At 73.5% G+C, this 109,727-nt stretch carries 110 protein-coding genes (2 of these 110 running past the window's edge); 47 read left to right on the forward strand and 63 right to left on the reverse strand.

The features are described from left to right. The 4 genes from ACWEJ6_RS05430 to ACWEJ6_RS05445 all read left to right on the forward strand — a co-directional run. Nucleotides 1-12, forward strand: partial view of a hypothetical protein gene (locus ACWEJ6_RS05430; protein WP_452421463.1) — the end only. The gene continues 513 nt to the left of window position 1, outside the view; 12 of the gene's 525 nt are visible here — the last part of the coding sequence; its start codon lies off the left edge, out of view; its stop codon occupies nucleotides 10-12. A gap of 306 nt (nucleotides 13-318) precedes the next feature. Beyond that, on the forward strand, nucleotides 319-2,532 hold the full coding sequence (gene recD2 / locus ACWEJ6_RS05435; protein ID WP_452421465.1) for an SF1B family DNA helicase RecD2: 2,214 nt from the start codon (nucleotides 319-321) through the stop codon (nucleotides 2,530-2,532). 168 nt (nucleotides 2,533-2,700) lie between these two features. Next, the gene (locus ACWEJ6_RS05440; RefSeq protein ID WP_452421467.1) at nucleotides 2,701-3,894 is read left to right on the forward strand and encodes an Ig-like domain-containing protein; all 1,194 of its coding nucleotides are present in this window, start codon (nucleotides 2,701-2,703) and stop codon (nucleotides 3,892-3,894) included. A gap of 225 nt (nucleotides 3,895-4,119) precedes the next feature. After that, entirely contained in the window at nucleotides 4,120-4,428 is a 309-nt protein-coding gene (locus ACWEJ6_RS05445; protein WP_352329610.1) for a MiAMP1 family antimicrobial peptide, read from the forward strand. On the opposite strand, the gene ACWEJ6_RS05450 is transcribed toward ACWEJ6_RS05445, so the two are convergent. Then, nucleotides 4,415-4,720: a hypothetical protein gene (locus ACWEJ6_RS05450; protein WP_452421469.1), complete on the reverse strand. Its 306-nt coding sequence runs from the start codon at nucleotides 4,718-4,720 to the stop codon at nucleotides 4,415-4,417. The two genes, ACWEJ6_RS05445 and ACWEJ6_RS05450, sit on opposite strands and share 14 nt — an antisense overlap. A 337-nt stretch (nucleotides 4,721-5,057) precedes the next feature. On the opposite strand from ACWEJ6_RS05450, the gene ACWEJ6_RS05455 reads away from it, so the two are divergent. Then, nucleotides 5,058-5,927, forward strand: coding sequence for an alpha/beta hydrolase family esterase (locus tag ACWEJ6_RS05455; protein ID WP_452421471.1), 870 nt, complete (start codon nucleotides 5,058-5,060; stop codon nucleotides 5,925-5,927). A gap of 70 nt (nucleotides 5,928-5,997) precedes the next feature. Here the strand turns inward: ACWEJ6_RS05455 and ACWEJ6_RS05460 are convergent, their stop codons facing one another. From ACWEJ6_RS05460 to ACWEJ6_RS05470, 3 genes are read right to left on the reverse strand one after another with little or no spacing between them, the layout of a single operon-like run. Further along, complete coding sequence (locus tag ACWEJ6_RS05460; protein WP_452421472.1) at nucleotides 5,998-7,206, reverse strand: alpha/beta hydrolase family protein; 1,209 nt, start codon at nucleotides 7,204-7,206, stop codon at nucleotides 5,998-6,000. A gap of 20 nt (nucleotides 7,207-7,226) precedes the next feature. After that, entirely contained in the window at nucleotides 7,227-8,024 is a 798-nt protein-coding gene (locus ACWEJ6_RS05465) for a hypothetical protein (RefSeq protein WP_452421474.1), read from the reverse strand. After that, a complete protein-coding gene (locus ACWEJ6_RS05470; RefSeq protein ID WP_452421476.1) occupies nucleotides 8,021-8,956 on the reverse strand; it encodes an ABC transporter ATP-binding protein in 936 nt (311 codons plus the stop codon). The genes ACWEJ6_RS05465 and ACWEJ6_RS05470 overlap by 4 nt, the downstream gene beginning before the upstream one ends. Before the next feature lie 134 nt (nucleotides 8,957-9,090). Between ACWEJ6_RS05470 and ACWEJ6_RS05475 the strand changes: the two genes are divergently transcribed. The 3 genes from ACWEJ6_RS05475 (at nucleotide 9,091) to ACWEJ6_RS05485 (ending at nucleotide 12,458) form a co-directional block, all read left to right on the forward strand. Continuing rightward, on the forward strand, nucleotides 9,091-10,395 hold the full coding sequence (locus tag ACWEJ6_RS05475; protein WP_452421478.1) for a sensor histidine kinase: 1,305 nt from the start codon (nucleotides 9,091-9,093) through the stop codon (nucleotides 10,393-10,395). Continuing rightward, the gene (locus ACWEJ6_RS05480; protein WP_452421480.1) at nucleotides 10,392-11,054 is read left to right on the forward strand and encodes a response regulator; all 663 of its coding nucleotides are present in this window, start codon (nucleotides 10,392-10,394) and stop codon (nucleotides 11,052-11,054) included. Before ACWEJ6_RS05475 ends, ACWEJ6_RS05480 begins: the two co-directional genes overlap by 4 nt. Before the next feature lie 72 nt (nucleotides 11,055-11,126). Continuing rightward, the gene (locus ACWEJ6_RS05485; protein WP_452421482.1) at nucleotides 11,127-12,458 is read left to right on the forward strand and encodes a serine hydrolase domain-containing protein; all 1,332 of its coding nucleotides are present in this window, start codon (nucleotides 11,127-11,129) and stop codon (nucleotides 12,456-12,458) included. A gap of 40 nt (nucleotides 12,459-12,498) precedes the next feature. On the opposite strand, the gene ACWEJ6_RS05490 is transcribed toward ACWEJ6_RS05485, so the two are convergent. Then, nucleotides 12,499-13,362, reverse strand: a complete 864-nt coding sequence (locus ACWEJ6_RS05490; RefSeq protein WP_364335681.1) for a LysR family transcriptional regulator — start codon at nucleotides 13,360-13,362, stop codon at nucleotides 12,499-12,501. Between the two features lie 71 nt (nucleotides 13,363-13,433). Between ACWEJ6_RS05490 and ACWEJ6_RS05495 the strand changes: the two genes are divergently transcribed. Beyond that, the gene (locus ACWEJ6_RS05495; protein WP_452421485.1) at nucleotides 13,434-14,132 is read left to right on the forward strand and encodes a CTP synthase C-terminal region-related (seleno)protein; all 699 of its coding nucleotides are present in this window, start codon (nucleotides 13,434-13,436) and stop codon (nucleotides 14,130-14,132) included. 26 nt (nucleotides 14,133-14,158) lie between these two features. Here ACWEJ6_RS05495 and ACWEJ6_RS05500 read toward each other — a convergent pair whose 3' ends face one another. Then, nucleotides 14,159-15,178, reverse strand: a complete 1,020-nt coding sequence (locus ACWEJ6_RS05500) for a hypothetical protein (RefSeq protein ID WP_452421487.1) — start codon at nucleotides 15,176-15,178, stop codon at nucleotides 14,159-14,161. A 150-nt stretch (nucleotides 15,179-15,328) separates the two neighbouring features. Here ACWEJ6_RS05500 and ACWEJ6_RS05505 point away from each other — a divergent pair, with 150 nt between their 5' ends. Both ACWEJ6_RS05505 and ACWEJ6_RS05510 read left to right on the forward strand, forming a co-directional pair. Further along, a complete protein-coding gene (locus ACWEJ6_RS05505) occupies nucleotides 15,329-16,546 on the forward strand; it encodes a sensor histidine kinase (protein ID WP_452421489.1) in 1,218 nt (405 codons plus the stop codon). Beyond that, nucleotides 16,527-17,198, forward strand: a complete 672-nt coding sequence (locus ACWEJ6_RS05510; RefSeq protein WP_397156774.1) for a response regulator — start codon at nucleotides 16,527-16,529, stop codon at nucleotides 17,196-17,198. Before ACWEJ6_RS05505 ends, ACWEJ6_RS05510 begins: the two co-directional genes overlap by 20 nt. Here the strand turns inward: ACWEJ6_RS05510 and ACWEJ6_RS05515 are convergent. Together ACWEJ6_RS05515 and ACWEJ6_RS05520 are read right to left on the reverse strand one after the other, a co-directional pair. Continuing rightward, nucleotides 17,195-17,626, reverse strand: a complete 432-nt coding sequence (locus ACWEJ6_RS05515) for an SRPBCC family protein (protein WP_452421491.1) — start codon at nucleotides 17,624-17,626, stop codon at nucleotides 17,195-17,197. The genes ACWEJ6_RS05510 and ACWEJ6_RS05515 overlap by 4 nt on opposite strands. 159 nt (nucleotides 17,627-17,785) lie before the next feature. Then, nucleotides 17,786-18,070 carry a hypothetical protein gene (locus tag ACWEJ6_RS05520; protein WP_452421493.1) on the reverse strand — a complete coding sequence of 95 codons (285 nt, stop codon included), beginning with the start codon at nucleotides 18,068-18,070 and terminating at the stop codon, nucleotides 17,786-17,788. A gap of 197 nt (nucleotides 18,071-18,267) precedes the next feature. Between ACWEJ6_RS05520 and ACWEJ6_RS05525 the strand changes: the two genes are divergently transcribed. Further along, nucleotides 18,268-18,735, forward strand: coding sequence for a GNAT family N-acetyltransferase (locus ACWEJ6_RS05525; RefSeq protein WP_452421495.1), 468 nt, complete (start codon nucleotides 18,268-18,270; stop codon nucleotides 18,733-18,735). Nucleotides 18,736-18,760: 25 nt separating this feature from the next. Here ACWEJ6_RS05525 and ACWEJ6_RS05530 read toward each other — a convergent pair whose 3' ends face one another. The 3 genes from ACWEJ6_RS05530 to ACWEJ6_RS05540 form a co-directional block, all read right to left on the reverse strand. Further along, nucleotides 18,761-19,162 (reverse strand): hypothetical protein, encoded by a 402-nt coding sequence (locus ACWEJ6_RS05530; protein ID WP_452421497.1) that lies wholly within the window; start codon nucleotides 19,160-19,162, stop codon nucleotides 18,761-18,763. A 1-nt stretch (nucleotide 19,163) separates the two neighbouring features. Next, nucleotides 19,164-19,700: a dihydrofolate reductase family protein gene (locus ACWEJ6_RS05535; protein ID WP_387675140.1), complete on the reverse strand. Its 537-nt coding sequence runs from the start codon at nucleotides 19,698-19,700 to the stop codon at nucleotides 19,164-19,166. 553 nt (nucleotides 19,701-20,253) lie between these two features. Continuing rightward, nucleotides 20,254-20,838: a TetR/AcrR family transcriptional regulator gene (locus ACWEJ6_RS05540; protein WP_452421499.1), complete on the reverse strand. Its 585-nt coding sequence runs from the start codon at nucleotides 20,836-20,838 to the stop codon at nucleotides 20,254-20,256. 81 nt (nucleotides 20,839-20,919) lie between these two features. Here ACWEJ6_RS05540 and ACWEJ6_RS05545 point away from each other — a divergent pair, with 81 nt between their 5' ends. After that, nucleotides 20,920-21,744, forward strand: coding sequence for an alpha/beta hydrolase family protein (locus ACWEJ6_RS05545; protein ID WP_452421501.1), 825 nt, complete (start codon nucleotides 20,920-20,922; stop codon nucleotides 21,742-21,744). A 29-nt stretch (nucleotides 21,745-21,773) separates the two neighbouring features. On the opposite strand, the gene ACWEJ6_RS05550 is transcribed toward ACWEJ6_RS05545, so the two are convergent. The 5 genes from ACWEJ6_RS05550 to ACWEJ6_RS05570 all read right to left on the reverse strand — a co-directional run bounded on the left by ACWEJ6_RS05550 (nucleotide 21,774) and on the right by ACWEJ6_RS05570 (nucleotide 24,801). Further along, nucleotides 21,774-22,211 carry an N-acetyltransferase family protein gene (locus tag ACWEJ6_RS05550; RefSeq protein WP_452421503.1) on the reverse strand — a complete coding sequence of 146 codons (438 nt, stop codon included), beginning with the start codon at nucleotides 22,209-22,211 and terminating at the stop codon, nucleotides 21,774-21,776. A gap of 101 nt (nucleotides 22,212-22,312) precedes the next feature. Next, a complete protein-coding gene (locus tag ACWEJ6_RS05555; protein WP_452421505.1) occupies nucleotides 22,313-22,732 on the reverse strand; it encodes an HIT family protein in 420 nt (139 codons plus the stop codon). 57 nt (nucleotides 22,733-22,789) lie between these two features. Continuing rightward, complete coding sequence (locus ACWEJ6_RS05560) at nucleotides 22,790-23,695, reverse strand: RNA polymerase sigma-70 factor (protein ID WP_452421507.1); 906 nt, start codon at nucleotides 23,693-23,695, stop codon at nucleotides 22,790-22,792. A 108-nt stretch (nucleotides 23,696-23,803) separates the two neighbouring features. Continuing rightward, complete coding sequence (locus ACWEJ6_RS05565; RefSeq protein WP_452421509.1) at nucleotides 23,804-24,403, reverse strand: SRPBCC family protein; 600 nt, start codon at nucleotides 24,401-24,403, stop codon at nucleotides 23,804-23,806. Between the two features lie 53 nt (nucleotides 24,404-24,456). Beyond that, the gene (locus ACWEJ6_RS05570; protein WP_452421511.1) at nucleotides 24,457-24,801 is read right to left on the reverse strand and encodes a hypothetical protein; all 345 of its coding nucleotides are present in this window, start codon (nucleotides 24,799-24,801) and stop codon (nucleotides 24,457-24,459) included. A 147-nt stretch (nucleotides 24,802-24,948) separates the two neighbouring features. Between ACWEJ6_RS05570 and ACWEJ6_RS05575 the strand changes: the two genes are divergently transcribed. After that, nucleotides 24,949-25,617, forward strand: a complete 669-nt coding sequence (locus ACWEJ6_RS05575; RefSeq protein ID WP_452421512.1) for a TetR/AcrR family transcriptional regulator — start codon at nucleotides 24,949-24,951, stop codon at nucleotides 25,615-25,617. 78 nt (nucleotides 25,618-25,695) lie between these two features. Here ACWEJ6_RS05575 and ACWEJ6_RS05580 read toward each other — a convergent pair whose 3' ends face one another. Both ACWEJ6_RS05580 and ACWEJ6_RS05585 read right to left on the reverse strand, forming a co-directional pair. Next, nucleotides 25,696-26,304, reverse strand: coding sequence for a dihydrofolate reductase family protein (locus ACWEJ6_RS05580; RefSeq protein WP_387675116.1), 609 nt, complete (start codon nucleotides 26,302-26,304; stop codon nucleotides 25,696-25,698). A 61-nt stretch (nucleotides 26,305-26,365) separates the two neighbouring features. Next, entirely contained in the window at nucleotides 26,366-26,938 is a 573-nt protein-coding gene (locus tag ACWEJ6_RS05585; RefSeq protein WP_452421513.1) for a TetR/AcrR family transcriptional regulator, read from the reverse strand. A 175-nt stretch (nucleotides 26,939-27,113) separates the two neighbouring features. On the opposite strand from ACWEJ6_RS05585, the gene ACWEJ6_RS05590 reads away from it, so the two are divergent. Continuing rightward, nucleotides 27,114-28,055, forward strand: coding sequence for an alpha/beta hydrolase family protein (locus ACWEJ6_RS05590; protein ID WP_452421515.1), 942 nt, complete (start codon nucleotides 27,114-27,116; stop codon nucleotides 28,053-28,055). On the opposite strand, the gene ACWEJ6_RS05595 is transcribed toward ACWEJ6_RS05590, so the two are convergent. The 4 genes from ACWEJ6_RS05595 to ACWEJ6_RS05610 are packed head-to-tail and all read right to left on the reverse strand — an operon-like array spanning nucleotide 28,034 to nucleotide 31,281. Then, nucleotides 28,034-28,933, reverse strand: coding sequence for a GNAT family N-acetyltransferase (locus ACWEJ6_RS05595; protein WP_452421517.1), 900 nt, complete (start codon nucleotides 28,931-28,933; stop codon nucleotides 28,034-28,036). The two genes, ACWEJ6_RS05590 and ACWEJ6_RS05595, sit on opposite strands and share 22 nt — an antisense overlap. Nucleotides 28,934-28,944: 11 nt before the next feature. Then, entirely contained in the window at nucleotides 28,945-29,589 is a 645-nt protein-coding gene (locus ACWEJ6_RS05600) for a response regulator transcription factor (protein ID WP_358286771.1), read from the reverse strand. After that, nucleotides 29,580-30,680 (reverse strand): sensor histidine kinase, encoded by a 1,101-nt coding sequence (locus tag ACWEJ6_RS05605; protein ID WP_449919670.1) that lies wholly within the window; start codon nucleotides 30,678-30,680, stop codon nucleotides 29,580-29,582. The genes ACWEJ6_RS05600 and ACWEJ6_RS05605 overlap by 10 nt, the downstream gene beginning before the upstream one ends. After that, entirely contained in the window at nucleotides 30,664-31,281 is a 618-nt protein-coding gene (locus tag ACWEJ6_RS05610; RefSeq protein WP_397156810.1) for a DedA family protein, read from the reverse strand. The genes ACWEJ6_RS05605 and ACWEJ6_RS05610 overlap by 17 nt, the downstream gene beginning before the upstream one ends. Nucleotides 31,282-31,382: 101 nt before the next feature. On the opposite strand from ACWEJ6_RS05610, the gene ACWEJ6_RS05615 reads away from it, so the two are divergent. After that, nucleotides 31,383-34,106, forward strand: coding sequence for a DEAD/DEAH box helicase (locus tag ACWEJ6_RS05615; RefSeq protein WP_452421520.1), 2,724 nt, complete (start codon nucleotides 31,383-31,385; stop codon nucleotides 34,104-34,106). Next, nucleotides 34,103-35,251: an SWIM zinc finger family protein gene (locus ACWEJ6_RS05620; protein WP_452421522.1), complete on the forward strand. Its 1,149-nt coding sequence runs from the start codon at nucleotides 34,103-34,105 to the stop codon at nucleotides 35,249-35,251. Before ACWEJ6_RS05615 ends, ACWEJ6_RS05620 begins: the two co-directional genes overlap by 4 nt. 22 nt (nucleotides 35,252-35,273) lie before the next feature. Here ACWEJ6_RS05620 and ACWEJ6_RS05625 read toward each other — a convergent pair whose 3' ends face one another. Beyond that, the gene (locus tag ACWEJ6_RS05625; protein ID WP_452421524.1) at nucleotides 35,274-36,746 is read right to left on the reverse strand and encodes a pyridoxal phosphate-dependent decarboxylase family protein; all 1,473 of its coding nucleotides are present in this window, start codon (nucleotides 36,744-36,746) and stop codon (nucleotides 35,274-35,276) included. A 106-nt stretch (nucleotides 36,747-36,852) separates the two neighbouring features. Between ACWEJ6_RS05625 and ACWEJ6_RS05630 the strand changes: the two genes are divergently transcribed. Then, nucleotides 36,853-37,359: an RICIN domain-containing protein gene (locus tag ACWEJ6_RS05630; protein ID WP_452421526.1), complete on the forward strand. Its 507-nt coding sequence runs from the start codon at nucleotides 36,853-36,855 to the stop codon at nucleotides 37,357-37,359. Nucleotides 37,360-37,419: 60 nt separating this feature from the next. Here the strand turns inward: ACWEJ6_RS05630 and ACWEJ6_RS05635 are convergent, their stop codons facing one another. Further along, entirely contained in the window at nucleotides 37,420-37,989 is a 570-nt protein-coding gene (locus ACWEJ6_RS05635) for a TetR/AcrR family transcriptional regulator (protein ID WP_397156819.1), read from the reverse strand. 69 nt (nucleotides 37,990-38,058) lie between these two features. On the opposite strand from ACWEJ6_RS05635, the gene ACWEJ6_RS05640 reads away from it, so the two are divergent. Then, the gene (locus ACWEJ6_RS05640; RefSeq protein ID WP_452421528.1) at nucleotides 38,059-38,556 is read left to right on the forward strand and encodes an FBP domain-containing protein; all 498 of its coding nucleotides are present in this window, start codon (nucleotides 38,059-38,061) and stop codon (nucleotides 38,554-38,556) included. 8 nt (nucleotides 38,557-38,564) lie between these two features. Here ACWEJ6_RS05640 and ACWEJ6_RS05645 read toward each other — a convergent pair whose 3' ends face one another. Next, on the reverse strand, nucleotides 38,565-39,512 hold the full coding sequence (locus ACWEJ6_RS05645) for a GNAT family N-acetyltransferase (protein ID WP_452421530.1): 948 nt from the start codon (nucleotides 39,510-39,512) through the stop codon (nucleotides 38,565-38,567). A gap of 44 nt (nucleotides 39,513-39,556) precedes the next feature. Between ACWEJ6_RS05645 and ACWEJ6_RS05650 the strand changes: the two genes are divergently transcribed. Beyond that, nucleotides 39,557-40,153 carry a TetR/AcrR family transcriptional regulator gene (locus ACWEJ6_RS05650; protein WP_452421532.1) on the forward strand — a complete coding sequence of 199 codons (597 nt, stop codon included), beginning with the start codon at nucleotides 39,557-39,559 and terminating at the stop codon, nucleotides 40,151-40,153. A 15-nt stretch (nucleotides 40,154-40,168) separates the two neighbouring features. Here the strand turns inward: ACWEJ6_RS05650 and ACWEJ6_RS05655 are convergent, their stop codons facing one another. Together ACWEJ6_RS05655 and ACWEJ6_RS05660 are read right to left on the reverse strand one after the other, a co-directional pair. Then, nucleotides 40,169-40,882: a hypothetical protein gene (locus ACWEJ6_RS05655; protein WP_387675078.1), complete on the reverse strand. Its 714-nt coding sequence runs from the start codon at nucleotides 40,880-40,882 to the stop codon at nucleotides 40,169-40,171. A gap of 84 nt (nucleotides 40,883-40,966) precedes the next feature. Next, entirely contained in the window at nucleotides 40,967-43,708 is a 2,742-nt protein-coding gene (locus tag ACWEJ6_RS05660; protein ID WP_452421534.1) for a hypothetical protein, read from the reverse strand. 152 nt (nucleotides 43,709-43,860) lie between these two features. Between ACWEJ6_RS05660 and ACWEJ6_RS05665 the strand changes: the two genes are divergently transcribed. Beyond that, nucleotides 43,861-46,731, forward strand: coding sequence for a hypothetical protein (locus ACWEJ6_RS05665; RefSeq protein ID WP_452421536.1), 2,871 nt, complete (start codon nucleotides 43,861-43,863; stop codon nucleotides 46,729-46,731). Nucleotides 46,732-46,855: 124 nt separating this feature from the next. Here the strand turns inward: ACWEJ6_RS05665 and ACWEJ6_RS05670 are convergent, their stop codons facing one another. The 18 genes from ACWEJ6_RS05670 to ACWEJ6_RS05755 form a co-directional block, all read right to left on the reverse strand. Beyond that, a complete protein-coding gene (locus tag ACWEJ6_RS05670; RefSeq protein WP_452421538.1) occupies nucleotides 46,856-47,494 on the reverse strand; it encodes an NAD(P)-dependent oxidoreductase in 639 nt (212 codons plus the stop codon). A gap of 65 nt (nucleotides 47,495-47,559) precedes the next feature. Next, entirely contained in the window at nucleotides 47,560-47,958 is a 399-nt protein-coding gene (locus tag ACWEJ6_RS05675; RefSeq protein ID WP_452421540.1) for a VOC family protein, read from the reverse strand. After that, nucleotides 47,955-48,572 (reverse strand): SRPBCC family protein, encoded by a 618-nt coding sequence (locus ACWEJ6_RS05680; RefSeq protein WP_452421542.1) that lies wholly within the window; start codon nucleotides 48,570-48,572, stop codon nucleotides 47,955-47,957. The genes ACWEJ6_RS05675 and ACWEJ6_RS05680 overlap by 4 nt, the downstream gene beginning before the upstream one ends. Continuing rightward, entirely contained in the window at nucleotides 48,559-48,897 is a 339-nt protein-coding gene (locus ACWEJ6_RS05685) for an ArsR/SmtB family transcription factor (RefSeq protein WP_352356418.1), read from the reverse strand. Before ACWEJ6_RS05685 ends, ACWEJ6_RS05680 begins: the two co-directional genes overlap by 14 nt. Before the next feature lie 32 nt (nucleotides 48,898-48,929). Continuing rightward, nucleotides 48,930-50,969 (reverse strand): prolyl oligopeptidase family serine peptidase, encoded by a 2,040-nt coding sequence (locus ACWEJ6_RS05690; RefSeq protein ID WP_452421544.1) that lies wholly within the window; start codon nucleotides 50,967-50,969, stop codon nucleotides 48,930-48,932. An 86-nt stretch (nucleotides 50,970-51,055) separates the two neighbouring features. Then, the gene (locus ACWEJ6_RS05695; RefSeq protein ID WP_452421546.1) at nucleotides 51,056-53,314 is read right to left on the reverse strand and encodes an exo-alpha-sialidase; all 2,259 of its coding nucleotides are present in this window, start codon (nucleotides 53,312-53,314) and stop codon (nucleotides 51,056-51,058) included. Between the two features lie 133 nt (nucleotides 53,315-53,447). After that, nucleotides 53,448-54,053: an energy-coupling factor transporter transmembrane component T family protein gene (locus tag ACWEJ6_RS05700; protein ID WP_452421548.1), complete on the reverse strand. Its 606-nt coding sequence runs from the start codon at nucleotides 54,051-54,053 to the stop codon at nucleotides 53,448-53,450. Beyond that, a complete protein-coding gene (locus ACWEJ6_RS05705; protein ID WP_387675053.1) occupies nucleotides 54,050-54,724 on the reverse strand; it encodes an energy-coupling factor ABC transporter ATP-binding protein in 675 nt (224 codons plus the stop codon). The genes ACWEJ6_RS05700 and ACWEJ6_RS05705 overlap by 4 nt, the downstream gene beginning before the upstream one ends. Next, complete coding sequence (locus tag ACWEJ6_RS05710) at nucleotides 54,721-55,845, reverse strand: thiolase family protein (RefSeq protein WP_452421550.1); 1,125 nt, start codon at nucleotides 55,843-55,845, stop codon at nucleotides 54,721-54,723. Before ACWEJ6_RS05710 ends, ACWEJ6_RS05705 begins: the two co-directional genes overlap by 4 nt. A 1-nt stretch (nucleotide 55,846) precedes the next feature. Then, the gene (locus tag ACWEJ6_RS05715) at nucleotides 55,847-57,187 is read right to left on the reverse strand and encodes a class I adenylate-forming enzyme family protein (RefSeq protein WP_452421552.1); all 1,341 of its coding nucleotides are present in this window, start codon (nucleotides 57,185-57,187) and stop codon (nucleotides 55,847-55,849) included. Next, nucleotides 57,187-57,780 (reverse strand): biotin transporter BioY, encoded by a 594-nt coding sequence (locus ACWEJ6_RS05720; protein ID WP_452421554.1) that lies wholly within the window; start codon nucleotides 57,778-57,780, stop codon nucleotides 57,187-57,189. Before ACWEJ6_RS05720 ends, ACWEJ6_RS05715 begins: the two co-directional genes overlap by 1 nt. Nucleotides 57,781-57,841: 61 nt before the next feature. Then, nucleotides 57,842-58,486, reverse strand: coding sequence for a DNA/RNA non-specific endonuclease (locus ACWEJ6_RS05725; protein ID WP_452421557.1), 645 nt, complete (start codon nucleotides 58,484-58,486; stop codon nucleotides 57,842-57,844). A gap of 175 nt (nucleotides 58,487-58,661) precedes the next feature. Beyond that, the gene (locus tag ACWEJ6_RS05730; RefSeq protein ID WP_452421558.1) at nucleotides 58,662-59,972 is read right to left on the reverse strand and encodes an alpha-amylase family protein; all 1,311 of its coding nucleotides are present in this window, start codon (nucleotides 59,970-59,972) and stop codon (nucleotides 58,662-58,664) included. 78 nt (nucleotides 59,973-60,050) lie between these two features. Next, complete coding sequence (locus tag ACWEJ6_RS05735; RefSeq protein ID WP_452421560.1) at nucleotides 60,051-60,581, reverse strand: N-acetyltransferase family protein; 531 nt, start codon at nucleotides 60,579-60,581, stop codon at nucleotides 60,051-60,053. 20 nt (nucleotides 60,582-60,601) lie between these two features. Beyond that, nucleotides 60,602-61,162, reverse strand: a complete 561-nt coding sequence (locus tag ACWEJ6_RS05740) for a helix-turn-helix domain-containing protein (RefSeq protein WP_358286808.1) — start codon at nucleotides 61,160-61,162, stop codon at nucleotides 60,602-60,604. 27 nt (nucleotides 61,163-61,189) lie between these two features. After that, nucleotides 61,190-61,474, reverse strand: a complete 285-nt coding sequence (locus ACWEJ6_RS05745; protein WP_358286809.1) for a DUF6204 family protein — start codon at nucleotides 61,472-61,474, stop codon at nucleotides 61,190-61,192. Between the two features lie 12 nt (nucleotides 61,475-61,486). Further along, nucleotides 61,487-62,125 (reverse strand): TetR/AcrR family transcriptional regulator, encoded by a 639-nt coding sequence (locus tag ACWEJ6_RS05750; RefSeq protein WP_387675028.1) that lies wholly within the window; start codon nucleotides 62,123-62,125, stop codon nucleotides 61,487-61,489. Nucleotides 62,126-62,172: 47 nt separating this feature from the next. Beyond that, on the reverse strand, nucleotides 62,173-63,582 hold the full coding sequence (locus ACWEJ6_RS05755; protein ID WP_452421563.1) for a LysR substrate-binding domain-containing protein: 1,410 nt from the start codon (nucleotides 63,580-63,582) through the stop codon (nucleotides 62,173-62,175). Between the two features lie 70 nt (nucleotides 63,583-63,652). Here ACWEJ6_RS05755 and ACWEJ6_RS05760 point away from each other — a divergent pair, with 70 nt between their 5' ends. Further along, a complete protein-coding gene (locus ACWEJ6_RS05760; protein WP_452421565.1) occupies nucleotides 63,653-64,024 on the forward strand; it encodes a YybH family protein in 372 nt (123 codons plus the stop codon). Here the strand turns inward: ACWEJ6_RS05760 and ACWEJ6_RS05765 are convergent. Both ACWEJ6_RS05765 and ACWEJ6_RS05770 read right to left on the reverse strand, forming a co-directional pair. Beyond that, complete coding sequence (locus ACWEJ6_RS05765; RefSeq protein WP_452421567.1) at nucleotides 64,021-64,419, reverse strand: sensor histidine kinase; 399 nt, start codon at nucleotides 64,417-64,419, stop codon at nucleotides 64,021-64,023. The two genes, ACWEJ6_RS05760 and ACWEJ6_RS05765, sit on opposite strands and share 4 nt — an antisense overlap. A 155-nt stretch (nucleotides 64,420-64,574) precedes the next feature. Further along, the gene (locus ACWEJ6_RS05770; protein ID WP_452421569.1) at nucleotides 64,575-65,528 is read right to left on the reverse strand and encodes an SDR family NAD(P)-dependent oxidoreductase; all 954 of its coding nucleotides are present in this window, start codon (nucleotides 65,526-65,528) and stop codon (nucleotides 64,575-64,577) included. A 65-nt stretch (nucleotides 65,529-65,593) separates the two neighbouring features. Here ACWEJ6_RS05770 and ACWEJ6_RS05775 point away from each other — a divergent pair, with 65 nt between their 5' ends. The 5 genes from ACWEJ6_RS05775 (at nucleotide 65,594) to ACWEJ6_RS05795 (ending at nucleotide 70,230) form a co-directional block, all read left to right on the forward strand. Further along, nucleotides 65,594-66,169: a TetR/AcrR family transcriptional regulator gene (locus ACWEJ6_RS05775; RefSeq protein WP_452421571.1), complete on the forward strand. Its 576-nt coding sequence runs from the start codon at nucleotides 65,594-65,596 to the stop codon at nucleotides 66,167-66,169. 79 nt (nucleotides 66,170-66,248) lie between these two features. Further along, on the forward strand, nucleotides 66,249-67,172 hold the full coding sequence (locus ACWEJ6_RS05780; protein WP_452421573.1) for an endonuclease/exonuclease/phosphatase family protein: 924 nt from the start codon (nucleotides 66,249-66,251) through the stop codon (nucleotides 67,170-67,172). A 179-nt stretch (nucleotides 67,173-67,351) separates the two neighbouring features. Beyond that, complete coding sequence (locus ACWEJ6_RS05785; RefSeq protein ID WP_452421575.1) at nucleotides 67,352-68,248, forward strand: hypothetical protein; 897 nt, start codon at nucleotides 67,352-67,354, stop codon at nucleotides 68,246-68,248. 156 nt (nucleotides 68,249-68,404) lie between these two features. Then, entirely contained in the window at nucleotides 68,405-69,250 is an 846-nt protein-coding gene (locus ACWEJ6_RS05790) for a hypothetical protein (RefSeq protein ID WP_452421577.1), read from the forward strand. Further along, nucleotides 69,247-70,230, forward strand: a complete 984-nt coding sequence (locus ACWEJ6_RS05795; protein WP_452421579.1) for a hypothetical protein — start codon at nucleotides 69,247-69,249, stop codon at nucleotides 70,228-70,230. The genes ACWEJ6_RS05790 and ACWEJ6_RS05795 overlap by 4 nt, the downstream gene beginning before the upstream one ends. 478 nt (nucleotides 70,231-70,708) lie before the next feature. Here ACWEJ6_RS05795 and ACWEJ6_RS05800 read toward each other — a convergent pair whose 3' ends face one another. Both ACWEJ6_RS05800 and ACWEJ6_RS05805 read right to left on the reverse strand, forming a co-directional pair. Then, nucleotides 70,709-71,068, reverse strand: a complete 360-nt coding sequence (locus ACWEJ6_RS05800; RefSeq protein ID WP_452421581.1) for a hypothetical protein — start codon at nucleotides 71,066-71,068, stop codon at nucleotides 70,709-70,711. A 149-nt stretch (nucleotides 71,069-71,217) separates the two neighbouring features. After that, nucleotides 71,218-72,354, reverse strand: a complete 1,137-nt coding sequence (locus ACWEJ6_RS05805; protein ID WP_452421583.1) for an FAD-dependent oxidoreductase — start codon at nucleotides 72,352-72,354, stop codon at nucleotides 71,218-71,220. Between the two features lie 305 nt (nucleotides 72,355-72,659). On the opposite strand from ACWEJ6_RS05805, the gene ACWEJ6_RS05810 reads away from it, so the two are divergent. Next, nucleotides 72,660-74,273, forward strand: coding sequence for a thiamine pyrophosphate-dependent enzyme (locus ACWEJ6_RS05810; RefSeq protein ID WP_452421585.1), 1,614 nt, complete (start codon nucleotides 72,660-72,662; stop codon nucleotides 74,271-74,273). Nucleotides 74,274-74,404: 131 nt separating this feature from the next. Here ACWEJ6_RS05810 and ligA read toward each other — a convergent pair whose 3' ends face one another. The 3 genes from ligA to ACWEJ6_RS05825 all read right to left on the reverse strand — a co-directional run bounded on the left by ligA (nucleotide 74,405) and on the right by ACWEJ6_RS05825 (nucleotide 80,589). Further along, nucleotides 74,405-76,480: an NAD-dependent DNA ligase LigA gene (ligA, locus tag ACWEJ6_RS05815; protein WP_452421587.1), complete on the reverse strand. Its 2,076-nt coding sequence runs from the start codon at nucleotides 76,478-76,480 to the stop codon at nucleotides 74,405-74,407. Nucleotides 76,481-76,556: 76 nt separating this feature from the next. Further along, entirely contained in the window at nucleotides 76,557-79,700 is a 3,144-nt protein-coding gene (locus ACWEJ6_RS05820) for a BTAD domain-containing putative transcriptional regulator (protein WP_452421589.1), read from the reverse strand. 76 nt (nucleotides 79,701-79,776) lie between these two features. Beyond that, complete coding sequence (locus ACWEJ6_RS05825; RefSeq protein WP_452421591.1) at nucleotides 79,777-80,589, reverse strand: SDR family NAD(P)-dependent oxidoreductase; 813 nt, start codon at nucleotides 80,587-80,589, stop codon at nucleotides 79,777-79,779. Nucleotides 80,590-80,710: 121 nt separating this feature from the next. On the opposite strand from ACWEJ6_RS05825, the gene ACWEJ6_RS05830 reads away from it, so the two are divergent. Beyond that, nucleotides 80,711-81,313 (forward strand): TetR/AcrR family transcriptional regulator, encoded by a 603-nt coding sequence (locus ACWEJ6_RS05830; RefSeq protein ID WP_452421985.1) that lies wholly within the window; start codon nucleotides 80,711-80,713, stop codon nucleotides 81,311-81,313. Between the two features lie 22 nt (nucleotides 81,314-81,335). On the opposite strand, the gene ACWEJ6_RS05835 is transcribed toward ACWEJ6_RS05830, so the two are convergent. Beyond that, nucleotides 81,336-82,229, reverse strand: coding sequence for an alpha/beta fold hydrolase (locus ACWEJ6_RS05835; protein WP_452421593.1), 894 nt, complete (start codon nucleotides 82,227-82,229; stop codon nucleotides 81,336-81,338). A gap of 53 nt (nucleotides 82,230-82,282) precedes the next feature. Here ACWEJ6_RS05835 and ACWEJ6_RS05840 point away from each other — a divergent pair, with 53 nt between their 5' ends. Further along, nucleotides 82,283-82,819, forward strand: coding sequence for a helix-turn-helix domain-containing protein (locus ACWEJ6_RS05840; RefSeq protein ID WP_452421595.1), 537 nt, complete (start codon nucleotides 82,283-82,285; stop codon nucleotides 82,817-82,819). 21 nt (nucleotides 82,820-82,840) lie between these two features. Here the strand turns inward: ACWEJ6_RS05840 and vph are convergent, their stop codons facing one another. Genes vph through ACWEJ6_RS05880 form a run of 8 tightly spaced genes read right to left on the reverse strand, consistent with a single transcriptional unit; the run spans nucleotide 82,841 to nucleotide 90,311 of the window. Next, complete coding sequence (gene vph, locus ACWEJ6_RS05845; protein ID WP_452421597.1) at nucleotides 82,841-83,701, reverse strand: viomycin phosphotransferase; 861 nt, start codon at nucleotides 83,699-83,701, stop codon at nucleotides 82,841-82,843. Between the two features lie 59 nt (nucleotides 83,702-83,760). Continuing rightward, nucleotides 83,761-84,756, reverse strand: coding sequence for an N-acetylglucosamine kinase (locus ACWEJ6_RS05850; protein ID WP_452421599.1), 996 nt, complete (start codon nucleotides 84,754-84,756; stop codon nucleotides 83,761-83,763). Further along, nucleotides 84,753-85,775, reverse strand: a complete 1,023-nt coding sequence (locus ACWEJ6_RS05855) for a hypothetical protein (protein WP_387674967.1) — start codon at nucleotides 85,773-85,775, stop codon at nucleotides 84,753-84,755. The genes ACWEJ6_RS05850 and ACWEJ6_RS05855 overlap by 4 nt, the downstream gene beginning before the upstream one ends. Then, the gene (locus ACWEJ6_RS05860) at nucleotides 85,772-86,518 is read right to left on the reverse strand and encodes a sugar isomerase domain-containing protein (protein ID WP_452421601.1); all 747 of its coding nucleotides are present in this window, start codon (nucleotides 86,516-86,518) and stop codon (nucleotides 85,772-85,774) included. Before ACWEJ6_RS05860 ends, ACWEJ6_RS05855 begins: the two co-directional genes overlap by 4 nt. Before the next feature lie 10 nt (nucleotides 86,519-86,528). Further along, nucleotides 86,529-87,332, reverse strand: a complete 804-nt coding sequence (locus ACWEJ6_RS05865; RefSeq protein ID WP_387674963.1) for a carbohydrate ABC transporter permease — start codon at nucleotides 87,330-87,332, stop codon at nucleotides 86,529-86,531. After that, on the reverse strand, nucleotides 87,329-88,213 hold the full coding sequence (locus ACWEJ6_RS05870; protein ID WP_387674961.1) for a carbohydrate ABC transporter permease: 885 nt from the start codon (nucleotides 88,211-88,213) through the stop codon (nucleotides 87,329-87,331). The genes ACWEJ6_RS05865 and ACWEJ6_RS05870 overlap by 4 nt, the downstream gene beginning before the upstream one ends. Continuing rightward, a complete protein-coding gene (locus tag ACWEJ6_RS05875; RefSeq protein ID WP_452421604.1) occupies nucleotides 88,204-89,439 on the reverse strand; it encodes an ABC transporter substrate-binding protein in 1,236 nt (411 codons plus the stop codon). Before ACWEJ6_RS05875 ends, ACWEJ6_RS05870 begins: the two co-directional genes overlap by 10 nt. An 8-nt stretch (nucleotides 89,440-89,447) precedes the next feature. Then, nucleotides 89,448-90,311: a MurR/RpiR family transcriptional regulator gene (locus ACWEJ6_RS05880; protein ID WP_387674956.1), complete on the reverse strand. Its 864-nt coding sequence runs from the start codon at nucleotides 90,309-90,311 to the stop codon at nucleotides 89,448-89,450. A 112-nt stretch (nucleotides 90,312-90,423) separates the two neighbouring features. On the opposite strand from ACWEJ6_RS05880, the gene ACWEJ6_RS05885 reads away from it, so the two are divergent. The 5 genes from ACWEJ6_RS05885 to ACWEJ6_RS05905 all read left to right on the forward strand — a co-directional run bounded on the left by ACWEJ6_RS05885 (nucleotide 90,424) and on the right by ACWEJ6_RS05905 (nucleotide 96,447). Further along, nucleotides 90,424-92,064, forward strand: a complete 1,641-nt coding sequence (locus ACWEJ6_RS05885; protein ID WP_449916522.1) for a bifunctional metallophosphatase/5'-nucleotidase — start codon at nucleotides 90,424-90,426, stop codon at nucleotides 92,062-92,064. 155 nt (nucleotides 92,065-92,219) lie between these two features. Further along, on the forward strand, nucleotides 92,220-93,422 hold the full coding sequence (locus tag ACWEJ6_RS05890; RefSeq protein WP_452421607.1) for an RCC1 domain-containing protein: 1,203 nt from the start codon (nucleotides 92,220-92,222) through the stop codon (nucleotides 93,420-93,422). 156 nt (nucleotides 93,423-93,578) lie between these two features. Next, entirely contained in the window at nucleotides 93,579-94,712 is a 1,134-nt protein-coding gene (locus tag ACWEJ6_RS05895; protein WP_452421609.1) for a hypothetical protein, read from the forward strand. Continuing rightward, nucleotides 94,709-95,845: a sensor histidine kinase gene (locus ACWEJ6_RS05900; protein WP_452421611.1), complete on the forward strand. Its 1,137-nt coding sequence runs from the start codon at nucleotides 94,709-94,711 to the stop codon at nucleotides 95,843-95,845. The genes ACWEJ6_RS05895 and ACWEJ6_RS05900 overlap by 4 nt, the downstream gene beginning before the upstream one ends. Beyond that, nucleotides 95,842-96,447, forward strand: a complete 606-nt coding sequence (locus ACWEJ6_RS05905) for a response regulator transcription factor (RefSeq protein WP_358286887.1) — start codon at nucleotides 95,842-95,844, stop codon at nucleotides 96,445-96,447. Before ACWEJ6_RS05900 ends, ACWEJ6_RS05905 begins: the two co-directional genes overlap by 4 nt. A 25-nt stretch (nucleotides 96,448-96,472) precedes the next feature. Here ACWEJ6_RS05905 and ACWEJ6_RS05910 read toward each other — a convergent pair whose 3' ends face one another. Further along, nucleotides 96,473-97,576, reverse strand: coding sequence for an FAD-dependent monooxygenase (locus tag ACWEJ6_RS05910; RefSeq protein ID WP_452421613.1), 1,104 nt, complete (start codon nucleotides 97,574-97,576; stop codon nucleotides 96,473-96,475). Nucleotides 97,577-97,675: 99 nt separating this feature from the next. On the opposite strand from ACWEJ6_RS05910, the gene ACWEJ6_RS05915 reads away from it, so the two are divergent. Next, complete coding sequence (locus ACWEJ6_RS05915) at nucleotides 97,676-98,263, forward strand: TetR/AcrR family transcriptional regulator (protein WP_452421615.1); 588 nt, start codon at nucleotides 97,676-97,678, stop codon at nucleotides 98,261-98,263. Here ACWEJ6_RS05915 and bla read toward each other — a convergent pair. Then, entirely contained in the window at nucleotides 98,256-99,188 is a 933-nt protein-coding gene (gene bla / locus ACWEJ6_RS05920; RefSeq protein WP_452421617.1) for a class A beta-lactamase, read from the reverse strand. The genes ACWEJ6_RS05915 and bla overlap by 8 nt on opposite strands. Nucleotides 99,189-99,298: 110 nt before the next feature. Here bla and ACWEJ6_RS05925 point away from each other — a divergent pair, with 110 nt between their 5' ends. From ACWEJ6_RS05925 to ACWEJ6_RS05975, 11 genes are all read left to right on the forward strand, one after another. Further along, a complete protein-coding gene (locus ACWEJ6_RS05925) occupies nucleotides 99,299-99,889 on the forward strand; it encodes a TetR/AcrR family transcriptional regulator (RefSeq protein WP_387674929.1) in 591 nt (196 codons plus the stop codon). Continuing rightward, nucleotides 99,886-100,641, forward strand: a complete 756-nt coding sequence (locus tag ACWEJ6_RS05930) for an ABC transporter ATP-binding protein (protein ID WP_452421619.1) — start codon at nucleotides 99,886-99,888, stop codon at nucleotides 100,639-100,641. Before ACWEJ6_RS05925 ends, ACWEJ6_RS05930 begins: the two co-directional genes overlap by 4 nt. Beyond that, nucleotides 100,626-102,383 carry a hypothetical protein gene (locus tag ACWEJ6_RS05935; protein WP_452421621.1) on the forward strand — a complete coding sequence of 586 codons (1,758 nt, stop codon included), beginning with the start codon at nucleotides 100,626-100,628 and terminating at the stop codon, nucleotides 102,381-102,383. The genes ACWEJ6_RS05930 and ACWEJ6_RS05935 overlap by 16 nt, the downstream gene beginning before the upstream one ends. A 59-nt stretch (nucleotides 102,384-102,442) precedes the next feature. Beyond that, entirely contained in the window at nucleotides 102,443-102,976 is a 534-nt protein-coding gene (locus tag ACWEJ6_RS05940; RefSeq protein WP_452421623.1) for a PadR family transcriptional regulator, read from the forward strand. Beyond that, nucleotides 102,973-103,701, forward strand: a complete 729-nt coding sequence (locus ACWEJ6_RS05945) for an ABC transporter ATP-binding protein (RefSeq protein WP_387674917.1) — start codon at nucleotides 102,973-102,975, stop codon at nucleotides 103,699-103,701. Before ACWEJ6_RS05940 ends, ACWEJ6_RS05945 begins: the two co-directional genes overlap by 4 nt. Nucleotides 103,702-103,706: 5 nt before the next feature. Continuing rightward, complete coding sequence (locus tag ACWEJ6_RS05950) at nucleotides 103,707-105,497, forward strand: FtsX-like permease family protein (protein ID WP_452421625.1); 1,791 nt, start codon at nucleotides 103,707-103,709, stop codon at nucleotides 105,495-105,497. Nucleotides 105,498-105,807: 310 nt separating this feature from the next. After that, a complete protein-coding gene (locus tag ACWEJ6_RS05955) occupies nucleotides 105,808-106,965 on the forward strand; it encodes a Cmx/CmrA family chloramphenicol efflux MFS transporter (RefSeq protein ID WP_452421627.1) in 1,158 nt (385 codons plus the stop codon). A 150-nt stretch (nucleotides 106,966-107,115) separates the two neighbouring features. Next, entirely contained in the window at nucleotides 107,116-107,529 is a 414-nt protein-coding gene (locus ACWEJ6_RS05960; protein WP_452421629.1) for a TOBE domain-containing protein, read from the forward strand. 10 nt (nucleotides 107,530-107,539) lie between these two features. Further along, the gene (gene modA / locus ACWEJ6_RS05965; RefSeq protein WP_452421631.1) at nucleotides 107,540-108,346 is read left to right on the forward strand and encodes a molybdate ABC transporter substrate-binding protein; all 807 of its coding nucleotides are present in this window, start codon (nucleotides 107,540-107,542) and stop codon (nucleotides 108,344-108,346) included. Between the two features lie 86 nt (nucleotides 108,347-108,432). Continuing rightward, nucleotides 108,433-109,194, forward strand: a complete 762-nt coding sequence (locus tag ACWEJ6_RS05970; RefSeq protein WP_387675582.1) for an ABC transporter permease — start codon at nucleotides 108,433-108,435, stop codon at nucleotides 109,192-109,194. Further along, nucleotides 109,176-109,727, forward strand: partial view of an ABC transporter ATP-binding protein gene (locus ACWEJ6_RS05975; RefSeq protein ID WP_452421633.1) — the 5' portion only. Its footprint extends 495 nt past the window's final position; 552 of the gene's 1,047 nt are visible here — the first part of the coding sequence; its start codon is at nucleotides 109,176-109,178; its stop codon lies beyond the right edge, outside the window. Before ACWEJ6_RS05970 ends, ACWEJ6_RS05975 begins: the two co-directional genes overlap by 19 nt.

The raw sequence follows: 109,727 nt of genomic DNA on the forward strand, positions 1-109,727 counted from the left end.
GACGCCTGGTAGTGCGGCACAGCTTCGCGACGCTCGCCCAGGAGGCGAGCTTGTGCGGGTGCAGCCCCTCGATCCCGGCCTGACGGCCGACACGCCGGACTCGTACACGTCCTTGCGGTCGAGGCGCCGGCCCGTGGCGGGCGCGAACAGCGGGCCGGTCAGCGCCGCCACCGCCACCGCCACCCCGGCCTGCTCGGCGCGGTCGGCCAGGTACACGTCGATCGCGTGCGCCGCCGCCGGCGGGACCATGCGGTCTTCGGCTTGTCGCTCTCCTGCTGCTCTACCCTTGCCTTCAAAACAGGCAACAGAGGGGTTTGCGTGAAGCCTGACGCCAACGGTTCGCTCGGTGTGTCCCTCGATGCGGTGCTTGAGCGCATCACCTTCGCCAGTGAGGAGACGGGGTACACGATCGCGCGGGTGGCCACCGAGCGGTCGGGGGCGGAGTTGCTGACCGTGGTGGGGCCGTTGCTGGGGGCGCAGGTCGGGGAGTCGTTGCGGTTGCGGGGGCGGTGGACGTCGCATCCGCGGTACGGCAGGCAGTTCGAGGTGTGGTCCTACACCACGGTGTTGCCGGCCACGGTTCAGGGCATCCGGCGATATCTGGGGTCGGGGCTGATCAAGGGGATCGGTCCGAAGATGGCCGAGCGGATCGTCGATCATTTCGGTACGGGGACGCTGGAGGTGATCGAGCAGGAGCCGCAGCGGCTGGTGGAGGTTCCGGGGCTGGGTCCCAAGCGGACGAAGATGATCGCGGCGGCGTGGGAGGAGCAGAAGATCATCAAAGAGGTGATGATCTTTCTGCAGGGGGTCGGGGTGTCCACCTCGATCGCGGTGCGGATCTTCAAGCAGTACGGGGAGTCGTCGATCTCGGTGGTGCGCGGGCAGCCGTACCGGCTGGCCGATGAGGTGTGGGGCATCGGGTTCAAGACGGCCGACACGATCGCCCAGGCGGTGGGGATCCCCCATGACAGTCCCGAGCGGGTCAAGGCGGGGCTGCGGTACACGTTGTCGCAGGCGGCCGACGACGGCCACTGCTATCTGCCGGCGCCGAACCTGGTGGCCGACGCGGTCAAGATCCTCGACGTGCCGGCCGAGCTGGCCACGCGGTGCATGGAGGAGCTGGCGGCCGAGGAGGGGGTGGTGCGCGAGCAGGTGCCCGCCGGGGACAACAGCGTGCCGGCGGTGTATCTGCCGCCCTTCCACCGGGCCGAGCTGTCGCTGGCCGGCGGGTTGTTGTCGTTGCTGAACAGCGGCCATGACCGGCTGCGGTCCTTCGCCGACGTCGACTGGGAGCGGGCCGAGTCGTGGCTGGCGGCCCAGACGGGCGCCGAGCTGGCGCCCGAGCAGCGTCAGGCGGTACGGCTGGCGCTGACGTGCAAGGTGGCGGTGCTGACGGGCGGGCCGGGCTGCGGCAAGAGTTTCACCGTGCGGTCGATCGTGACGCTGGCCAGGGCCAAGCGGGCCAAGGTGATCCTGGCCGCGCCGACCGGGCGGGCGGCCAAGAGGTTGTCGGAGCTGACCGGGCACGAGGCCACCACGGTTCACCGGTTGTTGCAGCTGAGGCCGGGCGGGGAGGCCACCTTCGACCGTGACAACCCGCTGGACGCCGACCTGGTGGTGGTGGACGAGGCCTCGATGCTGGACCTGCTGCTGGCCAACAAGCTGCTCAAGGCGGTGGCGCCGGGCACGCATCTGCTGCTGGTGGGCGATGTGGACCAGCTTCCCTCGGTGGGGGCCGGGGAGGTGCTGAAGGATCTGCTGGCCGCGGTGGACGTGCCGCGGGTGCGGCTGACGCAGATCTTCCGTCAGGCGCAGGAGTCGGGGGTGGTGACCAACGCCCACCGGGTCAACACCGGGCACCATCCGGTGCTGGCCGGCATGTCGGACTTCTTTCTGTTCCCGTGCGAGGAGCCGGAGGAGATCGCGGCGATGACGGTGGACGTCGTCGCGCGGCGCATCCCGTCCAGGTTCGGGCTGGACGCCCGGCGTGAGGTGCAGGTGCTGGCGCCGATGCACCGCGGCGCGGCCGGGGCGGGGGCGCTGAACATCGCGCTGCAGGAGGCGCTGACGCCGGCCCGCGAGGGCATACCCGAACGCCGGTACGGCGGGCGGGTGTTCCGGGTGGGCGACAAGGTCACCCAGTTGCGCAACAACTACGACAAGGGCGCGGCGGGGGTGTTCAACGGCACGGTGGGGATCGTCACCGGCATCCGTCCCGACGACCACAGCCTGACCGTGCGCACCGACGAGGACGAGGAGGTCGACTACGCCTTCGACGAACTGGACGAGCTGGCCCACGCCTACGCCGTCTCCATCCACCGCAGTCAGGGCAGCGAGTATCCGGCGGTGGTGATCCCGCTGGCCACCAGCGCGTGGATGATGCTGCAGCGCAATCTGCTCTACACCGCGATCACGCGGGCCAAGAGGCTGGTGGTGATCGTGGGGTCGCGGCGGGCGCTGGCCCAGGCCGTACGGACCAAGGGCGCCGGACGGCGGCACACGAGCCTGACCCATCGCCTGGAGCGGCGCTGAACCCTCACGGGCAAGAGCGTTGATCGTCGCGTTGACGCAGGTTGACCTGGGGTTGACAGCAATTAGTGATGCAAATGTGACCGAACTCTCCTAAATGCTTCTGCGTCATACATGCAGGAGCATTAAAGTCTTTGGGGTGGGTTTGCCGCCCTGGGGGAGAGGACAGTCTTGAACGTTGCGCCCGCATGGACGAAGTCTGCCGTCGGCCTCGCGCTGCTGGCGGTCGCGGCCCTGACGGCATCCTGCTCGAGCGGGAACGCCGCCTCGCGCGGGCCGGAAGCGCCCGAAGCCACCACCGTGGCCACCCCGCAGGCGCCCACCGTCACCATCAGCCCCGCCGAAGGCAGCGCCAAGGTCAGCCCCGACAAGAAGGTCGTGGTCACCGCCGCAGGCGGCGCGCTGGAGGAGGTGACCGTCGACGGCGGCGGCCACACGGTCGAGGGCAGGTTCAACGCCGACAAGACCAAATGGGTCTCCCGGACGCCGCTGAAGCCCTCCACCAACTACAACGTCTCGGCCAAGGCCGGCGCCACCGCCGCCACCAGCACCTTCACCACGGTCAAGCCCGAGCGGGAGCTGCAGGTCGCCGACGTCACCCCCAACGCCAAGGGCGAGACCCTCGGCGTCGGCGCCCCGATCATCGTCACCTTCAACCAGCCCGTCACCGGCAAGGCGGCCGTCGAGCGCGCCCTGGAGGTGGAGGCCGAGAAGCCCGTCACCGGCGCCTGGCGGTGGATCAACGACACCACCGTCATCTACCGCACCGCCAAGTACTGGCCCGCCCACCAGAAGGTCACCTTCAACGCCCGCATCACCGGCGTCAAGGCCGGCAAGGGCCTGTACGGCGTGAAGGACTACTCCGCCAGCCTCAAGATCGGCGCCAAGGTCATCAGCAAGGTCAACACCAAGACCCACATGATGTACGTCTACAAGGACAACAAGCGCGTGCAGACCATGCGCATCAGCGCCGGCATGGCCACCACCCGCGAGTACACCACGACCTCCGGCGTGCACCTGACGATGGAACGCGGCAACCCGGTGCGCATGATCTCCCCCGGCCGTAAGAAGGGCGACCCCGGCTACTACGACGTGATGATCAACCACGCCGTGCGCATCTCCAACTCCGGCGAGTACGTCCACGCCAAGGACAACGTCTGGGCCCAGGGCGTGCGCAACGTCAGCCACGGCTGCATCAACTCCCGCCCCGACCAGGCCAAGTGGTTCTACGACAACTTCCAGCGCGGCGACGTCGTGGAGATTACCGGCACCAACCGCGAGCTGGAGTGGAACAACGGCTGGGGCTACTGGCAGCTGCCCTTCTCGCAGTGGAAGAAGGGCAGCGCCCTGCACGCCAAGTCCTGACCGCTCCCCCGCTCCCCCTCCTTTTTTCGGGCCGGCTTCCAGCCGCTCACCGCCGCCGGCAGGCGCGGCGGTGAGCGGCTTTTTCGACGGCCCGGACCGCTGTCGTCAACCGTCCTCGACGGCCCCGCGCCCCCGCCATCAGCGAAAACGCCTCGACGTGTACGAAGGGTTGCCATACGATTACCCACCGTGGGCATTCGTCAGGAACCCTCGAAGGAGTACACGTTGAAGAAGATCCTTCTCGTCCCCGCGATCACCGCCGGGTTCGTCCTCGCCTCGGCCGGCGCCGCGTACGCCTCCCAGTACGTCGCCTACGAAGGCCCCGGCTTCACCGGCCGCTCGGTCGTCCTGGACGCCTGCGGCGTGTCCAACATCCCCTACCACGGCTCCTACAAGTGGTACGGCGACGGCCAGAGCGGCCGCATGTACAACCAGCCCAACGCCTCCGGCGTGATGCACTTCGAACTGGCCTCCAACCGCAACGCCGAGCAGCGCACCCCCGTCGGCTGGAAGAGCATCTTCATCGTGTGCTGACCCGCCGCCCCTGACCGGCCGTCCCCCGGGCACAGGGGGCGGCCGGTTTCGGCATGCGCGCGTACGGACGGCCGTGCGAGGCACACTTGCCAGTACGACCATCGGCACGCGCGGGGGGCGAGATGGGCAGGAGCGCAGGCACCACCGCGAGCAGCAGCACGGCGGCCAGTATCACGGGCGCCGACGCGAGCACCGTGGGCACCAGCACCAACACAGCGAGCGCCAGCAGTACGGCGAGAGCCAGGACGATCAGCACCGCGGGCGCCGACGCGAGCATCACCACGAGCACCACGGTCTTGGCGCTGATGTCGCTCGTGGTGATGGCGGTGTTGTCCGGCTGCGCGGTGCCCTCTCTGCCGGGCGCAGGCGAACGGTCGCCTTCGGCCGGCGGGCAGGCCTCCTCGCCGCCCTCCGCAGTGGCACCCCTTCCTCGATCGTCCCAGGAGGCGACTCCCCCGCGGACGCAAGGCCCGGTGCAGGACCCCGCGCTGGGCGGGGCTCAGGGCCGGACTCCCGGACAGGCGCAGGGCCGGACTCCCGGACAGGCGCAGGGCCGGACTCCCGGACAGGCGCAGGGAGACGGGCAGCGGCAGGGGCAAGAGCAGGGACAGGACCTGGGGCAGGAGCGGATGCGGGAGCGGGTGCGGGGTGCGGCGAGCAGTGGGTGCGCGGCCACGGCCCGCCGGCTCGCCTCCGGTGCTCACCAGCTGACCACCGCCGGTCTGACCCGCCGCTACCTGCTGGCCGTCCCCGACGGGCCCGGCCCCCACCCCGTGCTGCTCAACCTGCACGGGCTCGGCTCCAACGCCGCCGAACAGGCCGCCTACAGCCGCCTGCCCCAGATCGGCCCGAGCCGCGGCTACATCGTCATCACCCCCCAATCGGCGCCCGGACGGCTGGCCTGGACCCTGCCACACACCGCCGGCCCCGACGACACCGCCTACCTGGCCGCCCTGCTGGACGAGGTCGAACGCCACCAGTGCGCCCACCCCGGACGCGAGTTCGCCGCCGGCCTGTCCTACGGCGCGGGCCTGGCCGCCTCGCTCGTCTGCGCCCTGGACGGACGCCTGAGCGGCGTGGCCGCCGTGGCCGGCATCCCCATCGCCCAGCCCTGCGCCCAGCCCGTGCCCACCACGATCGTCGCCTTCCACGGCACCGCCGACCGCCTGGTCCCCTACGACGGCGGCCACCCCGAGCCCGGCGGCCGACTGCGGCACCTGGCCGCGCTCATCGTGCTGCCCCCGGTCGAGCAGACCATGGACGCCTGGGCCACCGCCCAGCGCTGCACCTCCCCCGCCACCAGCCATCCCCTGCGCCGCGTCCGGCTGCGCCTGTGGACGTCCTGCGCGCGGGGAGCCACGCTGCGCCTGTACACGGTGGACGGCGGCGGCCACACCTGGCCCGGCCCCATCGAGGTGGCGGGCCTCGGCGACACCGCCCGCGACCTGGACGCCAGCCGCCTCATCCTCGACGCCTTCGACCGCGCCCCCACCCGCTGACCGGCCCCGGACGCGATCAGGGGAAGGGCGGCGGACGGAGAGAGCGGCGCGTGCGCCTCCCGGTGCCGGGTCACGGATTGTGGAAGCCGACTTCGGGGTTGTCCGGGGTGGGCCCGTCGAGCAGGGGCCGTCTGATGTTCCTCAGGTGCTGGTCGAAGAAGGCGGCGACGTAGGCGCGGGTGAGCGCCAGGCCGCGCTCGGCGGCGATGACGCCGGAAGCCGGCGGGCCGATTCTGCTCTGCGGGATGGCCAGGTCGGTGAAACTGCTGTGCTGGGCCTGGGCGACGGTGAGCCAGCGCTTCCAGCCGCGCAGGGTCCGCCAGGCGCTGTCCCAGGTGTCGTCCTTGCCGGGGCTGTGGTCGCTCTGGCTGCCCATCAGCAGGAACGGGCGATCGCCCAGGCCGGTGGCGGGGAGGGTCGCGCTGATGGTGCCGTCGAGGTTGATCCCGGCCTTGACGCGCTTGTCGGTCGCCATGGTGGTGGAGGCGGCCTCGCCGCCGAGTGAGTGGCCGGCCATGCCGACGCGCCTGGAGTCGATCAGGTCGGCGCGTTTCCAGGCCGGGTGGCGTCCGGTCAGCCGGTCCAGGACGAAGGAGACGTCCTTGGCGCGGTTCCTGGCGATGGCGGCCTTGCCGCCCTCGGGGGGTTTGGGCTGGTCGCACAGGGGTGCGCAGGTGAGCAGGCCGACGCCGGGGAAGACGGTCCCCGACGATTCGTAGGCGTGGTCGAGCGAGGCGACGACGTAGCCGCGGCTGGCCAGGTCCTCGGCCAGGGAGGTGAGGCTGGCCCGCGGCAGGCCGAGGCCGGGTGAGAGCACCACCAGCGGACGGCGGCCGCGCCTGGGGGGCGCGCCGGTGTGGGCGTAGGTGCGGATGCCGCTGACGATCTCGGCGGGCAGGTCGGCGCCGGGGGCCTTGCGCCGCAGCAGGGACGCGGCCTCCTCCACCGTCATGAAGGGCGCCGGGGCGCCGGTGGCCGAGCGAGCGGGGTAGTACATCGAGACCATCAGCCGGCGCGGGCCCGATCGCGGGACCCACGGGTCCTTACGGCTGGTGTCGACCAGGGACAGGACGTCGCGGCCGACCGGATCGGGGCCGGTGGGGCGCGGCAGTTCCAGCCGGGCGATGGCCGGCGACGCGGTGACGGCCGGGGACCCGGTGGCGGCCGGGCCGGAGGCGGTGGAGGGGCCGGAGGGAGTGGCCGAGGCGGTCGGCGTGGCGCAGGCCGTGACGGCCAGGGCCAGGCAGGCCGCCAGCGGCCGGAACAGCAGGGAGTTCATCGGATTCCTCTCAGGAGCGGTCAGACGTCGCGGCGGTGCACGACGAGCACGGTCAGGACGGCGGCGGCCAGCGGCCAGGCCGCGAACACGGCCCAGGAGCCGGCCACCGTGGGCAGGGCGGGGTCGTCGCGGAGCTGGGGCAGCCCCAGGCAGGTACGCCAGACGTAGAAGGGCACCAGGGCGTAGAGGTCGTTGAGCCACTGGTGGACGGTCGGCCGGAAGAACGTCGGCACGATGACCAGCACCGCGCAGACGGACACGACGGCGGCCGCGGTGTGCCGCAGCAGCGCGCCGATCCCCATGCCGACCAGCCCTGACAGCGGAGCCAGGAGCGCGTTGGCGGCCAGCACGCGCAGCACGCCGGGATCGTCGAGGGCGACGGCGACGCCGCGGCCGGACAGGATGGCCTGGCTGACGCCGAAGGTGGCGGCCGAGACGAGCACGCCGATGGCCAGCAGCACGCCGCCGACGACGGCGAGCTTGGCGGCCACGACGCGGTGACGGGCCGGGACGGCGGTCAGGGTGGTGCGGATGAGGCCGGTGGCGTACTCGCCGACGATCGTCAGCGCGCCCAGGCCGCCGGCCCCGATCATGAACATGGTGGCCGACAGTCCGCTGAACGCCTCGTTCAAGGGGCTGAACGTCGCCTTCTGCATCGGCGGGAAGCTGGGCCACTCGCGGTAGGCGTTCAGGCTGCTCTGGGCGGCGAAGGCGACGATGGCCAGCGGGCCGAGGCCGAGCAGCCAGCGGGTGGAGCGCAACGACCACAGTTTGATCCACTCGGCGGCCAGCAGGTCACGCCGGCGGGCGGCCGTCATCGCCGGTCACCTGCCAGGGCGGCGGCATGGGAGTCGGCGCGGTAGTCGGCGCGGTCGGCGGTCAGCTCCATGAACGCCTGCTCCAGCGAGGCCCGGCGCGGAGCGAGTTCCCGCAGCACGATGCGCCGCTCGAAGGCCAGCTCCCCGATGCGGGCGGCGCTCAGCCCGGTGACGGTCAGCGCGCCGTCGTCGTCCTGATGCGCGCGGGCGCCTGCCTGGGCCAGCACGGCGGCCAGTTCGGCGGGGTCGCCGCAGCGCACGGTCACCGACGAGCCGGTGCCGCGGGCGGCGAACTCGGCCACGCTCTCCTCGGCGATCAACTCGCCCCGGCCGATGACGACGAGCCGGTCGGCGGTGTGCTCCATCTCGCTCATCAGGTGGCTGGAGACCAGCACGGTGCGTCCTTCGGCGGCCAGGCGGCGGAACAGGCCGCGCACCCAGCGCACGCCCTCGGGGTCCAGGCCGTTGACCGGCTCGTCGAACAGCAGCACCGGCGGGTCGCCCAGCAAGGCGGCGGCGATGCCGAGCCGCTGGCGCATGCCCAGGGAGAAGCCGCCCACCCGGCGGCGGGCCACGCCCTCCAGACCCACCTCCCGCAGCACCTCGCCCACCCGGCGGCGGGGCAGGCCGTTGCCGCGGGCCAGCGCCGACAGGTGGGCCGCCGCGGTGCGCCCGCCGTGCACGTCGCCGGCGTCCAGCAGCGCGCCGGCGTGCCGCAGGCCGGCGCGGTGACGGGCGAACGGGCGGCCGCTGATGGTGGCGGTGCCGCTGGTGGGCCTGTTCAGCCCGAGGATCATCCGCATCGTGGTGCTCTTGCCTGCGCCGTTCGGGCCGAGGAACCCGGTGACGCAGCCCGGCCGCACGGTGAAGGTCAGCGCGTTGACGGCCCTCACCGCGCCGTAACGCTTGGTCAGTTGGTTGACTTCGATCACCCGGCCAACGGTGTCGCAGGCCGGGCAGGCGGGACATCTGGCCGCAGGCCGGTTCGCCTGCCGGTGGGGTGGCCCGCGGGCATAGGCCGGCAGGCCGATGCCCGCGGCGGCGACCGGTGACTACGATCGGCCGGGTGCGCGAACCAACGCCCAGGCCACCCTTGACGCAGCGGCTGCCGCACGGCGTGCGGACGGCGCTGTCGTGGTGCGCCGTGGTGGCCTGCCTGCCGCTGCTGTACGTCGTGACGCTGACCGACGGCGAGAGCCCGCTGCCGGTGGGCGCGGCACACATCGGGTTCGCCGCCGTGATGTCGGTCCCGATGGTGTGGGCCCGGCGGCGGCCGTGGGCGGTGCTGGCGGTGCTGCTGGCCGAACTGGTCGTGGCGGTGGCCGTGGCGCAGCCCGCCGACCGGATCTGGCCGCTGCTGCCGGCGGCCGACCTGCTGGTCTGTCTCATCACGGCCACCCGTACGCGCCGGAGGGGGCTGGTGGCGGCGGCCGCCACGCTGATCGTGCAGCAGGCGGTCTGGCATGGGACCCTGCTGGCCCAGGGGCTGCGCGCCGCCGCGCCGGGCTTCCTCGCGCTGTCGCTCCTGCTCGGCCTGGGCGTCGTGGTCGCCTGGACGGCGGGCACGACGCTCCGGCAACGACGCGAGTACGGGCAGGCGCTGCGTGCGCAGGCCGAGCTTCAGGCGGTCACGGCCGACCGGCTGCGCATCGCGCGAGAGCTGCATGACATGGTCGCCCACAGCATCGGCGTCATCGCCATCCAGGCCGGCGCGGGCGCCCGGGTGATCGACAGCCGGCCGGACCAGGCGCGCCAGGCGCTCGGCGCGATCGAGGCCGCCGGCCGGCAGACCCTGCAAGGGCTGCGGCACATGCTCGGCGTGCTCCGCGAGCCCCCGGCCGCCGGAGAGCCGGAGACGTGGACGGGGCCAGGGGCGGGGCCGGAAACGGTGCCGGGGCCGAGGTCGGTGCCGGGGTCGGGGTCGGGGTTGCCGGCGGGGCTGGCGGACCTCGACCGGCTCGCCGCGACGACCACGGCCGCCGGCCTCCACGTGGACGTGCGCCGCCGAGGCACGCCACGCGAGCTGCCCCCGGCCGTCGACCGGTGCGCCTTCCGCATCGTCCAGGAGTCGCTGACCAACGTCGTCCGCCACGCCGGCGCCCGCCACTGCCAGGTCGTCCTCGACTACGCGCCCGGCGAACTGCGCGTCGACATCACCGACGACGGACGCGGCACCGCCTCAACCGGCGCGGGCTCAACCGGCAGCGGGTACGGGATCGCCGGCATGCGTGAGCGAGCCGCCCTGCTCGACGGCCGCCTCAGCGCCGGGCCGCGCCCGCAGGGCGGCTTCCGCGTCACCGCCGCCCTCCCGCTGCCACACCTCGCCCCGGTGGGCGAGAGCGGCCGCGGCACGCAGGAGGAGGCACGGTGACCGTCCGCGTCCTGCTCGCCGACGACCAGCCGCTGATCCGCGCCGGTCTGCGCATGGTCATCGACGGCACCGCCGACGTCGTCGTCGCCGGGGAGGCCGGGACGGGGGCCCAAGCCGTCCAGCTCACCCGGCAGCTACGCCCCGACGTCGTCGTGATGGACATCCGCATGCCCGGCATGGACGGCATCGAGGCCACCCAGACCATCACCGCCGAATCCCCCGCCACCCGCGTCATCATGCTCACCACGTTCGACGACGACGCCAACGTCCACGCCGCGCTGCGGGCCGGAGCCAGCGGGTTCCTGGTCAAGGACATGGCGCTGGAGGACATCCTGTCCGCCGTCCACGTGGTCGCGGCCGGCGACGCGCTGATCGCGCCCAGCGTCACCCGCCGCCTCATCGCCGAGTTCGCCGGCCGCCCCCAGCCCCGCCCGCTGCCCCGCGAGCCGCTGGGCGTCACCGCGCGCGAACGCGAGGTGCTGACCCTGGCCGGGCGCGGCCTGTCCAACGCCGAGATCGCCGCCCAGCTGCACATCAGCCCCGGCACCGCCAAGGCCCACATCGCCAGCCTGCTCACCAAACTCGGCGCCCGCGACCGGGTCCAGCTCGTCATCGCCGCCTACGACGCCGGCCTGGTCACCCCGCACCACGATCGATGACAGCCCGGCCGGCCGAGGCGAGGCGGCAGGTACGCACCTGGCGGCCACCCGACGCCGCTAGTCTTGTCGCCCATGAGTCAGGTGGGACAGGTGACGGCCCGCGCGCTGCTGCGCAGGCTGGCCGTCGAGCAGGCCGAGTGCAGGGTGCCGTCGCTGACGGCGGCGATCGTCCGAGACGGGCGGACGGTGTGGTTCGGCGGCCGCGGCCGCGTCGGCGACGGCCCGCCGACCCCGGCCACCCAGTACCGGCTGGGATCGATCACCAAGTCGATCGTGGCCGTGGCCGTCATGCGGCTGCGCGACGAGGGCAAGCTCGCGCTGACCGACCCGCTGGAGCGCCACCTGCCCGGCACCGCCGCCGGGCAGGTGACCATCGCCCAGCTGCTGTCGCACACCTCGGGCCTGACCGCCGAACCGCCGACCGACTGGTGGGAGCGCACCCCCGGCCTGGAGCTGCCCGACCTGCTCAAGCGGGTGGGCCCCGACCAGGTCAGGCACCGGCCCGGCCGCCTCTTCCACTATTCCAACGTCGGGTTCGCGCTGCTGGGCGAGCTGGTGGCCCGGCTGCGCGGCGCCGACTGGCAGCAGGCCGTGCGGCAGGAGGTGCTGGCGCCGCTGGAGATGAACGCCACCACCGCCCGCCCCCGCGCCCCGCACGCCACCGGCTACGCCGTCCACCCGTGGGCCGACACGGTGCTCACCGAGCCCGAGCACGACGCCGTGGCCATGGGGCCGGCCGGGCAGCTGTGGTCCACCCCGCACGACCTGGCCCGCTGGGCCGCCTTCGTCGGCGGCGACACCGGCGGCGTGCTGTCGCCCGACACCCTGGCCGAGATGCGCGAACCGGCCGGCGTCGCCGACGGCGACTCCTGGACCGCCGGCTACGGGCTCGGCCTGCAACTGGCCCGCGTCGGCGGGCGCCGCCTGGCCGGGCACACCGGGTCCATGCCCGGATTCCTGGCCACCGTGTGGGCCGACCCGGCCGAACGCGTCGGCGTGCTGTTCATGGCCAACACCACCAGCGGCATGACCGGCTCCCTGCCCACCGACCTGCTCGACATCCTCGACGAGCACGAGCCGCGCCTGCCCGAGGAGTGGCAGCCCGCCCCCGCCGACCCCGACCTGCTGGCGCTGACCGGGCTGTGGCACTGGGGTCCCAAGCCGTACGCGCTGCGGCTGCTGCCCGAGCGCGGGCTGTCGCTGGCGCCCGTGGACGGCAGCGGGCGCGCCTCCCGGTTCGTGCCCCAGGACGACGGCACCTGGCTCGGGCTGGACGGCTACTACGCCGGCGAGAGGCTGCGCGTGGCCGCCGACCACCTCGACCTCAACACGTTCGTCTTCACCCGCGAGCCCTACGACCCGGCCGCGCCGGTGCCGGGCGGCGTGACCGGCTGGCACGCCTGACCCGTCCCCTGCCGGACCCGACCGGCCCGCATCCGGCGCGTCAGGCCGGCGGGCCGGTCAGGGCCCTTGCCAGGGTGGCGGCCGGGCCGGGCGGCAGCGCGCCGTGCACCAGCTCCACGCGGTGCACCAGGCGCGGCGCCACCAGCGGCACCCCCCGCCCGGCCGAGGCGGGCAGCAGGGTCAGCCCGTGCCCGGCGGCCACCAGGTTGAGCACGGTGTGCACGTCGTCGCCCTGGTAGACCAGCGCGGCGGCGAACCCGTCACCGGCCAGGTCACGCAGGCGCGGCAACGGGCACAGCGGCGTCTGCAGCCAGCGGGCGTCGACGAGGTCGGCCAGCCGCAGCGCCCGGCGTCCCGCCAGCGGATGCCCCGGCGGCAACGCCACCACCAGGTCCTCCTCGCTGACGCCCACCGTGGTCATCGGGCCCGACTCCGGCAGGCGCAGCGGGTCGCTGGGCGCGGCGATGCCGTCGGCCAGCCCCAGCTCGGCCTCACCCTCGGCCAGCAGCTCGGCCAGCCGCTCCCGGTCACAGGTGCGCACCTCCACCCGCAGCCGCGGCTGGGCGGCGCGCGCCTCGGCCAGCCGTCCGGCCAGCACCGCGTTGACCGCCAGTGGGGTCGCGGCCAGCCGCAGCCGGTGGGCCGGCTGGGCCGCCGCCCGCAGCACGTCGGCGCGCGCCGCCCGCAGGCGCAGCAGCAGCGGCCCCGCGTGCTCCAGCAGCCGCTCACCGGCCGGGGTCGGCTCCACCGGGCGGCGGCCGAGCAGCGGCAGCCCCAGATCGGCCTCCAACGCCGCCACCTGCTGGGAGATCGCCGACTGGGTGTAGCCGAGCTCGTGGGCGGCGGCCGAGAAGGAGCGCAGGCGGGCCACCGTCACGAACGTGCGCAACAGATTCGGGTCCATCAGTAATGCTTATAGCAGGTGCAGACATCATCGTTGGCGCTTAAGGGCGGGTGGAGGTCACGATGGGAGGCATGAGAATCGCCCTGGTCGCAGACCGTTCACCCGGCGTCCGGTCCCACGCCCGCGTCCCCCGCCTGATCGAGGCGCTGCGCGAACGCGACGGCATCGCCCTGGACCCCTACTGGACCCCCACCACCGAGGCCGACGACCTCGACGGCTTCGACGGCATCTGGATCATGCCCGGCAGCCCGTACGCCAGCGAGGCCGGCGCCGTCAACGCCGCCCGCACCGCCCGCGAGCGGCGCATCCCGTTCCTGGGCACCTGCGGCGGCTTCCAGCACATGCTGCTGGAGTACGGCCGCAACGTGTGCGGGATGGACGTCGAGCACGCCGAGAACACCCCCGGCGCCGGGGCGTTCCTGCTGGAGCCGCTGTCGTGCTCGCTGGCCGGGCACGAGGGGCTGGTGCGCCTGACCCCCGGCTCGCGGATCGAGCAGATCATGGGCACCACGTCCATCGTCGAGGCCTACAGCTGCTCCTACGGCCTCAACGACGCCTACCGCGGGACGCTGACCGCACACGGGCTCGTCTTCTCCGGCCACGCCGAGGACGGCATGGTGCGGGTGGCCGAGCTGCCCGGCCACCCGTTCTTCGTCGGCACGCTGTTCCAGCCGGAGCTGGCCGGCGACGGGCGGCGTCCGCACCCGCTGATCGCCGCGTTCGCCGCCGCCGTGCGGCGCCACGCCCAGCCCGCCGCCGTGACCCGCTGAACGTCAGTCCGTACGGGCGCTGCGGGTCAGCGCGTGCCGGCCGGCGCTGACAGCCGGCCCGTACGGCGGGCCAGCAGCGCCAGGAGAGCGGCCGTCACCAGGCCGAGCACGGTGAGCGAGACCCGGTCGGCGGCCGTCTGGCCGTTGGCGAGCACGCCGAAGGCGGTGTGCCCGATCAGCGCGCCGCCCGCCAGCGCCAGGCTGTGCCGGTCGCCCCAGCCGCCGTGCGCGGCCCACCGCCGTACCAGCAGCGCGGCCACCACGGCCAGCAGCGCCGCGGCCGCCATCGGCGCCGCCACCCAGCCGCCCTGGGTGAAGGCCGGATGCCGGGCCCCGCCGAAGGGGAACAGCAGCGCCAGATACCCGAACGCGACGACCCCGGCCCCCACCGCCACCGGCGCCGGAGCGGGCACGCCCGCCGGCCCCCCGGCCGCCCGCGCCGACCCGGCCGGCGGCGGCGGGACGACCCGCAACGCCAGGACGGCTAGCGCCGCCACCGCCAGCAGCATCCCCGCCTGCACCGGCCACGGCGCCAGGTAGCCGGGGTCCATGAAGGCCGCCGTCCAGCGCAGCAGCAGCACGCCCAGCACGAACACCACGCCAGCCACCACCAGCCCGGCCCGCCCCAGGTAGGGGCGGTGGCGCAGCGCCGGGAACATCAGGTCGGCCAGCAGGATCGGCAGCGCCACGCTGAACACCGCGTGGTAGGGGATGTTCAGCTCGGTGTAGGCGCTGTTGAGGCCAAGGACGCGCGGCGCCCACTCCGCCGCGCCGTACAGGGTGGGGCTGGTCAGCGCCTGCAGCGCCAGCCCCTCCTCCACGATCCCGTACGCCGCCCCCAGCAGCAGCACCGACCCCCACCCGCGGCCGGCACGGCGTACCAGCTCGCGGATCAGGACGGTGCCCGCGCCGTAGATCGGCGTCCACACCAGCAGCAGCCACGCCTGGCGCAGCGGCGGATTGCCCAGCGTGAGCTCGGCGACGACCGGGGTGAGCCCGGCCAGGACGAGCGCGGCCCACCGGCCGCGTGCCTGAAGGGAGACCATGCCCCCACGTTCCCCTCCCGCGTGGGGGCGGCGCTGCTGCCTTGCGGCCGGTCCGTGGCCACCGCGGTCGCGCCCCGGGCACGACTTTGGTTGCCACGGCCGGTGACCACGGTTGCCGCCCGGCACGGCGGGTGCGGGCTACGATCGGCCATGGTGTTCGGGGCGAACAGCCCGCAGACGGGCGACGAGATTCAGGGCGGGCGGTCGCGGCGGGAGCGGGTCGCGGTTGCCGGAGGGGTCGTGCTCGCCCTGGCCGGCGCCGTCTCGGTGGTGTGGGGAGACCTCGGGCCCGGCACGCCCCGCTGGTACGTGTGGGCCGACGTGATCGGCGGCGCGGCGGCGTGCGCGGCGCTGTGGTGGTGCCGCCGCCGTCCGGTGGCCGCCGGGCTGGCCGCGGTCGCGCTGGCGATCCCGGCCGCCGCCGCCTCGGTCGCCGCCGGGATCGCCACGTTGGTCGTCGCGCTCTACCGGCGTCCGCCCGCGGCCGTGGCCGTCGGCGCGGCGTGGGTGGCCGCCTCGCTGGCCAGGTTCGCCCTGCGGCCGCCGGGGCTGGCGCCGTACCCGGTGTGGGCGCTGGTCGCGGTGCTGTTCGGCGGGGCGGTCACCGGCTGGGGCATCCTGGCCAGGACCCGCCGGCAACTGCTGGCCTCGCTGGCCGAACGCGCCCGCCGCGCCGAGGCCGACCAGCGGCAACGCGCCGAGGAAGCGCGCCGCGCCGAACGCCTGGACATCGCCCGCGAGATGCACGACGTGCTGGCCCACCGGCTGTCGCTGCTGGCCGTGCACGCCGGCGCGCTGCGCTTCAACGCCGCCGCCACGCCCGCCGAGGTCGCCGAGGCGGCCGAGGTCATCCGCGCCAGCGCCCACCAGGCGCTGCAGGAGCTGCGCGGCGTCATCGGCGTGCTGCGCCGGCACCCCGGCGACCAGCCCGCCTCGGCCGAGCGGCCCTCCGCCGAGCAGCCGCCGGCCGGGCTGGAGCCGCTGGTGACGGAGTCACGGCGGGCCGGGATGCGCATCGACCTGCGCGAACACGGCATACGCTTCGCCGACCTGCCCGAGCCGACCCGGCGCACCGCCTACCGCGTCGTCCAGGAGGGCCTGACCAACGCCCGCAAGCACGCCCCCGGCCGGACCGTCACCGTCGAGGTGCGCGGCACGGCCGGCCGGGAGCTGACCGTCGAGGTGCGCAACCCGCCGCCCGCCGGGCCGCGGGCGGAACTGGCCGACACCGGCGCCGGGGCGGGGCTGGCCGGCCTGGAGGAACGCGTCACCCTGGCAGGCGGCAGGCTGGACCGCGGACCGGCCGGCGACGGCGGGTTCCGGCTGGCCGCACGGCTACCATGGCCCCGTGGAGGAGTCGCGGAGTGAGCCCGGCCCGATCCGGGTGCTGATCGTCGACGACGACGCGCTCGTCCGCACCGGGCTGACCCTGATGCTCAAAGGCGCGCCCGACCTGCGCGTGGTCGGGGCCGTGGCCGACGGCGGCCAGGTCCAGGCCGCGGTCGCCGAGCACTCCCCCGACGTGGTGCTGATGGACATCCGCATGGCCGGCCTCGACGGCATCGAGGCCACCCGGCGGCTGCGCGCCCGCACCGGCGCCCCGCAGGTCATCATCCTGACCACCTTCGACGCCGACGAGCACGTCTTCCGGGCGTTGCGCGCCGGAGCCGGCGGGTTCCTGCTCAAGGACACCCCGCCCGAAGGAATCGTCGAGGCCGTCAAACGGGTGGCGGCCGGGGAGCCCAGCCTGTCGCCCAGCGTCACCCGCCGGCTGATCGCCCACCTGATGCCCGAGGAGGACGACCGGCGGCGCGCCGAGGCCCGCCGCGTGCTGTCGGCCCTCAGCGAGCGGGAGCGCCAGGTGGCGCTCGCCGTCGGGCAGGGCAAGCCCAACGCGGTCATCGCCGGCGAGCTGCACATGAGCGTGGGCACCGTCAAGGGCTACATCTCGCGCGTCCTGACCAAGGCGGGCCTGGACAACCGGGTGCAACTGGCTCTGGTCGTCCACGACGCCACCTAACGGGCCGGCGCCTCCAGCAGGCGCGCCAGCCTGCGCAGCGAATGCCGGGCCAGGGCCGTCACCACCGGACGTCCCAACGGCCACAACGCCCGGCCCGCCGCGCCCAGCGGCAGCAGCAGCTCCTCGGCCCAGATCACCCGGCTGCCGCCCCGCCACGGCCGCACCCGGATCGCGCCCCGCCCGCGCACCAGCCGCCCGGTGTGCTCCATCAGCACGTACGACGGCGGCTCGAAGGCCACGATCGTCATCGTGTCCAGGAATCCCACCGGCCGCACCCCGGTGTAGGCCTCCACCCGGTGCTCGCCCACCTGGCGCGCCGACGTCATGAACATCCATTCGCTGTGCCGCGGCCAGTCGGTGATCAGCGCGAACACCTCCTCCGGCCGCGCGGCCACCTCCACCGCCGCACCGGCGTACACCGGTCTCATCCCTGGCCTCCTCCTTCTTCTTCTTCTTCAGGACATGAGATACGTGCTCATGATCCGGCCGGACGAACCCGGCACGGGCGCAGGGGTGGGCATGAGAAGGTCCCGCCGCCGGGCTGAGGACTGGGGAAGTCAGACCCGGCGGCGGGACCGGCATCGGGATCACGACCCCGGCGAGGAGCTCCCGCCGTGGCCGGCCATGCCGTACGCGGTGGGGTACGGCATGGGCCGGCCGGCCGGGCGGTACGCGGTTGCGCTGCGGACAACGGCCGGCCCCGCGTCATGGGGGTGACCGTCGGGGTGACCGTGGTGACCGCAGCGGCTCGCGGCCCTGACCGGGGACGTGCCCGTGCCCGTCGCGGCCCGAGCCGCGACTCCGCCGCCGGCGAGCGTGACCGTCGGCACCTCGACGACGGCCCCCGGCCCGCTGACGGCTGTGCCTGTCATGCGCTCCTCCTCCCTGCCCGAGCGGGCGACTCTGCACCGTGACTACCCCATGTCACTCTCCGTGAAGCTCGATGGCCGGGTAAAATCCCCGGTCAGCAGCCCAAAGGCAGGGCTGCGATCACATTGGGTGAGGGAAACGGCGGCGCGGGAGGCGTGTCCGCCGGAACTGTCGGTGCCTGGTGGCACACTCGGCGGGCATGAGCGATGACGTGCGGCTGCGGCCCGTCCTGCAGGCCGATCTGGAGGTGTTCCTGGAGCACGAGCACGACGAGGAGGCCGTCCGGCGGTCCAGGTTCGCCCCTCGCGAGCGGGTGGCCTTCATGACCCACTGGAACACCCGGGTGCTCGGCGATCCCACCGTCCTGGTGCGCACGGTCACGGTCGGGGGTGAGGTGGCCGGGAACGTGGTGTCCTGGTGGGAGGGCCGGCGGCGGTTCGTCGGCTACTGGCTGGGCCGCCCCTTCTGGGGGCGCGGCGTCGGCACCGCGGCTCTGGGGCTGTTCCTGGCGGAGGAGAAGACCAGGCCCCTGTACGCCGACCCGTTCGCGGGCAACACCGGCTCGGTGCGGCTGCTGGAACGCCACGGGTTCCGGCGCGCCGGCACGGTCCGGCACGGCGAGGACGAGCATCTGCTGCTGGTGCTGGGCGACGACCTGTCCGCCTGACCGGTCAGGCGGATGGTGGCTGGGGTCAGCTGCGGCCGCCCGTGAAGGGGGGTTCGCCGTCCTTCAGTGCGCGGAAGCGCAGCGCCGACCACGTCTCGTCCACCGCGACCTGGCCGTTGGGACGCAGCCCGTACTCGCCGACGATGGGCCACAGGGTGTCGCGGTTGATGTCGGACTTGTTGCCCTTGGGGTAGGCCACCCAGACCACGGGCGGCGCGGTGATCTCGTCGCGGTGCTCGTCCAGGATCCGGCGGGCCGCGGCGGCGTCGGAGGCGAAGATCAGCGCGACGTCCGCCTCCTTGACGGATCCGGCCTCGCGGGCGCCCTCGGGCAGCGCCCCCAGGAGCGGCCGATGGGCGGGGTCGGAGACCCACACGGTGGTCGCCGGCTTGACGAGCAGCTTGTCGGCGACGGTCTTGGCGGCCATGTCACGCCCTCGTGTAGATCAGGTTCAGCACGCCGGTGCTGAAGGTGGTGGAGGTGGTCAGGGTGAGCGGGATCTGCTCGCGCGCGTCGTCGAACAGTCGCTTGCCCGAGCCGACGACGATCGGGTGGAGCAGCAGGTTGAGCTCGTCGAGCAGGCCCTCGCGCAGCAGCGAGACGACCAGGGTGCCGCTGCCGACGACCGAGATGTTTCCGCCGGGGCCCTCGCGCAACGCCGCCAGGTCGGCCAGGCTCACGACCTCGGTGTTCTGCCAGGACGGCGAGGTCAGCGTGGTGGAGACGACGTACTTGGTCGAGGAGTTCATCGCCTCGGCCATCGGCTCCTTCTCGGGGTCCTGGTGCGGCCAGTATCCGGCGAACTCCTCGTAGGTGTGCCGGCCCAGCAGCATGGCGTCGGCGGCCTGCATCTGCGCGCCGACCGACTGGCCCATCTCGTCGTTGAAGTACGGGAAGTGCCAGGTGTCGGGGGCCTCGACGACGCCGTCGAGGGAGATGAACAGGCCCGCGGTGATCTTTCGCATGATTGTCGCTCCTTGAGTTCCTGAGGTGCCTCAACCTTCCCACCGACAAATGAAGTTGTCAAGACGACTTCCGTTGTCCGAAGTGCGCGTCCGGGCCTGCTGGGCACGTGCGGCCGGGCCGGAAGGCGAGGGCTGCGTGACGGAGGAACGGAGCGGTAGAACCAGCAAGGCTCCGGCGCGGGGCGCCCCCTTCGGGAGGAAGCGAATCTGCGCACCCGCCTGGCCGGGCGGCGGCTCTCGGGCCGAGGGCGCTGGGGGCGGTCCTCCGGGCATGTGCCGCCATCGCGACGGGCGGGGATCCGCGCCACAGGTCAGAGGATGCCTCCTGGCCTGGAGTGGCGAGGATGCCCCAAAGGCGGGCCTGAAGGCACACCCATGCGGCCTCCCCCCGGATGGGGTGCCCGTGTGGGGCTGCGGGAACGGCTCGCCGGTGGACGGGTCTCCGGTCGTGGGTCGCCCCGGAACGCTCTGGATCAGTCGCGGAACGGCTTCGGTGTCGGTCGCGGGGAACGTTCCGACCTTAGGGGGAAGGGCTTCCAGGGGCGGGGAGCATTCAGGGGGTGGTGGCGGACAGGAGGGTCAGGGCGGCCTGGAGGGCGTGGTCGGCGGCCGCTGCGCTGTCATGATGGGCCGCGACGACGGTCGCGCCCTCGACCAGCATCAGCAGCTGCCGCCCCACCAGCCCCGGATCGCCGGCCCCGGCACGTTCGGCGACGCCGGTCAGCAGCTCAAGGTAGCGGTCCAGGTGGCGGGCGGTGATGGCCCGTACGGGGTCGGCGTGGTGCTGGGCGGCGGCGTTCAGCAGGGCGCAGCCGCGGAAGCCCGGGTCGGCGTACCACTGTCGCAGGGCGTCGAACACCGCGGCCAGCTGGGCGCGCGGATCGTCGTCCGCGGCCTGGACGCGACCGGCCAGCCAGCGGGCGACCCGGTCGCTGCGCTCCCGCAGCACGGCCTCGACCAGGCCCTCCTTGGTGCCGAAGTGCCGGTACAGGGTCTCCTTGGAGATGCCGATCCCGGCGCACAGCCCGGCGACGCCGATGCCGTCGAGCCCACGCTCGTACAGCAGGTCGGTGGCGGCGCTCAGGATGGCGGCGCGGGTGCGGGCGGGGTCGATCGTGGAGCCTTTGGCCACGGGCATGGCTTGGATAGTACCGGTCGGTTCGATCGGCTGCTAATGTCTCGGGTCGTACCGGTCGGTTCGATCTCGGGGAGTTCACCCATGTCTGACCCGCTTGCCGCTGACCCGCCGCGCGACCCCGGCTTCCCGGCCACCACGCCGCACGTGACGTTCGACAGCGGCGGCGAGCGCCTGCTCGGCGTGCTGCACCTGCCCGCCGGACGCGGCCCGCACCCCGTCGTCGTGCTGCTGCACGGATTCCCCGGCAACGAGCGCAACTTCGACCTCGCCCAGACGCTGCGCCGCGCCGGCTACGCCGCCCTGGTGTTCCACTACCGCGGATCATGGGGCGTGGGCGGCACCTGGTCCTGGTGGCACGTGCTGGAGGACGCCGCCGCCGTCGTCGCCGCCCTGCCCGGCCTGGCCGCCGCCCACCGGCTCGACCCGCGGCGCCTGGCGCTGGTCGGCCACAGCATGGGCGGGTTCGCGGCGCTGACGACGGCCGCGGCGGACCCGTCCGTGACCGCCGTCGCCTCCGTCGCCGCGTTCGACCTGGGCGTGGCCGCCGCGCTGTGCCGCGCCGACGCCGAGGTACGCGCCGGGTACGTCAAGGCGTTCGACGGCGAGCTGGCCCCCCTGCGCGGCACCAGCGGGCAGGCGCTGGTCGAGGAGATGGAGGCGAACGGCGACGCCTGGCGCCTGGCCCGGCTCGCGCCCCGGCTGGCCGGCCGCCCCGTGCTGCTCGCCGGCACCGGCCACGACGTCGTCACGCCGCACGAAGTGCACCACGAACCCCTGGTCGCCGCCTACCGGGCACACCCGGTCGAACGCCTCGAAGACCACCTCTTCCCCACCGACCACGCCCTGTCGGACCACCGCGTCACCCTGGCCCGCACGATCCTCGGCTTCCTCGAACGCTCCCTGTGACCGGCGCGCCTGCCACGGGCGGCGGGCCGTCAGGAGGGACGGGCCACGTACGCGTGCTTGGCCTCACCGGAGAAGCCGCAGGCGCGGTAGAAGGCGTGGGTCGCAGGCCGGCGCGAGCTCGTCATCAGCATCGCCTTGTAACAGCCGGCCTCCCACGCGGCCTGGAGGGTGGCGGCCATGATCTGCTTGCCCAGCCCGGCGCCCCGCCGGGACGCCTCGACGACGACATTCTCGATCACGGCGTACGGCGAGGCCGACCGGGTGAGGTTGGGGATCACGTTGAGGTACGTCGTCGCGACGACGGCCCCGTCCAGTTCGAGCACGAAGAGACGCAGCGCGGGGGATGCGAGGATCTGCCGGAAGACCGCCATATCGGACCCGTCCACGACCTCCGGGTCATCCGGCTGCAACTGCCGATAGAGGCGGACGATGTGCTCGAAGTCGTCAAGCCGGGCCTCGCGGAACATGCGGGGAGCATAACAACAGGCCGCGCTCCCTCCGTGCCTGTCGCCGCTCAGCGGCCGGCCCCAGGTCAGCGGGTCGGCGGGCCAGCGGGTCGGCGGGCGGGTCAGCGCGGCAGAGCGGCACGGATCAGCGCCGCGTCCTGGTCGAGCCGGGCGCGCGAGCGGCTGCGCCACTCGGCGCCGACCACCACGCCGTCGCCCGCGAAGCGCGGCACCACGTGCAGGTGGAGGTGGAAGACCTCCTGACCGGCGGCCTCGCCGTCGGCCAGCGACAGCCGCACCCCCTCGCAACGCAGCCCCGAGGCACGCAGCGCGGCCGCCACCCGCCGGGCCGCCCGCCAGATCGGCCCGCCGACCGCGTCACCGGCCTCGGCCAGGCCGGCGACGTGCGCGCGCGGGATCACCAGGACGTGACCGGGCGTGGCCGGACGGAGGTCGAGGATCGCCAGGACGTCGTCGTCGCCGTAGACCACGCTGGCCACGGCCCGCCCGGCGACGATCTCGCAGAACACACACGCTTCCATACCGGGCATGATCGGCGACGACAGACGGCGGCCGCACCCGGATTTCCCCGCGGCCCGTCAGCGGCTCACGACGGTCTCATGCCCGATCCGCGACAACTTGCCGGGGTTGCGCACGGCGTACAGGCCGCTGATGAGGCCGCCGTCCAGGCGGATCGCCACGACGCTGTCGATCTCGCCGTCGAGGTCGACGAGCAGCGCCGGATGGCCGTTGACGTGGGCCGGGCGCAAACGGGCCGTCCCGGCGAGCCTGGACAGCACCCCGGCCACCGTGGCCGCACCCTCGATCGGCGCCAGCGCCGCCCGCACCACGCCACCGCCGTCGGTGAGCAGGACGACGTCAGGAGCCAGCAGGTCGAGCAGACACTGCAGGTCGCCGGTCTCGATCGCGCTCTGGAAGGCCGCCAGCGCCTGACGCGCCTGCTCGGCCGACACGCTCGCCCGGGGACGGCGTGCGGCCACATGCCCCCGGGCGCGGTGGGCGATCTGCCGCACCGTCGCCGGGGTCTTGCCGACGGCCTCGCCGATCTCGTCGTACTCCAGGCCGAACACCTCGCGCAGCACGAACACCGCGCGCTCGGTGGGATGGAGCGTCTCCAGCACCAGCAGCATCGCCATCGAGACGCTCTCGGCCAGCTCGACGTCCTCGGCCACGTCCGGCGAGGTCAGCAGCGGCTCGGGCAGCCACGGCCCGACGTAGGACTCCTTGCGCCGGCGCATCGTGCGCAGCCGCGTCAGCGCCTTCCTGGTGACCATGCGGACCAGGAAGGCGCGCCGGTCACGCACGGACTCCAGCTCGACCGACGCCCACCGCAGCCAGGTCTCCTGCAGGATGTCCTCGGCGTCGGCGGCCGAGCCCAGCATCTCGTAGGCGACGGTGAACAGCAGGTTGCGATGCTCGACGAACGTCCGGGTCGCGCTGTCGGCCTGGTCCGCCTGGTCCGCCGGTTCGACGCTGGTGTCCATCTCGTGCTCCCGCCTGTCGGTTCTCGACCTTGCCACACGCACCAGACGCCGGTCGCCGCCGCCGCGTGACATCCGGGGACAGTGGCGCCCGTCACATCGCGCGGGCGGTCAGCGGGACTCCGCGGCGGCCTTCAGGTCGCGCAGCCATGCCTCCAGCCCCGCGCCGAGAAGCTTGGTGGCGGTGGCCACGTCCGCCTCGACCTGGCCGCCGGTCCAGGTCTCCTCGGTGTGCACGCGCACACCGCCCTTGACCTCGGTGAACGTCCACAGGTGCACGCCCCGGTCGATGCGCACGCCCGTGCCGACCGCCGGGCCGCTCCACAGCAGGCAGGCCTCGCGCCTGACGCGCCGGAGGGTGGAGGTGATGTGCATGGTGGTGGCCGGGGTGGTGGCGGTGGCCGGAGCGGGCGTGGTCCACCGCCACGACGAGCCGGGACGCAGCGGGCCGTGGTCCAGCCGCTTGCTGGACAGGACGGGCTGCTGCCAGTCGGGCCACTGCTCCACCCGCGTCTGCAGGCCGAAGATCCTGCTCAGCGGAGCCTTGATGACGATGTCGGCCCGGTAACGGATGCGGGCGGCGGCGTCGACCCCCTCCCCCCGGCACTGGGCCGCCCCGGCGGCGGCGTGGGCGGCCGGGACGTTGCCCGCCAGGACGCCGGCCACGGCGAGCGGGATCAGGATCGAGGCGACGCGGACGTTGCTGAACATGGTGTTCCTCTCGTTGAGGGATCGAAGAAAGGGCGGCCAGGCCGGGGATGCCGTCAGCGCCGTCCGGCCCGCACGATGGCCGCGACGAGCGCGGCGCAGGCGGCGACGATCAGCACGGCGAAGGCGGGGTGCATGTCCTTCGACAGGCTCGGCGCACCGCCGGGCCGGGCCACCCAGACGGCGAACGGCGCCGCGTAGGCGAGGGCCACCAGCACGGCCGCCCACCGGACCAGCCGGTCCCGGGCCTGACGCAGCGCGCCGACCAGCACGACCGCGACCGGAACGATCGCCAGCAGCGCGAACTGGCCGACGATCATGACGGGGACCGCCCAGGCGGCGACGCTCACCGCCACCGGCGTACTACGACCGGGACGGGTGGACGGCTGGTACGTGGTCATGACGTTCCCTTCACCTGGACGGATGCGAACGGCTAGAAGCTCATGCGTTCGTTAGAAGTTATAACCGCACAGAGAAAGGAGTGTCAACAACCTTCGTGATAGCCTCTAACTAAATCTCTTGGGTGTAGCGGCGGAAGGCGGCACGGCATGGCGGACACCGGCACGGCGAGCCCGCGCGAGCGCTACCGCGCCCAGATCCGTGCCGAGATCAAGGAACACGCCTGGCAGCAGATCGCCACGACGGGGGCCTCCGCGCTGTCCCTCAACGCGATCGCCAAGCAGATGGGCATGAGCGGCCCCGCGCTCTACCGCTACTACGCCAACCGCGACGAGCTGATCACCGAACTCATCCGCGACGCCTACCGCAGCCTCGCCGACACCCTCCGCTCAACCGCCGAGAAGGCCGCCGAAAAGGCCGCCGAAGGGGGCGGGCTGGCCGGGCTGGCTCACGCCGTCCGCGGCTGGGCCCTGCGCGACCCCCAGCGCTACCTGCTCATCTACGGCACCCCCGTCCCCGGCTACCACGCCCCCGACGACATCACCGCCATCTCATCCCAGATCATGACCCTCCTGCTCGACGCCGCCTCGGCCGCCCCGCCCCGGCATCCCGAAACCCAGCTCGACCACCACCTGGACGCCCACCGCGACTGGGCCGGCGACCACCTCGCCCCGCCCGCCGTCCTGCACCGGGCCCTCAGCTTCTGGACCCGGATCCACGGCGTGCTGTCCCTGGAACTGGCCGGCCACTTCGCCGGCATGGGCTTCGACCCCGCCCTGCTCTTCGCAGCCGAACTGGACGACCTGCTGACCCCCTGACCCGCTGACCCCGCGCGCACGACAGGCCCGGCCCGCCGCAGAAGGCGAGGCCGGGCCTGTCACAACAGGCAGAGCGTGTTACCGGACGTCCTGGGGCAGGTGGGTCTTGGCGTCGTCGTAGGAGCCCTCACCGGCCGCCCCGGCCGGCCGGTAGACCAGGTACAGCACGCCCGTGGCGAACGTCTGCGAGCTGACCAGCTCCAGCGGGATCGAGCTGTCGCCCTCGTCGAACAGCCGCTCGCCCTTGCGCACCGCGATCGGGTGCACCAGCAGGTGCAGCTCGTCCAGCAGCCCGGCGGCCAGGAGCTGCCGCACCACCGAGACCGAGCCGCTGATCGCGATCGGGCCGCCCGGCTCGGCCTTCAGCGCCGTCACGCCCTTGACCAAGTCGCCCTGCAGCAGCTCGGAGTTGCGCCAGGTGAACTCCAGCGGCTGGCGGGAGACCACGATCTTGCGCGCGTCGCCGATCGTCCTGGCGAAGTCGGCGTCCTCGCCGCCGGCCGCCTCGCGCTCGGGCCACGCCCCGGCGAAGCTGTCGTACGTCTCGCGCCCCAGCAGCAGCGTGTCGGCCATCTGCGCCGTCACCGCCGCGCCCATCTCGTCGTTGAAGTACGGGAAGTGCCAGTCCGCCGGGTCCTGGACGACGCCGTCGAGCGAGATGAACAGGTTCGCGCTGATCTTCCTCATGATGGTTCTCCATGCGTCTCGGGATGTGCCTGAAGTCTCGCCGGACCGGCTTACGGATCTCTTAAGGTCTTCCTTCCCGGCTGAGCCCGGCGACCAGGAGCCCGACCAGGCGGCGGGCGTCGTAGCGGGGGTCGGCCTCGGCCCCGATGCACAGGTTGCCCACGCCGCGCATGAGCTCGAAGGCGTCCAGATCGCCGCGGATCTCGCCGGCGGCCGCCGCGGCCTCCAGCAGCTGGGCGCACACCGGCACCAGGCGGTCCAGGAAGTAGGCGTGCAGCGCCTGGAAACCGGTGTTGTCCGGCTGCAGCACCGCGGCCAGCCCGTGCTTGGTGACCAGGAAGTCGACGAACAGCCCGATCCACTCCCGCAACGCCGCGTACGGGCTCGGACCGGCGGCCAGCAGGGCCGGACCGGCCGCGGCGCAGGACTCCACCTGGTGGCGGTAGACGGCGATGACGAGGTCGGCCCGCGTGGGGAAATGGCGGTAGATCGTGGCGGTGCCGACGCCGGCCTCGGCCGCGATGTCGCGGATCGGCGCCTCCACGCCCGAGGCGACGAACACCGCGGCGGCCGCGCGCAGCAGGTTCTCCTCGTTGCGCCGCGCGTCGGCCCGTTTCGGCCGCGACTCCTCCACGCCGGTCCTCCCAGGGTCGCATTGCTAAACGGGACACGGTCCCGTATCGTCGAAAACGGGACACGGTCCCGCTTGCAACATCATGCCAGAGCGAAGGCCCGACGGCCAAGCCCTGCCCTCTCCCACGCCCACCTGCACGCCCACCTGCTGGCAACTCCACCCGGAAGGCATCACCATGCCCGCATCGCCCACCGCCCCCGTCGTGTCGGTCCGGCCGGTCGTCCTGCCCGCCCCCGGACGGGGCCAGGACCTCCAGGTCCGCGTCTCGGCCCCCGCCACCGGCGACCACCTGCCCGTCGTCGTCCTGTCCCACGGCCACGGCTGGTCCATGGACGGCTACGCCCCCCTCGCCGACTTCTGGGCCGCCCACGGCTTCGCCGTCCTGCAACCCACCCACCTCGACTCCCGCACGCTCGCCCTGCCCGCCGACGACCCCCGCACCCCCCACATCTGGCGCATCAGGGTCGAAGACCTCAAGCGCGTCATCGACGGCCTCGACGTCCTGGAGAAAGCCCTGCCCGGCCTGGCCGGACGCCTGGACCGCGGCCGTGTCGCCGTCGCCGGCCACTCCTGGGGAGCCCACAGCGCCAGCATGCTCCTCGGCGCCCGCATCCTGGACGCCGACGGCCGCCCAGGGCAGGACCTGTCCGACCCGCGCGTCACGGCCGGCGTGCTGCTCGCCCTGCCCGGCACCGGCGGCCGGGACCTGTCACCGTTCGCCGCCGAGCACTTCCCCTTCATGAACCCCGCCTTCGAGTTCATGACCACCCCGGCCCTGCTGGTCGCCGGCGACAAGGACGACTCACCCCTGTCGACGCGCGGACCCGACTGGTTCACCGACGGCTACCGCCACAGCCCCGGCGACAAGAGCCTGCTGACGCTGTTCGGCGCCGAGCACACCCTCGGCGGCGTCGCCGGACACCACGTCGCCGAGACCACCGACGAGAACCCCGAACGCCTGGCCCTGCTGCAGCGGCTCACCACCGCCTACCTGCGCACCGCCCTGAACCCCGGCGACCCCGCCTGGCCCGCCGCCCGCGCCGCCCTGGAAGCGGCCCCCCACCCCCTGGGCCGGATCGACGGCAAGCAGGCCGATCAGCCGGCCGGACGGCGGTAGCCGTAGGTCTCGTGCCGGCGGACGAAACCCAGCGAACGGTACAGCTCGCGGGCGGCCACGTTGTCGGCGTCGTGGTTCACCGTCACCGCCGTCATGCCCGCCGCCCGCATGCGGCGCATCGCGTGCAGCATCGCCGCCCGCGCCAGGCCCCGCCGCTGGAACGCCGGATGCGTGCCGACCGGCTCGAAGTGACCGGTCGCGTTGCGGCCGTCGAGCCAGCCGACCGCGAAGGCCGCGATCCGGCCGTCCGGCGCCTGGACCACGATCTCGTCGGCCGGGTCGTAGCCGGGCCGCTCCATCACCGCAGAACGGTAGAGCGGCCCGGTCCAGTCGTCGCCGAATGCCGCGTTACGCGCCTCGGCCAGACCCGGAGCGTCCTGCGGCCGGGCGTGCCGCACCTCGAACCCGGCCGGCGCGCCCGGCTCGGGCAGCGGGCCGCGCAGGTCGCGCTCGTTGACGTGGTCCCACACCCGGAACCGCGCGAAACCGGCCCGTCCCAGCAGCCCGATCCGGGCGGCGTCGCAGTCGAGGACGTCGGTCAGCACGTACCGCTCGCCCGGGTCCATCAGGCGCGCGGTGGCGGCGGCCGCCTGCTCCAGCATGTCCAGCTCCGCCGGCCCGCCGCGCAGCCGGGGCGCGGCGAAGACGTCGAAGGCGCAGCCGAACCGCAGCAGGATCGCGATCCCGGCCAGGCCACCGGCGTCCTCCCACAACCGGACCAGCTCGGCGGCCGGACGGCGGTCGCGCAGGTTGTCATAGACCCGGTGCGGCAGCTCACCGGCGTGGTCGTAGCCGCACCGCCCGGCCTCGGCGATCCACCCCGACAGGACCTGCCGCAGCCGCGGCAGGTCCTCGTGACGAAAGACGCGCGGACGCACGAAGGTCCCCTTCAGGACTTCAGGAAGTGCAGGACGGCCAGCACCCGGCGGCTGTACCCGCTGGCGTGCGACAGGCCCAGCTTGTCGAACAGCGAGTTGACGTGCTTCTCCACCGCGCTCTGCGACACGTGCAGCTGCCCGGCGATCGAGGCGTTGGTCATGCCCTGGGCCATGCGCTCCAGCACCTCCCGCTCGCGCGCCGTCAGCCGGGCCAGCGGATCGACCTGCGTGGTACGGGCCAGCAACTGCCGCACCACCTCCGGGTCGAAGGCCGCCCCGCCCGCCGCCACCCGCTCCAGCGCGTCCAGGAAGTCGCCGACCTGCGCCACGCGGTCCTTCAGCAGATAGCCCACGCCCTCGACGTCGGCGCTCATCAGCTCGGTGGCGTACCGCTTCTCCACGTACTGCGACAACACCAGCACCTTGACCTGCGGCCAGCGCCGCCGGATCTCCAGCGCCGCCCGCAGCCCCTCGTCGGTGTGGGTCGGCGGCATGCGCACGTCCACCACCACGACGTCGGGGGCGTGCTCGGCCACCGCCGCCACCAGGGCCTCGCCGTCGCTCACGGCGGCCGGCACCTCGTGGCCCTCCTCGCCCAGCAGGCGGACCAGACCCTCGCGCAGCAGCGTGGAGTCCTCGGCCAGGATCACCCGCACGGCAGCCCCGCCGCCACCGTCGTCGGGCCGCCGGGCGGGCTGACCACCTCGAAGGCGCCGTCCAGCGCCGCCACCCGCCGGGCCAGCCCCGACAGGCCGCCTCCCGAGGGGCGCGCGCCGCCCGTGCCGTCGTCGCTCACCCGTACGAGCACCCTGTCGTCCTCCTGTCTGACCTCGACCGTCACCATCGTGGCGGCCGCGTGCTTGGCGGCGTTGGTCACCGCCTCGCTCACCACGAAGTACGCCGCCGTCTCCACCGCCATCGGCGGCCGGCTCGGCAGGTCGCACACCACCTTGACCGGCACGCCCGCGCGTTCGGCCACCCCGGCCAGCGCCTCGCCCAGCCCGAGGGAGTCCAGCCCGCTCGGGTAGACCCGCCAGGCCACCTCGCGCAGCTCGGCCAGCGCCTGCTGGGCCTGCTCGTGCGCCTGCTCCAGCAGCTCCGGACGCCCCCGCCGGGACCGCCCGATGAGCATCGACAGCGCCACCAGGCGCTGCTGCAGCCCGTCGTGCAGGTCACGCTCGATCCGGCGGCGCTCGGAGTCGACCGCGGCCACGATCCCGGCCCGGCTCTCGGCCAGCTCGGCGATCCGGCGCTCCAGCGCCTCGGTACGGTCGGGCCCCAGCAGCCGCCCGGCCAGCCGCCGCTCCAGCGCGTGCACCCCCACCAGCCCCGACACGGCGATGAACAGCAACACGCAGCCGCCGACCAGGAAGTACAGCACCAGCGGCGGCGTCGGCGTCATCCCGTCGTACGGCTCGCCGCGGGCCCAGGCCCCCAGCAGCAGGATTCCGGCGCGCGCGCCGAGGACCAGCAGCGCCACCACCAGCCCGCCCAGCACCCCGGCCGGGATCCTGGCGGCCAGATAGCGCGCCGGCCGGGTGTCCCAGCCGGACAACGCGTCCAGCGCGGCGGTGTCCAGGCGCAGGCGGCGAGCCTCGAACCCGGCCAGCCCCGCCGCCAGCGCCCGCACCCGCGGCCGCCCCAGGAAGGGCAGCGTGAGCAGCAGGAACAGCGCGCCGGCGAGGGCGGTCAGCCCGCCCAGGACCACCGCGCCCAGCACCCTCAGCCCCTCAGCGGCGGTTCGCATGCCTTCCCTTACGCCGTTCCGTCAGCCGTACCGCGACGAAGACCGCGATCGCCAGCGCCACCAGGCCGATCACCACGTAGGTGCCGATCCCCACGTACGCCTCGACCAGCGACCAGTTCTCGCCGAGAAAGTATCCCGCAAGCACGAAGATGGTGTTCCAGATGGCGCTGCCGGCCGTCGTGAGCAGGGTGAACGTCACCAGCGGCATGCGCTCCACCCCCGCCGGCACGGAGATCAGGCTGCGGAAGATGGGGATCATCCGGCCGAAGAACACGGTCTTGCGGCCGTGCCGCAGGAACCACGCCTCGGTCTTCTCGATGTCGGTCACCTTGACCAGCGGCAGCTTGGCGGCGATGGCCAGCGTGCGCTCGCGGCCGAGCAGCGCGCCCACCCCGTACAGGGCCAGCGCCCCGACCACCGAGCCGAGCGTCGTGCACACCAGCACGTCGAGCAGGTCCAGCTCGCCCCTGCTGGCGGTGAAGCCGGACAGGGGCAGGATCACCTCGCTGGGCAGCGGCGGGAACAGGTTCTCCAGCATGATCGCCAGCCCGGCCCCGAAGGCGCCGAGGTTCTCCATCAACGCAATCAACCAATCCGTCATGTCCCCCAGGCTACGAATGATCCGTTATGGCGGTAATGAGGCGGACGGCCGATGTGCTCTGTGGTAAACCACACCCCGATGTACCGTACACTGTACGGCCTATGAGTGCTCTTCCGGATCTGGCGCGACACCCAGCGATCTTCCGTCCCGGCGATCCCCCCAGGTCCGGCCACCTGGTCTTCCTCGACGACCAGGGCGACGGCACGGCCACCGTGATCGAACAGGACGACGACGGACAACCTCGCGCGCGCGAGCGCGCCGTCACCGAGATCCCCGTCGCCGACGCCGTCGCCGTGCTGGCCAGGGCCCGCGCCGACGCCGCCGCCCACCCGGCCACCCGCTTCTGGGGCGCCGTCGCGCTGGTCGCCCTCCAGCTCGTCACCCGCGGCCGCATCCTGCCCGCCGTCTCACCCGACGGCCACGACTCCTGGCGCGCCGGCCCCCTCGACGCCGCCGACGCCCGCCGCGTGCGCGAGCTGGCCGCGGCCATGCCCGCCGCCGCCCGCGCCATCCCCGTGGGCGACCTGCTGCTGCCCGACGCCGAGCCTCTGGTGCGCGCCTTCCTCGACGCCGTGGCCGACGCCATGCCGCGCTCGCCCGGAGCCGTACGCGCCACCGGCACCACCGCCTTCGCCGCCGTCAAGCCCGTCAAGGTGCCCCACCTGCGGCCCTGGGCCGAGGAGGTCTCGGCGGGGCTCGACTCCGGCGTTCGGCTCTCGCTCCGGCTGGAGGCCGACGACCTGGCCCAGGCCGAGTTCCGGGCCGTCGTCCAGGTGCACGGCCTGGCCGACCCCTCGCTCGTCGTGGATGCCGCCGACCTGTGGCAGGGCCGCGACCCCGGGTTCGGCCTGCGCGCCAGGATCGAGGTCACCCTCGCCCTGCGCCGCGCCGCCCGCTCCTGGCCCCGCCTGGAACGGCTGCTGGAGCACGCCGTGCCCGACGAGCTCGCCCTCACCGACGGCGACGTGGCGGACCTGCTGACCGGCGCGGCCGACCGGCTGGCCGCCGCCGGCGTCGAGGTCCACTGGCCGCGCTCCCTGGTCCGCGGCCTCAGCGCCCAGGCCGTCGTCGGCGAACGCGACAGCGCGCCCTCCGACCTGCCCTCCTTCCTCGGCGGCCACCACCTGACCAGCTTCAACTGGCGGCTCGCGCTCGGCGGCGCCCCGCTGACCGCTGCCGAGATGGACCTGCTGGCCGAGTCCCACCGGCCCGTCGTACGGCTGCGCGACCAATGGGTGCTCATCGACCCCGCGCTGGCCCGCAAGGCCCGCCAGCGCGACCTCAAGCCCCTGACCGGCCTGCAGGCGCTCGGCGCGGCCCTGACCGGCACGGTCGAGATCGACGGCGGGGACGAACCCGAACAGATCACCGTCGAACCCACCGCCTGGCTCGCCGACCTGCGCGACCGGCTCACCGACCCCGAACCCGTGCCGCCGCCGCCCGGCCTGGCCGCCACCCTGCGCGACTACCAGCTCCAAGGGCTGCGCTGGCTGGCCAGGATGACCTCGCTCGGCCTCGGCGGCTGCCTGGCCGACGACATGGGCCTGGGCAAGACCATCACCCTGATCGCGCTCCACCTGCACCGCGCCGGCACCGGCCCCACCCTCGTGGTCTGCCCCGCCTCGCTGCTGGGCAACTGGGAACGCGAGATCACCAAGTTCGCGCCCGGCGTCCCGGTCCGCCGCTACCACGGCAACGCCCGCACCCTGGCCGACGACGGTTTCGTGCTCACCACGTACGGCACCATGCGCCTGGACGCGGCCACCCTGGGCGCCCACCCCTGGGGGCTGCTGGTCGCCGACGAGGCCCAGCACGTCAAGAACCCCGCCTCCAGCACCGCCAAGGCGCTGCGCGAGATCCCCGCCGGCGCCCGCGTCGCCCTCACCGGCACCCCCGTGGAGAACAACCTGTCCGAACTGTGGGCCATCCTCGACTGGACCACCCCCGGACTGCTCGGCCCCCTGACCCGCTTCAGGGCCCGCTGGGCCAAACCGGTCGAGTCCGGCGACGCCGACACCGCCGCCCGGCTGGCCCGGCTCGTCGGGCCGTTCCTGCTGCGCCGCCGCAAGAGCGACCCCGGCATCGCCCCCGAACTGCCGCCCAAGACCGAGACCGACCGGCCCGTCCCCCTCACCACCGAACAGGCCGCCCTGTACGAGGCCGTCGTCCGCGAGAGCATGACCCAGATCGAGAACGCCAAGGGCATGGCCCGGCGCGGCCTGATCGTCAAACTGCTGACCGGGCTCAAACAGATCTGCAACCACCCCGCCCACTACCTGCACGAATCGTCCCCCCGCCTGACCGGCCGCTCGGGCAAGCTGGAACTGCTCGACGAGCTCGTCGACACGATCGTCGCCGAGGAAGGCGCCGTGCTGGTGTTCACCCAGTACGTCGCCATGGCCAGGCTCCTGGAACGCCACCTGTCCGGCCGCGGCGTCGCCAACCAGCTGCTGCACGGCGGCACCCCGGTCGCCCGCCGCGAGGAGATGGTCGCCCGCTTCCAGGACGGCCACGTCCCCGTCTTCCTGCTCTCCCTCAAGGCCGCCGGCACCGGCCTGAACCTCACCCGCGCCGACCACGTCATCCACTACGACCGCTGGTGGAACCCCGCCGTGGAGGACCAGGCCACCGACCGCGCCTACCGCATCGGCCAGACCAGGCCCGTCCAGGTGCACCGGCTCATCGCCGAAGGCACGATCGAGGACCGCATCGCCGCCATGCTCGGCGCCAAGCGCTCGCTCGCCGACGCCGTCCTGGCCTCCGGCGAGGCCGCCTTCACCGAGCTGACCGACGCCGAACTCGCCGCACTCGTGGAGCTCAGATGACCGCCGTACGCGGATTCGCCGCCTTCCCCCCGCAACGCGCCGGCGCCCGCTTCGCCACCACCTGGTGGGGCCAGGCGTGGATCAAGGCCCTGGAGGACACCTCGCTCGACCAGACCCTGCTGCGCAAGGGCCGCGCCTACGCCAAGACCGGCCAGGTCGGGCCGATCACCGTCAGCCCCGGCCGGCTGGCCGCCGTCACCGAGCACGAGTACGACACCGTCGTCCGCGTCGAGCAGCTCACCGACGCCGCCTGGGAACGTTTCCTCGACCAGGTCGCCGCCAAGGCCGGGCACATCGCCGCCCTGCTCGACCGCGACGTCCCGCACGACCTGGTCGAGGCCGCCGAGGACGCCGCCGTGCCGCTGCTGCCCACCGTCGGCGACCTGGAGCCCGAATGCTCCTGCCCCGACTGGGGACACCCCTGCAAGCACGCCGCCGCCCTGTGCTACCAGGCGTCCTGGCTGCTGGACGGCGACCCGTTCGTCCTGCTGCTGCTGCGCGGACGCGGCGAACAGGAGCTGATCGAGGCCCTGCAGAACCGCGACCTGCCCCTCCCGCCCCCGGCCCGCGCGCCCGGCGGCGCGACCACCGAGCAGGACGCCTCCGGCGGGGTGCCCGCCGCGCAGGCGTTCGCGCTCGGCGAGCCGCCGCTGCCCGAACCGCCCCCGCGGGAGACCGCCTTCACCCCCCTCGCCCTCGACCCCGCACCCGGCGTGGACGTGGCCGCCCTGGCCGTGCTGGCCGCCTCCGCCGCCGCCCGCGCCCGCCAGATCCTGCTGCACGGCCACCTGGAACCGCTGACCGAGTACCAGGACCGCGTCCGCCTGGCCGCCGAGCACGACCTCGACCTCGGCCTGGACGCCGCCGTCCAGGCCTGGCGGTACGGCGGCGCCCCCGGGCTCGACGTGCTCGAAACCCCCTGGACCCCGGCCCGCCAGGACCTGGCCAGGGCCCAGGCGCTGCTGGAGTCCGGCTGGGACGGCGACCCGCCGCCCCAGCTGGAGACCTGGCGCAACCGCTGGACCCTCGGCCCCCGCCAGGTCCGCTACGGCCGCGACGGCCGCTGGTACCCCTTCACCGAGCACGACGGCCACTGGTGGCCCGCCGGCCCGCCGGAACGCGACCCGTCCACCCTGCTCACCTGACCCCGGCAGGCGGGAGGCGAGGTCAGAGGCCGGACTCCTCGGCCTCGCCCGCCGCGGCGACCACGGCCAGCAGCCGGTCCAGGTCGCCCGGCCTGGCGTGCGGGTTGAGCAGCGTGAGCTTGAGCCGGACCCGGCCCGGGCCCGTCCCCGGCAGCTCGGTCCGGCCCACCACCGCCCGGCCCTCCCGCAGCAGCCTGCGCCGCAGCCCCGCGTTCACCTCGTCCGAGCGCGCCGGATCGGCCGGCACGTACCGGAACAGGAACGCGGTCAATACCGGGTCGGCGTGCAGCTCCAGCCGCCCATGGGCGCGCACCGCCGCCGCGCCGTGCCGGGCCAGGTCGTGGCAGGCGTCCACCAGGCGGCCCAGCCCCGACCGGCCCAGCGTGCGCAGCGTCACCAGGATCTTGAACGCGTCGGCCCGGCGCGTGGTGCGCAGCGACAAACCCAGCAGGCTCGGGTAACCGGCCTCCTCGTCGTCGGCCGGGTTGAGATAGGCCGCCCGCCGGGCCAGCGAGGCGTACGTCTCGGCCCGGCGCACCAGGAACACCCCGGCCGCGGCCGGCTGCCAGCCCAGCTTGTGCCAGTCCAGCGACACCGAGTCGGCCAGCGCGAGACCGTCCAGGAGCGGGGCCAGCCGGTCCGACAGCAGCGCGCCACCGCCGTAGGCGGCATCGACGTGCAGCCAGGCGCCGTGCTCGGCGGCCAGCGACGCGCACGCGCGCAACGGGTCGATCGCCCCGGTGTCCGTGGTGCCCGCCGTGGCCACCACCGCCACCGGCAGCTCACCGCGCCCGGCGCTCGCCCGCAGCGCCCCGGCCAGCGCTCCGGCCTCCATCCGCAGCTCCCGGTCGACCGGGACGGCGACCACCGCGTCCTCACCCAGCCCGAGCAGCGCCGCGGCCCGCCTGGTGGAGAAGTGCGCGGCCTCGGAGGCGAAGATCCGCAGCCGCGGTCCCCCGCCCGGCAGGCCCGACAGCTCGGCCCGGACGCCCGCCGACCGGCCCACCGCCAGATCCCTGGCCAGCATCAGCCCCATCAGGTTGGACTCGGTGCCGCCCGAGGTCAGCACGCCGGCCGCGGCCGTCCCGAACCCCACCAGCCGGGCCAGCTCGGCCAGCAGCGCCGTCTCCAGCGCGGTCGCGGCCGGCGCCTGGTCCCAGGAGTCCAGCGACGGGTTGAGCGCCGAGACCGCCAGATCGGCCGCCACCGCCACCGCCAGCGGCGGACAGTGCAGGTGCGCCGCGCAGAACGGATCGGCCGGATCAGCGCTCCCGTAGGCCAGCAGCTCGGTCAGCGCCCCCAGCCGCTCGCCCTCCGGCGCGAACGCCCGCGCCACTTCGGCGGCCAGCTCCTGGGGCGTGCGGGCGGGCAGCGGGCCGCCGCGCCGCCGCGCGCCCTCGGCCAGGGCGGCCAGCACCTCACGCAGCAGCGGCTCCAGCGCGGCCGCCCCGCCCACGCCACCGGACAGGGCCGGGCCCTTCGTCGCATCGCTCATCCGGCCACTGTGCGGCACCGGCGCCGCCGCGGCCAGCGGACACCGCGATGGAACGCCATGGAACGCCCCTGAGGACAGGCACCCCGTCGACCACAAGGAGACCCGCATGCGACACCCGCTCCGGATCATGTCCGCCCTGGGCGCGGCGCTGGCCCTCGGCCTCGTCCCCGCCGCCGCACAAGCCGCCAGCCCGGTCCACGTCAAGGAGGCCGAGCAGGGCAGATGCCTCGACATCCGGACCGAGGACGACATCTTCGTCCCCGGCGCCCGGCTGCAGCGCTTCACCTGCCACGACGTCAACGAGCAGCGGTGGGAGATCGTCCCGCTGGCGAGCGACTCGTTCCTGCTGCGCAACCCGCTGACCCGGCTCTGCGCGGCGGCCGACTCGGCCGGTTTCGGCGCGCAGGTGGTGGAACGGGCCTGCGGCGACGCCGACCCGGCCGTCCGCTGGTTCACGCTGGGCGGGGTGCCGTTCGTCAAGGGGTCGGGGGTCAACCAGATCCGCTCGTCCCTGGCGCAGGGAAGCTGCCTGGACACCCTGGACACCTTCGTCAAGATCTTCCCCTGCTCGCCGGGGCTGACCAACAAGGCCCAGCTGTGGGCCGCGGTCTGACCTCGTGGTCTGACCTCGTGGTCCGACCGCGTGGTCCGACCGCGTGGTCCGACCGCGGGCTCAGGCCGGCGGCCAGTTCCTGAGCACCGCGTCCAGGGCGTCGAGGGCCCTGGACCAGGAGGCGTCCACCTCGCGGGGATGGCGGCGGAACCCGCCGGCCATCTCCAGGGTCACGTAACCGTGCAGCGTGCTGCTCAGCATGCGCAGCGCGTCGGTCTGGTCGGGCTCGGCCAGGTCGTAGCCGCGCAGGACGGCCCGCGTCAGCTCCGCGTGCCGGCGGCCCGCGCTGACGTCCAGCGACTCGGAGTCCAGCTCCAGCTGGGTGGCGGCGTACCGGCCCGGATGCTCCTTGGCGTAGGTGCGGTAGGCCGCGGCGAAGGGCACCAGCGCCTCCTTGCCCGACCGGCCGGCCAGCGCGGCGGCGGCCCGGTCGGCCATCTCGCCCAGAGCCAGCTCGGCCACCCTGACCCGCAGCTCCTGGATGTCCTTGACGTGCGCGTACAGGGCCGCGGGCTTGACGCCGAACCCGCGGGCGAGCGCGGAGACGGTCACGTTCTGGAAGCCGACCTCGTCGGCCAGGTCCGCAGCCGCCCTGGTCAGGCGGTCGACGGTCACTCCCGCGCGGGCCACGGCAGCACCCTTTCTTACAGGCATTAAGTATTTGCATACTACCGTTAAGAAAAGCTAGCCTCCACACTCATGAGACCCCTGACCGAACACGACATCCGCACGTCGTTCATCAACTGCTCCAAAGGCGAGGCCAAACGCGCCGGCCTGCCCCGGGATCTGGCCGACCTGCCCTGGGACGACCTCGACTTCCTCGGCTGGCGGGATCCCGGCGCCCCCGAGCGCGCCTACCTGGTGGCCGAGGCCGACGGCTCCCTGGTCGGCGTCGCCCTGCGGGTCACCTCCGGCTCCTCGCGCTCCTTCACCGCGCGCAGCATGTGCTCCTTCTGCCTGACCACGCACACCGGCGGCGGCGTCGCCCTGATGACCGCCCGCCGCACCGGCGAGCCCGGCCGCCAGGGCAACACCGTCGGGCAGTACCTGTGCGCCGACCTGGCCTGCCCCCTCTACCTGCGCGGCAAGAGGGAGGCCGCGGGCGCCGGGGTCGTGGACGAGTCGCTGACGCCGGCCGAGAAGGTCGCCCGCGCGAACGCCAACGTGCGCGCCTTCCTGGACAAGGTGGCCGCCTGACCCGCCCGCTACTCGTCGTCCCAGGCCATCGAGCTCATCCGCCACCCGGCGGGCGTCCGGACGAACTGGGTGGTCTTGCGGCCCGCGCCCGCGAACCGCACGCCGTCCCGGACGCCGGACTTGCGGTAGTCGCTGAACCGCTGGGCGACCGACCCGAAGATCTCGGTGCGCTCGGCCACCTCCCACTCGCGGAACTCCGTCAGCGTCCCGTCGGTCAGCATGCGCTGCCGGGGCTCGACGAAACCGTCCAGGTCGTGCACCACGGGCTCGGGCCCGGTGTTGTTGACGATCATCGCCTGCGGGACGAACAGCTCCCGGACGGCGCCGACGTCCGGGCGGCGGCCGCCGGTGTTGGTGAAGGCGTCCAGGAAGGCCGCCATGAGCTGGTCGAGCTCGGCCTTGTCGCCGGAGGCGGGCGCGTCGCCGGCCAGCAGTGACCAGACCTCGCTGTCGTGCCGTTCGCCCCGGTGCGGGAAACGCCTGCGCAGCACGCCGTCGCGGGTCATGCCGAGCCGGCGCGCGACCTCGATGCTGCGCGTGTTGCCCGGCGAGACCCACCACTCCACGCGCGCCATGCCGCGCTCGGCGAACGCCCAGTCGATCAGCAGCCGGCACGCCCGGGTCACCAGCCCCCGGCCCTCGCCGGCCGGCTCCAGCCAGCAGCCGATCTCGCACACCCCCGAGACCGCCTCGAACCGGGTGAACATCACGCCGCCGACCAGCGTGCCGGCCAGCCAGATCCCGTAGATGCGGGCGCCGTCGGCGGCCTGGTCGTCGGCGTAGCGCTGCAGGACGGCCGTCGCCGAGGCCAGGTCGGTGCTGCGCTCGGCCCACGGGATCCACGGGTCCACCGACGGGCGGGCCCGGTCGATGTGATCGAGGAACTCCTGGGCCCGCCAGGGCTCCAGCGGGCGGAGCTCGGCCTCGTCGCCGAGCGGAAGTGCGAACACGGACACCGTCCCAAGGTACGTAACGAGCGTTCGGTATGTAAGGTAGCAGCATGCCGCCCGCAGCAGGAGACCGTGAAGCCCGCCGTGACGACGTCTCGCGGGCGGTCTGGCAGGTGCTGGCCGACAAGGGGTTCGGCGGGCTGACGCTGCGCGCCGTCGCCGCCGCCATGGGCGTGTCGACCGGCCTGCTCATGCACTACTTCCCCACCAAGCGGGCCCTGGTCGGGCACGCGCTCGACCTGCTGGAGCGGCGCACGGCCGCCCGTCCCCGCCGCGAGCCCCCGGCCCCCGGCCTGGCGGCGCTCCGGGCCGCGCTGCTCGACATCCTGCCGCTGGGCCCGGCCGACGTCGCCCGCAACCGCATCTGGGTCAGCTCCTGGGACCTGGCCCTGGCCGACGACGACCTCGGCGCCGGCCAGGCCGCCCGCTACACCCGGCTGCGCTCGGCGTTGCTGGCCCACCTGGAGACCGCCCGCGACCTCGGCGAACTGCCCCGGGAGGCCGACCCCGAACGGCTGGCGGCCGGCGCGGTGGCCTTCACCCACGGGCTCGTCGTCCAGGCGCTGTTCGACCCGGGCCGCTTCCCCGAGGACGTCCAGGTCGCCCTGCTCGACGACTTCCTCTCCTCGATCGCGGCCCGCCCTTAGCCCGTGGGGCTCAGGTCAGCCGGCGGTCGGAGGGACCTGCGACCCGGCGGGCATCATGCCCGCGATCAGCGTCTGCGGGTCACGGATGCCGGCGAGGTGGCCGAAGCCCTCGGCGTACGCGGAGATGGCGGACTGGAGCAGGCGCAGATGGGCGCGGCACTCCTGGTCGCCGGGCCAGGCCGACTCCGGTTCGCCGGGATGCGCCCGTTCCCAGGCGGTCAGCAGCGGGTGCCACTTGGACAGGAACGGGCGCAGTTCCTTGTTGAGCATCGAGATCGCGAAGTACTCCACGGTCTGCCCGCCTGGCACGGGGGCTGAGGGGCGGCTGGTCTTGAGGGCGTCGCGGGTGGTGGCGAACAGGCCGTACAGAGAGTTCATGGCCTCCCTGACCAGGCCCTCCTCGTCATCGAGCGACTGGACGGAGACCCGGGTGACGGTCTCGACGAACAGGTGCCAGGCCACCTGGCGGCTCTCGTTGTTCACCAGGAAGGTGAGCTCGCTGAGCTGCGGCACGGTGACCTTCACCTCGGTCAGCCTGGCCGTCCTGGCATAGAACTGGGCCATGATCACGGCGGCCATGCCGGCGACCGCACCGGTGACGACGAAGATCCACCGGCCGCCCGCCTCGGTCATCTCGAAGATCGCCAGGCCCACGACGGCGCCGACGAGCGCCGACGCGAGCAGCCGCACCCACCGCACCTGCATGATCGCGACGACACGTGCCTTCATCCGGGGGGTTCCATTCCTCGGCCGACTGCGACGATCAGACTTTACGTGTGATCCCCCTCCGGCTGTAGGGGGTCGGCCGCGGTTTCAGCAGACCTTCTCGAAGGGGGTGCCGGACGGCAGGTAGCGGCCCCACTCCTGCTCGGTGAGCGAGCGACCGGCCGCCGCGCAGAGCGCGGGGAACGGATCCGCCGGGACGTCCACCTTCCATTGCAGGATCGTTCCCTTGTCGTAGGAGCCGGCCAGGGTCCGGCCGTCCGGGCTGAAGGCCAGCGACGAGACAGCGCCTTCGCCGCTCTTGAACGGGTTCCCGATCGGCTTCGTCGTGGCCGCGTCCCAGAGCTGGACGCCCGCGGCGGCGTCGGTGGCCAGGGTTCTGCCGTCCGGGCTGAACTCGACGGTGGAGATGGTGCCCGTGCGGTTCTTGAAGGCGCCCTTGGGGCGGCGGCCTGCCGTGTCCCAGATCCTGACCGTTCCCTGCTCTCCCACGGTGGCCAGGAGCTTGCTGTCCGGGCTCAACGCCAGCCAGGTGACGCTGGAGCCCCCGATCGGGGCGCCGATCGGCCGCCGGGTGGCGGTGTCCCAGAGCCTGGCCGTGCCGCCTCCCACGGTGGCCATGATCCTGCCGTCCCGGCTGAAGACGATCCGGTGGAGGACGTCGCTGTGGGCCTTGGTCGGAGCGGTGACCGGACGGCGGGTGGCGGGGTCCCATAACTGGAGGATTCCCTCGCCGGAGGCGAGGGCCAGGGTCCTGCCGTCCGGACTGAACGTCAGCACGGAGATGGTGCCGGCCGCGGCCTTGACGGGGGTGCCGATTTGCTGCCGGGTGGCCAGGTCCCACAGGTGGAGACCGCCGTCGTCGTCACCGAGGGCCAGTGTCCTGTCGTCCGGGCTGATCGCCACCGGCCATGTGTAGGGGTCCCTGCCGCGGATCGGCGGGCCGAGTCGCCTGCCGGTCAGCCGGTCCCAGACGCGGATGGTTCCGTCAGCTCCGCTGCTGACCAGGATGTCGCCGTTGTTGCTGTACGCCAGCTGCGAGACCTCGTCCTGGTGGCCGATGAGCGGGTCGGTGACCGGCCGCCGGGCGGCGGCGCGCCAGAGCCGGGTGGTCCCGTCCCCGCTGACGGTGGCCAGGGTTGCTCCGTCCGGGCTGAGCGCCACGCCGTGGACGTACCCGCTGTGGCCGGTGAACGCGTCGCCGGCCGGGCGCCGGGTCGCCAGGTTCCACAGCCGGGCGGTCCCGTCCCAGCTGCCGGAGGCCAGGGTCCGGCCGTCCTTGCTGAACGCGAGTCCGGTGACGACGTCGGTGTGACCTGTGAGAGGCCGTCCGACGGGTTTCCCGGTGGCGGGGTTCCACAGCCGGATGTCTCGGTCGTAGCCGCCGGTGGCCAGCGTCCGGCCGTCCGGGCTGAACGCGACGGCTCGGATCTCGTCGGTGTGGCCCTTGAGGGGCTTTCCGACGGGTCTTCCCGTGGCGGGGTTCCACAAGCGGGCGATCCTGTCACGGCCGGCGGTGGCCAGGAGTCTGCCGTCCGGGCTGAAGGCCACCCCGCTGACCTCGCCGGCGTGGCCTTTGAGAGGTCCTCCGACGGGTTTCCCGGTGGCGGGGTCCCACAGCCGGGCGGTGTGATCCTGGCCCGCGCTGGCCAGGGTCCGGCCGTCCGGGCTGAAGGCCAGGGCCCACACGGCGGACCGATGACCCGTGAGCGGGACCGCTGTCCTGGTGGAGAGGTCCCACAGCCTGATCGTCCCGTCGGAGCCGGCGACGGCGAGGGCCCGGCCGTCCGGGCTGAAGGCCAGGGCGAGGCCGCCGTCCTTGATCGGATCCCCGGCGGGCCGGCCGGTCGCCGGATCCCACAGGCGGGTGATGCCGTCCGTGCCGCCGGTGGCCAGGGTCCGGCCGTCCGGGCTGAAGGCCACCGCGCCGCCGTGGTAGGAGCCGCTGTCCAGGATGGCGCGCACCGGGGAGGCCAGGGCGGCCACCATGCCGTAGCGGGCCTCGGGAGTCCTGGCGAAGTGCCAGGCGGTGGCCGACAACAGGCCGGAGACGACCGGATCACTCTCGCCGATCTGGATGCCGCGATCGCTGGCCAGGTACGACAGGGCCTGGTCGCGCTCGGCGTCGGCTCTGACGCGTTGGGCCTCGGCGACCTCGGCCGCGTGGACGGCCACGGCGGCCGCGACGACCGCCGCCGCGGTGAGGACGGACAGCCCGGTCCACGAGAGCCGCCGGAAGCGCCGGGCCAGCCGGTGCTGCCGGACGTCGTCGCCGACGAGCTCGTCCTTGGCCCGGCCGTGCAGGGTGGCGGCGAGCGTCGCGACGGCGTCGAGGAAGGCCGGGTTGCTGAGCGAGAGGTCGCTCTGGCTGCGGATCGAGCGCAGGTCCGCCCACAGGGGGACCTCGGTGAACGACGTGAGCAGCGACTCGGGCAGCGCCGTGGTCAGGGTCTGGTCGAAGTGCCCGGCCGCGTGGTCCCAGACGAGGTCGCCGCCGGTGAGCATGAGGAAGATGGGCCGTCCCGGTTCGAGCGAGCGCCAGTGCTCGATCTCCCGCCGCACCCACACCGAACGCGCCGACTCGGGGGAGGCCAGCAGGACGAAACAGCGCGAGGCGTCGAGCGCGGCCTCGATCGTCGTCCACAGTCCCGGGGACGCCGACAGGCTGCGCGTGTCGCAGAAGACCCGCAACGCCCGCAGTTTGTACCAGGGACGGGCGAACTGGTGCAGCCCATCACGCAGAGCGGGGCCGAGCAGCCCGTCGGCGGCCCGGCTGTAGGAGATGAAGGAGTCGTACGGAATCGGCGTCGAAGTCCCGCGGATGCCAGGCACGTTCACGATGATAGAGACGCACGGCTTGAGTACCCGGTTACTCAAGCGTCTTGTTTCGCGCCTTCGCATACTGAGCGGGATGCACAGTCTGGAGGGGACGCGCAATGAGGAGCATTCGTGCGTTAGCCGCATCGTTACTGGTGCTGGCCTGGTTGGCGTATCTCGGTCCGAGCCCGGCCCAGGCGGCGACCGTGGAGGTCACCGTCAGCCTGTACCGGGTGGTCGAGCTGTCGTGCGACGAGGGCCCGGGCGAGTCCTGCGGCAACGACTACTACCCCAAATTCAAGATCGGGAACGAGGACCTGTACGACGGCGAGGACGATTACTGCTGTGCCCACGGCCCCGACTTCCGGACCAACTGGGTCCACAAGGCCACGGTCGACACCAGCCAGAATCCCGTCGACATCCACCTGGAACTGTGGGACCAGGACGACCTGAGCAAGAACAACGTCATCCACTGGGCCAAGAACGGCGACTACCTGGATCTCAAGTTCGACCTGAACACGTGCGTCTTCACCGGCGGCGGCCTGACCGCCGAGCAGGGCGCCGGCGCCCTGACCCTGTCGGGGGAGAGCGAGACCACCGGCCCTGACTCGGCCCGCGGCTTCTTCACCATCACCACACCCGCCTGCATCACGCTGGCCAGGACCATGGGCGGCGCCGCCGACAGCGACGGCGACGGCATCATGAACGCCTGGGAGACGCCGGGCGTGGGCTACGACGTCAACAACGACAACCACGTCGACCTGGCCCTGGGCGACCCGCCGTACAACGCGCTGCCCTACCGCAAGGACCTGTTCGTCGAAGCGGACTACATGAAGGACAACGAGCCCGACTGGTTCGGGCTCGGCGACGTCGTGGACGCCTTCGCCGCAGCACCGGTCGACCCCTATCACCCCGACCCGGCCCATCCGGCGGCGACCAAGTACCTGGGCGTCACTCTCCACGTGCTGAAGGACGAGGAACTGCCGAAGACGTCCAACATCCGGTTCGAGAGGTCCGATCCGGTACTCGTGGACTTCAACGAGCTGAAGAACGGCGAACCGGCCGGCCCCTGCACGGGACACTTCGGCACCCGCGCCGACCGCAACGACGGGAACTGCGCGAACATCCTGACGGCCAAACGCGACGTGTACCGCTACATGATCTTCGCCGAGAGCTACCTCGAAGATCCCGACTCCTCCGGCAACTCCGAGTGGTACGCCGTCGGCCCCCAGGGCGGCAACGACTTCATCGTGACGCTCGGCACGTGGAGCGCCCAGGCGATCAACGACGTCGGCGGACTGAGGGTCGCCCAGGCCTCGACCTTCATGCACGAGCTCGGGCACACGCTCAGCCTGGGCCACGGCGGCGACGAGGACGTCAACTGCAAACCCAATTACCTGAGCGTGATGAACTACGCGCTCCAGTTCCCCGAGCTCAACCTCACCCGGCCCATGGACTACAGCAGCACGGCCACCGGCACCGCGCTCGGCACCACCGGGCCCACCCGGCTCGTGGAGCAGCACCTCGACGAGAACCTCGGCGTGCGCGGGACGCCGCACCCCGACCGCTACACCGTGTACGGGATCAAGGGCAAACCCCACGTCGAGCCCGCCAACAGCGGCCCGATCGACTGGAACGGGGAGAAGGGCAACACAGAGGGCGACATCTCCGCCGACATCAACTACATCTCGTCCATCGGCGTCCCGGGCAAGGGATGCAACATCATCGATGGCACCCAGACGCTGCACGGCTACGACGACTGGGCCCACCTGCAGTACAACCCCAGGCTCAACGCCGACGGCTTCAACGACGGGGTGCCGCGCAGCACGCCCGACGAGATGACGGAGGAGATGGTCCTGGCCCTGTCGCAGCAGGCCGACCTGAAGGTCACCAAGTCCGCCGACCAGGCCGAAGCCGACGGCGGGGACACCGTGACCTACACCGTCGACGTCACCGACCTCGGGCCGGGCAAGGCCACCGCCGTCTCGCTCACCGACACGCTGCCCGACGGCACCACCCGGCAACGCCCGGTGCCCGACCTGAACAAGGGCGACGTGCACACCGTCACGCCGAAGTTCACCTACCAGGTGCCGTGCGACACGACCGACGGCACGGTGCTCACCAACACCGTCACGGTGACCGGGAAGGACACGAACGGCGTGCCCGACCCGTACATCAGCGACAACACCGCCCGCGCCACGACCACGGTGCGCGCCCCGGTGCTGACGGTGAACGAGACGGCGACGGCCACGGTCGACGCCGGTGAGGCGATCACGTACACCATCGCCTACGCGAACACCGGCGGTGGCGGCGCCTCCGACGCCGTCATCACCGGCACGCTGCCCGCCGGCGTCTATAACAGCAAGGCGCTCGACCTGGGCGCCGGGCCGAAGCCGGACTCGGTGACGCTCAACGCCGACGGCACCAGGACGCTGGTCTGGAACGTGGGCGCCCTGCCCGCCAGGTCCGGCGAACGGAACATCGTCTTCACCGCGCGGCCGACACTGCTGGCGACGGCGGGCACGGCGTACGCGAGCGAGGTGTCCGTGACCTACAGGAACACCGGCGGGGCGTGCACCTTCGACCCGGTCTCGGACTCGGCCACGACCACGGTCACGGCCGTCCCGCCCACCAGGGATCCGCTGTCCAAGGGCTACTGGACGAACCATTCAGGACAGTGGACGGCCGAGTCCCTGGCCCGCATCCAGGCCACCGACCAGCGCTACGACGGCGACCAGAGCGGCGCCCTGTCGGCGGCCGAGATCGACTCCGCCTTCCACGACGCCAACGGGCCCAAGACCGTGCTCCGCGAGCACGCCCTGGGCACGTACTTCAACCTGGCGACCAGGCGCGTCAACGCCGGGACGGCGATCGACTCGGCGACGACCAGGCGGCTGGGCCTGGGCACCGTACGCGCCGCGATGATCTACGCCCAGGAGACGATGGCGCTGCCGATCGACTCCGGCACCTCGGCTCGCTACAGCGACATCATCGGGGTGCTCGACGACGTCAACGCCAACAAGATCGAGGTGTACTGACCCGACCCTGACGGCCACCACGCGCGTCGCGTGGTGGCCGTCCTCCATGAGGTACGGGGCGCCCGTGCGGGACCGAGCCGCGGCCTTCGCCGCCTACCCCAGCATCGACGTCCTGTTGACAGACTCAGGTGGCCACCGAGACGACGTGCCCCGCCCAGGCCGGGTCGGCGGCCAGTTTCAGCATGCAGTCGGCCAGGTCGGCGCGGGTGGTGGAGCGGCCGCCGCGCAGGTTGAGGTCCAGGGCGGTGCGGTAGCGGCCGGTGGGCCCGCCGTCGAGCAGGCGGGAGGGGCGCACGATCGTCCAGTCCAGCCCCGAGGCGCGCAGCAGGCGCTCGGACTCGGCCAGGTCGGTGTAGGAGTTCCTCAGCAGCGGCTGCAGGACGAGGGGCTTGAGCACGTACCGCGTGAACGGGCCGTCGCCGGCGTCGGCGACCATGCCCGCGGCGCTCACCAGCAGCACCCGCCGGGCCGAGACCCGCGCCATCGCCTGGAGGATCGAGCGCATGGCGGTCGTGTGCACGGTCGTCGGGCCGCGCCCGCGCGGGCCGAGCGCGATCAGGACGGCATCCCCTCCCTTGATCGCCGACTCGACGGCCCGGGGGTCGGCCAGGTCGGCGGTCACGGTCTCGACGCGGTCGCGCAGCCCGGCCGGCAACCGGGCGGCGTCGCGGACGACGGCGGTGACCTCGTGCCCCAGGTCGAGCGCCTGCCGTACGAGCTCCAGCCCCGTGCGACCGGTCGCGCCGAAGATGACGAGCCTCATGTCGTGCCCCTTCGCAAGAGGGTGGGTAAACACTTACTCACCCTACTCGCCGTCCGGGGCGGCGCTCAGGCCAGGTTGAGCTGCCAGGAGACGCCGAACCGGTCGTTGACCCAGCCGAACCTGGTGCTGAAGCCGTACGAGCCGATCGGCATCAGCGGCTGGCCGCCCTCCGCCAGCGCCGTGTAGAGCCGGTCGATCTCCTCCTCGGTGTCGCACGCGACCCAGATCGACATCGAGGGGGTGAAGCCGAACGCGTGCCGCTCACTGCTGTCGATGCACATGTACTCCTGGCCGGCCAGGGTGAACGTGGCGTGCATGACGGTGCCCTCGGGCCCGGGCCCCTCCGGGCCGTAGTGGGAGACGGCCACCACCTTGGAGTCCTCGAACAGCGAGACGTAGAAGTTCATCGCCTCCTCGGCGTCGCGGTTCTGGAACATCAGGAACGTGGTGGTCTTCTGGCTCATGGCTGGTCCTCCGTCGGTAGGTAGAAAGCGGTGGTGGCGGCGACCGCGGCGGCGGCGGCCTCGGGCGGCGCCCCGGCCTCCTCGAAGGCCGCGCCCCACGCCCGGCTGCTGGCCGTGATGTAGCGGCGGCCGTCGGCGGTCAGCTCGAAGCCGGCCTTGTCGGGCATCGGCAGCCCGGACAGATGCAGCCGGAGGCCCAGGAGCCCGAGGTCCCAGCCCACGCCGACCGCCCCGGGCCCGAACCGGCCCCACATCTCCGGCGGCACCTCGGCGGTGTGGCGCAGCTCGAACCGGGTGCCCCCGCCCTCGGCCGACAGGCGCACCTCGACCTCGGAGAAGCCGGGGTCGGGCCCGAACAACCAGCTCACCCTGAGGTAGGAGGGCGGCTCGCAGGCCAGGATCTGCCCGCCCGCGTTGCCCTCCAGCTGGTACGTGCCCCCCAGCCGCAGGTCGCCGGAGACCGGCATGAACCAGCGGGCTATGCGCTCACCGTCGGTGCAGGCGTCCCAGACGTCCGCCACCTCCGCGTCGTAGTGGCGGGTCAGGGTCACGGACTTGCGCTCGCCGTCCTTCAGCTCGCGCCTGATCCGGGATATCTCGTCAAGGCTGTCCATCGTGCTTCTTTCTTCTGCCCCGCGCCAGCTCGGTGGCCAGCGCGTCGAGGCGCTGCTCCCAGAAGCCGCGGAAACGGTCGAGCCAGAGGTCGACCTCCCGCAGCGGCGCGGGCTCCACGGCGTAGAGCCGTCGCGTGCCCTCGGCCCGCACGCTGGCGAACCCGTTGTCGCGCAGCACCTTCAGATGCTGGGAGACCGCCGGCTGTGAGACGCCGAACTCTCGCTGGATGACTGCGGTGACCTCGCCGGAGCTCTGCTCGCCGCCGGCCAGCAGCTCCAGGATCCGGCGGCGGACCGGATCCCCGAGGACGTCGAACGCGTGCACGACCTCAGTGTTTCAGGTGCGACTTATATAAGTCAAACCTGGGATAGGTGGTGGCGGATGAAGTCCAGCTCCAGCAGCAGCAGGTTCTCGGCCACGTCCTCCTGGGGGGCCATGTGCGTCACGCCGCTCAGTGGCAGCACGGTGTGCGGACGGCCCGCGGCCAGCAGCGCCGCCGACAGGCGCAGCGTGTGGGCGGCGAAGACGTTGTCGTCGGCCAGGCCGTGCACCAGCATCAGCGGACGGCTCAGGCCGGGCGCGTCGGCCAGCAGCGAGCAGCGGTCGTAGGCCTCGGGATGCTCGTCGGGATGGCCCAGGTAACGCTCCTGCCAATGGGTGTCGTACAGGCGGGGATCGGTCACCGGGGCGCCCGCGACGGCCACGTGGAAGACGTCGGGATGACGCAGCACCGCCGCCGCCGACAGGTAACCGCCGTAGGACCAGCCGCGGATCGCCACCCGGCCCAGGTCCAGGTCGGGATGGCGGGCGGCGGCGGCCTGCAGCGCGTCGGCCTGGTCCTCCAGCGCGGCGCTCAGCTTGTCGAACCGGACCGCGCGCTCCCAGGCCGGCCCCCGGCCCGGCGTGCCCCGGCCGTCGGTCACCAGCACGGCGAAGCCCTGGTCGGCGAACCACTGCTCGATCGCGAAGCCGTCCAGGCCGCGCAGCACCCGCGCCGCCGTCGGCCCGGCGTACGGCGACAACAACACCGGCAATCGCCCCGACCCCGGCACGTGCCCGGACGGGAACAGGACCGCCGTGCGCAGGTCGCGCTTGCCCAGCGACACCAGCTCCACCTGCGGCCGCAGCACCGGGACCGCGCCGTGGGAGGCGATCGTCCGGCCGCCCACGCTCACCCGCACCCCGTGCTCCTCCAGGGAGCGGCGCACCACGACCGTCGCCCCGCCCGCGCGCGTGCCGGTGTGCACGCCGGGCTCGGCGGTCACCCTGACCAGGCCCTCGGCCCTGGACCAGGTCCACAGGTGCCGCTCGGTGGGCTCCTCGCAGCAGTGGAGGAGCACGGTGTCGCCGTCGACGGCCAGCACCGCCAGCACCTGCAGGCCGGGCGGGGTCACCACGTCCTGGCCCACCATCAGGCGGCGGGTGTCGTCGCGGTCGACCGTCCAGACCAGCTCGCCCGCGGCCGTGCGCGACGGCACGCCGGGCACCAGCTCCAGCCAGGCGTCGTCGGTGTCCTCGCGCACCGGCGTGGTCGCCCCGGTGGCCGGATCGACCTCCAGGACGCGGGTGGTGCGCTGGTCGCGGCTCTGCACCAGCACCAGCAGGCCCTGGCCGGTCCACGACACCGCCGCCACGTACTCGAAGGCCGCGCGGTCCCACACCACCCGGGTGCGCCGGCCCTCCAGCGTGACCAGCCACAACGACACGTCGGCGTTGGCCGTGCCGGCCGGCGGGTAGGCCATGGTCCGCGGCGGCCGGCCGGGCTCGGCCGGCTCGGCCAGGCACCACTTCTGCACCGCGGCGTTGTCCACCCGGGCGGCCAGCAGGCGGGTGCCGTCGGGCGCCCACCAGTAGCCGCGGTGACGGCCCATCGACTCGCCCGCCACGTGCTCGGGCAGCCCCCACGTCACGTCGGTGCCGTCGGGCACCAGCAGCGGCCGCTCCCCCACGTGCAGCGCGCCGCCGGAGACGAACGCGACGTGCTCGCCGGTGGGGTCCAGCCGCGGGTCGGAGCCGGTCAGGCCGAGCGCGGTCACCTCGCCGGTCAGCAGGTCGACGGTGTGCAGCGCGCCGTCGGCCGCGTAGACGGCCTTGGTGACGGCCGCGTCGGTGGCGTAGGCGACGATGCCCGAGGCGTGCTCACGGGTGCGCTCCCGGCGGGCGCGCTCGGCCTCCGACAGCCGCGCGCCGGGCACGGGCGCGCCCGGCTCGGCCAGCAGGCGCTCCTCCCCCGTGGCCACGGTGAACGACCACAGCCGGTGCACCGGGTCCTCGCCCGAGGACGACCGCAGGAAGATCACTCGCGCGCCGTCCGGGGAGATCGTGAAGTTCCGCGGGACGCCGTAGGTGAAGCGAGCCGTGCGGGCGTGCTGGCGGGGAAGCGTCAGGGGAGGCATGGCGCGATCATAGGCACGGCCCGTCGAGGCGGCGCAAGGCAGGCCAAGGTGGCGGCGCGGGCACGCTCCCGCGCCGCCGCGCGAGGTCAGCGGTCCTCGAACCGCACGTCGTCGAACAGCGCCTCGTCGCCGGTCGGAGCGGTGCCCGCGCTGCTGAAGGCGTAGCCGTCCATCGAGGTGACGGCGGCCGTGCGGGGCAGCGTGGCGATCTGCCGGTCACCGGCGTACAGGGTGGCGGAGGAGGTGGTGGCCTCCAGGCGGATCCTGGTCCAGCCCTCGCCGACCGTCCCGGCGGGGGCCAGGGTCGTCCACTTCTTGGTGGCGGCGTCGTAGCGGCTGATCGCGCCGGCCCTGCTGATGCTCAGGTGGTAGGCCGACGTCGTCCCGCTGGTCACCGTGAACAGGAAGGAGTTGGTCACGCTGACCGGCTTGTAGCGGAACTCCAGGGTCTTGCGGGCGCCCGCCGTCGTGGTGCGGGCGGCCTTGGCCATCAGGGTGGTGGACTTGTCGGACAGGGTCAGCGCGCGGTCGGCGCCCACCTCGTACGGCGACACCCACGCCGCCGACAGGCTCTGGTAGCCGCGCGGGCGCAGCCAGATCGGGTCGTTGTCGAAGGTGTCGGTCGTGGAGTGGAGCTCGATCTCGTTGAGCATCGCGCAGCTCGGGCCGATCTCGGCGTCGCAGTCCGGCGTGGCCTCGACGACGATCCTGACGTGCCGGCCGGTGGCGTTCACCGGCTGGTGGCGCAGCGCGTAGTCGGTGCGCCCGGTGACCGTGGCCACCGGGCGGCCCCAGTCGGCGCCGTCCTTGGAGACGTAGACGCTGGCCGAGGCCGGGTGTCCCGGGCGCAGGCTGAGGCCGATCCGGTTGAAGGTCTGCTCGCGGTCCAGGTGCAGGACGTACTCGCCGGGGCCCTGGGAGACGGCGCTGGACCAGTACGCGGTGCTGCCGTCGAAGGCGCCGTCGGGGCGCACCCGCGGCCGCCGGGCGTCGGCCCAGGTCATGTTCGTCTCGACGGTCAGCTCGCCGGCGCGCTGCTTGGCGGCCAGGTCGATCCGGCCCGCGCCGGGGGCCAGGACGTCCAGGTGGCGGCGCTTGACGGCGTACCAGCCGCCGTTCTCGAACCTGCCGCTCGCCGGGCAGGCGGTCTCGTTCAGCGTGCCGTCGGCCTTGACGCCGGGCAGCTTGCAGTTGTCGAAGAGCTGGACCAGCCGGTTGGCGCCGACGGCGGCCAGCGCCGTGTAGCCGGACGAGCCGTGCGTGTCGTAGACGCCGTCGCGGTTGTGGTAGGTCACGCGCTGCTGCGTCCAGGAGTCGCCGCGGCCGTCGGGGGAGATCGCCAGCCAGTCGTCCGGACGGCCCGCGCTGAGCACCAGCACGCCGTTGGGCATGAGCAGCAGGCGCGGGGCCACGCCGCGCACCGTGCAGCTCTGGCCGGACAGCTGCAGGTCGCGCACCGCCGACCAGGTGCGGCCCTCGTCGGTCGAACGGCTCCAGGCCAGCGTGGAGTAGGTGCCGCCGTCCTTGCGCAGGACCGCCAGCAGGCTGCCGTCGGCGGTCTGCTCGACGGCCGTCTCGTTGTACGTCGCCTCGCCGGCCGGGCGGGCGATGACGCCGCGGCGGGCGAAGGTCCGGCCGCCGTCGGCGCTGGCGTACAGCTCGGCCTGGTTCTTCCCGCCGGTGGCGGTGTAGCGGGCGTAGACGGTCACCAGGACGGTCCCGTCGGCCAGCTGGATCGGCACGCCGTGCGCCACGCCGCCGCCGACCAGCTCGTCCGGGCTGGTGAAGGTGGCCTTGGCGGTGTCCCAGGTCTGGCCGAGGTCGCTGGAGGTGTGCACGTCCAGCTCGTTGGTGCGGGCGTCGACCTTCGACAGGTAGTAGGCGGTGCCGAACAGGCGGCCGTCGTGCAACTGCACCGGCGCCTCGCGCAGCGGCGTGCCGCGCGCCGGGCCGAAGGTCAGGCCGCCGTCGTCGGAGACGGCCATGCCGCTGGTCTGGGCCATGACCGCGTCCACGTTGGTGGACCAGGTGGCGATCAGCTTCTGGCCGGGCGTGCCGTCGGGCCTGACCACGTCGATCGCGGTGAGGTTGGGGAAGCCGGCGTAGTCGCGGCGCTGGGCCGCCGTCGGCTCCTTGGCCGCCGGGCGCGGGCTGGGGTAGACCCAGTCCACGAAGGCGTCGCTGCCCGATCCGGCCAGGTAGCCCTCACGCGGCCCCGACTCCTGGGCGGTGAGGGCGGGCGTGTCGGGAATCGAGCAGTACGCGGCCGCGTGCGCCGTCCCCTGGAGGACGACGGGAAGGGGGGCCAGCAGGCAGGCGGCGAGCAGCGCTCTGGTGGGCAGCACGGGGGAAGGACTCCTTGCGCAACGAACGATCGACGTCCGTTTTGTCGTTTATTTACGCAAGAAGGCTATATTTGACCAAAAGTGGAGGTGTAAGTTGTAACTGCCTTATGTCCGCTTTGTGATGAAGTGGGGGTCAGTCGTCGAGCCCGCGGGCCGACAGCGCCTCGCCCAGCGCGTCCGCGTGCCGCAGAGCGCCCACCACCAGCGGCACCGCGAAGCCCCGCACACTGCGCTCGACCCCCCGCGCCCGCTGCGCCTCCCGGATCCGCACCGCCAGCGAGGCCACCACCGGCACGCTGCGCACGGTGAGCGAGAGCAGCAACGACAGCCGGAACGGGTCCAGCCCCACGAACCTGACCGGCGACAGGACGCGCTCCAGCGCCGCCAGCATGTCGGCCGTCCGCGTGGTGAGCGTCACCAGCCCCGCCAGCGCCACGGCCAGCACCACCCGCAACGTCGAGGACACCGCCGCGTCCAGGTCCGCGAACACCAGTTGCAGCACGAACAGCATGACCGCGAACCAGCGCACCGGCCGCACCTGCGCCCACGCCGCCCGCCCCCCGACCCGCGCCGACGCGTACAGCGCCGCCGCCACGACCGCCGCCCCCGCCAGCGCCACCGGCGGCCGCACCAGCACCAGCGCCGTGCACGACACCGCCAGCCCCGCCAGCTTGACCCCGGGCGGCAGCCGGTGCAGCCACGAGCCGCCCGGCACGTACGCCCCGGTGAGCCCGTTCACGCCATCAGCTCGGTGTAGTGGCCGATCGCCTCGGCCGGCGTGCCGTCGGCGACCACCCGGCCCTCGTCCAGCACCAGCACCCGGTCGAACCCGGCCAGCAGCGGCAGGTCGTGCGTCACCGCCACCACCTGCTGCGGCATCTCCCGCAACAACGCGGCCACCTGCCGCGAATGGCGCAGGTCGAGCAGCGTCGTGGGCTCGTCCATGACCAGGATGTCGGGTTCGAGCACCATGACCGCGCACAGGGCCAGCAACTGCTTCTGGCCGCCGGACAGGTGGTGGGCGGGATGGTCGGCGTGCCCGTCCAGGCCGTGCCGGGCCAGCACGTCGTGCACCCGGCGCTCGACCTCCTCGCGCGGCAGGCCCTTGCGGCGCAGGGAGAAGGCGACGTCCTCGGCCACGGTCGGCATGACGATCTGCGCGTCGGGGTCGGTGAACAGGAACCCCACCCGCCGCCTGATCCGCGCGGCCTGCCGGCGGGTGTCCAGGCCGAGCACGGTGACCTCGCCCGAGGTGGGCACCGCCAGGCCGTTGATCAGCCGGGCCAGCGTGCTCTTGCCCGAGCCGTTCGCGCCGACCACGCCCACCCGGCGCTCGGTCAGGCTCGCGGTGACGCCGCGCAGCACGTCGCGGGTGCCGAGCCGGACGTGCACGTCGGCGAACTCGATCACGCGACCACCTCGAACAGCGCGGCCACGCCCAGCCCGCCGCCCACCGCCGCGGCCGCCAGCCCCAGCGTGCCCGCGGGCGCCCCGGCCCGTACCAGCCTGGAGAAGAGCCTGGTCACCACCACCGCGCCAGTCGCGCCCCACGGATGGCCGAGCGCCAGTGCGCCGCCGCCGGCGCACACCCGGTCGCGGTCGGCCTCCAGCGGGTCGAGGCCGAGCGCGTCGGTGACGGCCAGCACCTGCGCTGCGAACGCCTCCACGATCTCCACCGCGGCCACCCGTCCCATGTCCACCCCCGCACGTGCCAGCACCCGGCGGACCGCGGGCACCGGCCCCCATCCGGGCAGCGCCGGATCGCACCCGACGACGGACCCGGCCAACAGCCGCAACCCCGGCAGGCCGGCCCGCTCGGGGGCCAGCGCCACGGCGGCCGCGCCGTCGCTGACCGGGGAGGAATTACCGGCGGTCACTGTACCGCCCGGCACGAACGCCGCGGGCAACCGGGCCAGCGACGCCGCCCGCAGCGCCCTGGGACGCTGGTCCTCCGACCGGCCGCCGACCGGCACGATCTCCTGGTCGAAGGCGCCCGCCGCGCGGGCGGCCAGCGCCTTGGCGTGGCTGAGGCGGGCGTAGTCGTCCTGGCGGGCGCGGCTGATGCCGTACGCGCCGGCCAGGGCCTCGGCGGCCGGGCCCATGTCGGGGTCGGGATGGCCCTCGGGGGCGAAGGGCGCCCGGTCGTAGGGACGGTCCGCGCCCCGCGGCGTGCGCAGCGGCGCGGTCGAGGCGCTCTCGGCTCCCCCGGCGATCACCAGGTCCATCTCCCCCGCGGCCACCGCCTGCCCGGCCACCAGGATCGCGGCCAGCCCGCTGCCGCACTGCCGGTCGACGGTCAGGCCGGGCACGCCGTGGCCGAGCCCGGCGGCCAGCGCCGAGACCCGGGCCACGTTCCCGCCGGGGCCCATGCAGTTGCCGAGCACCACGTCGTCCACCGGCCGGCCGGCCTCGGCGGCCACCGCCTCGATGACGGGGGCGGCCAGCCGGTCGACGGTCACGTCCTTGAAGGCGTGCCCGGCCGTGCCGATCGGCGTACGGCGGGCCGCCACGACGACGGGTCGTCCGCCCACCTCAGACCAGCCTCCGGAGCTCGGGGTCGCCGCCGGCCAGCCGGTCGGCCACCAGGCCGCGGGCCGGCTTGCCCGACCCGGTGCGCGGCAGGGCGGGGACGGCGTACCAGCGGCGGGGTCGCTGCGCCACGTCCAGCCCGCTGCGCGCGACGGCCTCCAGCAGCGCGCGCGGCGGCGGCGAGGCGCCCTCGACCACCGCGGTCACCACCGAGCCGAGCGACGGGTGCGGCGACCCGATCACCACGATGTCCCCCACCCCCGGCACGTTCCGCAGCACCGCCTCGACGTCCTCGGGCACGACGGTCGCGCCGCCGGTCTGGATCGCGCCGTCGCCGCGCCCGCGCACCCGCAGCACCTGCCCGGCCCGGTACGGCTCGGCCAGGTCGCCGACCGTCATCCAGCCCGCGCCGTCGCGGCGCAGCGGACCCCTCGCGCCGCCCAGATAGCCGTCGGCCAGCCACGGCGAGCGCGCCCACACCTCGCCCAGCGTGCGCCCCGGCTCGGCCCTCACCTCGATCTCGACCTCAGGAAAGGCCCGCAGCCCGTCCCCGTCGGGGTCGAAGGCCACGAACGACAGCTCGGTCGCGCCGTAGTAGGACATCACCCGCACCCCCGCCCGCTGGGCCAGGTCCCGGGCCTGCCCGCTCAGCGCCGCGCCGCCGACGACGGCCGTCCGCAGGCGGGGCGCCTGCTCCAGCACCTCGGGCAGCCGGTGGGGCACCAGGTGGATCGCGGTCGCCGCGCGCAGCGACGCCGCCGTGGGCCGCCCGCCCGGCACGACGGCGGTCGCGCCGACGGCCAGCGTGTGCACGGCGGCGAAGGCGTACAGGGAGGAGACCAGCGGGCCGGGCACCAGGACGACGTCGGCCGGGCCGATGCCGGTCAGCTCGGTCAGGTGCGGGAAGGAACGCGTCCAGGACGCGCGGGTGCGCGCGACCGCGCGCGGCCGGCCCGTGCTGCCGGAGGTGAAGCACGCCCACGCCCGGTCGCCGGGACGGGGGTCGGGCACGAGGGGCGCGCCCGGCGCGGACGGCAGCGGCTCCTCGACCCGCAGGTCGGCGCCGGCCGCCCCGGCCACCCGCGCCCACCGCTCCGCGCTCCACGCCGGGTCGCCCACCAGCGGCGTCACCCCCGCCAGATCGGCCGCCAGCACCGCGATCAGCAGCTCGACCGGGTCATGAAGGGCGATGGCGGCCAGCTCGCCGCGCCCGCGCAGCTGCCGCGCGCCGCCCTGGACGCGTCCGGCCAGCTCGCCGTAGGTCAGCCGGCCGCCCGGGCCGCGCAGCGCGACCCGGGACGGGCCGTCGGCGGCGTGCCGCAGGACGTGCTCGGCGACCGGCATCAGCGCACCCGTTCGCGGTGGACGGCCGGCACGGCGTCGGGATAGGCACGCTGCGTGCCCCTGGCCACCAGCGCGGCCACCACCGCCTTGAGCGCGTCGCCCGGCAGGAACACCGCGCTGAGGGCCAGCGCCTTGGTGAGCGGCAGCCCGGTGACCAGCGCCTGCACCGGGACGCCGATCAGGTAGACCACCCCGATCCCGCCCACCGCGCACGCCACCAGCAGCCGCAGGACGCTCGGCGTCCGGCCCGCCCGCTCCACCAGCAGCCCGGTGACCGCGGCCCCCGGGACCCAGCCGAGCAGGAACCCGGCGGAGGCGGCGGTGAACACGCCGAGCCCGCCGCGCCCGCCCGCCAGCAGCGGCAGCCCGGCCGCGACCAGCACCAGCAGCACGACCACCGCCAGCGCCCCCCGCCGGCTGCCGAGGATGGCCCCGGCCAGCATGACGCCGAGCGTCTGGAGAGTGATCGGCACCGCGTTGCCGAGAACGTTGACCGCCCCCGGCGCGCCCAGCACCGCGATCAGCGCGGCGAACACCGCGATCCTGGCCAGGTCACCGGTGGGGAACCGCCGCCGTCTTCCTGCGTTCGTCATGAGGACGATCCCACACCAGATCGGGTCGATCCCGCATGCAGGGTTCCCACAACACCGGCGGCTACGCCTTGTCAGAGGCGCTCATGCAGTGCGCCGTCCGGAACGCGTTGGTGATCTTCGTGTGCCAGGAGTCCAGCTCGCGGGCCGACAGGGTGGCGTTCGGGAAGGTCACCGTGACCCGCCGGGACACCCCGGAGATCGTCGCCGCCATGGAGACGTGGATGCGGTCGGGGATCACCGTCGTGCCGTCGGGATAGTGCACCTCGACGCGGTAGTCGGCCACCGCGCCGCCCTTGGTCTCCAGGCAGGCGCGGGCGCCGTTCTCGACGCGGAGCATCAGGCCCTGGTTGATCTGCCTGCCGCGCATGGGGACCAGGTTGTAGCGCAGGCTGGCGCCGGAGAAGGAGGAGGCGATGAGATGGCCGCCCTGCCAGTCGCCGCTGCCGCCCCAGTTGCCGACGGTGGCCTCGCACCCGCTGCGCGGGGCCGCCTTCCTGGCCAATTGGGGGGCCAGGGCCCGGGCGGGCCGTCCGGCGTCGTCGGTGGTGTAGGTGCGGGAACCGTCCTTGTAGGTGTGGTTCTTGGCCAGGTGCCGGATGCAGGCGGCGGCGTCGGTGCCGGTGCTGGGACCGGCCGCCTGGGCGGGGGCCGTCAGGGTGGCGGCCGCCAGCGCGGCGGCGCACAGGACAGGGGGGAGCCGGGTCATGGGCATGAGAAGGCAGTCCTCTCGCGGGGGACGCACGACGGGCCCGCGTCGGCGGGTTGCTCCGCCCTGTCGGCGAGCGCGTCGGCTTTGTCGCGATAGTGATGCCCCGACGACGTTGTAGCGGAACGTTGCCAGAACGCTACTGTTCGTAGTGATTACAGGTAGGTCGCCCTGTTCAGGGTTCGACGACGGCCCAGCCGTGCGGGGGCAGGGTCAGCAGCGAGCCGTCCAGGACGCCGTCGCCGGCGGCGAGGCTCCCGGAGAAGGGCAGCGTGACCTGCGACGGCTCGTCGGCGGTGCTCAGCGCCACGGCCAGCGCGTGATCGCCGGAGCGGCTCTCGTAGGCGTAGAGCTGGTTGGACAGGACCAGGTCGGTGGTGTGGGCACGGGACAGCCACCGGTGGCGGCGGCGCACCGCGACGAGCCGCTTGTGCAGGTCGAGGACCGGCAGGCCGGTCGGCGGCATCTCCAGCGGGGAGGCGGGGAAGGCCGGGCGCACGGCGTCGTCGCCGCCCTCGCGCTCCTCCTTGACGCCGCGCAGGGCGTACTCGTCGCCGGCGTACAGCGAGGGCGTGCCGGCGACCGTCATCAGCACGGCCAGGGCGTGCGGCAGGTGGCGCTCGTCGGCCAGGCGGCTGGCCAGGCGGGTGACGTCGTGGTTGCCGACGAACGTCATCGGCGCGAAGGACTCCGCGAACGCGGTGTGGCGCTTGAGCGCCCAGGCCAGCTCGAAGGCGTTGCGGTCGTTGAGCGAGCTCCAGATCGCCTTCCACAGCTCGTACTGGGTGACCGCGTCCACGCCGGTCTCGGCCACGAACGCGGCGTAGTCGCCGTGGATGACCTCCCCCACCACGTACGCCTCGGGCCGCCCGCGGCGCACCTGAGGCAGCACCCGTGCCCAGAACTCCGGCGGCACGGCGTAGGCGGCGTCCAGCCGCCAGCCGTCGGCGCCGCGGTCGAGCCAGTGCGCCATCACCGCCGCGACGTGCTCGGCGACGGCCGGCTCCGCGTGGTCGAGCGCGACCAGCGACTGGTGCCCCTCGAAGTCGTCGTGCGCGGGAGCGCCGCCGCCGGCCGGCCAGCGCAGCCGGAACCAGCGCGCGGCCGCCGAGCCCGGCCCCTCGCGCAGGGCCTGCTGGAAGCGCGGGAAACCCTGGCCCACGTGGTTGAAGACGCCGTCGAGGAGCACCCGCAGCCCGCGTTCGTGGGCGGCCGACACCAGCGCGTCGAAGTCGCCGTCGTCGCCCAGGCGCGGATCGACGCGGAAGTGGTCGAGGGTGTCGTAGCCGTGGGTCTCGGCGGCGAAGATGGGGCCGAGCTGCAGCCCGTCGGCGCCGAGCGCGGCGGCGTGGTCGAGCCACGGCGTCAGGCCCGCGAGCCGGTGGGTGACCCGCGGCACGGCGGCCCGCTCGGCGGCCCGCTCGGCGCCCAGGAAGCCCAGCGGGTAGACGTGCCAGAAGATCGCCTGCTCTGCCCAGGACGGCACGTCAACCCCCCGATGAAGATCCGACGCTCATTCTAGGCGGGGCCCCGCCGGGAGCCGCCCGCCGGGGTCCCGACCGGCTCACGCGCCGGCCGTGAGGCGCTTGTAGAAGAAGCTGCAGTCGAGCAGCGTGCCGTCGGGGGCGCCGGCGTAGCCGGGCACGACGCCGTAGCGGGTCCAGCCGCCGGTGCGGTAGACGTGCTCGGCGGCGCTGCCGGTCTCGGTGTCGAGCACCAGCAGGCCGGCCCCGGCCGCGACGGCGCCGTCCTCGGCGGCGGCCAGCAGGAGGCGGGACAGGCCGCGCCCGCGCGCCTTGCGGTGCACCAGGAGCTTGACCAGCTCGGCCCGGTGCCGCGAGTTGGGCTTGCGGGCAAGGACCAGGCTGACCGTGCCGGCCAGGAAGCCGTCGGCGTCGCGGCAGGCCCACACCGCCATGCCGCCCTCGGCCACCGCCGCCGCCTGCCCCCGCCACCAGGCCGCGGCCTCCTCCGGGCCGAACGGCTTGAGGAAGCCGACCGAGGCGCCGCCGTCGACGGCGTCGGCCAGCAGCACGGCCAGCTCCTCGACGCTGCCGGCGAACTCCTGCGCGGACATGCGGGTGACGGTGTGCACGAGAGGGCTCCTTCGGGTGCTCACGGCAGGACGACGACCAGGGCGTAACGGACCGGCGAGGGCCCCGGGCAGCGGAAGCGCGACCGCCCCCACAGGCGGAACCGCAGGCAGTCGCCCGCCTCCAGCCGATGGACGCGGCCGTCGGCGGTGATCTCCACGACGCCCTCCAGCACCCAGACGTGCTGTTCGAGCCCGGGAACCGGCGGCTCGTCGTAGGCGATGTCCGCGCCCGGCCGCAGCCGCCCTTCGACGACCTCGCCGCGCAGCCCGGGGTGCGGCGGCGAGACGGAACGTCGCTCGAAGCCCGAGCTCTCGTCCCGCCACACCGCCTGGGACGCCGCCCGCACCACCTGCGCGGGCTCCGGCTCCACCTCGGCCAGCAGGCGCGACATCGTGCGCCCGTAGACCGCGCAGAGCTTGTTGAGCAAGGCGGCGGTGGGGCTGATCTCGCCGCGCTCCAGCCGGGACAACGTCGAACGGCTGATCCCGGCGCGCCCGGCCAAGTCGTCGAGCGACCAGTCGCGCTCGACCCGCAGCTCGGCGAGCCGCCCGGCCAGCCGCTCGTCCAGATCCTGTCCCATATTCGGGACGATATCCCAGATGCGGGATCAGCGGCGACCCTTCCGGCGGATCCTGATGTCCCGCATGTCGGTCACCGCGACCTGCAGCACCCGGTACGGCACCCCGTACGCCTCCAGCGCCGCGACCGCCCGCCCGGTGGCCTCGTGCTCACCGTCGTCCGGCCCGGCGGGCACCTGGCAGCGGAAGGTGAACGCCGACACGGTGCCGTCGTGGGTGAACGTGCCCGCCTCGGTGAACGCCGTGTCGTGCGCCGCCAGCACGGCGGCCCGCCCCTCCTCGTCGATCCCGTCGAACTTCCCGCGGATGGTCACCCGGAACAACGCTCAGCCCTCCCGTACGGCATAGGTCAGCAAGGGCTCGCCGAGCAGGCCCTCGGTCACGTCCAGCAGCTCCAGCACGGCCTCGGCGATGGCATCGGGCCCCTGCCCGGCGGCCACCCGCCTGCCGACCTCGGCGTACACCAGCGAGTGCAGGCAGCCGATCTGCCAGGCGACGGCCCGCGGCAGCGGATCGCCCGGCTCGGCCCCCGTCTCCTCGGCGAGCGCGTCGGCGAGCGCGTCGGTCATCTGCCGGCCCAGCTCCTCCAGGCGCGCCCGCAGCGTGGGAGCGGCCAGCATCATCTCCAGCACCTGGCCGAACCCGGCCGTCAGCCCCAGGCTGCGCTCGCGCCCGCGCACCTCCTCGCGCAGGCGGCCCAGCACCGCCCGCGCCGCCGACACGCCCGGCGGGCGCTCGCGCACGATGTCGGCGAGCCGCTGCGGCGAGGCCTCCTCGGGCGGCAGCACGAGATCTTCCTTGGCGGTGAAGTAGTTGTAGAGCGTGTTCACCGACACCTCCGCCGCCGCGGCGATCTCGGCGATCGTGACCTGGTCGAAGCCGCGGTCGACGAACAGCCCGATCGCCACGTCGGAGAGGTGCCGGCGGGTCTTGCGCTTCTTGCGCTCGCGAAGCCCTTCGGTCATGACAGGACTCTACTGCAAAAATGAAATGGATTGCAGTTTTGGAGCCGTCATCGGGATTCGACGTCGGCGGCGAACCGGTCCCACGCCGCCTGGCGGGTGATGCCCAGGGCCTCGCCGATCCTGGCCCACGTCACGTTGCGGGTGCGGAGGATGGCCACCCAGGCGCGCAGGTCGCGTTCGGCCTGCTCAAGGGTGAGGGCCTGGCGGGGCAGGGAGGCCAGCACGTCGTCGTCGGACATGCCGGTCACGTACTTGTCGTCCGGGGCGGGGCCCCAGTGGACGCGCCCGCCGTCGCCGGCCGGCGCCTTGCGGAGCTCGGCGTGGACGATCTGCTGGCTCAGGTCGATGCAGGCGTCGCAGATGTAGACGCCGGGCCCGGCGACGAGCTTCCTGGCCTCCTCGTGCGGCTTGCCGCAGAACGAACACCTCGTCGCCAGCTGCTCGACGGGCGTCATCTCCCGGGTGCTCTCGTTGCGTGTCATCATGCTGTCAGCCTTCCCTTGACGGCCCTCTGTGTCAAGGGAAGGCTGACAGAAATCGGGCTCGCCATCGTGATCGGCATCGGGCTCACCGTCGAGGCCGCCGGCGAACGCGCGGCGGGCGTGCGGCACGAGCGCCCGCACCGCCGGGCCGCCGCCCTCCCGCCACACCAGCGCGAGCAGCGCGGGCGTCCGCACGTCGTCGATGAGCAGCGCCGTGAGCCGGTCGCGGTGGAGCGCGGCCATCGACTCGCTGAGAATCGCCACCCCGAGGCCGCGGGCGGCCAGGCCGGCGATGGCGTCGGCGGCGCCGGCCTGCAGCGCGATCGGCGGCCGCAGCCCCTGGGCCGCGCACGCCTCGTCGAACACCGCCCGCAGCCCCGTGCCGCGCGGCATGCACACGATCGCCTGCTCGCGCAGGTCGCGCAGGGCGATCCGGCCCCTCCGGGCCAGCGGATGCTCCGGCGGGACGGCCGCGACCAGCCGCTCGCTGACGATCGTCAGCGCCTCCAGGCCCTCGGGAACGCCGTTCGCGACGCCGATGAGCGCCAGGTCGAGCGCGCCGCCACGGACCCCCTCCACCAGCTTGTCGGAGTTGTCCTCCAGCAGGGACAGCTCCACGCCCGGATGCGCCCGGCGGAAGGCGGCCAGCGCGTCGAACAGGGGCGTGACCGTGCAGCCGAGCACCATGCCGACCGTCAGCGTGCCGCGGATGAGGTCGGTCACCTCGCCCACCGCCTGACCCACCGCGCCGGCGGCGGCCAGCGCGGCGCGGGCGTGTTCGAGCGCCGCCTTGCCCGCGACGGTGAGCGTGGCCACCCGGGCCGACCGGTCGAACAACTCGGCGCCGAGCTCGCGTTCGAGCTGCCGGATCTGGGCGCTGACGCCCGACTGGCTGATGTGCACCCGCTCGGCCGCGCGGGTGAAACTGCGCTCCTCGGCCACCGCGACGAAGTACTCCAGCTGCCTCAGTTCCATAACCTCAGATTGTACTACCCATCACAATCATCTGTTGGACTTCTGGAGCGGAAGTCGGCAGGCTGGCACCATGACCGCATACGAGAAGGCCATGCAGCCCGAGGACATCACCCGCCTGTTCGTCGAGCGTTCCAACGCCGGCGACGCGGCCGGCGTCGCCGCGCTCTACGAGGAGGACGCCGTGCTGGCCTACCCGCCCGGCAGCCGCACCGTCGGACGGGCCGCCATCCAGGAGCTGTGGGAGAAGGTGCTGGCCGGCCGCCCGCGCTTCGAGCCGGAGCAGCCGCTGCCGACGCTGGTCAGCGGCGACCTCGCCCTCACCTCGACCCCGCCCAAGGACGGCACGGGCGCCCGCGCCCAGGTCGTGCGGCGCCAGCCCGACGGGAGCTGGCTGCGTGTCCTCGACCAGCCCGAGTTCGTCCAGCCCGGCGAGCGCGCCTAGGCCGGGACGGCGCCGCTGACGGTGGTGCCCTCGCCGGGCACGCCGCGCACCGACAGGCGCCCGCCCAGCTCGGCGAACGCCGCGCGCATCCGGCCGACGCCGCCGCCCGGAGCCGTGGAGGCGAAGCCGCGGCCGTTGTCGCTGATCGTCAGGCGCAGGCCCTGGGGCCCGGCGGTCACGGCGAGCGAGGCGGTGCTCGCGCCGCTGTGGGCCTCGACGTTGGCCAGCGCCTCCTCCGCGACCGCCAGCACGGCCCGCCGCCACGCCGCCGCCACGGGACCGGCGGGCAGCGCCCAGATCTCCACGGTGATCCCCGTGCGCTCGGACCACCGGCCGCACAGGCTCTCCAGCTCGCCGGCCAGAGCCGGCCTGGCCTTGTCCATGATGCCCGTCATCGCATCTCCTCCGGACGCCCTTCCCCTTGAACGGGTGGGACTGCCCTGAGCATGGCGATCGGGGCGTTGAGCCTGAGTTGAGCCGTCGTTGAGCCCTCACCCGGGCACGATCGTCGAAGCGTAGCACCACGGCGTCGGCGACGAGGGGACGCTGGTCACCCGGAAGGCGTGCGGCCGGGCGCGAAGGGGTCCAGGCCGGTCAGGGCGGTGCTGGCGGCCCACAGCCGGGCCGCGAGCTCGGGGTCGGCCATGTGCCCGCGCACTGGCTCGCGGGCCGGCAGGCCGCGCATCCCCAGCACCCTGGGCCCCCACAGCTCACCCCCGCGTACGGACGGATCCAGCACGGCCCGCACCGCCGGCCACGCCGCGGCCTCCTTGCCCTGCAGCAGCAGCCCGGCGGGCAGGCCGCGCAGCCGCTCACCGGCGGTGCGCGGCCGGACCGGCCGCGAGGGCGTCAGGGAGTCCAGCGCGCCGCCGGGATGGGTGACCACGCTCGCCGTGGTGGCGCCCGCGGCGCGCAGGCGGCGGTCCAGCTCGAAGCCGAAGAGCATCTGCGCCAGCTTCGAGCGCGCGTACACCCGCTTGGGCCGGACGTCGCCGCGGCTCTGCAGGTCGTCCAGGTCCAGGGTCTCGGACCTGGCGGTGAGGCTGCCGGTGGTCACGACGCGGGCGGCGGGGGCGGCGGCCAGCAGCGGGGCCAGGTGCGCGACCAGCGCGAAGTGGCCGAGATGGTTGGTGGCGAACATCAGCTCGTGGCCGTCCTTCGTCTCGCGCCGCGGCGGGTCGTCGAGCAGCACGCCGGCGTTGCACACCACGGCGTCCAGGCTCGGCAGTCCGAGCGCCGCGACGACGGCCCCGACCGAGGCGAGGTCGGCCAGGTCGAGCGGCACCTGCCGGACGCGCGCGCCGGGGACCCGTCCGCGGATGGACAGCGCGGCGGTCTCCGCCCTGGCGGGGTCGCGGCTGCCCAGGATCACGGTGGCGCCGGTGCCGGCGAGCTGCTCGGCCACGAAGTAGCCGATGCCGGCGTTGCCGCCGGTGACCAGGAAGTGCCTGCCCTGTGCGGACGGCAGGCGCCGGACGTCCCAGGGCGCGGAGGAGGGGGACACGGGAGCGCTCATTTCTGTAGTCGCTATGAATTCAGAATCATTCTAGTTTTTGCTACGATGAGAGCATGACGACAGGACGCCGCGAACGCAAGAAGGCGCAGACCCGCAAGGCCCTGGCCGAGGCCGCGGTGCGGCTGTTCGCCGAGCACGGCTACGACGGCGTCACCGTCGCCCGGGTGGCCGACGAGGCCGACGTCTCCATCGCCACCCTGTTCGCGCACGTGCCCGACGGCAAAGACGCGCTGATCTTCGACGACGGCGACGAGCGGCACGTCTGGCTGGCCGCCGCCGTCCGCGATCGGCCCCCCGGGCAGAGCGTGCTGGCGGCCCTGCGGAACTGCCTGGCCGAGCGGGGGCCGTTCGCCGGCGACCTGCCGCCCGAGCAGCGGCGCAAACGCGACCTGGTCGTGGGCACGCCCGCCCTGCGGGAGTACTCGCGGCGGCTCTGGGTCGCCGCCGAGGGCTCGCTGGCCGAGGCGATCGCGGCCGAGACCGGGCGCGACCCCGCCGACATGACCGTGCGCGCGCTGGCCCGGTACGTGCTGGAGATCCCCGAGCTGGCCGGCGCCGAGCCCGACCCGCGCGCCGCCCTCGACGCCGTCTTCGACCTCCTGGAGTCCGGCTGGCGCGAGCGCGCCTGACGGCGGCGGGGCGTTGACGCGGCGGACCCGGCTCTGGTCCGCTGTACGTCACTGATCATCGACTTCGGGGAGCGAGCCCGTGTGGTTTCCCAGGCGCCTGGCCGCTGTGATCGTCTCGTCGGTCCTGACCGTCTCGGCCGTGCCCGGCGCGGCCCGAGCCGCCACGCCCGTCACCGTCTGGCACTGGAACGCGGCCGGCAACACGCTGAACCACGGCTCGACCGGCAACGGCATGGTCCGGGCCGCCGTGGGCTCGATCGTGGCACGGGGCGCGACCCTCGTCTCGTTCAACGAGCTGTGCGCGAGCCAGTACCAGGCGCTGGTCACCGGCCTGCGGGAGGCCGGCTGGCCCGCTGACGGCGGCAACTTCGCCCGGTTCGTCGCCACCTACCCCGCCCAGGCGGGAGGGCCGTGCGGCGGCGGCGAGTACGGCAACGCCCTGTTCAGCAAGCAGCCCCTGGGGGCCGCCGAGCGCATCACCCTGCCCGACGACGGCAAGACCGAGAAACGCAAAATGATCTGCGCCCCCCTGCAGTCCCGCCCCGGCCTGCGGTTCTGCGTCACGCACACCACCTACGTGGACGCCTACCGCGCCGCCCAGCTCGACGCCGTGCTGACCAGGCTTGAGGCGTACCACGCGGCCGGTGACACGGTGGTCGTCGCGGGCGACTTCAACCTCCCGCCCGACGCCGCCCGCCTGAACGGCTACTACTCCCCCACCGTGAACACCCCCAACAACCGCGGCAACACCGGCCGCTACCACGAGCTCGACGACGCCGACGCGGGCAACTGCCCCGGCTACGGCGAGCTGACCGTCAGCACGCCGGACGGCAAGGGCCCCTGCGGCTCGGGCACGAAGCTCGACATGATCTTCGCCAGGGCCGACCGGATCAGCGGCGCCTACGCGGCCGACTCGCTCGCCCCGGCGACCACGTGCACCGGCAACCCGGGCGGCCTGTGCTCCGACCACCGCGTGCTGGTCGGGACCGTCACCCTGTCGTGAGCACGGCCGTGGCCCACCCCGGGGAGCACGGGGGCGGGCCACGGCCCTTCCGGCAGGCGGACGCTCACCGCCCCGGCCGCACCCCCCGCTGACAGGGGGCTGTCAAACAGCGGCCATCCACCTTGTCGGGCAGGTCGCGCGGGCGCACAGTCAAGGCACATCACCGCCCAGGAGGATGGATGAACGGAAGACCTGCCCCCCACCGTCACGCCACGACCGCGGTAAGACGTCTCTTATCCGCTGGTCTGGCCGTGTTCGCCGCCGCCTTCCTCGTCGCGACCCCCGCCGGGGCCCTGGCGCTGCCGACGGCCAAGGAGCTCGTGTCGAGCCTCGACCTCGACTGCTTCAAGACCACGACGTACCAGCCGCCGGCCGTCGCGCTGTCGTTGCGGCACATCAACCCGGTGCTCGCCAACCAGCCGCCCGTGCAGGTCACGCTCGGCCCGCGTGAGCAGCTCTGCGTGCCGGTGGCCAAGAACAACGTCATCCCGCCGTCTCCCGCGCTCGACTTCGTCAGGTACGTCGACCTGTCCTGCTACCGGGTGACCGGCCCGCAGATCAACCTGCCCCTGTCGCTGCGCCACCTCAACCCCGTCCTGCAGGGCCTGCCGGGCCTCAGCGTCACGCTGAGCTCGCCGCAGCAGCTGTGCGTGCCGGTCAGCAAGAACGGCGTCGTCCCGCCGCCGGACGTCCTGAACGTCGTCTCGCACATCGACCTGCTGTGCTACGCGCACACGCCGAACCCGTCGATGAACAAGGCGCTGAACCTCACCCAGCTCAACCCCGTCCTGGTCAACCAGATCCCGCCCAGGACCGTGCAGGTGGGCGCCGCCCGTCAGCTCTGCGTCCCGGTGCAGAAGAGCGGCGACCAGATCCCGGCGGACGTGTTCGCCCTCGTCCGCTGGGTCGATCTGGAGAAGTTCGACGTCTCCAGCCCGGCGACCCCCATCGTGTCGCTGACGCTGAAGCACCTGAACCCGGTGCTGGCGAACCTGCCCGCCGAGGAGCTGCGGCTCAGCGGCGCCTCGCAGCTCGCCGTGCCCGTCTCCAAGAACGGCGCGGTGCCGCCGGCCTGACGCACCCGGCCGGGCCGCGACCACCGGCCCGGCCGCCTTCCGCCCCGATCCCGGACAAAGGATTCCCCAGCTTCGCATCGTCCGGGAGTGGCGTCCGCCTGGCAGCGGTATGACCTGTTTCCGACAGGTCGTGGAGCATTCGGGGGAACGGTGGGGATGTCCTGGCGGGCGGTGGCGACGGTGCTCGCCGCCGTGGCGCTGACCGGCGGTTGCAGCGGCGGCAGCGGTCCGGACGGTTCGGGGGCGGGCGAGGCCGGGCCCAGCGCGCCCAAGCAGGCCCGGCCCGTCATCACGCCGGACACCCCGATCGTCCCCGACGACGCCGACGAAGCCGGCGACCTCCCCGACCCCACCATGCAGGTGGGGATGGACTGCCAGAAGGTCTTCCAGAAACAGGACTTCGCCGGGCCGGCGGCGCAGAAGATCAACCAGGTGGCCGCCGACCCTCGCAGCTCCGACAGCGAGAAGGCGGTGGCCAACGCCTGCGGCGCGGTGATCAACGCGAACACCGGGAACTGGGACAAGTCGGTCGAGCAGGCCGATGTCGCGAACAAGCTTCGGGCGGAGATGCCGGAAGAGATGCGCCGCCCGATGTTCGCCATGCTCGACCAGGCGGAACTGGAGAGCGCCGCCGCGCGGGGCGAACGCGACAGGGTCCTGCGGGTCATCGCCCGCATCGAGCGGGAGGGCGGCCAGGTCCCGGACGGCTACCTCAGGAACGCGTGCGCGGTGGTGTCCGGCGCCGAAACGCTCCCGGAGTGCGCGACGATCACCGCCTCGCCCGGCCCCCCGCAGCCCTCGTCCGGCACCTCGTCCGAGTCTTCGTCCGGGCCCTCGCAACCGTCGGAGCCCGCCGGGCCTTCGCCGGGCGAGCCGTCCTCCGAAGCGCCCGGCACCGAGCCGCCCGGCGAGCCGCCGGACACCGGCGGCCAGACCGGGGCGCCCGGCGACAATCCCGAGCCCCCGCCGGAGGAGACCGGCCCGGCGCCGGGCCCGTCGTGACCGCCCCACCGCCCGCCGCCGAACCCCCGGACGACGACGGCGGCGCCGGCCAGGACGCGTCCCGCCTGTGGCGGATCCTCGCCCACGTCGTGACGCCGACCACCTTCATCGCCGCCATCATGGTCTACTTCGGGGCGGTCCGTACCAACACCATGTACGCCCGCCTCGGCGTGGACCAGAGCATGCTGGGCCTGTCCCTGCAGGACTACGCGCTGCGCAGCGTCACGCTGGCCGCAGAGCCGCTGATCCTCGTCCTGGTGGTGGCCCTGGTCGCGCCGCCCGCGCACGCGTGGCTGACCCGCTCCGCCGAGCGGCATCCTCCCTTCGCCAAGTGGGCGGTCAGGGTCATGGCCGTCGTCGGAGTCGCCGGCGCCGCGGTGGGCATTGGGAGCCTGGCCGGATGGAGACTGCTGCCGCCCTACGCCAGCCTGGGCGAATGGAGATCGCTGCCGCCCTACGCGGGAGTGGCCGGATGGAGGCCGCTGCCGGCCTACGCCATGCCCCTCTGCCTGGGGCTGGGCGTCTTCCTGCTGGTCTACGGCTCCTCCCTGCGGCAGCGGCTCGACCCGCGCCACAGGCCCTCCGCCACCGACCAGCTCGTCCGGCGCACGCTGTGCATGGCGCTGTTGCTGTTCCTGCTGCTGTGGGGGATCACCCTCTTCGCGCAGTCACGCGGAGAGCGGGAGGCCGACCGGATGAGGGCCGGCATGCGCAGTCTGCCGAGCACGGTGGTCTACGCGGCCCGGCGCCTGAACCTGGAGGGGCCGGGCATCACGGAGACCGCGCTGCCCGACCCCGGCGCGATGTACCGCTTCCGCTACACCGGCCTGCGCCTGCTGATCAACTCCAACCAGCGGTACTTCCTCCTGCCCGCCTGCTGGATGTCCGATCCGTCGGCGCGGGCGATCGCCCTGCCCGCCGACGAGTCGCTGCGCCTGGAGTTCGGCGTGTTCCGGATGCCCCCCGACTGCCCGCCCTGACCGACCGCTGGTCGCGGTCACACACCGATATGCACGTACGGCGCCCAGAACATCGGGCTGCCGAAACGGGCGGTGCCGCGCAGGGCTGGCGTTCGTGTCACCCGCGAGCGCGGCAAGCCTTCCCGATCGCCTGTATGGCTGCGGGCGGGGAGATTTCTGCGTGCATTCGACAGAGGTCGTCTCGGAAGCAACGCAGATCGGCATCGGCCGGGGCGAAGACTGGTCGGCCATCGGGGTGCTCTTCAGCCCCTGCAAGAACGTCCGGTCCTTCTTCAACAGCCGTGTGACCTGCGGCGATGTGCCGCTCAGTGCTTGCGGCGGGCGCTGGACTCTCGGCGACGTAGCGGGCGACGGCGTCGCCTCCATCGGCCTTGCGCGTGGCGGTCCGGGCGGCGTCCGAGCTGTCGTATGCGGGGCTGCCGGGGACGGCGCGGCGCCGGTGCTGTCCGCTACGAAGCCGCCATCCCCGTCGCTGCCCTCAACGACTGGCTCGTCCTTCTTTGACCGTGGGATACGTGGTGGTCACGCCGCTGCTGGCGTCGTAGGAGTCGGACAGTTCGATCGTCGATGGTTTCAGGTCGTGGACCGCGTGTCTGCACTCGATCTCGAAGGCGATCTCGGTAGGGGTGCTGCCGACTTCCTTGAGATAGAGCTCCAGTCGCTGGTTCAACTGATCTGTCTCATCTATGTCGTACAAGGTGACGAGGCCGCCTGCGACGAGGGCGTCGAGCGAGTCCGTGACCGGCGTGAATCCGCGGAGCATTTCGCAATCGATCATCGCCAGGTCCGTGGAGGGCTGCGACGAGTTGAGAAGGCGGGCAGTGATGTGCAGGGTCACTCTCTCCCCCTTCTCCGCTGTGTCGTCCGGTCCGGGCAGATGCCACGGCTCGCCGTCCTGGGTGAGACACTTGGCTTGGACGCTGAATCCCTGAACTGTCTGAGTCATTGACGCCTCGTCACTTCCTGTGGTTGCTGACATTCCCGCGTTCAGTTCTCGGCGTCATGGGCGATCGACAGTCTCGGATCGACCAGGCGCTCGTTGCGCGGATGGTGAACGTGGAAGTCCGGCATCGGCACTGCGGGCCCCTGGCCGAACACGCCGGCCATGTAGTCCACCAGGTCTTTGCATTTGTCGGGATCGAACACCTCGTGGTCGTTCTCCTCGACGGTGCCCCCGATGACGACATGGTCATGGCGCGGGAACATGTACCCCTTCTGCCCGTACAGGTATTCCAGGTTCACCTGCGGCCGCAACATCGCGAGCTGTCCTCGGTACGAGATCATGTTGTTGTCGTTCCACAATTCCTTCGCGCCGAGCCCGGTGCAGTTGATGATGACTTTCTGCGTCAGGGACGTGAGCACGTCCGTGCTGTTGATGAATCTCCGGCTCACGAACATGACGCCGCGCGCCCTCAGGTCGCGTTCCAGCCTGGGAATCAGGATCGGCGGTTCGACGAGCAACGTCCGGTACCTGTATCCGGAGGTGTTGTGTCCTTGGAACGGCAGGCGCGGGAGATATTCGCGCGGCGGCAGCAGTCCCGGCACGAGTTCATGCACCACGTCGATGCCCGAGGTGGGGCGGACGCTGTAGTTGTCGACCTCGGACACGCCGAAGCCCTTGCCGATGCCGGCCTTGAACATCGTGTAGGCGGTCGCGAGAATGTACTGGAACTCCTGCACCTTGGCGAAGTCCTTGGAATACTCCAGGATCGACGCGGCCCATTGGCCGCCGGCCTTGTACGACGTGGTCTCGACCGGCTTGCGGTCGGAATAGATCGTGACGTTCAGCCCGAGGTCGAGCAGCAGGGTCGCGGCGGTCATTCCCATGACGCCTGCGCCGATCACCGCGATCTCCCTTTCGATGACATGGGTATCGGCCTGACGTTTGAGGACCATGTCTCGTACCGCGGCGGCGCAGCCCCAGCTCAGCGTGATGCCTCCACCGCCGTGGCCGTAGTTGTGGATGACGAACCTGTCGCCAAGCTCCTCTCCTTCGAGCCGATACGAGTGCGTGCGGTAGGGCCGCAGACCCGCGAGGCACGCGCCCGGCTGATGGGGATCGAAGGTGAAGTCCGGAGTGGGCAGGTTGGCGGGTGTGCTCACTCCACGCTCGTCCAGCAGCATGTCGGGCTCCGTTGATCAGATGCTTGGCCATCGGTACGCATACCCGTGCAGGCGTCCGGCCCTTACCCGGACTCCAACGCTTGACCGGCCTCTGGACGACTGTTTCCAAGGCGGCGACGACGTCCGGCCGTGCCGCACGTGGACGCCTTGACCTGCGGAAACACCCGCCCTGAGTAAGGTCAAGGCACGGCTCCCGCGCGTTCGCCCGGCCGGCTGCGCGGGTAGGCGTCCCAAACGGCCGGACGATCCGCGCCTATCCCTTTCGACTGATCTGCCGTACGGCGGGCATGCCCAGGAGTGTCATCGTGCCCTTCACCGTTGCCGACTACATCCTCAAGCGGCTGAGCCAGCAACAGGTCGACACCCTGTTCGGCGTGCCCGCCGCATATGGTGCCCCGCTGTTCGACGCGGTGGGCGCGCACCACATCACGCCGGTGGTGACCGCCACCGACCTCGAAGCGGGATACGCGGCCGACGGTTACGCGCGAACGAAGGGCCTGGGCGCCGCCGCGGTGGCCAACGGCGTCGGCATGCTCAGCATGATCAACGCCATCGCCGGCGCGTTCGTCGAGCGCAGCCCGGTCGTCGTCGTGAACGGCGGCCCGAGCGCCGCGAACCTGGCCAACCTGAAGAACCTGGACGTCCTGTTCTCGCACTCGACCGGCCAGCCCGACGGAGACCTCAACGCCTACCGGCTGGTCACCGCGAGCGCCGCCCGCGCCGGGCAGGCCGCCGACGTGCCCGCCCTGGTCGACAGCGCGATCTCGACGGCGATCAGGAAGAAACGGCCGGTCTACATCGAGATCGATCGGACCATCTGGACGGCGGCCTGCACGCCCCCGGCCGGGGCGCTGCCCGTCACCAATCCGGCGGCGGGCACGGAGCAGCAGCTCGCCACCACGATCGTGGGCCTCGTGCGCGCCGCCACGAAGCCCGTGCTCCTGCTGGGCGTCGAGGTCCAGCGTTACGGACTGGCCGACAAGGTCGCCGCCCTGATCGCCAAGCTCGGTGTCCGCTGGTCGACCCAGGTGCTGGCCAAATCGGTGCTGTCCGAACAGGACGACGGCTGGGTCGGGGTCTTCGCCCCGCCGAGCAGCCAGCCCCCCGAGGTCCGGGACGCGGACCTGATCGTGATGCTCGGCTGCGTCTTCCCCGGCAGCTACGCCACGTTCATCCGGGACAACACCGACCACATCGTCACCGCCTACGACGGCAAGGTGAAGATCAAGAACGGGAGCAAGCAGAACGCGGACATCACCGCCCTGGTGACCGCACTCGTGGCCGAGGCGGCGAAGGAGGCGCCGGTTCCCATCTCCGCGGCCGTCGACCCGGCCCCGCCCGTCGCCACCGGCCCGCTGACCTACGCCCAGGTGTTCGACCGCCTCGGTGCCGCCCTGGACGCCTCATGGCTGGCGATGCCGGACACCTTCCTCGGCGGCGCCTCGGCGGCGAGCCTGCCGGTCAAAGGCCGCGACGGGTTCCTGAGCAGCGCCGTGTGGGCCTCCATCGGCCATTCCGTGGCCGCTGCCGTCGGTGCGTCCTTCGGGTCGAGCAGGCGTCCTCTGGTCATCTGCGGCGACGGCGGCTTCCACATGACCGCCCAGGCACTGTCCACGTTCGTACGTTATGACCGCGACCCCGTCGTCGTGGTCATCGACAACGGCATCTACGGCCTGGAGCAGTACCTCATCGACTCGGACTACTTCACCAACCCCGGCGTGACGCCGAAGCCCTACGTCCTGCTCAACCAATGGGACTTCGTCCAGTTCGCCAACGCTCTGGGCGTGCGGTCCACGTACTCCGTGGACACCGCGGCAGAGCTCGACCAGGCGCTCGCCACCGTGAAGGCGTCGGCCGGCGCCCCGGCGCTGATCGTCGCGAAGGTCGACTCGCGCGGCCTGCCCGCAGTGCTGCCCTGAACCATTGGGCCGCCAGGCCGTCCTAGGAGGGGCCGGGGGGCTGGGGCCCTCGCGAGCAGATCCCAGCTGCGGAGCCGAGGCCACCCGCGACCGCCGGCTCGCCTCCTCAGAACCTGCTCTGGCTCATGAAGCTACAGAAAGGAGCTGACAAGTTCGGCGAACTCCTCCGGCGTCACCATCCGCACGCCCAGGCTCTCGGCCTTGGCCCGCTTGGAACCGGCCTTCTCCCCGGCCACCAGCAGCGACGTCTTGGCCGAGACGCTGGAGGACGCCTTGCCGCCGGCCCGCTCGATCAGCTCGTTCATCTGGTTGCGGCTCAACGCCTCCAGCGAGCCGCTCATCGCGCCGGTCACCACGACCGACATCCCGGCCAGCGGCAGCCCGGACCCGCCGCCGGTCTCCGGGGCGCCGGGCTCGGCGGGGGGCGTCCAGCCCGGCTCGGCCATGTTCACGCCCGCCTGGACCAGCTTGTCGATCAGCGGCCCGACCTCGATCAGCTCGGCCACCACGACCGGCGCCTTCTCCGGGCCGATGCCCTCGACCGCCTGGATCGCCTCGGCGTCGGCGGCCCGGATGGCCTCCATCGAACCGAAGTGCCGGGCGATCCGGCGGCTCATCGACCGGCCGGTGCCGCGGACGCCGAGCGCCGCGAACACCCGGCTCAGCGGCCGGCTCTTGACCTGCTCGAAGGCGGCCAGCAGGTTGTCGGTGCTGGTCTCGCCCATGCGCTCCAGGCTGAGCAGCTGCTCGCGGGTCAGGAAGAACAGGTCGGCGAAGTCGGCGATCAGACCGGCGTCCAGCAGCTGCTTGATGCGGTTCTCGGCCAGGCCCTCGATGTCGAGCTGGTCGCGTCCGGCGGCGTAGATGATGGAGGCGATCGCCTGGCAGGCCCGCCCCCGAACACACCGCCACCGTTCCTGCGACCTGTCGATGGCGTCGCCGCAGGACGGGCAGACCTGCGGGATCGGGATCGGCCGCTCCTCGCCGGTGCGCAGGTGCACCACCGGCGACTCCACGCGCGGGATCACGTCGCCCGCCTTGTAGACCACCACGCTGTCGCCCAGCATCAGGCCGCGCCGGGTGATGTCGGCGACGTTGTGCAGGGTGGCGTAGGTGACGACGCTGCCGTCGAGCTCGACCGGCTCCAGCACGGCGCGCGGGGCGATGATCCCGGTGCGGCGGGTGTTCCACTCCACCCCGACCAGCTTGGTGATCTTCTCGGTGGCGGGCAGCTTGTAGGCGGTCGCCCAGCGCGGCGCGCGCGAGCTGAACCCGGCCCCGGCCTGGTCGGAGGCCAGGTCACACTTGATCACGATGCCGTCGATGCCGAACGGCAGCCCGGCGCGGGCGGCGGCGATCTCGCCGACGCGCTCCTGCACCCGCTCCAGCGTGTCGGTGACGATCCCGGGGACCGCGGTGGCGGCCGTGGTCTGCACGCCCTGACCGGCCACCCACTCCATGACCTGGCTGTGCGGCAGCTCGCGCAGGCGCGTCGCCAGCTCGGAGTCGTCGCCGGGCGCGGGCAGCGCGCCGTAGCCGAAGAACGTCAGCTCGCACACGTACGGCCGGTCCTGGGCGCGCAGCGTGCCGGCGGCGGCGCTGCGCGGGTTGGCGAACGTGGTGCCGTCGTGCGCCGAGCGCTTGGCGCACGCCTCCTCGAACTGCGACGTCGTCATCATGACCTCGCCGCGCAGCTCCACCGTGACCGGCTCGGCCAGCCGCTCGGGCAGGCCGACGATGGTGCCGATGGCGTGCGAGACGTCCTCGCCCGCGGTGCCGTCGCCCCGGGTGACGAGCTGGGCCAGCCGGCCGCCGCGGTAGCGGGCCGAGATGGCCAGGCCGTCGAGCTTGGGCTCGACGCTCCACGCCGTGACCGGACGGCCGAGCCTGCGCTCGACCGAGGCGGCCCAGTCGGCGAGCTGCTCGGCGCCGAACACGTTGTCCAGGCTGAGCATCGGCACGGTGTGCGGCACGTCCCCCACGACCGCGCCGCCCGCGACCTTGCCCGTCGGCGAGGTCGGCAGCACCTGCTCGGGATGGGCCTCCTCGTACGCCTGGATGCCGCGCACCAGCCGGTCGTAGGCGTCGTCGTCGAGGGTGGAGGTGCCGTCGGCGTAGTAGGCGGCGGCGGAGTCCACGGCGAGCTGCACGGCCTCGGCGTAGGCCGTGTCATCAGCGAGGACGGTGAAGGGGGGCGTCTCGGTCATGCCATAACAATGCCGTCCGCAACCGACAATTCCGAACCAAGGGCCCCGGCCGGGACCGGGTGACCGCGCCCGGTGTTCAGCGGGCGAGGGTGATCTCGGCCAGTTCGCGGAAGTCGCGGCGGCGGCCGTCGAGGTCCGCCGCGGCGAACGCGGTCTCGCCGAGGCGCTGGCGCGCCTGTCCGGCGATGCGGGCGGCGTCCGGCAGCGAGCGGTCCGGCGTGCCGCGCACCGCCTCGCTGGCCGCGATCAGCCGGACGGCCTGCTCGTCCTGGCCCTCGCGCAGCGCGACGTCGGCGATCCCGACCAGCACCTCGGCGATGGTCGGCGGGAACATGTTCTCCACGGCCGCGTCGAACGCCCTGCGCCGGTACGCGCGGGCCTGCTCGACGTCGTCGGCGAGGTAGCCGTACAGGTCCATGATCGTGGAACGGACGGAGCCGACCATCTCATCGGTGGACAGCACCGCCTGGACGGTGGCCAGGTGCTCGCGCACCTGGTCCGCCTCGCCGCGCCAGCGCGCCAGCTTCGCCTGCCCGAGCGCCAGTTCGGCGAGGGAGTCCGGCCAGACGATCCCGTCGGCGTGCCGCTGGGCCTCGGCCATGGCGGCGGCGCTGGCCCGCTCGTCGCCGAGCAGCCAGTGCAGCTGGGCCAGCCGGGCCCACACGCCCACGACGTCCTCGGTCGCGCCCACCTCGGTCTGCGCCACGGCGCCCTCTTCGTAGTACTCGCAGGCACGGGCGAACTCGCCGCGCATGGCGAGCCGATCGGCCAGGAAGGTCAGCGCCAGGGAGATGCCCATGCGGTCGCCCAGCGCGCGGAACTCGGCGAGCGCGGTCTCGGCGTCGAGATCGACGTCGGTCTCGTCGCCGCCGAGCGTGAGCCGGAACCGGCCGCCGGCCAGCCTGCCCTGCGCCCGCACCCAGGGGTCGGCGTCGGCGATCAGCGGCTCGAACGCGGGCAGGAACGCCGCCGGGCCCTGCAGCGTGCGCTCCAGCAGCGCGGCGAACCCGAGCAGCGGCTTGCGGGACCCGCTGCGCACGGCCAGCCGGTGGGCCTCCTGGATCCACTCCCGCGCCTGGAACTGGTCGCCGCCCACGCCGGACGTCACGAACATGGTCACCATGAGGTAGGCCATCGCCCGCACCTCGTCGGGCACCTCGCCCTCCAGCGCGGACGCGGCGATGCTCAGCTCGGCGCCCTCGGCCCGGTGGCCGCTGAGGAACCAGTAGTAGCCGGCCGCCCCGACCAGCCGCATCGCCTCGTACGCCCACCCCTCGGCGATCGCCCCGCGCAGGGCCGTGATGATGTTGTCGTGCTCGGCGTCGAGCACTGCCAGCCACTCCAGCTGCTCGGCCCGGCGCAGGTGCGGGTCGGCGGTCTCGGCCAGCTCGGTGAAGTGGGCCAGGTGCGCCCGCCGCGCCGCCTCGGACTCCCCGGCCTCGGCCAGCCGCTGGGCCGCGTACTCCCTGATGGTGTTGAGCATCCGGTAGCGCGGGGCGCCGTCGTCGTCGGCCAGCAGCAGCGACTTCTCGGTCAGCGCGGTCAGCACGTCGAAGACCAGCTCACCGGCGGACGCCTCGTCGCCGCACACGCGTTCGGCCGCCTCCAGGCTCGCCCCGCCGGAGAACACCGACAACCGGCGCAGCACGCCGCGCTCGGCCTCGCTCAGCAGGTCCCAGCTCCAGTCGACGACCGCGCGCAGCGTCCGGTGCCGGGCAAGCGCCGTACGGCTGCCGCTGGTCAGCAGGCGGAACCGGTCGTCGAGACGGCGGGCGAGCTGGTCGACCGACATCGTGCGCAGCCGGGCCGCGGCCAGCTCGATCGCCAGCGGGTTGCCGTCGAGCGCCCGGCAGATCCGCGCCATGGCCGCGAGGGTGGGGGCGTCGGAGCCGATGTCCTTGCGCACCAGGTCCGCGCGGTCGCGCAGCAGCCGCACCGCGGGCGAGGACCCGCTCTCGGCCGGCGAGGCGCCCTCGGCGGGCAGCGTGAGCGGCTCGACCTGCCACAACACCTCGCCGGTGATGCCGAGCGGCTCGCGGCTCGTCGCCAGGACGCGCAGGCCGCGGCACTCGCCCAGAAGCCGGTCCGCGAACGACGCGGCGGCCTCGATGACGTGCTCGCAGTTGTCCAGGATGAGCAGGATCGAGCGGTCGCGGATGGCGGTGATGAGCCGGTCCATCGGGTCGCCGCCGCGCCCGCCGCCGAGCATGCCCTGGTCGCGTAGGCCGATCGTGGTCAGGGCGGCCTGCGCGAGCTCGCCGCCGGCCCGGACCGGGGCCAGCTCGACCAGCCAGGCGCCGTCGGGCAGCTCGGGAAGCATCGTACGGGCGGTCTCGGTGGCCAGCCGCGTCTTGCCGGAGCCGCCCGCCCCCGTCAGGGTGACCAGGCGGTACCTGGTGGCCAGGTCGGCGACCGCGGAGACGTCGTCGTGCCGGCCGACGAAGCTCGTCAGCTCGGCGCGCAGGTTGGTCCTGCGGTTGTCCGTCCGCTCCCCCACCTCGCCGCGCAGCAGCGCGGTGTGCAGCTCCGACAGCTCGGCCGACGGGTCGGCGCCCAGCTCGTCGGCCAGCCGCTCGCGGGTGCGCTGGTAGAGGGTCAGCGCCTCGTTCCCGCGGCCCGCCTCGGCCAGCGCCCGCATCAGCGCCGCCACGAACCCCTCGCGCAGCGGGTACGCGGCCACCAGCCCGGTCAGCTCGGTGACCAGCTCCGCGCCCCGGCCGAGCCGCAGGTCGGCGTCGATGCGGTCGCCGAGCGCGGCAACGTGGAGGTCGTCGAGCCGGGTGACCACGGCGTCGAAGGCGTCGCTGTCCTGCATCGCGATGTCGGCCATGGGGGCGCCGCGCCACAGCTCCAGGGCACTGCGCAGCAGGTCGGCGCGGGCGGCGGGCGCGGCGGCGCGGGCCTGGACGATCAGCTGCTCGAAGCGGCACACGTCCACCGCCTCGCGCGGCACGGCCAGCCGGTAGCCGCCGGAATCGGCCTCGATCACGCCGTCGGGCAGCACCCTGCGCAGCCTGGACACCAGCGCCTGCAGGGCGTTGACCTCGTCGGCGGGCGGCCGCTCCCCCCAGATCCAGTCGATCAGCCGCGCGCGCGTGACGATCCGGCCGGGCTCCAGGGCAAGGGCGGCGAGCAGCGCGCGCAGCCGGACACCAGGGACCTCGACCACGGCCCCTTGGGCATTCCGGACCTCGAAGGGCCCCAGCAATCCGACTCGCACACCGCAATTGTGCCGGAACCAGGACAACGCCTGGCCCATCCCCGCCCGTCCGCCCCCTGGAACCGGTCCCCCGGGGTCAGCCGTCGGCCTTGCGGCTGAGGTGTTCCCAGGCGCAGTACTCCGCGGCGCGGGCCTCGTCCATCTGCTGGACGAGGTCGTACGAGCGGCTGCCGACGATCAGCCGGCGCGGCGGATCGGGCAGGTCCACGAGCTCCATGACGACGGGCGCGGCGTTGCTCGGCGGCGGGCCCGCGTCCTCGCCCCACATGGCGGCCAGCTCGGCCCGCAGCCCGTCGTAGACCGGGTCGGGCTCGGTGGCCGTGGTGCCCAGCGTGAACAGGCCCGTGTCGTAGCCGCCCATCTGCAGGTTGGTGACCTTGACGCCGAACGGCGCGAGCTCCATGGCCAGCGCCTGGGTGACCGAGTCGAGCGCCGACTTGCCCGCCGCGTACAGGCCGACCGAGGCCATGCCGCCGCCCGCGCCCATCGAGGTGACCTGGAGGATGTGCCCCGACCCCTGGGCCCGCAGGTACGGCGTCACCGCCTGGGTGACCCAGATCGCGCCGAACAGGTTCACGTCGAAGTGCGCCCTGATCTGCTCCTCCGTGGCCTCCTCCAGCATGCCGAAGAGCATGCCGCCGGCGTTGTTGACCACGACGTCGAGCCTGCCGAACGCGGCCGCCGCCTTGTCCACGCCCTCCCGCACCGCGGCGCGGTCGGAGACGTCGAGCGGCAGCCGGACGAGCGCGCCCGGGTGCCGGGCCTCCAGCTCGGCCAGCGGGCCGACGTCGCGGGCGGCGGCCACGACGCGGTCGCCCCGGTCCAGGGCCGCTTCGGTGAACGCCCTGCCCAGCCCCCGGGACGCACCCGTGACGAACCATACGCGCATGCGCTCTCGCCTCCTTCTCCGTTCAAGACGAGACGGTCCGTCTCGCCGCATGCCCATCAGTGTGCCAGCAGGGACCGGTGACTTGTCAAGACGGACCGTCTCGTCTCGCTGATGGGTTATGATGGGCGGCGTGAAGCAGCCCGATCCCGCGCGCCGCAGCGAGCGCTCCCGGCAGGCGATCCTCCAGGCCGCCAGGGAACTGGTGTCCGAGGTGGGTTACGCCAAGGTCTCCGTCGAGGCGATCGCCGCGCGGGCCGGCGTCGGCAAGCAGACGATCTACCGGTGGTGGCGGTCCAAGGGCGCCGTGGTCTTCGACTCCTTCCTCGCGCTGAGCGAGGGCGGCCCCGGCGACGAGGGCGTGACGCTGCCCGACACGGGCGACATCGAGGCCGACCTGAAGACCGTCATGCGGGCCACCGTGGCGGAGTTCGCCGACCCCGGCTTCGAGGCCCCGATCCGGGCGCTCAACCTGGAGATCGTCGCCGACCCCGAACTGGCCGCCCAGTACCGTGAGAAGCTGGCCGGCCCGGTCGACGAGGCCAAGAAGGCCCGCCTGCGCAGCGCTCAGCAGGCCGGCCAGCTCGCCCCCGACGCCGACCTCGACCTCGCGCTCGAACTGCTCTACGCCCCCCTCTACCAGCGCTGGCTCCTGCGCTCCGGCCCGCTCACCCCGCAGTACGCCGACGCGCTGGTCGACCTGGCGCTCAAGGCGCTGCGCCCCTGAGCCGCGGCCGGGTCCCCGAGTCTCACAGGACCCGCAGCAGGTCGGCCAGCGCCTGGAGCACGGCGTCGGGCCGTTCCTCGTGCAGCCAGCCGTGCCCGGCGTCGTCCAGCACCCGGTGCTCGCCGCGCGGGAAGGAGGCGGCCAGCTCGGCGTGCAGGGCGAGCTTGCCGGCGTTGATCTCCCGCAGCACGTCCTCCGGCCAGAGCTGGGACTGGGTGGCGTCCGCCCCCATGGCCGACAGCACGATCACCGGCACGTCGGGCGCCGGCGGCGCGGCCCTGAGCTCCGCGGAGACCTCGTCGTAGAGGTTGCGGCCCTCCAGCCAGCCGGTGCGCCAGGCGGTGAGGTGGTGGTCGATCAGGGCCTCGCGCACGCCGTCCGGCCAGGCGGCCAGCAGCCGCTCGACGGCCGGGCGGGCGGCGTCGAGCTGCTCCGGCGTCGGGTCCGGGAGGGCCTGTTCGCGCATCTGATCGAGCATCTCGCGCGCCTGCCGGGGCGCGCGGGCGGCCATGTCCTCGTGGAAGGGGTCGAGCAGCAGCAGCGCCGCGACGTCGCCGGGGAAGCGGCGGGCGTAGTGGCGCGCGTACGCGCCGCCCAGGGAGTGACCGGCCAGCACGTACGGGCCGCGCACCCCCGCCGCCGCCAGCGACGCGCGCAGCTCGTCGGTCACCTCGGCCGCGGTGCGGGGCAGCTCGACCGGCTCGCTCCAGCCGGTGCCCGCACGGTCGTAGAGCACGCTGGTCGTCAGCTCGGCGGCGCGGTCGTGCACGTTGAGGTAGTCCAGGCCGACGGCTCCGGCGCCGGGCAGGAACACCACGGGCGGGCCGCCGGCGCCCGAGCGGTGCAGCATGATCCGGCGACCGCCGACGTCGTGCAGGCGGCCCAGCGGAGGGGCGTCCAGAGCGTGGTGGGTCATGATCCGTCCTTTCTCAGGTTTGAGAAAGGTAGCAGGTGTGAGATCGTACGTCCATGGACACGGTGGACCTGCTTCTGCACCCCGTACGGCTGCGCATCGTGCACGCCATGGCGGGCGGCCGCACGCTCACCACCTCCGACCTGTGCGACCTGCTGCCCGACGTCTCCAAGGCCACCGTCTACCGGCACGTCGGCCTGCTGGCCGAGGGCGGCCTGCTCGACGTGGAGGGCGAGCAGCGCGTACGAGGAGCCGTCGAGCGCCGCTACCGGCTGCGCCCGGCGCGGGCGGCCATCGACGCCGACACCGCCGCCGCAGCCTCGCGGGACGACCACCGCCGCGCGTTCGCCGTGGCCATGGCGGCCCTGCTGGCCGAGTTCGGCGCCTACCTCGACCGCGACCAGGCCGATCCGGCCGCCGACCTGGTCGGCTACCGGCAGCACGCCGTCTGGCTCAGCCCGGACGAGCGCGCCGCGCTGATCGCCGACCTGCGCGCCGCGCTGCTGCCCAGGATCGCCAACCCGCCCACGCCCGAGCGCACCCGCCACCTGATCAGCCCGATCCTGTTCCCGGCCGAGGAGCCGTCCGCCTGAGCCCCGTTCTCCCGGACGAGTTCAGCGGTAGCCGGCCAGGCCGTCCGCCAGTTCTTCCTCGTCACCGTCCCGATGCGCGGACAGGGCCTGCTGCAGGGCGAAGGACGCGCGGATGACGGCGATGCGGGCGGCCGTCGCGCCGTCCGACCAGCCTCCCAGCCTCAGCACCCGATCCAGGAAAGGCGTGCCGTAACCGGCCCCGACGGCCGCCAGGTCCTCGGCGGGATCGCCGATCGTCACCTCGTCCCAGTCGATCACCCCGCTGAGCACCGGCAGCCCGTCGTCGTGCTCCCACAGGACGTTCTCCGCGCCGAGGTCACCGTGCACCACGGCCTCGGTGAGGTCGGGAAGGCCGTCGAGCGCCGCGAGCTCCCGCTCGGCCCGCTGACGCCCGCGCCCGGACATGAGCCCGAACAGCTCGGCGCGGACGCCCGCCGTGAACTCCCGCCATCGATCCCGCGGCGCCGGCAGCGCCGCCCGCACGTCGTCCGCCGCGCCGATCCTGGCCAGTTCGCGCAGCAGCGTGACGTACTGCGCCGCCGCGGCCTCGGCCACCCGGGGATCTTCGAGTTCTCCGGCCTCCAGCGGGGCTCCGGGAACGCGGCTGAGGACCAGGAACGGCGGCTCGTCCGTGCCGGGAGCGCCGGCCTCCGGCAACGGCCGGGGCGTGCGGAAGCCGAGATCGAACCCGGCGAGCAGGCGCAGGACGGCCGCCCGCTGCGGCAGCCGGGCGGCCGCGGCCCCGGTGCGCGGCAGGCACACGACCCGATCCGCGCCGATCACCACCTGGTGGAACTGCCCTTGGCGAACGGTGAGCCGCTCCGCCTCGACGCCCGGCAGCAGCCGGCTCAGCAGAGCACGATCCATCTGCGGGACCTGCATGTGGTGCGAACCGTCCTTTCCGCGGCACGGGCGCGATACCCGCCGACCCGGTCACAGTACTAGCGGGGCGGCGGAAGGGCCGTGAAGCGTTCGTGGGCGGCCTGGTCGCCCAGCCGGTCGAGGGCGGCCAGCCAGCACGCCCCGGCCGTGGCGTCGCGGGCGGTCGTCACCCGCCGCCCGGCCAGCCGGGCCAGGACGGCGGCGCGCACCGGGCCGTCCGCGGTCAGCACCCCGCCCGCCAGCACCAGCGGCCCGTCGCCGGACAGCCGGGCCGCCGTCGCGGTCAGCCGCCGGGCGGCCTCGGCGACGATGCCCGCCGCGCACTCGTCCCCCGCGGCGGCCGCCCGCGACACCAGCGGCGCGGCGGCGGCCACGAGCATCCGGTCGGCCTGGGCCAGCCGGACGATCCGGTCCGCCCGCCGCCGCGGCTCGCCCGTCACCCCGAAGTGCGCACTCACCAGATCCACCAGCGGCCCGTACGGCAGTCCGCGGCCCTCAGCGCGGCCCATGCGGCCCTGGGGACGGTCCCGGACGCGATCCGAGGGATCGCCGGGCCGGTCCAGGACGCGGACGGTCGCGCGCACCCCCGCCCGGCCGATCCAGAACCCGCCGCCCTCGTCGCCCAGCAGCCAGCCGAGCCCGTCGGCCACCGCGGTCACCGTCCGGCCGGAGAAGCGGGCCGCCGCGGCGCCCGTCCCGGCCAGCAGCAGCGTGCCGGACGGCGCGTCGGTCCCGGCCGCGTAGGCGATCTCCACGTCGCCGACCATGCGCGGCGGCGCGGCGATGCCGCACTCGGCCCAGGTCCGGCCCAGCGTCGCGGCGAAGGCGTCGTCGCCGCCCGCCACGCCGGCCACCGAGGCGGCCACCAGCGAGGGGTCCAGGCCGTCGAGCGCGCGGCGCAGGGCCTGCCCGATCGCCAGGCGGGCCGCCGCCGGCCCGTGCGCGGCCGGGTTGCCGGGACCGGCGGTGCCGTGCCCGAGCCTGGTGCCGTCCGCCGCGTGGACGGCGGCGCGGGTGGTGGTGCCGCCGGCGTCCACCCCGGCGAAGAGCGTCACCGGACCAGCCGCGCCGCGCCGGGCGCCAGCGTGAGGGTGGCGCCGCACGCCTGGTAGGAGCCGGTCGCCGGGTCGAACGCCTGCGTGATCCCGTCGAGCGTGACCTCCGCCGGCCGGTCGAAGCGGGCGTTGCAGACCAGCCGCCGCTCGCCGTAGTGGCCGACCAGGACGTCGCCGGCGTGCTCGGCCGACGTCCACCCGGTCAGCTCGGCCGCCACCGGGCGCAGCCAGCGGGTGTTGAGGTCCCGCACGACGCCGTAGCGCTCGGTCGGCACGCCGTCACCGCCGATGAGCGCCGGCTGGAAGCCCTCGCCGCGCGCCGGGTCGGGCGTCCAGTAGGTGAAGTACTGGATGCCGGTGTACCCGTAGGCCAGGGCGGTGTTGACCTGCCAGGCCAGCTCGGCGGCCGACGGCTCGCGGTGGCCGTCGTAGGCCAGCGTCTGGACGTACATCCAGGCCGGCAGCCCGGCCCTGCGGGCGTGCTCGCGCACGGTGGCCAGGTCGGCGAGGTAGCCCTCGTCGAACCCGCCGGCCAGGAACGGGTACCGGTCGAACGACAGCACGTCCGGCCGGACGACCCGGGCGAACTCCCCCACGTACGCGTCGTAGGGGCCGGTGGCGTGGCTCGGCAGCAGATTGGCGTAGGCGAACGCGCCGGCCGCCCGCGCGGCGGCGACCCCGGCCGCCAGCCGCGGGAACTGCCCGGCCACCGGCTCGTCCATGAGGCTGAGGCCGCGGAAGGAGCGGAACGGGCGGTAGTCCTCGACGACCTGGGCGATCAGCGGCGCCGGGTCCACGTCCAGGTCGCGCATGAGCACGTCCACCCGCGGGTCGGAGGCGACCAGCATGCCGAGCCCGGCCTCCTCGGCGCGGGCCAGGGCGTGCCGCAGGATGACCCGGTCGCTCAGGTAGTTCCCGGTGATGACCAGGTCGATCCCGGCCTCGGCGATCTCCCGGTAGCGGGCGGCCGTCGTCTCGTGGGGCGGGGGCGGCCAGAAGGCGGCGATCGTCAGGGTCACAGCGCGCCCGTCCTGATGCGGCCGGCGTAGCGGGCCACCAGGGCGTCGTTGTGCGCGTCGGAGCCGGGGATGTTGGCCGACAGGTAGACCGGCGGGACCGTGCCGTCCGCCTGGAGCTCGCCGATCGCCTCGGCCACCATGAGCTGCACGATCAGCGCCGAGGTGATCGAGGAGATGCCGCAGACCGGGCCGTGCTCGGTCGGCAGGACGGCGTCGCCGTACGGGGCCAGGTTGTCGATCACGATGTCGGCCAGCTCGAACAGCCGCTCCCCCGACGGATGCCGCGAGGTGATGGCGGTCGAGTGGGCCAGCGAGGTGATCGCGACGAGCGGCAGGCCGCGCTCCTTGACCAGCCGGGCCATCTCCACGGTCGAGCCGTTGCCGCCGGAGTTGGAGGCGATCACGAACGCGTCGCAGTCCTCCACCGTGTGCAGGGCCAGCACCTGGTGGGCGGTGCGCGGGTCGCGCTCGGCCAGCGGGTCGAACGCGCCGGGATCGGCCGAGCCCAGCACCACCGGGTCGCGCAGGGTGAGCCGGTTGGTCGGGATGAGCCCGCCCGCGCGCCCCGCCACCTCCAGCGCCACCGCCTCCGAATGTCCCGTGCCGTAGGCGTGCAGGACGCCTCCGGCGCGCACGGTCGCCGCGACCAGCGCGCCCGCGCGCCTGATGGCGGGCAGCTGCTCGGCCATCAGCCGGTCCAGCCGCGAGCGCGTCTCGTCGGCGAAGGCCATCACAAGATCCATCAAACTGTCCTCAACGGTTCATGCCGGCGGTGAGCCCGGCGACGATCTGGCGGGTGGCCAGGATGAAGAGCACGACCAGGGGGATCGTCGTCATCACCAGGCCGGCGAAGAGCGTGCCCCAGTCGTTCTGGAACTGGCCGAAGAAGTGGGTGAGGCCGACCGGCAGGGTCAGCTTGCTCTCGTCCCGCATCAGGACCAGGGGGTAGAAGAAGTCATTCCAGATGGGCACGAACTGGAAGACCACCACGGTCGCCAGCGCGGGCCGTACCAGCGGCAGCATCACGTGCCAGAAGGTGGCGAACGGGCCCGCGCCGTCCAGGGCGGCGGCCTCGTCGAGCTCGTGCGGGAGCTGGCGGAAGAACGCGGTCAGCACGAACACGTTGAACGGCACCGACCCGGCCGCGTAGACCAGCACCAGCCCGGCCAGCGAGTCCACCAGGCCCATGCTCTCCAGCAGGTAGAACAGCGGCAGCACACCCAGGTGGGCGGGCAGCGTCATGCCCGAGACGAAGTAGGCGGCGAACAGCCCGCGCCCCCGGAACTCCCGGCGCCCCAGCGGGTACGCCGCCAGCAACGACACCACCGCGCCCAGCAGCACCGAGCAGACCACGACGATCGCCGAGTTCACCACGTACGTGGAGAAGGAGGCGTCGGTCCAGGCTTTGGCGTAGTTGCCGAGCCCGCTGGGCCAGCCGAGCGGCTGGTCGAAGATCTCGCTGGTCGGCCGGAGCGAGCTGAGCAGCATGACCAGCAGCGGCGACATGGAGAAGACGGCGTAGCCCCACAGCAGGACCCGGATCGCCACGGCCTTCACGACTTCCTCCTCAGGACCCGTTCCAGCAGCAGCGTCGAGCCGAAGATGAAGGTGAACATGAAGACCGCCAGCGCCGAGGACGTGCCCAGCGCGTTGACGTCGCCCGAGGCGAAGGCGGTCCGGTAGAACAGCAGGCCGAGCACGTCCGTCGCGCCCGCGGGGGCGCCGTTGGAACCGCCCAGGGCGTAGACCAGGGCGAAGGTGCCCATGCTGCCGATGAAGCTGAGGATGGTCACGGTGGCCATGGCCGGCTTGAGCAGCGGCAGCGTGACGCGCCAGAACACCTGCCAGGAGCCGGCGCCGTCGGTCCTGGCGGCCTCGGCGTACTCCTGCGGGATGCCGCCGAGCGCGGCGCTGAACAGCAGCATCGGGAAGCCCACCCACTGCCAGCTGGTGATCAGGATGACGGTCGGCAGCGCGGTGGCGGGGTCGCCCAGCCACGGCATCGCCAGGCCCATCGGCTTGAGCAGCGCGTTGACCGGGCCGAAGGCCGGGCTGAGCAGCAGGGTCCACAGGTAGCCGATGACCAGCGGGTTGACCAGGTACGGCAGCGCGAACATGGTCTGCAGGGCCCGCTTGCCGCGCCGTACGCGGAACAGCGCCAGCGCGAAGGCCAGGCCCAGCGTGTTCTGCACCAGCATGGTGCCGGCGAAGAGCAGGAAGTTGTGCCCCAGCGCCGGCAGCAGCTGGTCCAGGAAGGCGCCGGACAGCAGGTTCGCGTAGTTGTCCAGCCCGGCCGGCTGGTCGCGCAGGGTGCCCTTCCAGGAGAAGAAGCTGTAGGTCAGCCCGGTGAACAGCGGATAGACCACGAACGCCGAGTACAGGAGGAAGGCGGGGACCAGGAACAGGTACGACGACCCCCGCCGTGCGGCTAGAGCCATGTGGCCACGCTCTTGTCGAGCTGCTCGGCGGCCTCCTCGGCGCTGATGCGGCCCAGCAGCATCTCCTGCAACGCCTTGGAGAACACGGTGGCCGAGGTCGGGTTGCCGTAGGCGAACTCGTTCATGAAGTAGGTGCCGCCGCGCCGGGCGAAGGTGGCGGAGACCTCGTTGAGCAGCGGATCCTTGGGGGTGACGCCGGGCACGGCGGAGAAGATGCGCAAGATGTCGGTGTACAGCTGGCCGTAGTCCTTGGAGGCCAGCCACGCGGCGAACTTCAGCGCCTCGGCCTTGTGCCTGGTCTTGACGTTGACGCCGTACGAGCCGTCGGTGAAGCCGGGCATGACGCCCTCCCCCTCGGGCGTGGGCGGGGTGAAGACGCCCAGGTCGACGCCCTTGGCGTGCTCGCCGAAGAAGTTCAGCTCCCACAGGCCGCCGGGGAACATGGCCGCCTTGCCGGAGGAGAACAGGATCTGCGCGTCGGTGTAGGAGACGCCGGCCACGTCGTCGGGGAAGTACGGCTTGAGCTTGTTGAGCTGGTCGATGCCCTCGACGAAGCGCGGGTCGGCGAACTTCTTGCGCTTGGCCTTGACGTCGGCGATGAACGCGTCGCCGCCCCAGTGGGCGGTGCCGAAGATGCCGGCCACGATCGGCAGCATCCAGTCGTCCTTGCCGCCGAAGGCGAACGGCACGATGCCCTTGGCCTTGAGCTTGTCGGCCGCGGAGATCATGTCGGCGTACGTCTTCGGCGGGGTGAGTCCGTTGTCGGCGAAGATCTTCTTGTTGTAGATCACCTGGAGGGTCTGGACGGCGAACGGCACGCCGTAGACCTTGCCGTCCTTGTCGCCCTTGGCGTAGCGCAGGACCTTCTCGTCGTAGGCGGCCAGGCCGGGCACGTCCTTGGTGTCGAGCGGGAGCAGCCGGCCGGCCTCGACCAGCGGCTGGAGGTTGGCGCCGGCGCGCAGCCAGGCCAGGTCGGGTCCGCTGTCGCCGGCCAGGCCGGTGGACAGGATGGTGTCGTACTCGGTGGCCGTGGTGAACGAGCGGGCGTCGACGTCGATGCCGGGGTGGAGCTTCTCGTACTCGGCGAACATCTTGTCGTAGTTCGCCTCGGGGCCCCAGCCCCAGACCGAGAGGGTGATCTTGCCGGAATCGGCACTCGTCGTGGCGGAGGGGGCACAGGCGGTGACCGCCATCGCCAAGGCGACAGCGGCGGCGGCGAGACGCATGGGGACTCCTAGCGTGGGGGCAGGCGGTGCTTGCTGACCGCGTCGGTGGCCGCGGTGAGCAGTTGGTTGCTGGTCTCGTGGGTGCGCTGGACGACGCCGATGTAGAGGCAGTCCAGGACGAGCATCTGGGTGTGGCGGGCGGCCACGCCGCCGGCGCGGAAGGGGGTGTCCTGCGCGGCGGTGGTCAGCACGATGTCGGCCACCTCGGCCAGCGGGCTGCGCGGGAAGTTGGTGACCGCGACGGTGGTGGCGCCGCGTCGCTTGGCGATGGCCAGCGGCTCGACCACTTCGGCCGTGGTGCCCGAGTGGGAGATCCCGAGCGCCACGTCGTCGCGGTCGCGGGCGTTGGCGCTGCAGACGGCGCTGTGCACGTCGGTCCACAACGCTCCGGGGCGGCCGATGGCGTGCAGGCGCAGGTGCAGGTCCATGGCCACGCCCGCGCTGCCGGCGACCGCGAAGAAGTCGATGAACCGGGCCCGTACCAGGGCCTCGACCGCCCGGTCCACGGCCTGAAGGTCGAGCTGGGCCGCCGTCTCCTCCATGGCGCGCATGTCGCTGGCCAGCAGGCTGCGCAGCACCAGGCTCGCGGGGTCGTCCGGGGAGAAGGCGATCAGGCCCTGCTCGCGCGGGGCGGCGTCGTTGCGGCCCAGTTCGGCGGCGAGCGCCAGCCTGAGCTCGGGGTAGCCGGCCAGGCCGAGCTGCCGGCAGAACCGGGTGACGGTGGTGAGCGAGGTGCCGCACCGCTCCGCCAGCTCGCCGATGGTCGAGGCGGCCACGGTGGCGGGCTCGGCGAGGATCGTCTCGGCGATGCGCCGGTGGGTGGCCGTGAGGGTGGGCTCGATCCCTCGGATTCTGGCCAGGATCGGTGACATGGGAGGAACCCTCCCGCTTCCCGCAAGGTATGTCAATAGTTCACATTCAGCGTCCAATGTTAGAAAATTTCCCTCTTGTGTGAGTCGATGGGACTATGTCACTTTCGTGGCCATGCGCAACCTCCTCATGGCGCTGGTGCTCGGCAGCACCAGCCTGCTGCCCGCCCGCGCCGACGCCGTGGACATCCAGTTACTGGCCTTCAACGACTTCCACTCCGGCTTCCCGACCAGCTTCGCCATGACGCCGTCCGGGCCGGTCGAGGCGGGCGGGGCCGAGTACCTGGCCGCCCACATGGACCGGCTCCAGCGCGACAACCCCGACGGCACGCTGCGGCTCTCGGCCGGCGACAACTACTCCTCCAGCACCATGAACGCCACCGCCCTGCACGACGAGCCGGGCATCCAGGCGCTCAACCTGATGCGCCTGGACGCCTCCAGCGTCGGCAACCACGAGTTCGACGAGGGCATCGCCGAGTTCCGCCGGATGGAGAACGGCGGCTGCCACCCGATCGACGGCTGCGCGCTGCCCGGCTTCAAGGGCGCCGCGTTCCCCTACCTGGGCGCCAACATCGTCGACACCACCACCGGCAAGCCCGCGCTGACGCCCTACATCGTCAAGGAGGTCAAGGGCGTCAAGGTCGGCATCATCGGCGTCGACTACAAGAACGCGCTCAACGAGGCCCCCGGCCCCACCAAGCCGCTGGAGGGCCGCGACGAGGCCGAGGCGGTCAACGCCTACACGGCCGAGCTCAAGGCCAAGGGCGTGCGCACGATCGTCGTCCTGATCCACCAGGGCGGCGGGCAGACCGGCGGCGGCCTGCCCAACGAGTGCAACAACCTGGCCGGGCCGATCAAGGACATCGTGCAGCGGTTCGACCCCGAGGTCGACGCCGTCATCTCCGGGCACACGCACAACCCGTACAACTGCGTGGTCAACGGCATCCCCGTCACGCAGACCTCCGCCCACACGCGCGAGCTCACCAAGGTCGTCCTGACCGTCGACCGGGCGACCGGCAACCCGACCTCCGCCAAGGCCGAGAACATCACCGTCACCCACGACATCAAGCCCGACGCCCGGATCGCCGCCCTGCGCCGCCGCACCGACGAGCAGGCGCAGAAGCTGCTCGACCGGCCGGTCGGCCTGCTCGCCCGCGACCTGACCGCCCAGCGCAACGCCGCCGGCGAGTCCACCGTCGGCCACGCCCTGGCCGACGCCCGCCTGTTCGCCACCTCCGCCGCCGAGAACGGCGGCGCCCAGATCGCCGTCCAGCCGCCCTACGGCGGCGGCATCGGCGGCGACCTGATCGTCAACCCCACCGGCAACGAGATGTCGAACCTGGTGACGCACGGCAAGGCGCTGCGCGTGCAGCCGTTCGGCAACATGCTCGTCACCATGACGCTCACCGGCGCCCAGCTCGAACGGCTGCTGGAGCAGCAGTGGTGCGGCCAGAGCACCGCGCGCGTGCTCGGCGTCTCGCAGGGACTCACCTACACCTACGACAACGCCAAGCCCGCCTGCGACCGCGTCGACCCGGCGAGCATCAAGCTCAACGGCGCCGTCGTCGACCCCGCCGCGAAGTACCGCCTGACCGCCAACTCCTTCGTCGCGACCGGCGGCGACGGCTTCTCGGTGCTGACCGAGGGCACCGAGCGGGTGGAGAAGGTCCGCGACATCGAGGCGTTCGAGTCCTACATCCGCGCCAGGAGCCCGCTGCCCGCCCCGGCCCTGAACCGGGTCACCCGGGTGAACTGACCGTCCTGATCCCGCCCGCCGTGCTCCCGGCGGCCGTCAGCCGGGCGCGGCGAACAGCAGCACCACCTCGGTCGATGGAACGGGATGGAACGCCGCGGAACGCCCATGGTCTGAGGCGCCGTCGTCCGACGGCGCCCGGACCATGAGGAGGTCAGATGCAGCTCTCCATCCCGAGGAGGCTCGGCAGACGATCGCGGGCCGTCCTGGCGGCGGCCGTGGCGGCCGCCGCGCTCGCGACCGCCGTCCCGGCCCAGGCGACGGCGCAGGCGGCGCCGCCCGCCACGCACGCCATCGCCTGGGGCAAGGGCGGTTTCGGGCAGCTCGGCGACGGCGGCTACGCCGACCAGCAGCTCCCCGTCAAGGTACGCGCCGAGGAGCAGGGCTTCACCGAGGTCGCCGGCAGCCTCACCCACTCCCTGGCCATCGCGGCCGACGGCTCGGTCTGGGCCTGGGGGCAGAACAACAACGGCCAGCTCGGCGACGGCGGTCACACCGACAGCAACGTCCCGGTCAAGGTCCAGGGCCTGACCGGGGTCGCGGAGGTCGCGGCGGGCTGGGGGTTCAGCCTGGCGCGCACCGGCGACGGCCACGTCTGGGCCTGGGGCGTCAACAACTCCGGGCAGCTCGGCCTGGGCTCGTTCGGCGGCTCGTACGCCACCCCGCAGCCGCTCGGCGAGCTGCGCGGCATCACCCACATCGAGGCCGGCTGGTTCCACAGCATGGCGTTGCGGAACGACTTCAACGTGCTGGTCTGGGGGGACAACTCGCGCGGCCAGCTCGGCGACGGCACGAACGCGGCGAAGGCGAGCCCCACCGTGCTGCCCGGCCTGGGCGGCGAGAGCGGGCCGGTCTACGACATCGCCGCCGGGTTCTCCCACTCGCTGGCCGTCCGCTCCGACGGCACGCTGCTGGCCTGGGGCGCCAACAACTCCGGCCAGCTCGGCAACGGCACCACCTCGGTCACCGCGTCCTACAGCCCGGTGCACGTCGTCGGCAGGTACGGCCAGGTGCGCGCGGTGGCCGCCGGCTGCCGGCACAGCTACCTGGTGGACGGCTCGGGCAACGTGTGGGGCTGGGGCGACAACACCGAGGCCCAGGTGGCCTTCACCGGCGCGCTCGTCAAGCAGCCGCAGCTCGTCCCGGGCCTGTCGGACGTCAAGGACGTCGCCGCCGGCTGCGCGTTCGGCCTGGCCCTGACCGGCGGCGGCGAGGCGTACGGCTGGGGGCAGTACAACTCGGGCCAGACGGGCACCGGCGTCCCGGTGCCGATGCCGCCCAGGCCGAACGCCTGGGGGCCGGGGCTCACGTTCATCGCCGCCGGCGGCGACCACGGCCTGGCCATCCGCAAGACCGGCTGAACCCATCCGCAGGACGGGCTGAACCCATCCGCGACCCGGACGAACCCGCCGCGAATCTCACGGGCCGACCGATGACATCTGCATCTGTTCGCCGCCGTCCTCCGGGTGCAGGCTGAGTCCCTCGACATCCCCCGAGGAAGGCGGCGACGACCCCTCATGACCCTGCCGCTCACCCTGGTCCGGCCCCGGCGGCCGGGCCGCGCCGCCGTCCGGCCGGGCGGCCTACCCTGGTCAGCCGGGGAACGTCGACGGGTGGTGGGCAGGGTGGCGGACAGGGCGGAGTTCTGGCGGTCCGGCCGCGTCGTCCGGCTGGCGCCGGTCGTCGCCGTCGTGTGCAGCGCCCTGCTGCCGCTGCTGCAGGTGACGCTGTCGTTCGGCTACGAGGGCAACGACAGCCGCACCGGGCTGTGGAGCCTGGCCGCGACCGCGGTCTACCTCCCCCTGCACCTGCGCCACGTCTGGTACGCCGCCCACGCCCGCCGTCCGCCGGCCGGTCGCTGGACGTTCGCGGTCATGGCCGTCGTCGTGCTCGGCGTGACGCCGCTGGCCGGGAACATGTGGCCGCGGGCGTACGCGGGGCTCGTGGTGTCGGCCGTGCTGGTGCTGCCGGCGCCGTGGTCGTACCTGGCCTGCGTCGTTCTGGTGGCGGCGGCCGCGCCGGTGGCGCTGCTGCTGGGCCTGCCGTGGCAGGTGGCGTCGTGGCCGGCGTTCTCGGTGTTGTGCGGCGGCGGGGCGTTGCTGCTGCTCGTCTGGCTCGCCGCGGCGCTGACCCGGCTGCAGGCGGCCAGGGAGGCGCTGGCCCAGCAGGCGGTCGCGCAGGAGCGGCGGCGCATCGACGACGACCTGCGCCGCACGCTCGGCGGCGCGCTGGAGTCGATCGCCGCCCGCGGCGAACGCGCGGCGGCAGCCCTGACCACAGGAAACACCCCTGGCCCCGCCCCCGGGCTGGCGGCGGAGCTCGGGCGGCTCGCCGACGACTCGCGCCGCACGCTGGCCGAGGCCAGACGGCGGGTGCGCGGCTACCGGCAGCCGTCGCTGCGGGCCGAGCTGGAGACGGCCGCCACGCTGCTGTCGGCGGCGGGCGTGCCGACCCGCCTGGAACTGCCCAGGCAGGGCGTCCCCGAGACGATCCCGCCCGGCCCGCGCGCGGCCCTGCGCGCCACCGTCACCCGCCTGCTGCGCGCCGACGGCGTGCGCGCCTGCACGATCGCCGCCACCGTCGCGGGCGGCCGGGTGCTGCTGGAGGTCCGCGCCGACGACGTGACCGAGACGATCGAGGTGGCGGCATGAGCGCGCAGATCCCGCCGGCCTGGGTGCTGCGGCATCCGCACCGGCCGTTCGTCGCGCTGCACGTCCCGCTGGCCGCGCAGGTGCCGGTCTACATCGCCATGGGCATGGAGGGGCCGCCCGGGGACCCCGTCCTGGCGGGCCTGGGCGTCCTGGCGGCCCTCGCGCTCCAGCTCCGCCACAGCCTGGCCGCCTCCCGCGGCGCGCGTCCGGCGGGCTGGCCCTGGACCCTGGCGGCGCTCCTGCTGCTGGCGAACCTGCCCCTGTGGTGGCTCGCCACCCAGTGGGAGGGCATGACCATCTTCGCCCTGGCCTCGATCGTCATGCTGCTGCGCGGCCCGGCGCGGGCGGTGGCCGCCGTCGCGCAGGTCCTGCACCCCGCCGCGCTGGAGGTGGCGCAGATGTTGCACGACGGCGACACGGTCCCGCACGCCCTCCTGCTGGCCGTCTACCCCCTGCTCGGCCTGATCGTGTTCGGCGGGGCGCTGGTCGCCGGGGCCCGCCTGGTGCTGCTGCTGGAGGAGCTGGAGGCCACCCGGGCCGAGCTGGCCGCGGCCGCGGTCGGCGAGGAACGCGTCCGGGTCTCGCGCGACCTGCACGACCTGCTCGGCCAGAGCCTGTCGGCCATCTCCCTCAAGGGCGACCTGGCCCTGCGGCTGCTCGTCAAGGACGCCGGCGCGGCCCGTGCCGAGATCGAGAGCCTGACCGGGGTCGCCCGCGACGCCCTCAGGGACGTCCGCGCGATCACCCGCGACGAGCTGGCCGTGTCGCTGCGCACCGAGATCGACGGCGCGGCGGCCCTGCTCGGCGCGGCCGGGGTCGGCACCCGGCTCGACGTGGCCGCGCTGCCGCCGCTGTCCGGCCCGGCCCACGACGCGCTGGCGTGGGCCATCCGCGAGGGCACCACCAACCTGCTGCGGCACAGCGAGGCCACGACCTGCGCGATCACCGTGGCCCGCGGCGGCGGCAGGGTACGGTTGGAGATCGTCAACGACGGCGTGCGCGGCGTCGGGCGGCCGGGGTCGGGGCTCGCCGGGGTGACCGAACGCGCCCGCGCGGCGTCCGGCTCGTCGTCCACCGCCGTCCACGATGGCCGTTTCCGGTTGTCGGTCGAGGTTCCCGAGGAAGGCCCGTGATCCGCGTACTGATCGCCGAGGACATGCACATGATCCGCTCGGCCCTGGTCGCCCTGCTCTCGCTGGAGGACGACATGGAGGTCGTGGCCGAGATCGAGCGTGGCGACGAGGTGCTGGCCGCCGCCCTCCGGGTGCGCCCGGACGTCGCGGTGCTCGACATCGACATGCCCGGCCTGGACGGCCTGTCGGCCGCCGAGCAGCTGTCGCAGCGGCTGCCGGACTGCCGCACGCTCGTGCTCACCGGGCTCAGCCAGCCGGGGAACCTGCTGCGCGCGCTGAAGGTGCACGCGCGGGGGTTCATCGTCAAGGACGCCCCCGCCCAGACCCTGACCGACGGCATCCGGCGCATCGCCCGCGGCGAACGGGTGATCGACCCCGAGCTGGTCGCCGCCGCCCTGGAGACCGGCAGCAGCCCGCTCACCGCCCGGGAGACCGAGGTGCTGCGCGCCGCCGCGTCCGGCATCCGCACCGCGCAGATCGCCACCCAGCTCTCGTTGTCGCAGGCCACCGTGCGCAACTACCTGTCGAACGCGATCAGCAAGGTCGGCGGGCGCAACCGCATCGACGCCATCCGCATCTCCCGCGACGCGGGCTGGCTCTGAGCCGCCGGGGTCTTCGGCCACGGCCTCAGAGCGCGTACTCCTTGAGCGGGACCGTGTCGTCGACGTCGTCCGGCATGGGCTCCTCCGGCGCGCCGAAGAACCAGCGGGCCGCGGCCCGGCCGTGCCGCTGGTTGCGCTCGACGTAGTCGCGCATGCGGTGCTCGTAGGCGGCCAGGCCCGTGGCGTGGTCGGGCGCCTCGGCCAGCTCCCCGGCCAGCACGTACGCGCCGATCAGGGCCTGTGAGGTGCCGCGGCCGGAGGTCGGCGCCGCGCAGTAGGCCGCGTCGCCCAGCAGCGTGACCCGGCCGTTCGTCCAGGTGTCCATCACGACCTGGCCGGAGGAGTCGAAGAAGAACTCCTCGGCCTCCCGCATGGCCGCCAGCAGCCGGGGCACCTCCCAGCCCGCTCCCGCGTAGTGCTCGGCCACCAGGCGTTCCTGCTGGGCGCGGTCGCGCCGGTCGTAGACCAGGTCGTCGGCGGCGAACGACAGGCCGACCCGCAGCTCGGTGTTGCCGTGGGCGGTGAAGGCCAGGGCGCTGCGGCCGGGGGTGTTGTGCATCAGGCCCGCGTCCCGCAGGTCCAGGATGTTGCCGGTGGTGAACAGCGCGCCGTAGATGCCGAGGTCGCGCACGTAGCGCGACTCGGGGCCGAAGGCGAGCGCGCGCACCTTGGAGTGCATCCCGTCGGCGCCGACCACCAGGTCGAACGTGCGCGGCGCGGCCTTCTCGAACCGCACCCGCACCTCCGCCGCGTCCTGGTCGAGCGCGGTGACGGTGTCGTCGAACAGGTACTCGACGGTGTCCCGGGTGGCCTCGTACAGGACCTTCGTGACGTCGGACTTGAGCACCTCCAGCTCGCCGGAGATCGCGTCGGCGGGCAGCACGGCCAGCGTGTCGCCGGCCTCGTCGACCAGGGTCATGGAGGTCATCGTGGTCGCGTGCCGGCGCATCTCGGCCAGCAGGCCCATGCGGTCCAGCACGTCCAGGGCCGAGCCGCGGAAGTCGATGGCCGCGCCGCCGCCGCGCGGGGCCGGGGCGCGCTCGACGACGGTGACCTGGTGGCCGTGACGGTGCAGCCAGTAGGCGAGGGCGGGGCCGGCGACGCTGCCGCCGGAGATCAGGATGCGCATTGCCATGTCCTCTTTCGTCGGTGAACGCTCCACACCGTACGCAGATTTGGGCAAACGCGCAAGACGGTGGTCTAAGGCGTGCGTGCTAGGCTTCCGGCCATGGGAAATCGCGAAGACCTGCTGGCCGGGGCGCGGCGCTGCCTGGAGGAGAAGGGCTGGGGGCGCACCACCGTCCGCGACATCGCCACGGCCTCGGGCGTGAGCATGGCGGCCATCGGCTACCACTTCGGCTCGCGGGAGGCGCTGCTCAACGCGGCCCTGGTCGAGGCCATGGGCGAATGGGGAGAGAAGGTCGGCGCGGCCCTGGCCGCGCTCGACGACCCCGGCAGGTCACCCGCCGAGAGCTTCGAGGCGCTGTGGGAGCAGCTGATCGGCTCGATCAACGAGCACCGCACGTTGTGGCTGGCCAACCTGGAGGCACTGGTCCAGGCCGAGCACTCGCCGGAGCTGCGCGAGCAGCTCGTGGCCGGTCAGCGCGAGGGGCGGCGGGGCATGGCCGCGCAGCTCACCGGGGTGCCGGAGGAGGAGATCGGCGACGGCGAGGTGCGCGCCGTCGGCTCGGTGCAGCTCGCGCTGCTGCTCGGGGTGATGGCCCAGTGGCTCAACGACCCGCGGGCCGCGCCCTCGGCCAGCGACGTGATCGAGGGCCTGCGGGCCGTCGCCACCCGGTTCGGGCTGGTCAGGTGAGCGAGGCGACGATCACCCGGGTGGCCTCGGCGATCAGCGCCTCCCGGGGCGGCGTGCCGTAGCCGGGGCGGTCGGTCATGACGGCCACCACCAGCGGCGCCGCGCCCGGCGGCCACACCACGGCGATGTCGTTGGCCCTGCCGTAGTTGCCGGTCCCGGTCTTGTGCGCCAGCTTCCACCCCTTGGGCAGGCCGGCCCTGACGCGCGCCGCGCCGGTGGTCGTGCGCAGCAGCCAGCCTTCGAGCAGCGCGCGCTTGGCCGGGGGCAGCACGTCGCCGAGCAGGATCTCCCGGTAGTCGGCGGCGATCGCGCGCGGGGTGGTGGTGTCGCGCGGGTTCTTCGGGCCCATCCTGTTGAGCTCGGGCTCGTAGTGGTCGATGCGGCTGACCCGGTCGCCCAGCCCGCGCAGGAAGGCGGTGAGCCGGGCCGGGCCGCCGGCGTCACGCATCAGCAGGTTGCCCGCGGTGCCGTCGCTGTACCGGATGGCGGCGTCGCAGAGCTGCCGGACGGTCATGCCGGTGGCGACGTGCCGCCGGGTGATCGGTGAGATGGAGTCGATGTCGGCCCAGGTGTAGGTGACGCGGTCGTCCAGGTGGCCGAGCGGGTTGCGGTGCAGGACCGCCGCCGCGGCCAGGGCCTTGAAGGTGGAGCAGAACGCGAAGCGCTCGTCGGCGCGGTGGGCCAGCGTGGCGCCGGTGCCGGTGGCCAGCGCGTACACGCCGAGGCGGGCGCCGTGCCGGCGTTCGAGCGCGGCCAGGCGCGCCGCCGCCGACGGCCTCGCGCTGGGCACGGCCACCGCCGGGGAAGGCGACGGCGAGGAGGTCGCGGGCCGCACGGCCGTACGGCGGACGTCGGCGCCGCAGGCCGTCAGCGGCAGCAGCGCCGCCACCGTCAGCAGGGCACGCCGCGATGGCTCGTAGGACATTCGGTGCTCCCTGCTCCCCCGGCCGGTCGATCTTCCCGCCACCACCCTAGGCGTGCCGCCCAGGTCCAACCGTCTTTACCATCTTTGAATGACCGTTTAATATCTTGAACGTGCCATCAGGAGAGCGGACGTTCGTCGAGGAGAACCGGCGGGCCCAGATCATCGACTGCGCCGTCGAGGCTCTGGCGACGCTCGGATACCAGCAGGCGTCGATGGCGAAGATCGCCAAGCTCGCCGGCATCACGCCGGGCCTCATCGCCTACTACTTCGGCAGCAAGGACGAGCTGATCGAGGCGGTCGTCGGCCACGCGGTCAAGCTCGCCACCGACCTGATGGTGCCGCGCATCCTGGCGCAGACCACCGCCACCGACGGGCTGCGCGTCTACTTCGAGACCAACCTCGAGTTCATGCGGGTGCACCGCAAACCCCTGCTGGCGCTGGTCGAGATCATCACCCACGACCACGACGGGCCCTACGCGGGCCAGCAGGGCACCGCCATCGACGACATCGAGAAGCTGCTGGCGTGGGGCCAGCAGACCGGCGAGTTCCGGGAGTTCCAGCTGCGGCCGATGGCGATCGCGATCCGCGGCGCCATCGACGCCGTGCCGAGCTACGTGCTGAAGGACCCCGACTACGACCTCAGCGCCCTCGCCGCCGAACTGGCCACCATCTTCACCCTCGCCACCAGGAGGACCTCATGACGCCGGCGCTTGAGATCAGCGGTCTGACCAAGAGATTCGGCGACAAGGTCGCCGTCGACGCGATCCACCTCACCGTCCCCCAGGGGTCGTTCTTCGGGCTCGTCGGCCAGAACGGCGCCGGCAAGACCACCACCCTGTCCATGGCCGTCGGCCTGCTGCGCCCCGACGCGGGCGGCGCCACGATCTTCGGCCAGGACGTCTGGTCGGCTCCGGCGCAGGCCAAGGCCCTGGTCGGGGTGCTGCCCGACGGCATGGCCATGCCCGAGCGGCTGACCGGCCGCGAAGTGCTCACCTACCTCGGCCTGCTGCGCGGCCTGCCCAAGGACGAGGTGGCCCGGCGCGCCGACGAGCTGCTGGACGTGCTGGAACTGGACGGCGCCGGCACCACGCTGGTCATCGAGTACTCCACCGGCATGCGCAAGAAGATCGGGCTGGCCACCGCGCTGCTGCACGCGCCCCGGCTGCTGGTGCTGGACGAGCCGTTCGAGGCGGTCGACCCGGTCTCGGCCGCCACGATCAAGCGGATCCTGCGCGGGTTCGTCGCGAACGGCGGCTCGATCGTGCTCTCCAGCCACGTCATGGCCCTGGTGGAGCAGCTCTGCGACCGGGTCGCGGTGATCGACAAGGGCGCGGTGGCCGCGGCCGGCACCCTCGACGAGGTGCGCGGCGGCCGCTCGCTGGAGGACACCTTCGTCGCCCTCGTCGGCAACGACGACACCGGCGTGAAGGAGCTGTCGTGGCTGTCACGCTGACCCCGCCGAACACCCCCGGCACCCTGGCCACCATGGCCCGGATGAAGGTCGCGCTCCTGCGCCACGCCTTCCGGGGCGCCCGGGCCCAGACCGCGGGCACGGGCGCCGCGCTGGGCGCGCTGCTCGCCGCCGGGACGATCTACCTGGCCTTCGCCGACCCCGAGCTGCTGGCCGCCGCCTACGCGGTGTGGCTGCTGGGCTGGATGCTCGGCCCCGTCTTCATGGGCGGCGGCGACGAGACGCTGCGGCCGGAGTACTTCACGATGCTCGGCCTGCCGCCGCGCCGCCTGGCGTCCGGGCTGCTGGTGGCGGCCTTCGTCGGCGTCGCGCCGCTGGTCAGCCTGACCGCGCTGCTCGGCCTGCCGATCGCGGGCGCGCGGCTCGGGCCGGTCAATGCCCTGGTGGCCGTGCCGGCGATGATCTTGCAGCTGGCCGTGTTCGTGCTGCTGTCGAAGCTCGCGGTGGCGCTGGTCGGGCAGGCGCTGCGGTCCCGGGCGGGCGCGATCGCCTCCGGCGTGCTCAACGGCGCGATCCTGGCGGCGCTCGGCCAGATCTGGATCTTCTTCGTGGCCTTCGGCCAGACCGGTATGCCGTCGTTCGTCCGGTATCTGCCCTCCGGGTGGGGGCTGCTGGCCGTCCAGGGCGAGTGGTGGGCGCCGGCCGCCCTGGCGCTCCTGGCCGTGCTGCTGCTCGGCGCGTGGGCGGTGCTGCTGGGGCGGCGCGCGGGGGCGACGCAGCGGTCCGGGCGCACCCGGCGTCCGATGACGGCCGCCACCGCCAACGGGGCGATCGTCGCCAAGGAGCTGCGCACCTGGTCACGTGATCTGGTGCGCAACCACCAGCTCACGTTCGCGCTGTCGTACGCCGTCTGCTTCGCGGCCGTCCCGCTGGTCGTCGGGTGGAACGGCATGCTGCCCTACGCGGGCCCGATCTTCGTCGTGATGGCCGCGGCCATGGCCGCCAACCAGTACGGCGCCGACGGCACCGCGCTCTGGCTGACCCTGATGACCCCCGGCGCGAGCGACGTGCGCGGCCGGCAACTGGCGTGGCTGACGGCGCAGACGCCGGTGGCGGCCGTGCTGACCGTGGCGTTCACCGCGATCACCGGCGGTCCGTGGCCGCTGGTCCTGGCGCTGCTGGCGGCCCTGCTGGGCGGCGCGGCCGGGCTGGTGCCGCTGATCTCGGTGTACGGGCTGGTGCCCGGCACCGACCCGCACCGCCGCGCCGGCAACCCGCTGCGCACCAGCGAGGACGACGGCGGCCTGACCGGGCTGGCCTACCTGACCCTCGCCCTGGTGGCCCTCACCGGGCTGCCCGCGGCGCTGGTCGCCCTCCGGTACGGCTGGGCCGGGGTCGCCGTCGGCGTCCTGACGGGGGCGCTGTGCGTCTGGGGCCTCGGCCTGCTCGCCGAACGTCGCCTGCGCGCGCAAGGTCCCGAGCTGCTGGACCTGATGCGCACCGGCCGCAGGCAGCGGCCCGCCGTGGCCTCCCGCTTCGACCGGCTGTCCACGACGCAGCGCATGGTCACCTGGTGGTGCTTCGGCCTCGGCGCGATCCCGCTGGTGCCGCAGGGCGTCCTCGCGGCCGTCTTCGTCTCCGACGGCATGCTGCGCCACTCCTGGTTCCTGGCCACGTACATGCCGGCCGGGCTGCGCTATCCGGTCGCCGCCGGGTTCGTCCTGCTCGGCCTGGCGATGTACGGCCTGGGCCTGTGGATGATCAGGCCGCGCCCGTCCTCGTAGGTTTTGACACCTCCTACGGCTAACCGCTATCTATTGGCTAACCGTTAGGGGGTGGGGCCGTGCAGGACGCGGTGCTGGCGATGCTCGCCAAGGAGCCGTCGCACGGCTACGACCTGCGCGCCCGCCTGCGGCACAGCCTCGGCCCGCTGGGCGAGTCGATGAACCCCGGCCAGATCTACGTGACCCTGGCCAGGCTGGAGAAGGCCGGGCTCGTCGCCTGCGAACGGGCCGACGGCCTCCCCGAGCGGCCCGACCGCAAGGTCTACGCGCTGACCCCCGACGGCCAGCGCCGGGTGGCCGCCTGGCTCGCCGAGGTCGGCTGGCCGAAACCGGACCTGGCCGAGTTCCATCTCAAACTCGCCGCCGCGGCCGCGGCCCGGCTGGCCGACCCGGTCGAGCTGGTCGCGGCGCAGCGCCGCGAGCTGCTGCGCCGCCTGCGCGAGGTCCAGCGGGCGGCGCTGGACGAACCGCCCGGATCACCCGCCGGCCTGCTGCTGGAAGGGGTCGTGCTGCGGTTGCGGGCCGACCTGCGCTGGCTGGACGCCTGCGAGCGCACCTGGTCCGGGGCCGAAGACGAAGACGAGGGCGCATGAACGTGTTACAGGCCCGCGGCCTGGTGAAGACGCACGGCCAGGGGCAGAGCCGGGTCCGCGCGGTGGACGAGGTCGACCTGGAGATCCCCCAGGGGCAGACGCTGGCGGTGACCGGCCCGAGCGGCTGCGGGAAGTCCACCCTGCTCCACCTGCTCGGCGGCCTGGAACGGCCCACCGGCGGAGAGGTGTGGCTGGCCGGCCGGCGCGTCGACACGCTGAGCGAGCGGGCCCTGGCCCGCCTGCGACGCCGGTCGGTCGGGTTCGTCTTCCAGGCGTTCCACCTGGTGGAGGAGCTGTCGGCGGCCGAGAACGTCGAGCTGCCCGCGCTGCTGGCCGGCCGCTCGCGCCGCCAGGCCAGGCGGCGGGCCCACGCGCTGCTGGACCGGGTCGGGCTCGCCGCCCGCGCCCGGCACCTGCCCTCGCAACTGTCCGGCGGCCAGCGCCAGCGCGTCGCCGTCGCCCGCGCGCTGGTCAACGACCCGCTGGTGGTGCTGGCCGACGAGCCCACCGGCAACCTCGACACCGCCGCCACCCTCGACGTGCTGAGGATCTTCGGCGAGCTGCGTTCCGCCGGGCAGACCCTCGTGATCGTCACGCACGACGAGCGGGTGGCGGCGACCGCCGACCGGCTGGTCTCGATGCGCGACGGCATGTTCGTCGACGACACCCACCTGGCCGCCGCCCGCCCGCGGGGGCTGGGCGGCCTGATCGGGCTGGAGGACTGACCGCCATGGGCACTGTCCTGCTCGTCACCCGGCTGGTGCTGGCCGACGTGCGGCGGCACCGCGTCCAGGCCGCGATGCTGCTGCTCGCGGTGACCGTGGCCACCGCGACGATGGCCCTGGGCCTGTCCCTGGGCGACGCCAGCCGCTCCCTGTACGAGCAGACCCGCGCGGCCACCGCGGGGCCTGACGTGGTGGCATTGTCCGGCGGCTCGGGCCGCGCGGCGACCTCCGCCCTGGCCTCGCTGGCGGACGCCCCCGAGGTGGCCGCCCACCATGGCCCCTACCGCATCGTCTACGCCGACCTCACCGCGCGCGGCTCGACGTCGTCCCAGGTGGTGGTGCACGGCTTCGCCGAGCGGCCCGGCCCGGTCAACCGGCCGCTGGTGACCTCGGGCCGGTGGGTGCGCCCCGGCGGCGCCGTCCTCGAACGCGGCTTCGCCACCGCCCTGGACGTCGGCGTCGGCGACCGGGTCACCATCGCCGGCCGGCCGTACCCCGTCGTCGGGATCGCCGTCACCGCGGCCACCTCCGTCTACCCCTGGGCGGCGCAGATCGGGCCGGGCGGCGGCCCCAGCGACTACGCCGGCCTGGCCTGGCTGACCAGCTCGGACGCCCGGACGCTGGCCTCCGCCCGGCGCCTGCCGGTCACCACGGCCATCGACCTCAAGCTGCGCGACCCCGCCGCCACCGAGGCGTTCCTCGACGCGCACCGCGACCCGGACCTGCGGGTCAACTTCCACTCCTGGCAGTTCACGGCCGAACAGGACACCGTCATCCTCAAGGACAGCCAGCCGATCCTGGTGGTCGGGAGCTGGCTGCTCAGCTTCCTGGCCGTCACCGGGGTCGCGGCGCTGGCCGCCGGGCGCGCCGCCGCGCAGACGCGCCGGGCCGGGCTGCTCAAGGCCGTCGGCGCCACCCCCGGGCTGATCGCCACCGTCCTGCTCACCGAGTACCTGGCCCTCGCGCTGGCCGGCGACGCGCTGGGGCTGACGATCGCCCGCCTGACCGCGCCCACCCTGGCCGGCCCCACGGCCAGCCGGATCGGCGACGCGGTCGAGCTCGGCGGCTCCGTCGTGGTCACCGCGACCGTCCTGGCCGTGGCGGTCGCGGTGCTGTCCACGCTGCGTCCCACGCTGCGCGCCATGCGGACGGCCACCGTCACGGCGCTGTCCGCGACCGCGCGCCCGCCCCGGCGCCGGCCCCTGATCACCGCCCTGTCGGCGCTGCTGCCCACGCCGCTCCTGCTCGGGCTGCGGCTGACCGCCCGCCGTCCCGGCCGGGCGGTGCTCCAGGCGTGCTCCACCGCCACCACGGTGATCGCGATGGTCGCCCTGCTGACCCTCCACGTCCAGCCGGAACGCGGCTACGGCCTGGACGGCTCCTCCGTGCTGCCCAACCTGCGCGGCGAGCAGGACCGCCGGCTGATGCTCGCCGTCACCGCCCTGCTGATCGTCCTGGCCGTCGTGAACACCGTCACGCTCACCTGGACCACCGCCATGGAGGCGCGCGCCACCATGGCCGTCGCCCGCACGCTCGGCGCCACCCCCGGGCAGGTCGCCGCGGGCCTGTCCAGCGCCCAGCTGCTGCCCAGCCTGCCCGGCGCCGTCGTCGGCGTTCCCCTGGGCCTCGGCCTGCTCTCGCTCTTCGCGGCCGGGAACTCGGCGCAGGCGCCCTTCTCATGGCTGGCCGCCGCCGTGCCGGCCACCCTCCTGGTGACCGCGGCGTTCGTCGCCCTGCCCGCCCGGCTGGCCGCCCGCCGGCCCGTGGCCCAGGAACTCAGCGCCGAGACCGCGTGACCGGCCGCGCGGGAACCCGGTGGACGGCTTCCGTGATCTCCGGCTAGGGTGTGGCGCGTGTCCGGTCCCGAGGCGTCAAGACGCTAGCCACCGATCGTCGGTGGCTTCTCGTGATGTCCTGCGGCCGCGCCGTCCCTGAGACCGCGCGCCCTTCCGGCATCCGATCACCTTCGTACGGACCGGTCTCTCCCGGCTGTTCCGCCACCGTCGTGGCGTCGAACCCGGGCCCTCCCTTCTCGCGGTAGCGCCCGCGCCCCGCTGTGCCGCGGGCGCGCCGCGTTCCTTCGTGCTGCTTTTTGGAGTACCGCTCGTGCCTTTCGCCATCTACGTTCTCGGGCTGGCCGTGTTCGCCCAGGGAACGTCGGAGTTCATGCTGTCCGGGCTGGTTCCGGCCATCGCCGCCGACCTGGGCGTGTCCGTCCCGGCCGCGGGCGCGCTGACGTCCGCGTTCGCCGCGGGCATGGTCGTCGGGGCGCCGCTCATGGCGCTGCTCAGCCTGCGCTGGCCACGCCGGCAGGCGCTGCTCGTCTTCCTCGTCGCCTTCGTGCTCGTGCACGTGGCGGGCGCGCTCACCACCGACTTCGCCGTGCTGCTGGTCACCCGCGTCCTCGGGGCGCTGGCCAACGCCGGTTTCCTCGCCGTGGGCCTGGCGACGGCGGCCGGCATGGCCGCCCCCGACGCCAAGGGCCGCGCCACGTCCGTCCTGCTCGGCGGGATCACGCTGGCGTGCGTCGCAGGGGTGCCCGCGGGCGCCGTGCTCGGCCAGGCGTTCGGCTGGCGGTCGGCGTTCTGGGCGGTGGCGCTGGTGTCGCTGCCGGCTGTCGTCGCGGTCGTGCGGTCGGTGCCGGCCGGTGGGCAGGAGAGCGTCCGTCCGCGTGCCCGGCACGAGCTGCGGGCGTTGCGCGAGCCGCGCCTGCTGGTCGCGCTGGCGCTGGGCGCGCTGGTCAACGCCGCCACCTTCGGCACCTTCACCTACCTGTCGCCGCTGCTCACCGAGGTGAGCGGCGTCTCCGAGGGGTGGGTGCCGGTGCTGCTCGCGCTGTTCGGGCTGGGGTCGTTCGCCGGGGTGACCGCCGCAGGCCGGCTGTCGGACGCGCGGCCGGCGCTGGTCCTGGTCGCGGGCGGGCTCGCCTTGCCGGCCGGGTGGGCGCTGTTCGCGGTCGCGGCGGGCGTTCCGGCCGCGGCGTTCGTGCTGGTCTTCGTCCAGGGCGCGCTGTCCTTCGCGGTCGGCTCGACCCTGATCGCCCGCGTCCTGTACGCCGCCGCCGCGGCGCCCTCGCTCGGCGGCTCCTTCGCCACGGCGGCGCTCAACGTGGGGGCCACCGCGGGCCCGGCGCTCGGCGGCGCGGCCATCGCCGCCGGGCTCGGCTACCGGTCGGCGCTGTGGGTCAGCGCCCTGCTGGTGGTCGTGGCGCTCGCCGTGGCGGCCGTCGTCCACAGGTCGCCGGCGAGCGTCACGCGGCGCTGACCGGGGGCGGGAAGATGGTCCGGCGGCGGTGACCGGGCGCGGTCGCAGGGGTGCTCTCGTGAATGCGATGGCATGCCCGGCGATCGGGTCGCTGTTGCCTAGCCAGATGGGGATTCAGGGTGGATTATGCGGAAGGTAGGGTGTGGGTTTGTGACGACGTTCCGGATCAGCGAGGCCGCGGCGCTGCTCGGGGTCAGCTCCGACACCGTCCGGCGGTGGGTCGACGCGGGCCGGCTGGCGGCCCAGCGCGACGAGCACGGCCACCGGCGGGTCGACGGCGCCGACCTGGCGGCCTTCGCCCGTTCGCAGATCGAGTCCGACGGCGAGGGCGGCCGCTCCTCGGCGCGCAACCGCTTCCGCGGCATCGTGACCGAGGTGATCCGCGACGCGGTGATGGCCCAGGTCGAGATCGCCGCCGGGCCGTTCCGCGTGGTGTCGCTGATGAGCCGGCAGGCGGCCGACGAGCTGGGCCTCCAGGTGGGGGTGGTGGCGGTCGCCGTGATCAAGTCCACCAACGTCGTCGTGGAGATCCCCGGCCACGAGCGCGTGGCCAGTCAGGTGTGAGGAGCCCCCCTTGGTGTTCAGGCGTCTTTCCCGATGGTCGATCGCCCTGCCCGTCGCGTTCGCGCTGGCCGGCCTGGCCGGCTGCGGCTCGGGCGCGCCGGCCACGTCCGCCTCGTCCGCTCCCGCCGCGTCCGCCGGTGGGGGCGCCGGGGCGGTGACGGTGTTCGCGGCGGCCTCGCTGACCGGTACGTTCACCGAGCTGGGCAGGAGCTTCGAGAGCGCCCATCCGGGAACGACGGTGAGGTTCAACTTCGGCTCCAGCGCCACCCTGGCCCAGCAGATCGTCCAGGGCGCCCCCGCCGACGTGTTCGCCGCCGCCAGCCCGGCCACCATGAAGACGGTCACCGACGCCTCCCTCGCGGGCGCCCCGGCCACGTTCGTCCGCAACAAGCTGCAGATCGCCGTGCCCGCCGCCAACCCGGCCAAGGTCGACGAGCTGAAGGACCTGGCCGACCCCGCGGTGAAGGTGGCGCTCTGCGCCGAGCAGGTGCCGTGCGGGGCCGCCGCGGTCAAGGCGCTCGGCGCGGCCGGTCTCAAGGTCACGCCGGTGACCCTGGAACAGGACGTCAAGGCCACCCTCACCAAGGTGCAGCTGGGCGAGGTGGACGCCGCGCTGGTCTACCGGACCGACGTGATCGCCTCCGGCGGCAAGGTGACCGGCATCGACTTCCCCGAGGCCGCCCAGGCGATCAACGACTACCCGATCGCGGCCCTGACCAAGGCCCCGGCCGGCGACCTGGCCAAGCAGTTCGTCGACCTGGTGCTGTCCCAGCAGGGCAAGGACGTCCTGGCCAAGGCCGGTTTCGAGGCCCCGTGAGCGCTCGCTCCCGGCGTCCGGGCCCGGCGGGCGCGTCCGCCGGGCGTCCGGCCGCGGGCCGTGAGATCTCGGGGCGGGCGCCGTGGATGCTGGTCGTGCCCGCGCTGGCGGGGCTGGCGTTCCTGGTGCTGCCGCTGGCCGGGCTGCTGATCCGGGCCCCCTGGCCCACGCTGCTCCAGCGGCTGGCCGAGCCCCATGTGCTGGAGGCGCTGCGGTTGTCGCTGCTGTGCGCCACCGTCGCCACGGCCTTCTGCCTGCTGCTCGGCGTGCCGCTGGCCTGGTTGCTGGCGCGGGTGTCGTTCCCGGGGCGGCGGCTGGTGCGCGCGCTGGTCACCGTGCCGCTGGTGCTGCCGCCGGTGGTCGGCGGCGTGGCGCTGCTGCTGGTGCTGGGGCGGCGCGGCCTGGCCGGGCAGTGGCTGGAGTCCGCCTTCGGCATCACGCTGCCGTTCACCACGGCCGGGGTGATCGTCGCAGAGGCGTTCGTCGCGATGCCCTTCCTGGTGATCAGCGTGGAGGGCGCGCTGCGCGGCGCCGACCAGCGCTTCGAGGAGGCCGCCGCGACGCTCGGCGCCTCCCGCTGGACGGTGTTCCGCCGGGTGACGCTGCCCATGGTGATGCCGGGCGTGGTGGCCGGGGCCGTGTTGTGCTGGGCGCGGGCGCTGGGCGAGTTCGGGGCGACGATCACGTTCGCCGGCAACTTCCCCGGCACCACCCGCACGATGCCGCTGGCGGTCTACCTGGCGCTGGAGACCGAGCCGGAGGCGGCGATCGTGCTCAGCCTGGTGCTGCTGGCCGTCTCGGTGGTCATCCTGGCCAGCCTGCGCGACCGGTGGGTGAGCGCGCCGTGACCCTCGACGCCCGTCTGGTGGTCACCCGGCCGGCCTTCACCCTCGACGTCTCGCTGCGGGTCGCCGCCGGCGAGGTGGTGGCGCTGCTCGGCCCCAACGGCGCCGGCAAGACCACCGCCCTGCGCGCCCTGGCCGGGCTCACCCCGATGACCGCTGGGCACGTCAGCCTGCGTGGCGCGCCGCTGCACACGCTGCCCGCCGAGGGCCGCCCGATCGGCATGGTCTTCCAGGACTACCTGCTCTTCCCGCACCTGTCGGCGCTCGACAACGTCGCCTTCGGGCCGCGCTGCCAGGGCGTGCCCAAGGCCGAGGCCCGCCGGACGGCCGCCGCGCTGCTGGAGCGGGTCGGCCTCGCCGCCCACGCCGCCGCCAGGCCGCGGCGGCTGTCCGGCGGGCAGGCGCAGCGGGTCGCCCTCGCCCGCGCGCTGGCCGTACGGCCCGAGCTGTTGTTGCTGGACGAGCCGCTGGCCGCGCTCGACGCCCACACCCGGCTGGAGATCCGCTCCCAGCTGCGCCGCCACCTGGCCGACTTC

It is taken from the genome of Nonomuraea sp. NPDC004702, assembly GCF_053601695.1.

Bases quoted from the DNA above. Each gene is read 5' to 3' on its own strand.
- ACWEJ6_RS05530 (WP_452421497.1), bottom strand. From the start codon at position 19,162: ATGGCCGCCAAGACCGTCGCCGACAAGCTGCTCGTCAAGCCGGCGACC.
- ACWEJ6_RS05680 (WP_452421542.1), bottom strand. From the start codon at position 48,572: ATGGACAGCCTTGACGAGATATCCCGGATCAGGCGCGAGCTGAAGGAC.
- bla (WP_452421617.1), bottom strand. From the start codon at position 99,188: ATGTCCTACGAGCCATCGCGGCGTGCCCTGCTGACGGTGGCGGCGCTG.
- ACWEJ6_RS05565 (WP_452421509.1), bottom strand. From the start codon at position 24,403: ATGTTCAGCAACGTCCGCGTCGCCTCGATCCTGATCCCGCTCGCCGTG.
- ACWEJ6_RS05945 (WP_387674917.1), top strand. From the start codon at position 102,973: ATGAACGTGTTACAGGCCCGCGGCCTGGTGAAGACGCACGGCCAGGGG.
- ACWEJ6_RS05900 (WP_452421611.1), top strand. From the start codon at position 94,709: ATGAGCGCGCAGATCCCGCCGGCCTGGGTGCTGCGGCATCCGCACCGG.
- ACWEJ6_RS05630 (WP_452421526.1), top strand. From the start codon at position 36,853: ATGCGACACCCGCTCCGGATCATGTCCGCCCTGGGCGCGGCGCTGGCC.
- ACWEJ6_RS05520 (WP_452421493.1), bottom strand. From the start codon at position 18,070: ATGACAGGCACAGCCGTCAGCGGGCCGGGGGCCGTCGTCGAGGTGCCG.
- ACWEJ6_RS05910 (WP_452421613.1), bottom strand. From the start codon at position 97,576: ATGCGCATCCTGATCTCCGGCGGCAGCGTCGCCGGCCCCGCCCTCGCC.
- ACWEJ6_RS05790 (WP_452421577.1), top strand. From the start codon at position 68,405: ATGTCCTGGCGGGCGGTGGCGACGGTGCTCGCCGCCGTGGCGCTGACC.
- ACWEJ6_RS05535 (WP_387675140.1), bottom strand. From the start codon at position 19,700: ATGCGAAAGATCACCGCGGGCCTGTTCATCTCCCTCGACGGCGTCGTC.
- ACWEJ6_RS05670 (WP_452421538.1), bottom strand. From the start codon at position 47,494: ATGAGGCTCGTCATCTTCGGCGCGACCGGTCGCACGGGGCTGGAGCTC.
- ACWEJ6_RS05895 (WP_452421609.1), top strand. From the start codon at position 93,579: ATGACCCTGCCGCTCACCCTGGTCCGGCCCCGGCGGCCGGGCCGCGCC.
- ACWEJ6_RS05725 (WP_452421557.1), bottom strand. From the start codon at position 58,486: ATGACCCGGCTCCCCCCTGTCCTGTGCGCCGCCGCGCTGGCGGCCGCC.
- ACWEJ6_RS05970 (WP_387675582.1), top strand. From the start codon at position 108,433: ATGCTGGTCGTGCCCGCGCTGGCGGGGCTGGCGTTCCTGGTGCTGCCG.
- ACWEJ6_RS05465 (WP_452421474.1), bottom strand. From the start codon at position 8,024: ATGACGGCCGCCCGCCGGCGTGACCTGCTGGCCGCCGAGTGGATCAAA.
- ACWEJ6_RS05875 (WP_452421604.1), bottom strand. From the start codon at position 89,439: ATGCGTCTCGCCGCCGCCGCTGTCGCCTTGGCGATGGCGGTCACCGCC.
- ACWEJ6_RS05580 (WP_387675116.1), bottom strand. From the start codon at position 26,304: ATGAGGAAGATCAGCGCGAACCTGTTCATCTCGCTCGACGGCGTCGTC.
- ACWEJ6_RS05860 (WP_452421601.1), bottom strand. From the start codon at position 86,518: ATGGATCTTGTGATGGCCTTCGCCGACGAGACGCGCTCGCGGCTGGAC.
- ACWEJ6_RS05775 (WP_452421571.1), top strand. From the start codon at position 65,594: ATGACGACAGGACGCCGCGAACGCAAGAAGGCGCAGACCCGCAAGGCC.
- ACWEJ6_RS05825 (WP_452421591.1), bottom strand. From the start codon at position 80,589: ATGCGCGTATGGTTCGTCACGGGTGCGTCCCGGGGGCTGGGCAGGGCG.
- ligA (WP_452421587.1), bottom strand. From the start codon at position 76,480: ATGACCGAGACGCCCCCCTTCACCGTCCTCGCTGATGACACGGCCTAC.
- ACWEJ6_RS05485 (WP_452421482.1), top strand. From the start codon at position 11,127: ATGAGTCAGGTGGGACAGGTGACGGCCCGCGCGCTGCTGCGCAGGCTG.
- ACWEJ6_RS05525 (WP_452421495.1), top strand. From the start codon at position 18,268: ATGAGCGATGACGTGCGGCTGCGGCCCGTCCTGCAGGCCGATCTGGAG.
- ACWEJ6_RS05765 (WP_452421567.1), bottom strand. From the start codon at position 64,419: ATGACGGGCATCATGGACAAGGCCAGGCCGGCTCTGGCCGGCGAGCTG.
- ACWEJ6_RS05880 (WP_387674956.1), bottom strand. From the start codon at position 90,311: ATGTCACCGATCCTGGCCAGAATCCGAGGGATCGAGCCCACCCTCACG.
- ACWEJ6_RS05575 (WP_452421512.1), top strand. From the start codon at position 24,949: ATGGCGGACACCGGCACGGCGAGCCCGCGCGAGCGCTACCGCGCCCAG.
- ACWEJ6_RS05495 (WP_452421485.1), top strand. From the start codon at position 13,434: ATGAGAATCGCCCTGGTCGCAGACCGTTCACCCGGCGTCCGGTCCCAC.
- ACWEJ6_RS05500 (WP_452421487.1), bottom strand. From the start codon at position 15,178: ATGGTCTCCCTTCAGGCACGCGGCCGGTGGGCCGCGCTCGTCCTGGCC.
- ACWEJ6_RS05560 (WP_452421507.1), bottom strand. From the start codon at position 23,695: ATGGACACCAGCGTCGAACCGGCGGACCAGGCGGACCAGGCCGACAGC.
- ACWEJ6_RS05650 (WP_452421532.1), top strand. From the start codon at position 39,557: ATGCCGCCCGCAGCAGGAGACCGTGAAGCCCGCCGTGACGACGTCTCG.
- ACWEJ6_RS05755 (WP_452421563.1), bottom strand. From the start codon at position 63,582: ATGGAACTGAGGCAGCTGGAGTACTTCGTCGCGGTGGCCGAGGAGCGC.
- ACWEJ6_RS05615 (WP_452421520.1), top strand. From the start codon at position 31,383: ATGAGTGCTCTTCCGGATCTGGCGCGACACCCAGCGATCTTCCGTCCC.
- ACWEJ6_RS05835 (WP_452421593.1), bottom strand. From the start codon at position 82,229: ATGACCCACCACGCTCTGGACGCCCCTCCGCTGGGCCGCCTGCACGAC.
- vph (WP_452421597.1), bottom strand. From the start codon at position 83,701: ATGCAGGTCCCGCAGATGGATCGTGCTCTGCTGAGCCGGCTGCTGCCG.
- ACWEJ6_RS05455 (WP_452421471.1), top strand. From the start codon at position 5,058: ATGCGGGAGCGGGTGCGGGGTGCGGCGAGCAGTGGGTGCGCGGCCACG.
- ACWEJ6_RS05540 (WP_452421499.1), bottom strand. From the start codon at position 20,838: ATGCCCGTGGCCAAAGGCTCCACGATCGACCCCGCCCGCACCCGCGCC.
- ACWEJ6_RS05620 (WP_452421522.1), top strand. From the start codon at position 34,103: ATGACCGCCGTACGCGGATTCGCCGCCTTCCCCCCGCAACGCGCCGGC.
- ACWEJ6_RS05785 (WP_452421575.1), top strand. From the start codon at position 67,352: ATGAACGGAAGACCTGCCCCCCACCGTCACGCCACGACCGCGGTAAGA.
- ACWEJ6_RS05760 (WP_452421565.1), top strand. From the start codon at position 63,653: ATGACCGCATACGAGAAGGCCATGCAGCCCGAGGACATCACCCGCCTG.
- ACWEJ6_RS05750 (WP_387675028.1), bottom strand. From the start codon at position 62,125: ATGACCGAAGGGCTTCGCGAGCGCAAGAAGCGCAAGACCCGCCGGCAC.
- ACWEJ6_RS05545 (WP_452421501.1), top strand. From the start codon at position 20,920: ATGTCTGACCCGCTTGCCGCTGACCCGCCGCGCGACCCCGGCTTCCCG.
- ACWEJ6_RS05715 (WP_452421552.1), bottom strand. From the start codon at position 57,187: ATGCCGGTCGCCGAGCACGTCCTGCGGCACGCCGCCGACGGCCCGTCC.
- ACWEJ6_RS05490 (WP_364335681.1), bottom strand. From the start codon at position 13,362: ATGGACCCGAATCTGTTGCGCACGTTCGTGACGGTGGCCCGCCTGCGC.
- ACWEJ6_RS05590 (WP_452421515.1), top strand. From the start codon at position 27,114: ATGCCCGCATCGCCCACCGCCCCCGTCGTGTCGGTCCGGCCGGTCGTC.
- ACWEJ6_RS05610 (WP_397156810.1), bottom strand. From the start codon at position 31,281: ATGACGGATTGGTTGATTGCGTTGATGGAGAACCTCGGCGCCTTCGGG.
- ACWEJ6_RS05840 (WP_452421595.1), top strand. From the start codon at position 82,283: ATGGACACGGTGGACCTGCTTCTGCACCCCGTACGGCTGCGCATCGTG.
- ACWEJ6_RS05625 (WP_452421524.1), bottom strand. From the start codon at position 36,746: ATGAGCGATGCGACGAAGGGCCCGGCCCTGTCCGGTGGCGTGGGCGGG.
- ACWEJ6_RS05570 (WP_452421511.1), bottom strand. From the start codon at position 24,801: ATGACCACGTACCAGCCGTCCACCCGTCCCGGTCGTAGTACGCCGGTG.
- ACWEJ6_RS05720 (WP_452421554.1), bottom strand. From the start codon at position 57,780: ATGACGAACGCAGGAAGACGGCGGCGGTTCCCCACCGGTGACCTGGCC.
- ACWEJ6_RS05460 (WP_452421472.1), bottom strand. From the start codon at position 7,206: ATGAACTCCCTGCTGTTCCGGCCGCTGGCGGCCTGCCTGGCCCTGGCC.
- ACWEJ6_RS05890 (WP_452421607.1), top strand. From the start codon at position 92,220: ATGCAGCTCTCCATCCCGAGGAGGCTCGGCAGACGATCGCGGGCCGTC.
- ACWEJ6_RS05950 (WP_452421625.1), top strand. From the start codon at position 103,707: ATGGGCACTGTCCTGCTCGTCACCCGGCTGGTGCTGGCCGACGTGCGG.
- ACWEJ6_RS05885 (WP_449916522.1), top strand. From the start codon at position 90,424: ATGCGCAACCTCCTCATGGCGCTGGTGCTCGGCAGCACCAGCCTGCTG.
- ACWEJ6_RS05740 (WP_358286808.1), bottom strand. From the start codon at position 61,162: ATGGGACAGGATCTGGACGAGCGGCTGGCCGGGCGGCTCGCCGAGCTG.
- ACWEJ6_RS05870 (WP_387674961.1), bottom strand. From the start codon at position 88,213: ATGGCTCTAGCCGCACGGCGGGGGTCGTCGTACCTGTTCCTGGTCCCC.
- ACWEJ6_RS05915 (WP_452421615.1), top strand. From the start codon at position 97,676: ATGGGAAATCGCGAAGACCTGCTGGCCGGGGCGCGGCGCTGCCTGGAG.
- ACWEJ6_RS05505 (WP_452421489.1), top strand. From the start codon at position 15,329: ATGGTGTTCGGGGCGAACAGCCCGCAGACGGGCGACGAGATTCAGGGC.
- ACWEJ6_RS05805 (WP_452421583.1), bottom strand. From the start codon at position 72,354: ATGCTGCTGGACGAGCGTGGAGTGAGCACACCCGCCAACCTGCCCACT.
- ACWEJ6_RS05515 (WP_452421491.1), bottom strand. From the start codon at position 17,626: ATGAGACCGGTGTACGCCGGTGCGGCGGTGGAGGTGGCCGCGCGGCCG.
- ACWEJ6_RS05655 (WP_387675078.1), bottom strand. From the start codon at position 40,882: ATGAAGGCACGTGTCGTCGCGATCATGCAGGTGCGGTGGGTGCGGCTG.
- ACWEJ6_RS05640 (WP_452421528.1), top strand. From the start codon at position 38,059: ATGAGACCCCTGACCGAACACGACATCCGCACGTCGTTCATCAACTGC.
- ACWEJ6_RS05930 (WP_452421619.1), top strand. From the start codon at position 99,886: ATGACGCCGGCGCTTGAGATCAGCGGTCTGACCAAGAGATTCGGCGAC.
- ACWEJ6_RS05550 (WP_452421503.1), bottom strand. From the start codon at position 22,211: ATGTTCCGCGAGGCCCGGCTTGACGACTTCGAGCACATCGTCCGCCTC.
- ACWEJ6_RS05830 (WP_452421985.1), top strand. From the start codon at position 80,711: ATGGGCGGCGTGAAGCAGCCCGATCCCGCGCGCCGCAGCGAGCGCTCC.
- ACWEJ6_RS05605 (WP_449919670.1), bottom strand. From the start codon at position 30,680: ATGCGAACCGCCGCTGAGGGGCTGAGGGTGCTGGGCGCGGTGGTCCTG.
- ACWEJ6_RS05555 (WP_452421505.1), bottom strand. From the start codon at position 22,732: ATGGAAGCGTGTGTGTTCTGCGAGATCGTCGCCGGGCGGGCCGTGGCC.
- ACWEJ6_RS05675 (WP_452421540.1), bottom strand. From the start codon at position 47,958: ATGAGCCAGAAGACCACCACGTTCCTGATGTTCCAGAACCGCGACGCC.
- ACWEJ6_RS05690 (WP_452421544.1), bottom strand. From the start codon at position 50,969: ATGCCTCCCCTGACGCTTCCCCGCCAGCACGCCCGCACGGCTCGCTTC.